The following is a 115,343-nucleotide window of genomic DNA, read 5'->3' on the forward strand; positions in this document are numbered from 1 at the left end:
CCGTGGAAAATGCAGCGGGAAGTCGCCGCCGACCTGAAGACGATTTACACTTCATCGACCGTCGAGATGGCCGAACAGATGCTGGGCGCCTTCGAAGCCAGGTGGGACAAGGACTATCCGTCCATCGGGCAGAGCTGGCGACGCAACTGGGCACGGGTGATTCCGTTCTTCGATTACCCACCGGAGATCAGGAAGGTGATTTACACCACGAATGCAATAGAATCGATCAACATGAGCCTGCGCAAGGTGATCAAGACCCGCAGCTCGTTCCCGACCGATGAGGCCGTCACCAAGCTGTTTTACCTGGCCCTGAACAACATCAGCAAGAAGTGGACGATGCCGATCCGCGACTGGAAGGCTGCACTGAACCGCTTCACGATCCAGTTCGAAGAGCGGCTGGTGCCGGGTTAAACCTCAACCCGTTTACACAAAATTCCGGACACCCCCGCGGCAACCGAATAGTGGCGACCCGTTCGCGCAGAAAGCAAATCTCCGCGCGTTTTACGTAACAGCCCAAAGCAATGCTGTTCCCGCCAGTCTCAACGGAATTACGGGGCACGTGTCGGTGTCGGCTTAAGCGTAGTGGTAACCAGGTTAGCTATTGCCTTCTTCGTTTGCTCCGTCGCGCTCTCGTCGTACCCGATTGTCACGCCCCGTTCAACACAGGGGTCCGCATATGAGAACGGCAGGTTGCTTTTGACGTTGAGCAATTGTCCGGCGCTGTGTTCTTCCCATGCACAGTTGCGCACGGTTTGCGCTTTTGGCAGTGGGGTTGGATGCGCGAAGGCGCGCCCATCGAAGATATGATTGGCCCCGGCAAACTCGGTGAGCTCTATGTCCACCCCCTTGGCCTTCAGCCGTTCCACATAGGCCTTGCAAGGCCCAATCGGGTCATAGTTGTCTGCGCTTCCATGGAATATGCGAATAGGAGCCTTTGAAACGTTGTCGTCATCGAGGTAGCGGGCACTGCAGTCTGGGTAAAGCGGAACATAGGCGGCAAATCCTGGCGTGGACGCATCGGCATGCGCTTTCTGGAAGCGCGTCATGCTCGCGTAGAGCGTGCCTTGCCCGCCACGAGAAAAACCCATCAGCATCACGCGGCTCGCGTCGACACGAGGGTGTTTGGAAATAAGGCTGAGCGCGCGATACGCGTCTTCTATCTGGGCGAGTCTGCCAAGCTGACTCTGGTCATTGATTGTGTTTTGTATGCCTCGGCCCGTGAAACTGTCGACCACGAAAGTGGCAACGCCCAATGACAGGAACCACTGCTCCCAGTCCGTTATCTGGCCGCCGATACCCCCGGACGGGTGCAGCAGTATGACGGCGGGCAGCCTGTCGGTCCCGGGGCGAGGCAGCCGCAATTCACCGGCTATCGTCACGCGCTTGCCGTCTTCGCTTCCGGCCAGAAATTGCTCGTCTGTGAGCGTCATCGACTCGAATGGAATGACTTCCATTCGCGCCACCTGCGCGTAGAGGACGCGCGGAATGCAAAGGAGCACAAGGACAAGCAAAAGGAACGGCAAGCCTCTCACACTTGCGAACATGGCCGTCTCCCATGAGTACGGACAGAGTTATTTATGCAGCGTTATAGGCGGTCCGGGCAGGAATGCAATGCAAATGACAGAATTGTCGTGATACGACAGACGGTGACGGCAGACGGCAGACACTTTATCGATTCGTCGGGTCGCGCATGTCCAGAAAGTCGAGGATTCGAGTCGCTTTAGCCGTTCGGAATCGCCGAGCGCGATCGGCGCGCGAGCATAGCGCCGATTTCACTTCGCCGCCCCCAGGTTGATTCCTGAGCGGGAGAGGAGCAAAAACTCAAAGAAAGCCACCAAGAGCTGTTTGGCCTGAATTTCGACTCCGCGAGCAGGAAGAAAAGCTCAAGCAGTATCAACACGTCGACGTATTGTTCATCAGCCTGACTATTAATAAAAAGACCCATAAGTTTCTCAACTTACGGGCCCGTTTTTCTCAGGTTATGCGTCTACCTACATACACCCTCAAACGTCGATATTCCCCGCCCTCAACGCATTCGACTCAATAAAAGCCCTGCGCGGCTCCACATCATCCCCCATGAGCGTAGTAAAGATGCCATCAGCAGCAATAGCATCCTCAATCTGCACCCGAAGAAGACGCCGCACCGCAGGATCCATGGTCGTCTCCCAAAGCTGCTCCGGATTCATCTCCCCGAGGCCTTTATAGCGCTGCTTGGACATATTCCTCTCAGCATCAGCCAGCAGCCACTTCATCGCACTCTTAAAGTCGGTGACAGCCATACTCCGCTCCCCACGCTTGATCACAGCGCCAGAGCCAATCAACCCCTTGAACGTATTTGCGGTTGTCACCAGCTGCTGATAATCCGCAGTCAACTGAAACTCTTCATCGATCACAGAAATCTTCTGATTCCCATGATGCGTCCGCGCGACGCGCAGCGAGCGCAGCTCCCGCACAGGGTCATACATCGTGGTCACGGTCACCTCGGGCTTCAACGCATCATCCCGCAGCTTCGCTTCGAGCGCGCGCGCCGAAGCCTCGGCGGCCTGCTCACTGGACAGATCGATAGCAACCCCATCCATCACGGCCTCGAGCGCACCCGCGTCATACAGCCGGCTCAACCGATCAACCACGGCCTGCGCCAACAGATAAGCCCGAGCCAACTCACCCAACGCATCCCCGGTAATCGGAGTCGCACCTTCAGAAGCCACCAACTCCGACCCCTGCAACGCGAGCCGAAGAATATGAGCGTTGACTTCCGACTCATCCTTCAGATACCGCTCATCCTTCCCCGCCTTGATCTTGTAAAGCGGCGGCTGCGCGATATAGATATACCCGCGCTCGATCATCTCCGGCATCTGCCGATAGAAGAACGTCAACAACAGCGTCCGGATGTGCGCGCCATCGACGTCAGCATCGGTCATGATGATGATGCGGTGATAGCGCAGCTTGTCGAGGTTGTAATCTTCCTTGCCGATCCCGCAGCCAAGCGCGGTAATCAGCGTAACGATCTGCTCGGAAGAAAGCAGCTTGTCGTAACGCGCCTTCTCGACGTTCAGCACCTTGCCGCGCAGCGGCAAGATAGCCTGAAACTTCCGATCACGCCCCTGCTTCGCCGACCCACCCGCCGAGTCACCCTCGACGATATAAATCTCCGACTTCGCCGGGTCCTTCTCCTGGCAATCCGCGAGCTTGCCGGGCAAACCGACGCCATCGAGCACGCCCTTACGACGCGTCATCTCACGCGCCTTGCGCGCCGCGTCGCGCGCACGCGCCGCATCGACGATCTTGCCGCAGATGATCTTCGCATCGCCCGGCGTCTCGAGCAGGAATTCCTCGAGCGCCTTTGCGACCACTTCTTCCACCGGCGCGCGCACTTCCGACGACACCAGCTTGTCCTTCGTCTGCGAGCTGAACTTCGGCTCCGGCACCTTCACCGACAGCACGCACGACAGCCCTTCACGCATGTCATCGCCCGACGTTTCGACCTTCGCCTTCTTCGCGACTTCGTGATCGGCGATGTACTTGTTCAGCACGCGCGTCATCGCCGCACGCAGACCGGTAAGGTGCGTGCCGCCATCGCGCTGCGGAATGTTGTTCGTGAAGCACAGCACGTTTTCGTTGTAGCTGTCGTTCCACTGCATCGCCACTTCGACGCCCACACCATCCTTCTCGCCCATGATGTGGAAGATGTTCGGGTGCAGCACGGACTTGTTCTTGTTGATGTACTCGACAAAACCCTTCACGCCGCCGACGAACGCGAAATCCTCTTCCTTACCCGAGCGCTGATCCACCAATCGAATCCGCACGCCGTTATTGAGGAACGAAAGCTCACGAATCCGCTTCGCGAGAATGTCGTAGTGGTATTCAACATTGCCGAAAATCTTTTCATCGGCCATGAAATGCACTTCGGTGCCGCGGTTTTCGGTGTCGCCGATCACCTGTATCGGCGACGTGGTCACGCCGTCGATCTCTTCGAGCACGCGGTTCTGCGGCACACCACGGTGGAATTCCATGAAGTGCTTCTTGCCGTCGCGGCGCACGGTGAGGCGCAACCACGCCGACAGCGCGTTCACGCACGACACGCCCACGCCGTGCAGGCCGCCCGACACCTTGTAGCTATTCTGGTCGAACTTGCCGCCGGCGTGCAGCTCGGTCATCACGATTTCGGCGGCGCTGCGCTTCGGATCGTGCTTGTCGTCCATCTTGAGGCCGGTCGGCACGCCGCGGCCGTTATCGGTGATCGACACGGAGTTGTCCGCGTGGATGATCACCTGGATGTCGTTGCAATGGCCGGCGAGCGCTTCGTCGATCGAGTTGTCGAGCACTTCGAACACGAGGTGGTGCAAACCGGTGCCATCCGATGTATCCCCGATGTACATCCCAGGCCGCTTGCGCACGGCTTCCAGACCTTCGAGGATCTGGATGGACGAGGCGCCGTAGCTGTTATCGGGCTGCGTATTGTTCGTTTCAGTCATGGATTTTTTCCGGTTCTGCGTTACTGCAAGGTTGCTGCTCTGGACTTTTCAAAACGCCATAAAAACGCCAAAGGGGCGCTGCGCCCCTTGGTGTTCTTCTTGATGTTGGACGCGTCAGATGCGCATCGGCATCACCACGTACTTGAATTCGTCGTTCTCGGGAATCGTGATCAACGCGCTGGAGCTGGCATCACCCAGGCTCACCTGCAGCATGTCGACCTTCAAATTCGCGAGCACGTCGAGCAGATACGTGACGTTGAACCCGATATCGACGCTGTCGCCGTCGTATGCGATTTCCAGTTCTTCCTGCGCCTCTTCCTGATCGGCGTTGGTCGACATGATCTTCAACTGGCCCGGCTCGACGATGCAGCGCACGCCCTTGAACTTATCCGACGTCAGAATCGCCGCGCGTTGCAGCGAACGCTGCAGTTCTTCGCGGCCAATCTGGAATTTGTTCTTGTGCGACTTCGGAATCACGCGCTGGAAGTCGGGGAACTTGCCTTCCACGAGCTTCGACACGAGTTCAACCTGACCGAACGTGAACTTGACCTGCGTCTGCGCGATGTCAATCTTCAGCGTGTCGTCGATGTCTTCGAGCAGGCGCTGCAGTTCGAGAATCGTCTTGCGCGGAATGATCACTTCGTGGCGCGCGAAGGAGCCCTCGATCTTCATCGACGAGAACGCGAGACGGTGACCGTCGGTCGCGACCGCCATCAGCTGATCGCCGTCCACCACCAGCAGCATGCCGTTCAGGTAGTAGCGGATGTCCTGCTGGGCCATCGAGAAATGGACCATGCCGAGCAGCTGGCGGAACGTCTTTTGAGGAACCACCAGGCTCGCGCCGTAGTCTTTGGCCTGAGCGACGGTCGGGAATTCGTCCGCGGCGAGCGTCTGCAGCGCAAAGCGGCTCTTGCCGGATTGCACGGTCAGACGCTTGTCGTTCAGCGTCAGCGTGACCTGGCCGTCAGGCATCGCGCGCAGAATGTCGAGGAGCTTGCGTGCCGCCACCGTGGTCGCGACCGAATCGCCGCCCACGCCGAAATCGGCGCGCGTGGTGATCTGCAACTCCAGGTCGGTCGACAGGAACGATACGTCAGGACCGTTCTTGGTGATCAGCAAATTGGCGAGGATCGGCAACGTATGGCGGCGTTCGACGATGCCGCTCACGGTTTGCAGCGGCCTGAGGAGGTTGTCGCGTTCGGTCTTGACCAGTTGCATAGGGTTCCTTCGTTGATGTAACGGCCTGCACGCCTTACGGGACAAGCTTTTCAGCGCGCAGCCACGGCTCCCCGCCGGCGCCCTGAAAAGCGCCCGACACGGCGTGAAATCCGCCCGTCGCCGCCGGGCGGTTAAACCTGTATTGTGCCTGAAAACGGGACCGCCTCACTAAAATGGGGGCGAGTTCGGGAATAAACAGGTCGATTTTGTAGGGCGTGGTCCGGGCTGCCGCCGACTTGTCGCGCCGCTGCGCGGCGCTACCGGTTCGCAGGCTCGTTGTTCCGCCACTTCTGGCCGGTTGCGCCGCAAATTCGTCACGGGTTTGCCGCGCTTTTTACGTCGCTTCTGCCCGCTTACCGTCGCGTTCCTTGTCATTTCCCGTTCGGCCCCGACAGCGCCGTCGGGTTGTGGGGTCCCCTGCCCGTTTGTCGATTTGCAGCGTTTTCGCGGCCTCATTCAAACCACTGCGTAGCCGCTTCCAGCGTTTCCTGCCGCCGACGTCCGTTTCACGGTCGCGTGCGGCCAGCCCGTTTAGCCCTTCAGCGTCTGCTCCAGCACGTGCAGTTCGTGATTCAGCTGCGCGTCCTTGCTGCGCTCGTCGGCGATCTTGCGCACCGCGTGCAGCACCGTCGTGTGGTCGCGCCCGCCGAACAGCTCGCCGATTTCCGGCAGACTCTTCTGCGTCAATTCCTTCGCCAGGTACATCGCGATCTGCCGTGGCCGCGCGATGTTCGCCGGACGCTTCTTCGAATACATGTCCGCGACCTTGATGCTGTAGAAGTCGGCGACCGTTTTCTGGATGTTTTCCACCGAAATCTGCCGGTTCTGCACCGTCAGCAGGTCTTTCAGCGCTTCCTTGGTCAGTTCGATCGTGATTTCGCGGCCGTGGAACTTCGAATACGCGAGGATCTTGCGCAGCGCGCCCTCGAGCTCGCGCACGTTCGAGCGGAGATGCTTCGCGACGAAGAACGCGACGTCCTCATTCAGGCTCACGAACTCCGATTGGGCCTTGCGCATCAGAATCGCGACGCGCATTTCGAGTTCGGGCGGCTCGATCGCCACCGTCAGGCCGGAGTCGAAGCGCGAGATCAGCCGATCGTCGATACCCGAGATTTCCTTCGGATAGGTATCGCTCGTGATGATCACTTGCGCCTTGTTGGCGACCAGCGCCTCAAAAGCGTAGAAGAATTCCTCCTGCGTGCGCGACTTGCCCGAGAAGAACTGAATATCGTCGATCAGCAGCAGGTCGAGCGAGTGGTAGTAGCGCTTGAAGTCGTCGAACGCCTTGCGCTGGTACGCCTTCACGACATCGGACACGTACTGTTCCGCGTGGATGTAGCGAATCCGCGCGCCGGGTTTGTCCATCAGCAACTGATTTCCGATAGCATGGATCAGGTGTGTCTTGCCGAGGCCCACGCCACCGTACAGGAACAGCGGGTTATACGAAATGCCGGGGTTGTCGGCGACCTGGATCGCCGCGGCGCGCGCGAGCTGATTCGCCTTACCGGTCACGAAGTTGTCGAAGGTCAGCACGGGGTTCAGCTTCGAGCGCTCGTACATCGAGTCGCTCTCGCTGGATGCCGTGGCGCCCACGCCTTGGCCTGGGCGCCACGTGCGACGTCCGGCGGCGGCTTCGTTCGCGTCCAGGCTCGGCAGATCGAGGTCTGCGACGTCTTCGGCGGCGCTGCGCGAATTCGCGTTTTGCGCTGCGAGCGCCGCAGCTGCGGGATTCGCGCGCGCGGCATGCGCGGCGTGCACGGCGCCGACAGCCGCATGGACGGCCGCGACGCCGCCGGCATTACCGCCCTGCGGCGCGGCCGAAGCCGGGCGTGCCGACGACGGAGCCGGCGCCGCGGCCGTTGGGCTACGCATGCCGGCCTTCGGATCCAATACGAATTGCACGTCCACCGGCGCATGCCAGAAATCGCGGGCCATGTCCGCGATGCGGCCGGAGAACTGGCTCTTGACCCAGTCGAGCTTGAAGCGGTTCGGCGCGGCAATGCTCAACGTGTTCGCATCGGCGTCGAAGGCGACCGGGGCCAAGGGTTTGATCCACGTCACGTACTGCTGGGGCGTAAGCTCACGCTCCAGCAATGCGGAACAGTGTTGCCAGAATTCGTTCATCAAGTTGCTATCGTTATGGTGTGCACGGCGGTCGCCGCTGCCACTGTCGCGCACGCGCAACAAGGCCCTGAGCAGCCAGGCGTAACGGCCCCAGACGCCTGTGCCACAAGGGTCTGCGGGATAAGCGTGCCGGAGCGGCGTGCAACATTTTTGGGAAGTAAGGCGAGATTCTAACGCCAAAACGAACCCGAAAGTGAGTTATCCACAGGGACCGATCGCTTGGTCCGGCAACCTCCGGCTGCGCCAGACGACGGCTAAACTATTGACGGCCAACGGAAAACCAGTTTAAATAGCGGGTTCCGCGAAAACCAATTTCAGTAAACCACCGGCCATTGCGCTTTCAGCGATGATCGCGCGGTTTTTTTCGATCAAGTGAGAGCAACATGAAACGTACTTACCAACCTTCCGTTACCCGTCGCAAGCGCACCCATGGCTTCCGCGTTCGCATGAAGACCGCTGGCGGCCGCAAGGTCATCAACGCACGTCGCGCGAAGGGCCGCAAGCGCCTCGCGATCTAAGGCAAGCGGATTGCGCGCTGTGACCGAAACCCGCGGCGAAGCGGGAGCGGCCGGGGCGCAGCAACCGGGCTCGGTTCCGTTGCGAGCGCAAGCCGCCTTCCCCAAAGCCGCAAGGCTGCTAAAAACGGATGAATTTTCATCCGTTTTTCGTTTGCGGCCGTGGCGCCGTACCGCACACTTCGTCGTGTACGGCCGGCCCACCGGCAACGAGGCGCGTCTTGGCCTCGTGATCGGTAAGAAGTATGCGCCGCGCGCGGCTACGCGGAATCTGGTGCGCCGGATCGCGCGCGAAGCCTTCCGGCTGCGTCGCGCGGAATTCGGCGGTTGGGATGTGCTGCTGCGTCTACACGCGCGTTTCGACAAAAAAGCTTTGCCGAGCGCGTCGTCGTCGCCGTTGAAGGCGCTGTGCCGCAGCGAAATCGAGGCGCTGCTCGACAAGGCAGCGCGCGAAATTACCCGTCGTCAGGCGCCGCCCGCGGAGGCGCCCAGGACGGAATGACGCAGTGACCGCCCGAACCGCCGTCGCCGCAACGGGCGTTGCGCCGGCAGCTTCAGAGCGCGGGCGTCGTCCTGTACTTCACGTTGCGCGGCGCCGTACGGCCGCACCTGCCATGCAAACGGTACTCTTCGCTTTATTGCGCTTTTACAAGCTTGCCGTGAGCCCCATGCTCGGCAACCGGTGCCGTTTTTACCCTTCCTGCTCTGATTACGCGCGCGAGGCAATCCAGTATCATGGCGCCGCGCGCGGGACTTATCTCGCCGTGAGGCGTGTTTGCCGCTGCCACCCGTTTTCCGCGGGCGGCATCGATCTCGTCCCGCCACCCACTTCTGAAAAGCGCTGACGCGCCGTTCCATCGACACTGAGACAACGCATGGATATCAAACGCACCGTCCTATGGGTCATCTTTTTCATGTCAGCTGTCATGCTGTTCGACAACTGGCAACGCGACCACGGACGCCCGTCGATGTTCTTCCCGAGCACGACACCGACCCAGACCGCCGGCAGCGCCGCGCCGGGCACCACGACACCGGGCACCCAGCCGGCCGATCTGCCGACAACCAACGCGGCCGCGCCGGGCAACGCGCCAGCGGCCGAGCAGTCGCAGCTCGTGAAGTTCGGCACCGACGTCTATAGCGGCGAAATCGACACCCGCGGTGGCACATTGTCGCGCCTGTCGCTCGTCAAGCAGGGCGACGGCAAGCAGCCGGATCTCGTGATCACGCTGTTCGACAAAACGAACAATCACACGTATCTGGCGCGCACTGGCCTGCTCGGCGGTGACTTCCCGAATCACAACGACATCTTTACGCTGATGCCGAATCAGCCGACCCATCTGGCCGACGGCCAGAACTCGTTCCAGATGAGCTTCGAGTCGCCGGAAAAGGGCGGCCTCCGGGTCATCAAGACGTATACGTTCACGCGCGGCAGCTACGTGATCGGCGTCGAGACGAAGGTCCAGAACGTCGGCACCACGCCGGTGACGCCGCAGCTCTATATGGAACTCGTGCGCGACGACCAGCCGGTCGAAACGCCGCGCTTCTCGCACACGTTCATCGGACCGGCTGTCTACACGAACGAGCATCACTTCCAGAAGATGACGTTCAGCGATCTCGACAAGAACAAGCAGAACTTCGCGACGTCGGCCAACGACGGCTGGGTCGCGATGGTCCAGCACTACTTCGCGTCGGCCTGGATTCCGCAGGAAGGCGTGAAGCGCGAGTTCTACGCCGAGAAGATCGATCCGTCGCTGTATCGCGTCGGCATGAAGGAGGCGATGCCGACCATTCAACCGGGCCAGACCGTCAGCGTGTCCGCGCGTCTGTTCGCCGGTCCGGAAGAAGAAAAGATGCTCGCAGGTATCGCGCCGGGTCTCGATCTGGTGAAGGACTACGGCTGGGTCACGATCATCGCGAAGCCGCTGTTCTGGCTGCTGTCGAAGATCCACAGCTATGTCGGCAACTGGGGCTGGTCGATCGTGCTGCTCACGGTGCTGATCAAGGCGGTGTTCTTCCCGCTGTCGGCCGCGAGCTACAAGTCGATGGCGCGCATGAAGGCGATCACGCCGCGCATGCAGGCGCTGCGCGAGCGTTTCAAGGGCGATCCGCAGAAGATGAACGCGGCGCTGATGGAGCTGTACAAGACCGAGAAGGTCAATCCGTTCGGCGGCTGTCTGCCGGTCGTGATCCAGATCCCGGTGTTCATCTCGCTGTACTGGGTGTTGCTGTCGTCGGTGGAAATGCGCGGCGCGCCGTGGATTCTATGGATTCAGGATCTGTCGCAGCAGGACCCGTACTTCATCCTGCCGATCCTGATGGCCGTGTCGATGTTCCTGCAGACCCGCTTGAACCCGACGCCGCCGGACCCAGTCCAGGCGAAGATGATGATGTTCATGCCGATCGCGTTCTCGGTGATGTTCTTCTTCTTCCCCGCGGGTCTCGTGTTGTACTACGTCGTGAACAACGTGCTGTCGATCGCGCAGCAGTACTACATCACGCGGATGATGGGCAGTTCGAAGGCGAAGCCGGCCTGATGTTCCGTCCGGTGGCGGCCCGCAGGGCCGCCGTGACGCAAGCTCAAAACGAAAAGCCGCCCGGTGCGAACCGGGCGGCTTTTTTTATGGTGCGGTTGAAGGAAATGCGGCGGGCGGCTGCGCTTGAGTTTCGTCGTTCACTCTTCGTCGGAATCTTCGCCGTAAAAACGCACGATCATTTCCTCGACCAGATTCCGGTCCTTCGGGGTCAACGATGCGATCTTCGAAGCGAGTTCGATCGTTTCGGGTGTCGGCGGATATTTTTCGCCACGTGCCATCGGTCGTGCGCTGGCGCCGGGCGGTGGTCCGTAATGGAGCCAGTGCTCCTTGACGTTCAACCATTCGGCGAGCGTGCGCAACTTGTCCGGCTTCGGGATCGTCGTGCCCGTCAGCCATTTGTGTGCGGTCTGGGGCGTCACGGGCCGCTCGCCGTAATAGCGAAGATTGAATTGCTCGGCGAGTTTGGTCCCGCCGCGGATTTTCAGCGGCTCCAGCAGATCCTTCAGCCTCTTGGCGAAGGCGGCTTTTTCTTTGTCGGTCGGCATGGGCCAGATTGTGCAATTCGGAGTTCAGCCAGTTGACAACCGATCAAGCTTTGTTTTCTCTTATTTGAGATAGTTTTAGCTTGCAGCGCGCGCCCCATAACGCGTTGCGCGAATTTGATTTTTTTAATCTCTCGATTGCCAGGCTTGGCTTTGCCTGAACTGCAGCTCCTGCCGAGTCTCAATAATTCCTAAGTGGCGCGGTAATAATCCTAGCTTAATTGGGATAAATCTGAGTTGTTCAAACGATAGGGGCGAACGGGCACGTCATCCGCTTCGCGTCCTTGTCACCAGCCCTTCCGTGCGAGGCGCGCGCGTTACAATGCCTCGCGCCGGCTCGACCGACGCGGCCCTGCCCTTCCCCTCCCGTTTCGCCCGACTTCACATGCTCACGACCGACTCCGATCCCATCGTTGCCATTGCTACCGCGCCCGGCCGGGGAGGCATCGGCGTAGTGCGGATTTCGTTCGGCCGCGCTGGCGCGGCGGCGGCCCAGCCGTTGATGCAGGCCCTCACCGGCCAGACGCTCGCGGCGCGTTACGCGAGCTACGTGCCGTTTCTCGACGCGAGCGGCAATCCGCTCGATCGCGGCATCGCGCTGTACTTTCCGGCGCCGCATTCGTACACCGGCGAGCACGTGCTTGAACTGCAAGGCCATGGCGGCCCGGTCGTGCTGCAATTGGTCCTGCAGCGCTGCATCGACGCCGGCCGCGCGTTCGGTCTACGGCTCGCCGAGCCCGGCGAATTCACGCGTCGCGCGTTTCTGAACGACAAGCTCGACCTCGCGCAGGCCGAGGCCGTCGCCGATCTGATCGAGGCAAGCACCGAGGCCGCCGCGCGTTCGGCCGGCCGCTCGCTCGACGGCGCGTTCTCGCGCGACATCCACGCGCTGGTCGAAGAGGTGATCACGCTGCGGATGCTGGTCGAAGCGACGCTCGACTTCCCGGAAGAGGAAATCGACTTCCTCGAAGCCGCCGACGCGCGCGGCAAGCTCGTGCGCATACGCGAGCGTCTCGCGCACGTGCTGAGCGAGGCGCGCCAGGGCGCGTTGCTGCGCGAAGGTTTGTCGGTCGTGCTGGCGGGGCAGCCGAACGTCGGCAAGTCGTCGTTGCTGAACGCGCTCGCCGGCGCCGAACTCGCGATCGTCACGCCGATCGCCGGCACGACGCGCGACAAGGTCGCGCAGACGATCCAGATCGAAGGCATCCCGCTGCACGTGATCGACACGGCCGGCCTGCGCGAGACCGAGGACGAGGTCGAGAAGATCGGCATCGAGCGCACGTGGGGCGAGATCGAGCGCGCGGACGTGGTGCTGCATCTGCTCGACGCGCGCGCCGGAATGACGGTCGGCGACGAAACGATCGCCGGACGCTTTCCGCGCGGCGTGCCTGTCGTCCGCGTCCTGAACAAGACCGACCTGACAGGGCTCGCGCCCGCGACGCAGGCGCTCGACGCCGACCTCGAACTTAGCGAGGTGCGGCTGTCGGCGAAGAAGGGTGACGGCGTCGCGCTGCTGCGCGACGAACTGCTGCGGATTGCCGGCTGGCAGGCGGGCGCGGAGAGCATCTATCTCGCGCGCGAGCGGCACCTGATCGCGTTGCGCGCGGCCGACGAGCATCTGGCGACCGCCGCCGTGCATGCGGAGCAGAACGCGCAGGCGCTCGATCTGTTCGCCGAGGAATTGCGGCTCGCGCAGGATCAACTGAACTCGATCACCGGTGAGTTCAGTTCGGACGATCTGCTCGGCGTGATTTTCAGCCGATTCTGTATCGGCAAGTAACGCCGAACTTGTGCGTCGCCGCAATCCGGCCGTCATATAGGCTTTCACGGCCGAATCGGCGCCGCTGCCGCACACGCGAAAATCGCACTCCGTCGACCAAAAAGCCACCGGATTTTTGGTACACAACCGGGCAAAGGTTTAGAATCCAGCTGTCCGAGCCTAAACGTACAGCGTCCCCAAAGCATGCCCCGCCTCGCCACCCCGCTCACCGAATCCGAGATCCGCGCGCTCGAACCGCGCGCGACCCGCTACTGCGTCGCCGACGGCAACGGCCTCGTGATCGAGGTCATGACGACCGGCACCAAGGTCTGGCGCTTCCGCTATACGTTGAACGGCAAGCGTCAGCCGCTCGCGACCATCGGCGATTACCGGATGATTTCGCTGCGCGTCGCGCGCGCGAAGGCGCAGAGGTACGCGGCGCTCGTCGCGCAGGGCATCTCGCCGGTCGCAACCGCGCGGCGCGATCGCGGTGCCGAGAGCAAGGCCGACGTGCTGCGCGAAGCGGCCGAGCTTTATCTCGCGACGGCGCTGGCCGGCAAGTCGGATGAATATCGCCGCACCACGCGGCGCGCGCTCGACAAGGACGTGCTACCCGCGATCGGCAACAAGCCGATCGGCGCGGTCACCGCTGACGACGTCGTCGCGATCTGCGAGCGCATCAAAAGCCGCGGCTCGCCGAAAATGGCGCTGCACACGCGCAACGTCGTGAAGCGCCTGTACGCATACCTGATCGCGCGCCAGCTCGCGACCGGCAATCCCGCGGAAGTCGTACCGGCGCGCTCGATCGCGACCGTCGACAGCCGCACCCGCGTGCTGTCCGGCGCCGAGATCGGTGTCATGCTGCGCACGATCGACGCATCCAATATCCGCCGTCCGCTGAAGCTCGCGCTGCATCTGCTGGTGCTGACGATGGCACGCAAAGCGGACCTCGTCGAATCGACATGGGTCGAGTTCGATCTCGACAACGCGCAGTGGACGATCCCCGCCGCGCGCCTGAACGCGCGCGAGGACCGCGTCGTCCGTTTGCCGCGTCAGGCGGTTGCGCTGCTGCGCGAGCTGCAGCGCGGGCGCACCAGCGAGACGTTCGTGTTCCCGAGCGTCAGGGGCGACGATCGGCCGATCGCGAAAAGCACGCTGAACCAGGCAGTCAAGGCATTGGGGCTCGACGTGGAGCATTTCGTGCTGCACGACTTTCGTCGCACGGCGTCGTCGCATCTGCGCGACATGGAACAGCAAACGGCTGCGGGGGGCGACATCGCGAAGCGTGAAGCAACCGACCAAGCGGCGTGGCAGCGTCGCATGCTTCAGAGTTGGGCGGACTTTGTCGATAGCCAGATGGAAGTCGCGCGGTAGACGGCGAACGGGACGGCTTGACGGCATTGTCATGGGTTTTGGCGCCATGTGACGCTTGCCGTCAGGCCGGTAACAGGATGGTACACAGGCTAATGCGACCTCGCCCAGACGCTAAGCAAATAAAGGAAAATTCATCAAAAAAACAGGTTTCCAAACCGGGCGCAAATGCGCCTTTTTTCGCTTCTCTGGGCCGTTTGACATCGTCGTTCTTTCCCCGCTTCCTTCGCCTACACTGAGAGATGGATGCAAGCCGATACGGAGGTTCCGATGCCTGAATCAATGCTCGCCTATCTGATGGGGCCCGCCGTCATGCTCGTGGTCGGCCTTGCCATCTGGATGATGTCGCGTCACCGTGACCCGTCCAGGCCGCCCAGGCTCGAGCGCTGGCTCGACACGCATTACGCGGAGTGGCTGCATCACAAGCATTAAGCCGCGCCTCAAATGGAAAAGGCCGTCGCATTGGGCGACGGCCTTTTTGTCTGCGCGTTGTTCGGCTGAATCATCCGCGCATCAGAGCCTGGCCGCGCTCACCACTGCGGCTCGGGTTGCGGTTGCGCATAGCCGTACTGTCCGGGCGGCGGTGCGCCGCACGCGACATAGGCGCGCTGATACTGGTCGTAGCAATATCCGGGCGGCGGTGCCACGTAAGCCGGCGCGGGCTGGTACGCGGGCTCGGCATAGACCGGCTGCGGATACGCGACCACCGGCGCCGGCGTCAACGCCGAGGTGACCACCGCGCCCAACACCGCGCCGCCAATCAGCGCACCCACCACATCACCGCCGTGTCCGTGCGCGGACGCCTGGCCCGCCACCGTCAAACTACCCGCCATTACCAACGCCACTGCGATCTTTTTCATATTGAGCTCCCGCCGTTCAGGCATGGACGAATTGTCGCCGGCGCGCGCGGAAATAGATGCTGCAGTTGGTAACCGGAGATTAACTCTGTAACAGGTGCATAACGTTGGACGCGTTAACTCACGCAGGCATTGCGCTGCTTTTCATCCAGGCATCGCGGGGAAGATCGCCGCGCTGGCCTTGATGCGCGCGCCGACTATTATCTGACCAATGGCAGTGGTCAACGAGCGCCTCGCCTCCCCGCAAGCTGACGTGCCCTCCCTGAACTTCATCCTGGCCGAACCGCATGGATACCTCTAAACCGCCCCAGAACGCCGCAACGCTGCATCCCACAGACGACGCGAACGCGAACGCGCAGGCGCAGGCGCACGCGCTCGTCGCTGAGGATGCGCCCAGTCTCGCCTGCGACGACGCGCTCGCGCGCATCCTCGCCGACCCGCCGGCGGCCGAGTGCCCGATCATGGTGCTGCTGGTCGGCGACCAGGCGGTCATCGCCGAGGGGGTGCGCGAGGCGCTCGCCGACGAGCCGGGCATCCACTTTCGCTACTGCGCGTCATGGGAAGACGCGGTGCGCTGCGCCGAGGAAACGCGCGCGACGGTGATCCTGCAAGATCTCGTGATGCCGGGCACCGACGGTCTGACGCTGGTGCGGCAATACCGGCTGAATCCCGCCACTCGCGACATCCCGATCGTCGTGCTGTCGACCAACGAAGAGCCGCTCGTCAAAAGCGCGGCGTTCGCGGCCGGTTCGAGCGACTACCTCGTGAAGCTGCCCGACCGCATCGAGCTGATAGCGCGCATCCGCTATCACTCGCGCTCGTATCTACACCTGCTGCAACGCGACGAGGCGTACCGCGCGCTGCGGCAATCTCAGCGGCAACTGCTGGCGACGAATCTGGAGTTGCAGCGGCTCACGCATTCGGACGGTCTGACCGGCCTGTCGAACCGCCGCTACCTCGACCAGTATCTGGCGGCCGAATGGCACCGCGGCACCCGCGACAAGACCGGCCTCGGCCTCCTGATGATCGACGTCGATCACTTCAAGGCCTACAACGACACCTATGGGTACGTCGCCGGCGACGAAGTGCTGAAGAGCGTCGCGCATACGATCGAAGCGTGCCTCGGCCATTCACTGGATCTCGCCGCGCGCTTCGGCGGCGAGGAGTTCGCGGTGGTCGTGCCGGACACGTCGGCGGGCGGCTTGCGCCTGCTCGCGGAGAAAATCCGCATCGCGGTCGAAGACCGCGCGATCACCCATGCGGGCTCGGCAGAGGGCGTCGTCACGATCAGCATCGGCGCGGCGATGGTGGTGCCGTCGGCCGCCGAACCGGTCACGACGCTGATCGAGGCCGCCGGCGTCGGCCTGTATCGCGCGAAACACGACGGCAAGAATCAGGTGGCCGTGAGCGGCTGAGTCTGGCGCCGCCCTCCTCAACCTTCGGCTTACGCGGCCACGGCGCGCGTATAGCGCTCGGCCGGCGCGCTGCGCGACAGATTCGGCTGCAGATGCAAACGCGCGCTGTTCAGACGCTCCCAGTCGGCGGCATCGGGCAACGACGGGATCGTCACCAGCTCGCCCTGGTCGAGACCGGCAAGCGCCGCGTCGACCATGTCCTCGGCGCTCATCACGATCTGCGAAGGCAGGTTCTCGACCGCGAGACCCGCGCGATGCCAGAACGCTGTGCTCGTCGCGCCCGGCAGCACCGCTTGCAGCCGCACGCCCTTGCCGCCCACCTCGTGATGCAGCGACTGCGTGAGGTTCAACACGTAGGCCTTGGTGCCGCTATAGGTGCCGTTCAACAATTCCGGCGCCAGCGCGACGATCGACGAGATATTGATCACCGTACCGGCGCCGCGCGCGATGAAGCCCGGCAACACCGCCGCCGTCAGGCGCGTGAGCGAGGTCACGTTCAGCTCGATCATCTGCTCGAGTTCATCGATGTCGGAGTCGACCAGCGTCGCGGTCGCGCCGACGCCCGCGTTGTTGATCAGCATCGTGATGCCGCGCTCGGCGCGCAACTGGTTCTCGATGCGGCGCACGTCGGCCTTGTTGGTCAGATCGGCGCTGACGGTGCTCACGCGGCGGCCGGTTTCCTTCGTCAGCCGGTCGGCGAAGCTGCTGAGGCGTGCGCCGTCGCGCGCGATCAGCAGCAGGTCGTAGCCGCGTCGCGCGAGCCGGTCCGCGTAGACCGCGCCGATACCCGACGATGCGCCCGTGACCACCGCCGTACCCTTGCCTTCGTTCGAATTGCCTTGTACGCCCTTGTCTGCCTGCGTTGCCATTGAAGCTCTCCTTGCGGGCTGCGCATGATGCGGCCGCCCTGTCCGGTGAATGGGAACATCCGTGAACTCGCCGCCTTGCGGCTTTTGCGCTGATACGGCGGGGTTGAGGAGCTGAGTTTAGGTGCGTACTGTTTTGTCTCAAATGTCATATTTCCCTCGTTTCCGGACATCGTAAATGAAACGCATCGGCGTGGTGGTCTTTCCGGGCTTTCAGATCCTCGACATGGTCGCGGTATCGATTTTCGAACTCGCCAATCAGGACACCAGCGAGCCAGCGTACGACGTCGCGGTGATCTCCGAGCACGGCGGCATGGTGCGCAGCTCGGCGGGCGTCGAGGTCGCGACGCGCCCGTTCGGCGATCCGGCCTACGACACGGTGATCGTCACCGGCGCGATGGAGATCGCGCCGTCGTCGCCGGGGCTGCTCGCGTTTCTGAACGACGCCCTCGCCGCCTCGCGCCGCACCGCGAGCATCTGCACCGGCGCGTTCGTGCTCGCCGAAGCGGGCATCCTCGACGGCCGCCACGCGACTACGCACTGGGCGCATGCGCGCGATTTGCAACGGCGCTTTCCGCGCGCGCGGGTTGACGAGGACCGCATCTTCATCGTCGACGGCTCGGTGTGGACGTCGGCCGGCATGACCGCGTGTATCGATCTGTGCCTCGCGCTCGTCGAGAACGACCTCGGCGTCGCGGTTTCGCGCGCGATCGCGAAGAAGCTCGTGGTCTATCACCGGCGCACCGGCGGGCAATCGCAGTACTCCGCGATGCTCGATCTCGAACCGAAATCCGATCGGATCCAGAACGCGCTGTCGTATGCGAAGAGCCATCTGCACGAGCCGCTGACCGTCGAGCAGCTCGCCGACGTTGCGCATCTGAGCCCGCGCCAGTTCAGCCGCGCGTTTCGCGACGAGACGCGCCAGTCGCCGGCCCGCGCGATCGAAGCGCTGCGTGTCGAAGCGGCTCGCACGATGCTCGAAACCGGCCGTCATTCGATCGAAACCGTCGCAGCCGACACTGGCTTCATCGACCCCGAGCGGATGCGGCGCGCGTTTTTGCGCGCGTTCGGCCAGCCACCTCAAGCGATCCGGCGTGCCGCACGCGTGGCGTAAGCGTTCGGGTAGAGAATAGGAAACCCGCGGTGCGAAGCCACGCAAAAAAAGTATCCCGCTCGACCCGTGAATCGAACCCAGCCCAAATGAAAGGAAACGCGATGAGCTACAACGACAGCAACCCGTTCGCCAAAATCTTGCGCGGCGAACTACCGTGCATCAAGGTGGCCGAAAACGACCAGGCGCTGGCTTTCATGGACTTGATGCCGCAAGCCGACGGCCATCTGCTCGTCGTGCCGAAGGAAGCGGTCGCGGAAATTTTCGATCTGTCGGATGCGGCGCTCGTCGCGTCGACGCGCATGGCGCAAAAGCTCGCGATCGCGGTGCGCGCGGCACTGCGTCCTGACGGCGTGTTCATCGGCCAGTTCAACGGCGCGGCGGCGGGACAGACAGTGCCGCACGTCCATTTCCACGTGATTCCGCGCTGGGAGGGCCAACCGCTGAAGCTGCATGCGCGCGAGATCGCAGATCCGGACACGCTCGAAGCGCTCGCCAAACAGATTCGCGCGCACTGGCGCGCCCACTGAAGCGCGACGCGAGGCCTGCCGACGCAACGTCGCGCCCCGCATTACGGTCACGCCCGGTAACAACTGTAAAAGCCGTTGAAACCACCGATTGGCGCGTCGCGACTAGACTGCTATTGCCTTGTGTTCAAGGCATTGAGTGTGGATCTCTTTTTTCAGCCTGCCCCTGTGGCAGGCTTTTTTTCTTTGGGGACCCGCTTCGCAATCTCAGAGCCGCTCGCGCGAACGGCGTAGCGGATGCCGCCAGTCGATGCGTCGGCGACGCGCTCGCAACGGCCGTCCGTCGTGCAGGTCTCGATGCTCCTGCCACAGTTCGTCGGAAAAAAGAAACATGACGATCAGCAGCGGAACGACCAGAAAAATCCCGAGTATTACGTGCTCGTTCACGATAGCCTCCGGGTGCAGGAGATTCGTTTTCATTGTAGAGCACCGCCTGTACCCGCATACCGGCTCGACGAAGATCCACCTGGATTCAGGCCGCACGGGAAAGGTACATCGCACTGCGATCGCGCCCCCCTCGCCTGTCCACGCGGCTTTGCGCCGCGCGGCTTTTTTTCATGCGTTTTCGGCAATGGCGCGTTGCAAGCGTTTCACCAAGGCCCGTGAATGACGGCTGGCACTGTTTATTTTCTGCACTTGCCTCGTTATTGCGCATCGCAGCTTTTGCCTGTGGAATGACTTTGTGTGCGACGCACAAACCCATTGATTAAATTGTATTAAATCGCTTAATTGACGCTACGCGTTTACGTGAATGCGCGCGCAAAGCTTTACCAGCTAAGGCATGGGCGAGAGTGGATTTTTAGTTATTCATTTCATTGCCATTCGGTCAGGCATGTGCTCAAGCTTTAATCAGCTTCGACAGCAGCTGCGACAATTCGCCACTGTTGCGATCGCACACAAGATGTGCTTGTCGTTCTCATCGGTTCTCCTAAAGTGCGAGATGCGGGTCCACCGTTAAAGTTAAATACATAGCTAACCGAGATTTTTCGGCCCGCCCCGGAGGAACGAATGAAAACTCGAATTGCCGTTGTTTTCGCCATCGCGGGTTTGGCTGCCGCTAGCGTTCAGGCGCAAGACGTCGTGATCAAGCCGCAGCAAACGATCCAGTTCAAGGCCAATGCCTATGGCTGCGTATCGAAGGACAAGCTCGATGCCGCCGATCACCACGCGCAAGCCGGTGAACAGCAGCAGATGCAGGAATTCTTCTCCGGATATCAATGCGTGTCGACTCCGACCGACTCGAGTTTCCGCGTGGTGCGGGTGGTCGGCCACGACGTCGAGTTCGTGAATTCAGCCAATAGCGATACCGAGGGGCTCTGGGCGAACGACCGATTCATCAGGCAATAAGTACAACACCGGTATTCCGGCAAAAGCCGGAATACGGTCGCATGCGTATCCGCTGCGGCTTTAAAAGTCGCAGGCGTGAACGCGTGAGCTAAAGAGACGGCTTGGGCATTCCGATGCCAAGCCGTTTTTTATTGCTTTTGATACTTGCCAGGCTTCACCTGCAATAAAAAAGCCGATGCGGGTTTTATCGACCCGCATCGGCAGTACGCCTTCTCGCAAAGCGCAGGAAACCGGCCACGAGCAACGGCGCGTCAGTGCACGCGCTTGCTGCGGCGGAACTGGTCGAACAGAACCGCGAGCAGCAGGATGCCGCCGCGAATCAGATACTGATAGAACGTCGGTACGTTCAGGAGACTCATGGCGTCCTGCACCGAGCCCATGATCAGCACGCCGACCAGCACGCCGGAGATCGTCGCAACACCGCCCGTCAGCGACACACCTCCGAGCACGCACGCGGAAATCACGCCGAGCTCGAGCCCGACCGACGTCTTCGGATCGCCGAGGCTCATGCGCGACGCGAGCATCACGCCCGCGAAGCCGGTCACGAGGCCTTGCAGCACGAACACGGTGATCTTGATCCGCGTGACGGGCAGCCCCGCGAGCACAGCCGCTTCGCTATTGCCGCCGACGGCCAGCACGTTCTTGCCGAACACGGTCTTTTTCAGCAGGAAGCCGAACAGAACGAAGCCGACGATGTTGCTCCAGATCGGATAAGAAATGCCGAGGAACGAGCCGCCGCCGAGGTCGAAGAAGCGCTCCTCGGAGATCATCACCGCGTCGCCGTTCGACGTGATGTACGCGAGGCCGCGCACGACCTCCATCATCGCGAGCGTGACGATCAGCGAGTTGATCTTGTAGCGCGCGACCAGCGTGCCGTTGACGAGCCCGACCGCGCCGCCCGCGAGCACGCCGGCCGTGATGCCGACTAACACGCTGTGCGTCGCGGTGATCAGCACGGAAGCCACCACGCCCGAAAACGCGACGATCGACGCCACCGACAGGTCCACCTCGCCGAGCGCGAGCACGAACATCATCGTGACGGAGATCGAGCCGATCAGCGTGACCGACAGCAGCAGGCCCTGGATATTGCGCGTGCTCAGAAAGTCTGGGACCGTGAACGACAGCACCGCGAACAGGACGATGAACACCATCACGATGCCGGATTTGTTGATCAGGTCCCAGGTGCGCGCGGCGCGCGCGGTCAAGCCCACGGAGGCGACGGCGGGGGTCGAGGAATCGGTGGAAGGTGTATTCATGATGTCTGTTCCATTCAATGCCGTTTTCGTTGCGGTATTCGGTAAGGGGTCTGGTGGCGCGATCCGTTGGGCGATCAGCGCGGCAATGCCAGCTTGATCAGCGCATCCGGCGTGGCCTGCGCCTTCGGCAGATCGCCGACGATGCGGCCTTCCTTCATCACGATCACGCGATCGGTCACGCCGATCACCTCGGCGAGATCGCTCGACACGACGATGACCGTGCGGCCCGCCTCGGCGAGCCCATACAGCAGCCCATAGATCTCGCTGCGCGCCCCGACGTCGATGCCGCGCGTCGGCTCGTCCATCAGGAACACGTCGATCTCTTCGGCAAGCCAGCGCGACAGGATCACCTTCTGCTGATTGCCGCCGGACAGCGTGCCGATCGGCGTGTCGCCGTTGCGCGTCTTGATCGCGAGCTTGCCGATGAACTCACGCGTGGTCTGCGCTTCCTTGCGGCCGTTGAGCACGTTGAAGCGGCTGAAGTGGCGGCGGCAGCTGATGTTCAGGTTGTCCGACACCGACGCGATCGACACGATGCCTTCCTGCTTGCGATCCTCGGGACACAGCGCGACACCGGCGCGCACCGCGTCGCGCGGCGTGGCGAACTGCACGCGCTTGCCCTTCAGCGCGACCTCGCCGGCGCTCGGCTTGACCGCGCCGTAGATCAGCTTCATCAGCTCGGAGCGGCCCGCGCCGACGAGCCCGAAGAAGCCGACGATCTCGCCCTTGCGCGCCGAAAACGATGCCGGTTCGCGCAGGCCCGGTCCCATCAGGCCGTCGACCTGAAGCTGCACGTCGCCGTGCTCGCGCGCACGATAGCCGTACACATCGGTGATCGAGCGCCCCACCATGCAGCTGATCAGCCGATCGCGATCGAGTCCCGCGCCGGCCTCGAAAGTGTCGATGCGGCGGCCGTCGCGAAACACCGTGACGCGATCGCACAGTTCGTAGACTTCATCCATCCGGTGCGTCACGTAGATGATCGCGCGGCCTTCGGCCTTCAGCGCGCGGATGATGCGGAACAGTTGCGTGGTTTCGCGCGACGACAGCGAGCTGGTCGGTTCGTCGAACGCGATCACGCGCGCGTCGCGCATCAGCGCCTTGCCGATTTCGATCATCTGCCGCTGACCGATCGACAGATGCTTGACCTGCTGCGACGGATCGAGCTTTTCGCCGAGCCGTTCGAGTTCGCGCATCGCACGCGCGACCAAAGCCTTTTCGTCCAGTACGCCGAAGCGATTCGGCAGGGCGCCGAGCATCAGATTCTCGGCGACCGTCAGCTCCGGCACCAGATGCAGTTCCTGATAGATGATCGCGATGCCCGCGGCGATCGCCGCCTTGGTCGTCGCGAACTGCTGCTCGACGCCGTCGAGCGACAACGTGCCCGAGACAGGATGATTGACGCCGGACAGCACCTTCAGCAGCGTCGATTTGCCGGCGCCGTTTTCGCCCATCAGGCCGTGCACCTCGCCGCGGCGCACTTCTAGCGAGACCTGGTCGAGCGCGAGCACGCCCGGAAAGCGCACGGTGATGCCGTCGAGCCGGAGATAGGGGGCGTCGGATGCGGGCGTCGATGCAGGCGAGGGCGCGAGCGCCGCCTCGCTGGCATGAGACCCGGTGAATAAGGACGTCATCGAAAAACCTCGAACGGATGAACCTGAGCGGGCCGCGCTCGCGCTAAACGCGAGGCACGAGGCGGCCCGCCGTCTGCTGCGAGAACCTCGCTTAAATACCCAGTTCCTTGCGCACGTCCAGCCAGTTGCCGCGCACCATCAGCTTGCCGGTGGTTTGCGTGTCGGCGGGCGGCTGCTTGTCGTCCTTGATCCACTCGATAAGGTTCTCGGTGCTTTCCTTGCCGTGGTTCGTCGAGCTGACCGCGATCGTGCCGTAGAAGCCCGTCGGTTCCTTCTTCTGGAACTCGGCGAACGCCTCGCCCGCGCCGTTGATGCCGACGCCGATCACGTCCGCGGCCGGAATATGCAGCTGTTCGGTCGCGCGCACGCCGCCGAGCACGCTTTCCTCGTTGAGCGCGAAGATCACCCACTTCTTGATGTTCGGATGCTGCGCGAGCACCGGCGACACCGCGTTGAAGCCGCCTTCGTCGTCGGTGGTTTTCTGCGGCGCGTCGAAGACGTTTTCCTTCTTGAAGCCGCCGGCGAGCAGCGACTGCGTCGCGCCGTCGGTGCGCAGCTTCGCGGTCGGCAGCTCATAGTCCGTGATACGCAGCGCGCCGACTTCCTCAGGCTTCCAGCCGCGGCGCTTCATTTCGTCGGTGATCGCCTGGCCCACCTGGTTGCCGATCTTGAAGGCCGACATGCCGAGGTGCGGCACGTTCGCCAGCGGCTTGCCGGTCGAATCGACCAACTGGTCGTCGACGGTCACGAACTTCATGTTGTAGCGCTTCGCGCGCGCCTGAATCGCCGGTCCGAGACGCACGTCGGGCGCGCAGATCACGAAGCCCTTCGCGCCTTGCGCGCCGAGGTTGTCGATCGCCGCCAGCACCTTTTCGCCATCGGGCGTGCCGATGTTGACGACCGAGAAGCCGTCCTTCTTGCCGAGCGCGGTCGCGGCTTTCTGTTCGTTGATGAACCACGCCTGTTCGGGCATCTTCACGAGGAAGCCGACTTTGAGCGGCTCATCCGCGTGGGCGGACAGTTGTGCGGCGAACGGGGCGGCGAGGGCGGCGGCGGCCATCGCGGTCAGGGTCAAACGGCGAAGCTTGCTGGTCATCTACTGTCTCCTGAGGGTGAAAAGCTGCATTGATGTCGTGTAGTTGCAGCGGGTAACGCGGGCGGCGTCAGCCGTCGCGCGAATCGGGGCGGATCTGCGCGCGGCACGCCGGGCGGTTCGCGCAAGTCGCGGTGAAAACGGTGGCGCGGCTCATTGCTTCTAGCTCGCCAGGTACGCCGTTTTCACGGCGGTCCAGAACGCGGCATCGCTCGCGCCATAGGCCGACGCCTTGCGCCCGCCGCCGGGTCCATGATGCTCGACGGTCGTGGTCGGCAGATTGATCGTGACGAGACCGCTCTGCACGTGGCGGCGAAAATGCCGCGCGCGTTCGAGCGAGCGCGTGCAGATGCCGGCGCACAGTCCGTAGGCGGTGTCGTTCGCGAGATGTAGCGCGTGTTCGTAATCGTCCGCGCGCAGCACGACCGCGAGCGGCCCGAAAATCTCTTCACGCGCGATGCGATGCTCCGACTCGCCGATAAACAGCGCCGGCTCGAAAAAATAGCCGCGCGTCGCGCGCTCCAGTCGCCGCCCGCCGCGCAGCAACTGCGCGCCTTCCTGCTCACCGACGCGCACGTACTCGAGATTGCGTTCGAGCTGCGCGGCGTTCGCCACCGGGCCGATATCGGTGCCGTGCTTCAACGCGTGATCGACGGTGAGTTTCGCGAGCTTTGCCTGCAACGCGTCGACGAACGGCGCGAACACCGCGCGTTCGACGATCAGCCGCGCGGCAGCCGTGCTGCGCTGGCCGGTCGCGCTGAAGGCACCGGTGAGCGCCGCGTCGACCGCGCCGTCGAGATCGGCGTCGGCCAGCACGACGAACGGATTCTTGCCACCCATCTCGAGCTGCACGCGCGCCTGGCGCGTCGCGGCGGCCTGCAGCACGCGCGTGCCGGTGTCGGACGAACCTGAGAAGCTGATCGCCGCGACGAGCGGATGTGCGACGATGCGCGCACCGACCTTGCGTCCGCTGCCCATCACGAGGTTGAACACGCCGGCCGGCAAGCCCGCGCGACTGACGATCGACGCGAGCGCCGCCGCGCAGGCCGGCGCCGATTCGGCCGGCTTGTAGACGACGCAGTTGCCGTGCGCGAGCGCGGCGCCGATCTTCGCCGCGGCGATCGCGAGCGGCGCGCTCCAAGGCGCGATGATGCCGACCACCCCGAGCGGCTCGCGCGTCATGTCGATTTCGACGCCGGCACGCGCCGACGCGAGCGGCTCGACGAACGCGCGCAGCGCCTCGGCCGCGAACAGCTTGAACAGTTGCCCTGCGCGCGTCGCTTCGGCGAGCGCCTCGGGCAGCACCTTGCCGACTTCACGCGCGAGCAGCCGGGCCAGCTCCTCGCGGCGCGCGAGCATTTCGCTGCCGATCGCGTCGAGCGCGTCGGCGCGGCGCTGTGCGGAGGCGAGCGACCAGTCGCGAAACGCCGCGTGCGCAGCCTCGATCGCGCTGTCGGTCTGCCGCACGTCGGCGCGCACGTATTCGCCGACCGGCTCGTCGAGATCCGACGGATTGAGCGACACGCCCGTGGTCGCGCCGGTCTCCCATCCGCCATTGATGTAATGGCGAAACGGGCTGGCAACGAGGGGGACGAGCGGATCGCGGTTCATCGGCGAAAAAAGGCGCACCGTAAGTTCACAAAGTCCACGAATGGTATGAGCCGGCCCAATAACTTTCCAATCCCTTTTTAGGCTTCTCCGATATCAGTTTCGGTATGGCATCATGGAGCTTCAGAGGAAGAACGTACAAACATCGCTCGTAAAAACCCAGGAGACCCTGCGATGACGCGTAGCTATTCGAACTGGTTCGTGCGCGCGCGGCTGAAGACGCGCCAGTTGCTGCTGCTTGCCGCGATGGAGGAGGAGGGCAACGTGCGCCGCGCGGCCGACGTGCTCGGCATGACGCAGCCGGCCGCGTCGCGCCTGTTGAAAGAGCTCGAGGACATGCTCGGCGTGAGTCTGTTCGACCGCACGCCGCACGGTATGCACGCGACGCTGTACGGCGAGGTGATGATCCGCCACGCGCGCATGGTGCTGTCGAACCTGAGCCAGGCGCACGACGAAATCTCGGCGCTGCGCTCGGGGCTCGCGGGTCAGGTGCGTATCGGCGTGATCGCCGCGGCCGCCGCGACGATGGTGCCGCGCGCGATCGCGAGCGTGAAGGAGCGTTATCCGCAGCTGCAGATCTGGGCCGAGGTCGAGACCTCCGACGTGATGCTGCCGCGGCTCGCCGAAGGCGATCTCGACATCATGATCGGCCGCGTGCTCGAAAGGCAGAACCAGTTCAAGACCGACGTGCGCTACGAACCGCTCGCCGACGAACCGCTGTGCGTGGTCGCGCGTCCCGGCCATCCGCTCGAAAATGAAACGGGATTGACGCTGCGCGGTATCGTCAACGCGAGCTGGGTGCTGCATCCGCCGGGCAGCGTGCTGCGCCATCGCTTCGATCTGATGTTTTCGCAGATCGGCCTGAATCCGCCGCAGAACGTCGTCAATACCAACAACTTCCTCGCGATTTCGAGCCTGCTGCTGCAAAGCGACATGTTGGCGGTATTGCCCGATGAAGTGGCGCGCCAGTACCAACAGTACGGGGTATTGAAGCGCGTCCCGATCGATTTGCCTTGCAGGATGGATACATTCGGTATCATCACGCGCCAGTCGCATCTGTTGTCGCCGGCGGCCGCCGTCGTGCTCGACGCGCTGCGAGATGCGGCTCGCGACGTATACGGCACGGCCACGGAACCCGCGGTGGCCCGGTAAATGCTTCCTTCTGTGTCATAGGCACCGGCTGACGGCGCGGGAGGAACATCCGATGTACAGCAAACACAAGAAACGGCAACGCGCCGTCGACGATTCATTTTCGCTGCGCTCCGGTGGAGCGAGCGCCTGGTTTAGCAACGGCATGGCTCTCAAATCGACGATATACAAGGCGGAACTGCAGATCGCTGACATGGACCGGCACTATTACGCCGACCATTCGCTGACGATCGCCCGTCACCCCTCCGAAACCGACGAACGGATGATGGTCCGCGTCGCCGCGTTCGCGCTGTTCGCGCAGGAACGGCTGGAGTTCTGCAAAGGTTTGTCGGATGTCGACGAACCGGATCTGTGGGCGAAGGATCTGACCGGCGCGATCGACACGTGGATCGAGGTCGGCCAGCCCGATGAGCGCCGCATCGCCAAGGCGAGCGGGCGGGCGAATCACGTGGTCGTGATCGCGTATGGCGGGCGTACTTCGGAAATCTGGTGGCAGGGCGTGCGCAACAAGGTCGAGCGCCTGCGCAACGTGACGGTCTGGACGCTCGGCGAAGACGTCGCGGCATCGCTCGGCTCCCTTGCCGAACGCACGATGCGGCTGCAATGCACGGTGCAGGACGGCGAAGCATGGCTCGGCAGCGCCGAAGCCGATGCGGTGAAGATCGACTGGACCGTACTGAAGGCGCCCGCCGATGCGTGACGGCTCAGGTCTGAACCAGTTTTTGCGCCGCTTCGTTCTCGCATTCAGAGCGACGTGACCCGCGCCGCTTCCGGCGCCCCCTTCAGCTCGACCATATTGCCCTCCGGGTCGAACAGATACAGCGACGGCCCGAATCCGTCCGCGCCATAACGCACTCCCTGTTCGCCGAGCCGCGCGCCATGCGCGCTCAGATGCGCCTTCAGCGCGTCGGCGTCGAACGATTCGACGCGCAGACACAGGTGGTCCATGTTGCGCCCCGTGCCCGCCGCGCCGTTTTCCGCGCGATCGAGCTTCGCGCCGACCTGCAGCAGATCGATCAGCGATCGGCCCGCGCGCAGTTGCGTGAGGCCGAGTTCGCGCTGCTCCTTTTCAACGCTGCAACCGAGTACGTCGCAGTAAAAGCGCGCGAGGGTTTCGACGTGCGTCGCCCGGATCACGACGTGGTCGATCTCGCGAATGTGGATTTTCATGTCGAACGCCCTTTCGCTAGTTCGGAGAACCGATTAGGAAGTGTAGGAGAAAGGAAAGGGCGGGGTGGATCGGCGGGAAGTCGTGGGCGAACCGGACCAAATGCGGACCAGGCGCGGACAAAACGCAGGCAAAAAAAAGCCCGCTCAAGTGGAGCGGGCTGAATCCATATCAGGAGGAGACATGGAGGAGACAAGCACTAATATACACATCGGCTTGGTGCGACGCAATAACTTTTTAAGGGAAAACCCGATATCGTGCGAAATTGCCGCACTTTGAGGCAAAACGTCCGGCCGCCGGGCATTCCAAGGCGCTTCGGATTGCGATTTGCCGGGTTTGACCCCACTACGGGTACGGACAAGCGCGTCCGAATGACAGAGCAAGATCCGGCGCGTACTGTGTAGCGTTCGGGCCTAGATTGATGAGCATCGACACTGCCTGCCCATCCGGGCTCCCAGGACATCATGAACGCCACCACTCGCCATTCCGCCCCCATGCGCGCCGCCGCCGACGTCGACACCACCCAGTGGCGCACCGACGACGAACGCTGGGACGCCGTCACCCAGCGCGACCGCGATGCCGACGGCGCATTCTTCTACGCGGTCAGGACGACCGGCGTGTTCTGCCGGCCGTCGTGCGCGTCGCGCCAGCCGCGCCGCGAAAACGTCGCTTTCTTCACCGATGCCGCCGCCGCGCGCGCCGCGGGCTTTCGCGATTGCAAGCGCTGCCAGCCCGGTGGTCTGCCGCGCGAGCTCGACATCGTCGCCAGGGCGTGCGCCGCGCTCGACGCCGATCCGCAGCAGCGCCTCACGCTCGCGCAACTGAGCGATGCCGTGCACGTGAGCCCGTTCCATTTGCAGCGCCTGTTCAAGCGCGTGGTCGGCGTCTCGCCGCGTCAGTACCAGGCCGCGCAGCGCGGCGCCGCGTTGCGCGATGCGCTGCAGGGCGGCGCCGACGTCACGCGCGCGACGCTCGACGCCGGTTTCGGCTCGCCGTCGCGAATGTACGACAGCGCGCCGGCCGAGCTCGGCATGGCGCCGTCCGCGTATCGCCGCAAGGGCGCGGGCCTGACGGTGCGCTATGCGAGCGCGCCGACCTCGCTCGGCTTCGTGCTGGTCGCCGCGACCGACAAGGGCATCTGCAAGATCGGTTTCGGCGACGACACCGCGCTGCTGATCGACGAATTGCGCGGCGAGTTCGCGAATGCCGAGCTGCGCGAAGACGCCGGCCGGCTTGCGCCGTTCATCGCACAGATCGACGCGTATCTGCGCGGCACGCGCCAGGACTTCGAGTTGCCGCTCGATATCGCGTCGACCGCATTCAAGCAGCGCGTGTGGGATGCGCTGCGGCGAATCCCGTACGGCGAGACACGCAGCTATTCGCAGATCGCCGAGGCGGTCGGCTCGCCGCGGGCGGTGCGCGCCGTCGCGAGCGCATGCGCGACCAACCCGGTCGCGCTCGCGATTCCTTGCCATCGCGTCGTGCAGAAGGGCGGGGCGCTCGCCGGCTATCGCTGGGGGCTGCCGCGCAAGGCCGCGTTGCTCGACAATGAGGCGCAGCACGCAGGCGGTGTTTCAGCCAGCGACGCGCCCCGCCGCGACGCAAGCCGCACAGATGCCGACTCCCACAACTCCCAACTGGATCACGCCGCTTGAGCACGCTTAACGAGGTTGCAACTCTCGAATTGCCGTTCAAGGCACCGTTCGACTGGCCGCGGCTGCTGCGCTTTTTCAGCGGCCGCGCGACGCCTGGCGTCGAAGCCGTCGAGGACGGCGCGTATCGTCGCGCGATCGACTGGAACGGCGACGGCGGCACACTCAGCGTGCGGCTGCATCCGCGCAAGCGCTGCATCGTCGCGAGTATCGAAGGGCCGGCGAGCCGCCACGCCGACGCACTCGCCGCGCCAATCGCAAGAATGTTCGATCTGCGCGCCGATCCAAAGAAGATCGCCGCCGGACTCGCGGCGGACCCGTGGCTCGCGCCGCTCGTCGCCGCGGTGCCCGGCCTGCGCGTGCCGGGCGCGTGGTCCGGCTTCGAACTGGTGGTGCGCGCGATCGTCGGTCAGCAGGTCAGCGTGAAGGCCGCGACGACCATCATCGGACGGCTCGTGCAGCGAGCGGGCGAACGCATCGACGGGCATCCGCACGAAAACACCGCGTGGCGTTTTCCGACGCCGGCCGCGCTCGCCGAAGTCGATCTCGCGCAGATCGGCATGCCGGGCAAACGCGTCGCTGCGTTGCAGGGCTTCGCGCGTGCGGTCGCGAGCGGCGACGTGCCGCTCGACAGCGGCGACACCGTCGACGCCGCGAGCCTGCGCGCCGCATTGCTCGCGCTCGCGGGCATCGGCCCATGGACCGTCGAATACGTCGCGATGCGTGCATGGCGCGATCCCGATGCATGGCCCGAGGCGGATCTCGTGCTGATGCAATCGATCTGCGCGCGCGATCCTTCGCTCGTACGGCCCGCGCAGCAGCGCAGCCGCACCGACGCGTGGCGGCCGTATCGCGCGTATGCCGCGATGCATCTGTGGAACGAGGTGGCGGATCGGGCGGGCGCTGCGCGCGGGGGATGAGCTGAGCGTCGTCGCGACGTGCCGATGGCGATGATGTAGTTCAGCGCGACCTCGACGTGCCCGCTGAAACTCCGCCGAAGCGGCCGCAAGCAGCGGTTCTGGCGAGATGTTAAAGTGCCCGCTACTGAAAATTCCGCCGAACGTTGTCAGCCGCTATACCGTCTGTGAATCGTCTGGCGATACACGGCGACCGGCAACGCCCAACTTGCATCAATGCCAAACACCACACCTTCCTGCACGACCGACGCGCTTTCGCACCGCCTGTCCGTGCTCGACTCGAGCCCGCAGCGCGATGTGCTGATACGCGGCCTGCGCGGCATCGAAAGGGAAAGCCTGCGCGTGACGCGCAACGGCCAGCTCGCGATGACGCCGCATCCGCGCGGGCTCGGCTCGGCGCTCACGCACCCGTCGCTGACGACCGACTACTCCGAGGCGCTGCTCGAGCTGATCACGCCGGCTGAGCAGGACGCCGCCGAAACCCTCGCGCAACTCGACGTGCTGCATCGTTTCGTCTATGCGGAGCTCGGCGACGAGATCCTGTGGAACAACTCGATGCCGGGACTGTTGCCCGCCACCGACGATGGCATTCCGATCGCGCACTACGGCACCTCGAACATCGGCAAGCTGAAGTACGTGTACCGCGTCGGCCTCGCGCTGCGCTATGGCCGCACGATGCAGTGCATCGCGGGCATCCACTATAACTATTCGCTGAGCGAAGACGTGTGGCGCCTGCTGCACGCCGATCAGCAATCCACCGCGAACGCCGTCGACTTCCAGTCCGACCGCTACCTCGCGCTGATCCGCAATTTCCGCCGCACGAACTGGCTGCTGATGTATCTGTTCGGCGCGTCGCCGGCGCTCGATCGGCGCTTTCTCCGCGATCGCAAACACACGCTCGACACGTTCGACGCCGACACGCTGTACCGCCCGTACGCGACCAGCCTGCGCATGAGCGATCTCGGCTATTCGAACACGGCCGCGCAAGCCGCGCTGCACGTTGACTACGACACGCTGCCCGGCTATCTCGACGCGCTCGCGAAAGCCGTGAGCCAGCCGTATCCCGCCTACGAGCAGATCGGCACGCAACGCGACGGCGAGTGGGTGCAGATCAACACCAACGTGCTGCAGATCGAAAACGAGTTCTATTCGACGATTCGTCCGAAGCGCGTCACGTATCCGGGTGAGCGGCCGTTGCATGCGCTCGCCGCGCGCGGCGTGCAATACGTCGAAGTGCGTTGCATGGACATCGATCCGTTCGAGCCGGCCGGCATTTCGCTCGAAACGTCGCGCTTTCTCGACGCGTACCTGCTCGTGTGCGCGCTCGACGACAGCGCGCCCCTGCCTCCGCCCGCGTACACCGAAGCGAACCAGAACTTCGGCCGCGTGACGATGGAAGGCCGCAAGCCAGGCCTCGAACTGGTTCGCGACGGCAAGCCGGTCGCGATGATCGACTGGGCCGACGAACTGCTCGTGAAAATCGACGCCGCGGCGGCCGTGCTCGACAGCCTGAAGGGCGGCGACGAACACGCGCGCGCGGTCGCCGCGCAACGCGCGAAGCTCGCGGACGTGTCGCTGACGCCATCGGCGCGCGTGCTGCAAACGATGCGCGACCAGCAGCAAAGCTTCCTCGCGTTCGGCCTCGCGCAAAGCGAAGCGCACGCCGCGTACTTCCGTGCGCGTCCGCTCGATGCCGCGCAGTCCAAGGCGTTTGCCGACCTCGCGGTGCGATCGCTCGACGAACAGGCGAAGCTCGAACGCGACGAGGTTGGTTCGTTCGATGCATTCGTCGCTGCGTATCGGGCCTATACGCTCAATCGCTTCAGCGTCTGAGCGTTCGGACCACAGCATCCCGGAAGTGCTTCAAGCGGCCCACGTGGCCGCTTTTTCTTTGCCCCGAGTAACGCGCAGGTAACCTCTACGGATTGCGCTCTTCAGGCGTCCGTGGAATCGGCAAATACTCCGCGCGATGCCGCGATTCTCTGGTCTGGGTGAAACACCGCTTCGATGGGGTGGTCCAAAATCTTATGACATGCTCCACAGGGGAGGTATCGACGTGAGGAACAAAGCTCTGTTGGCCGCGCTGTGTCTCGTGGCGGCGACGGCATGCTCGACCCAGGGTCAGGTCGATCCCGATGTCATGCAGATCGCGACCAGGCCGTTGACGTGTTCGAACAAGGCCGAATGCGACCTCTGGTGGCAACGGGCGCAAACGTGGGTCGCGAGTCATTCGAAGTACAAGATCGAGACCGCTAACGACTCGCTGATCCAGACCGCCGGCCCGGACGGCGGCAAGCGCGCGCTCGCTTTTCAGATCACGCGCGCCGCAGGTCCCGATGGCACCACCACGATCGGCTTTTCGGCGCATTGCGACAGCTCGCTCGGCTGCAAGCCGAATCCGTGGGAAGCCGGTGCGGATTTCAAGCAGTATGTGAGAGGCACCACGGGCACAGCCGCCAGCGCGCCGCAAGGCAGCGCGACGCCATCGCAGAACGCGCCCGATGCGACGCATCCGGAGACGATGCCCCGTAACACGACCAGGCTGCCGAATGGCGAGGTGATGTCGCAATAGATCGAGCGGTGGCCGCAGCGGCGATGCGTTCGCCGCTGCCGCGCGTTTGCTTCAGTGTCCCAATGAAGGCCCGGTGCCTTTGCGCGGCTTCGTGATCCACACGAGCACCGCCAGCACGATAAACGCCGCGCCCGAGATGCGGAAGAAGTCGTTGGTGGCCATCATGTACGCCTGACTCGTCACCACCTGGTTCAGCTGCGCGATCAGACTGTCGCCGGAGAGCCCGGCGCCCGCCAGCGCATTCGTATAGGCGTTGGTGTTCGCCGAATACGTGTTGACCGTATCTGCAAGCATCGCGTGGTGATAGATCGTGTCGTTTTCCCAGAACGTCGTGCTGATCGCGGTGCCGATCGCGCCCGACAACGTGCGGAAAAAGTTCGACAAACCCGACGCGCTTGCAAGACGCTCGTCGGACACGCTCGACAGCGTGATCGTCGTCATCGGCACGAAGAAGCAGGCGACGCCGATCCCCTGCACGAGCCGCGGCAGGATCACGTGGCCGAACGGCACGTCGAGCGTGAACGTCGAGTTCCAGAACGATACGATCGCGAACACGATGAACGCGAAGCTCGCGACCATGCGCAGATTGAGCCGATGCATGTTCTTGCCGATCATCGGCGACAGAAACAGCGCGAGCAATCCGACCGGTGCCGTGGCGAGACCCGCGAGGCCGGCCGTATAGCCCATCACCGTTTGCAGCCATAGCGGGAAGATCACCACCGAGCCGAAGAACGCCATGAAGCCGAACGAGACGATCACGACGCCGAGCGCGAAGTTGCGATCCTTGAACAGCGACAGGTCGACGATCGGCTCCTTCTCGGTCAACTCCCACACGAGCAGGAACGCGATCGACACGAGCGCGATCACGGCGAGCGCCACGATGAACGTCGAGTTGAACCAGTCGCGGTCCTTGCCGAGGTCGAGCATCATCTGCAGACACGACACGCCAGTCACGAGCAGCACGAGGCCCACCGCGTCGATGCGCTGGCGCGTCGTCTGCGTCTCGCGGCCACGCAGCAGCAGATACGCGCAGAACGCCGAGAACAGGCCGATCGGCACGTTGATGTAGAAGATCCACGGCCACGTGAAGTTATCGGTGATGTAGCCGCCCATCACCGGGCCGAAGATCGGCGCGCAGATCACGGTCATCGCCCATAAGCCGAGCGCGAGTCCACGTTTGGCGGGCGGGTAGGAGCGCATCAGGATCGTCTGCGACAGCGGCACCATCGGCCCGGACACGAGCCCTTGCACGAGCCGGAAGGCGATCAGCGATTCGAAGTTGTGCGCGAAACCGCAGGCCGCCGACGCGATCGTGAACAGCAGCACGGACAGCGTGAAAAGTCGTACCTCGCCGACGCGTCGCGCGAGCCAGCCGGTCAGCGGCACGGCGATCGCCGAGGCGACCGAGTACGACGAGATCACCCAGGTGCCCTGGCTTGCGGCGACGCCGAGGCTGCCGGAAATGGTCGGCACCGCGACGTTCGCGATCGAGGTGTCGAGCACCTCCATGAAGGTGCCGAGCGCAAGGCCGACGGTCAGCAGCGCGAGCGTGCCGCCCTGGAGCGGGGCGAGTTCTGCTGCGGGCAGCGTGGCGTTGGAAGCCGTGGCATCCATAGGTCTGTTCTCCTCAGGCGGCGAAAGCTTGTCGCGGCAGCCTTATCGCGTGTTTCAGATACCATGCTTGCATGCCGCATCACCCTCTGCCCAGACAGATATCTGATGACAATGACGCCTTGGAAAAGCGCCTCGTGATTGTCCTGCTAGTACTTCGTGATGACGCGCCGCCGCCATCCGACGACGACCATTGTTTGACGCATGCTTCGGCTCATCCCGGCGGCTCGTCCGGCGGTGGCGCCGGTCCGCAACCCACGTCGGCGTCTCCCTCGGGACCGTTTGCGATGAAACGGGCGAGCAGGTGAATCAGCGTCGCGTGCTCCTCGGCGGTAAAACCGCGCAACTGGTCGTTCAGCACAGTTGCGCCGAGGTTCGGCAACTGGCGCGCGGCCTCGTGGCCCTGCGGCGTCAGCTCAAGCTTCACCATGCGTCGGTCGTCGCTGCTGCGCGTGCGCACGACGAAGCCCTTCTTTTCCAGCCGGTCGAGCAGACGCGTCATCGAGCCGCTGTCGTACGACATCGCGCGCGACAGCTCGAATGGCGTGCTCGCGCGCCGCGACGACAGCATCAGAATCACGCCGATCTGCTGCGCGGTGAGCCCGAGCGGCTTGACTGCACGGTCCGTGCGCTCGACCAGCACGTTGCGCGCTTTCGTCAGGTAGTAGCCGAGACTGCTCGTGAGCTCGACCTCGTCCGCTTTGTAGGGGCCATCAGTCATGGGGTTATCCGCAACATCCAGGCAAGACGAAGTTTAGCTGCCTAAGCAGACAAGTCAAATCGCATTTTGCGGTGCGCAACGAGGCCAACCGAAATACAACAGTCGAATCAATTGCGCCGCACAGTATCTTGAAATTTGATTGCATAGTCAATATTATGACAAGCAATGAGTTTCGCGCGTCCTGCGCCATTCGAGACCATGTTCTGACCGATCGACCGCACGTCGCCCGCCTCGCGACGCGCGCCAAAGGATTTCCCCGATGCTGTACCTCAAAAACACGCTTGGCGGCCTCAGCCGCTCACTGACCGATTCCGCACTCCATACCTTCCAGGGCCGACACCGCTGGTGGAAGCTCGCACTGTTTGCGGGCCTGTTCGTGCTGCCGGGTGGGTCGGTGGGTGTCGCGTTGCTCGCGTGGGCCGAGCATCGAAGGGGGACGAAGCGGGCGAGGAAAGGCAGCGTTGTGGGCGAGGAATCCAGCGAGATCGTGCTGCCGAAGGAAAGCTTCGTGATAAAGGCGGGAAACGTCGTCCCCGCGACGGCCAACAGCGGTAACGCTTGCCTCGCGCCTGGCGGTGCGTCGTGCCGGGCCTCCGCTGGCAAGCTCGCGTGTCAGCGTCAACGCCAGCAGACCCAATCCACGGAATCGCGGCTCTGAAGGTGCACCGATTCGCAGCGCGCTTTTCGGCACACAGTTTCGCTTCGTCTAGCCATCTGAACGACCGCGAACCCGCAGCCCCTCGCGCCGCCGGTAACAACGCGTAACCAGCGCGTCACCGCAAGTAACACACCTGCGCACCGCCTCGCATTAACCTTTCGGCTTTCAGTTTCCCGCTCTCGCGCGGGCTCATACGCTAACATTCCGGCAGACCACGATCTCGCCCGGCCGGTGGCGCCATTCCCGGCCGCATTGCGGCGTCCAGAAGGAATTCATTGCATGCAGTCTGATCGAATGTCGCGGGCGCTTGCGCCGCGCGTCCTGTCCCTTGCCGTGAGCGCGGCCTGCGCGACGCTCCTGGCCGCCTGCGCGGTCGGTCCGAACTATCAGCGGCCGGCCACCGAGATCCCCGCGTCGTTCAAGGAAGCCGCGCCCGGCTGGAAAGTCGCCGAACCCGCCGATCAACACGACCGCGGCGACTGGTGGGCGATTTACGAAGACCCGAAGCTCAACGAACTCGAAGCCAAGCTCAACACCGCGAACCAGACCATCGCGCAATTCGCCGCGAGCTACCGGCAGGCGCGCGCGCTCGTCGGCGAAGCGCGGGCAGCGTACTTCCCGACGATCGGTGCGTCGGCGGGCGCGACGCGCTCGGGCAACGGCACGCAAACCAGTGGCAATGCGACTACGGCGACCAGTCGCGAGGGCATCACCAACAGCTTCAACGTGCAGATGACGGCGAGCTGGGAGCCCGACCTGTGGGGCTCGGTCACGCGCTCGGTCAACGCGCAGAAAGCCGGCCAGCAGGGCGCGGCCGCCGACCTCGCGAACGCGCGCCTGTCCGCCCAGGCCACGCTCGCGCAGACCTACTTCCTGCTGCGCGCGCTCGACTCCACGCAGAAGCTGCTCGACGACACCGTGATCGCCTATCAGCGCTCGCTGCAACTCACGCAGAATCAGTACGCGGCCGGCGTCGCCGCCCGCTCGGACGTGATCCAGGCGCAAACGCAGCTGCAATCGGCGCAGGCCGCCGCGATCGACAACGGCATCCAGCGCGCGCAGGACGAGCACGCGATCGCGGTGCTGGTCGGCGTGCCCGCGTCGATGTTCTCCCTGCCGCCGATGCCGCTCACCGCGACGCCGCCCGCCGTGCCTGCGCAGATGCCCTCCGCGCTGCTCGAACGCAGGCCGGATATCGCATCGGCGGAACGCAAAGCCGCGGCGGCGAACGAGCAGATCGGCGTGGCGATCGCCGCCTTCTTCCCGTCGCTGACGCTGTCGGCGACCGGCGGCTTCGAGAACTCGGTGTTCTCGCAATTGTTGACGTTGCCGTCGCGCTTCTGGACGCTCGGCCCGCAACTGGCCGGGACGATCTTCGACGCCGGCCTGCGCAAAGCGCAAACCGAGGCCGCGCGTGCCACCTATGACGCGGATGTCGCGACCTATCGGCAGACGGTGCTCGCCGCGTTCCAGGACGTCGAGGACAACCTCGTGTCGCTGCGCATCCTCGAACAGGAAATCGTCGTGCAGCGGCAGGCGGTCGACTCGGCGCGCCAGGCGCTCGCCATCGTGACGAACGAGTACAAGGCGGGTACGGTCGGCTTCGTCAATGTGCTGACCGCGCAGACCACGGCTTTCACGGCCGAACAGGAGCTCGAGAATATCGCCGGGCAGCGGATGGTGTCGTCGGTGGGGCTCGTGAAGGCGCTCGGCGGCGGCTGGGACGCGTCGCAGATGAATCGCGAGACCGGCGATGTCGCGGCGCCCGCGCCGCTGCCGGCATCGGCGCCGACGGCTGCGGCCACGTCAGTCGGCGCGCCGTTCATCGCACAGAGCACCGCGTCGGGCACAGACGCGCCGCAAGCGCGGGTGCAGAGCAAATAATGTCCGCTGCGCTCGCCGCGCAGCAATGCCACAAAACAGAAGAGGCGTGGTCGCAACTCGCGGCCATGCCTCTTTTTTCATCGCGCCACGCGCGCGAAACACGCGCCTCGGCACACATCAGCGCACGTCAGCCCCAACTCAGCGCACGAACGTCAGCGCCACCGTATCCGGCCCGCTAGGCCGGCCAAGCAGATTCAGCAGGCCGGCGAGGTTATCGTGCTGTTCCGGCGCGGCGCTCGCCGTGCCATGAAACGACGTCGATGCGGCCGACACCGTGCCGCTGCCGGTCAGCGTCAACGGACCCTTGATCGTGCTCAGATCGAGCGCCGACGACGTGCCCTGCGCCTGAAACCTGACCCGGTACGACCCGAGCGGCTTCACGAGCGACACCCGGGAGCTGACGTCGTCGAGCATCATCGTCAGCTGGCCGAACGCTTCGCCGTTGAAACTGCGCCACTCGGACCACGACAGCTGCACGTTGCCCTGCAGATCGAGCGTGTTGAATGGCGCGCCAAGCCCCACGAGCAGCGACGCCGGCACCGCGAGCACGCCGGGCGTGACGGTTGCGCCGCGCGGGGTCGCTTCGACCGTGACCGGGTCGGGCATCGCCTCGCTATGGCGCATGACCATGCGCACGCGTCCGGTGAAAAGCGGCCAGAACGCCGTGCGCCATTCGATCCGACCAGGCAGCAGCGTCGCCGCGCTCATATCGGCGCCGGCGGCCAGCATCAGGGTCGCCGAGCCATGCCACAGCGAGCCCTCGGCGTCGACGAGATTGACGTGCCCGTGCGTTTGCCGCGCGAACTGCGGCGTAATCCAGGCGGCCGGCAGTAACGCGAGCGTCACGGCCGCCACCGACAAAACGGCGACCACCAGCCACGGCAGCGCCGCACGCAGGCGCCACATCCAGTAATTCATGCGAGATCCTGTAGCGAGCGGCGCGTTGTTATTTCGCGGTCGATGGTTGCAGCGCGACCGTCAGATCGACCTGGCCGTCGTCTTTCAACGCGGTGATGTGCGCCTCGGAGACCTGCACCTTGAACTGCTTGCGCACGTCATCGACCCACGCGGTCCAGGCCGGAAACGCCACGTTTTTCATTTGCACCTGCACCGCGTTGCCGACGAACTGCACCTGCGTCGCGGCGAGGCCATGTTCGCCGAGCGATGCGGAAAGCGCGTCCTTCAGCGCCGCGCCGGTCGGCGCGACACCTTGCGCGGCCGCCGACAGCGAGCGCGCCTCGTGCGACTGCGCGGTCATCTGCGCAAGCTGCCGCTGCAGGCTGGGCAGCGATTCACGCAGGTGCGCGCGGCCATCCTGCGCGGGCGCCCACAGCACCGACCACGCAATCGCCACGGCGAGCGCGGCGCCGCCCCACGTCAGCAGCGCCTTTTCACGATCGGTGCGCTGGTCCCAGAAGCCAGCCCATGTTTGAGCGAGTTCAGCTTTCATTGTCCGTTCCTGATGGTCCACTTGCCGGTACTGCTGTCGATCGCGCCGGTAAGGCCGTTGCGCGAGAGGCGCCTGGCGAAGTCGGGGTCGACCTTGACCGCGGGTTTGAAGGTCACGTCGAGGCGGTGCTCGTGATAGTCGAGCGCGGCAATGCCGTTGACCGGCAGCGGCGACAGCGAGCGCGCGAGGCCGTCGGCGAGCGACAGGAAATCCTCCGGCGACAGCTCGCCCGCCGCCACGCGCAGCTGTTGCACCTGACGCGCCATCTGATCGGGCGCGTCGAGTACGACGGTCGTCTTCGGGAACGTATTGAGGAGCAGCTCCGTCATCTGCGTGTTGATCGCGTCACGCTGACGCGCAAGCATCAGCCACTGCACGTTCGCGCCGATGATCGCGACGACGAGCGCGGCGAGCGCGAGCACGATCGGCAGACGCAGACGCCGCAGCGTCGCGCGATCGAGGCGCCACGGCTGCGACGCGAATTCGAACTGGCACAGGTCGAAGCGGCATTCGAGCGCGCGCCGCGCGAGCTGCTCGAACGGCAGCGGACTCGCGCCGTGAATATGCGAGGCGAGCCGCGCGGGACTCGTCGTGGATTGGTTCGGCTCGTTGCCGGGCACCTCGGTCAGCATGTACAGCGACACCGGCGCCGCACCCGCTAGCGCGGACAGCGTCGCGTTCACCGCATCGGCCGGCGCCGCGAAACCCTCGCCCTGGACACCGCGTGCAATCGCCAGTTCGACGCGCGGCACGCCGCTGTCGAGCGCGCCCTCGACGAGCAGCGCGGGTGCGGTCTGCACGACCGCACCGAGCACCGCGGCCACCATCGGCACGATGGACGGCGCTTCGGGCGCGACCACCGGCGCGACGCCCGGTAGCGACGTCGCGACGCTCGCCGCGCCGGCCATCGCCGGCTCGCGCACTTCGGCTGTTTCATCGACGTTCGCGGCAACTTCGGTCACCGGCGCCAGCGGCAGGCAACGCGTGACCGGCACCGCGCGCAGACTGCGATGACCGGCCGCCGTGAACGCCTCACAGATGAAACGGAACCAGCCGCGATCAATGATCGCGAGCAGGTGCCGACCTTCACCAAGCCCCTGCGGATCGACCGCGATGTGGCAGGTCTGCGGGTCCTGGATCAGTTGATCCTCGACGATATTGGGCAGCGCCTGGCGCAGCTTTGGGCCACGCAGCGGCGGCAGCGTCGCGGGCATCAGCAGCAGGTCGCGCGCGGCGAGCATCAGCACCGTCGTGCCGGCGCGCGGCAGCAGCGCGAGCGCCGAGCGGCCGGCGCGCTGCGTGCGCCCCGTCTTGTCGAGCAGCACGAACGGCAGCTCGGGCAGTTGCCATTCCTGCGAGGGCACCGCCGGATCACGCGGTGGCAATAGGACGATCAGCGTGCTCAAAGGCCACTCTCTCTGTGGATTGCGTTGTTCATAGTTGGTCTTGTACCCGCACGATACGCGTGGTGTGAGTTAGCGGATCGCGATAGACGAGCGTCGTGCGATCCACTTCGGCGCGCTCGTGCTGCACACTGCCGTGGACTAAAAAGTAGCTCGAGTTGACGTCGAACTCATTCGGATCGATCGACACCGATTGCACACCGGCGGCGGTCAGCGCGAGCTGCACGTCGCCGGCGTTGCGGAAAAACACGGTCTGGCGCCGCGCGACGAGTGCTTGCGCCTGCGACACGGTCATGCCCGGCACCACCGCCGCGATCACTTCGGCCGACGCGGTGTTCATGTTGATCGCGGTGGTCGTAGGCAGCACGGTGACGAACGGCCGCAGCTTCGCGACGATCTCCGGCGTGTAGCCCGGAATGTCGAGCAGCGAATCGACGCTCGTCATCAGCAGCGGCGCGACCGCCACGTTGTCGTCGCCGTCCTCGATGCCGGGCTGGTTCGTGAAGTTGCCGCCCGTCATACCGCCGCCGCCGCCCACTTGCGGCGTGCTGCTGATCGACGTGCCGGTCTGAAAGCGCGTCGCCGATTGCGACAGCCCCGCGCGCACGTGCAGCGCGGTCACTTTGGCGAGCTGCCCGCTCAGGCCGAGCGACACCAGCAGGCGCTGGTACGCGGCCATCTGCTCGGCGCTGATTTGCGTCACGCCGGGCGCCGGACTTGCGACCAGATTGCGCAGATTGAATCGGGACTGCGCGTCCTCGATCGAGCCCGACAGGTAGGTGGCCGCGCCTTGCTCAGCGCGTACCTCGCCAATCTGGCCGAGAAAATCCGACAGCCGGGTTTTCGCGATCGGCACGCCCCACAAGCCGCCCAGATACGTGATGCCAGCCGACGTATCGCCTTCGGACCGCAGAATCAGCCGGGTCCAGTCGAGCGCGCCGCGCGCGACCCATTGCGCCTGCGACAACAGCCGCTGATTCTCGATGCGCCGGATTTGCACCTGCTGGCGCCACAACATGCCGGACACGAGGATCGCCGACAGCGCGACGACGAGCAGCGCGCTGATGATGGCCACACCGCGCTCGCGCGCGCCGGCCACGCGCGAACCGGATGCCGACTTTTTCGACGGCGACGAGGAGAACGTCATGTCATTCTCCGACCAGAAAAACGCGCGTGACCGGCCGCGCGAGCGATGTTGCGCCGATGCTGACCTCGAGCCCCGTCACCGAGCGCGGCATCGGCGCGTTGCCGAGCTGCGGCACCTTCAGGTTGTTGACGGCCTCGGTCATCGCGGTCTGTACGTCGTTCATCCGTATGGTCCAGCCGAGCTTCGGCACGTACATGCGCGCCGAGATCGAGCCGACGCCACCCATCAGCGGCACCGCGCTCCAGCCTTCGTCGCTGCCGTGCAACGCGCGCCGCAATTCGCCGACGTTGCCGAGCGGCGGCGACGCGTAGCGCACCACGCGGCCGTTCGAGATCTGATAGCGCACCACCTGCAGACGCGGCGCGGTGGCCGGCAGCACCATGTGCCGCACGATCTGCAGCGCGTTGCCGGACACCGAGACCGCGGCCTGGCCCGATTCGTCGTCGCTGGCGGCCTGGCGTGCGTCGATGCGCATCTGGTCGAACAGCTGCGCGAACACGCGTTCGTCTTCCATCGCGTTCGTGATCGTCGTGCGGCCGCGGATGATCTGATCGAGCCCGCGCCATGACAGCACGGCGATCACCGCGAGGATCGCGATCGCGACCAGCAGTTCGATCAGCGTGAAGCCGCGCGCGCCATAACGGCGACGGCGCTCACAGCGAGCGGTTGTTTTCATTCGCGACCACCGTGACCATCTGCGCGAGATTGCCGGACTGCCCTGGCATCGTCACCCTCACTTCGACACGGCGAAACACCGGATTCGGCGTCGCCGTCACATGCTCGGTACAGCGCAGTTGCAGATTGCCTTGCGAGCAATCGAAGCTCGTCGAGCCGATGTTGGGCCATGCATGCTTCAGATGAAGGTCCGCGAGCGCGTTGTCCGCGCTCCAGCCGGCGAGCAGACGCCGGTGCAGATCGGCTTCGCCGCTCGCGAGACTGCCGACCGCGCGCAGCGACGCGGCAAGCGCGATCGCGATGATGGCGAGCGCGACCAGCACCTCGATCATCGTGAAGCCACGCTCCTCGCGGCACCCGACATCGCGCATCATGAAGAGGGAAGGGGCACGGACCGACCTGCCGTAGCGAAGCATCCGCATCTCAGCGCACCTCGTAGCGGCCATTGCCGGTACCGACGATCGTCGCCTGGCCGGCCGCCGAAAACAGCGTGACCTGCACCGGCACGTCGATCGCCTCGGTACCAAACACGATGCGATCGGCGTGCGAATCCGAGCCCGGGTAACTGATCGCGACACTGGTCACGCCGCCTTCCCACTGACGCGGTCCGAGCAGATCGTCGCGCAGCGGACGCCAGCCGTCCTGGGTGCGCTGATCGAAACGGAAGCCGCCCTCGAACGGCTGCCACGCGATCGGCCGCGCGCGCACCTGCGCTTCATCGCCAGCCGATTCGAACAGCAACGCGAGACGCTGCGCTTCCTCGTTCAGATCGGTGCGCGGATTGCGGGTCATCGTGACCGCGGTCAGCGACACGAGCAGGCCCGCGATCACGAGCACGACCATCATTTCGAGCAGCGTGAAGCCTGCCGCGCGGCGGCGGCGCAGGCGGGAGCGCGGCCGCGAAGCCGTACACGGAGTGTCCACACGGGACTTGCAAGCGGACGTGCGCATAGTGCCGGCCATCGACGATCAACGGAAATTCATACAGCAATGCATCGGTGAAGCACGCACGCTTGCACGCGCCGCGAACATAACGGCGTGGCGGGCACGGCGCCTGGCGAAACAAGCGGCCGAACCGATGGCAAGGAGGGCGCGTGCATGAACATCATCGAGTCTGGCGGGATGCCAGGTTCAGCCTGTTCATTGCCAGGACCCGACGTCGGAGTCGTTGCCTTCGCCGCCCGGTTTGCCATCGGCGCCGTAGCTGAACACATCGACCTCGCCGTGCACGCCGGGATTCAGGTACTGGTACGCATTGCCCCACGGATCGTTCGGCAGACGCTCGAGATAGCCGCCGTCCTTCCAGTTGTTCGGCACCGGGTCGGTGGACGGCTTTTCGATCAGTGCGTGCAGGCCTTGCTCCTGGGTCGGATAGCGGCCGTTGTCGAGGCGATAGAGCTTCAACGCCTGCATCACGGTGCCGATGTCCTGCTTCGCGGCAACGCGCCGCGCTTCGTCCGGACGGCTCATGATCTTCGGCACGATCAGCGCGGCGAGAATGCCGAGAATGGCGATCACGACCATGATTTCGATCAGCGTGAAACCGCGTTGACGACGGCCGCGCGAACCCGCGTTGTCAGCGCGGCGAATGGTCGACAGTTGCATAGGTTGCTACCTCTTTTCAGGTGAAATTTTCGGCCCGGCTTATCAGATTGAACACGCCGGGCCGTCATTTTAATGTCATGCAGTTGAAGGGTTTCAACCCACCGCAATTTTCACAATAGTCCGTACAATGTGCGCATGAACGCCATCCAAATCCGCCTCCTGTCGCTCGCGCTGTTCGCCGCTTTCTGCGCGACGCTGACCTACTGGGTCATCACGCTCATCACGTTGTCCGGCGCGCCGTTGCCGGCTGCGGCGGCGCATGCGCAGGTCTCGACCGATCAGGCCGCGACGCTGTTCGGCGGACAGCTCACGCGCAACGTCAATCAGGACATCCATCTCTTCGGCATCCTCGCGTTGAGCGAAGGCGCCGCGGCGATCGTCAGCGTCGGTGGCGAGCCGCCGCGCGCGGTGTCGCTCGGCAGCACGCTGATGCAAGGCACCAGGCTCTCCGAAGTCCGCGCCCGCTCGATCATCATCGACCGCAACGGCGCCCACTCGGAAATCTTCCTGCCCGCCAACTCCAGCGGTCCCACCATTTACGTGCGCTGAAACCCGAAGCGGTTGCGCGGCTGATACCGCATGCCGCGCAAATCCTTTCTCTTCCTTCCTCTCGCTACGACGACTACTACTGCACGAGGTTGTTCAGTTCGATGATCGGCAGCATCACCGCGAGCACGATCACCAGCACCACGCCCCCCATCGCCAGGATCAGCAGCGGCTCCAGCAGGCTCGTCAGGAACATCGTGCGACGCTCCAACTCGCGCGCTTCGCCATCGGCCGCGCGATCGAGCATCGTCGTCACGTCGCCGGTCGCTTCGCCCGAGCGGATCAGGTGCACGAGCACCGGCGGAAACGTCTTCGTGTTGCCGAGCGCGCGCGACAGCGACGTACCTTCGCGCACTCGCACGATCGCGTCGTCGATGTTCTCGCGCATCGCATTGTTGCTGAGCGTTTCGGCCGCGGCTTGCAGCGCGCGCAGAATCGGCACGCCCGCCGCGGTCAGAATGCCGAGCGTGCTGGCGAAGCGGACCGTGTTATAGCCGCGCACGAGCTTGCCGATCAGCGGCGCGGTCAGCAGCCAGCGGTCGAAGGCGAGCCGTGGGCCCGGTTGCCTGAGGGTCGCGCGCACCAGATAGACGACCACGATCGCGCCGATCAGCATCGCCCACCACCAGTGCCGCACGAAGCCGGACAGCGCCATCATCACGATCGTCAGAAACGGCAGTTGCTGCTTGGTGCTCGCGAACACGTTGACGACCTGCGGCACCACATAGCTGAGCAGGAACGTGACGATGCCGAACGCGATGATCGTGACGATCGTCGGATACGTGAACGCCAGCACGATCTTCTGCTTCAGTGCATTGCGCTGCTCGATGTAGTCGGCGAGCCGCGACAGCACCAGGCCGAGCTTGCCCGTATGTTCGCCGGCCGCGACGAGCGCCCGGTAGATCTCGGGGAAGTCCTTCGGATGCTGCTGCAGCGCATTCGCGAGCGAATGACCGCCGAGCACTTCGGCGCGAATCGCCGCCATCAGCTCGCGGATGTAGTCGCGCTCCGACTGCTCGGTGAGCACCGCGAGCGCTTCGTCGAGCGGCAGACCCGCGATCAGCAGACTCGCGAGCTGCCGCGTCAGAATGGCCTGCTCGCGCTGCGACAGACGACGCCCGAGCGCGAGCCGCTGATTGCGCTCGCCGCGGGTGCGCGACGCCGCCGGTTCGACGACGAGCGGAGTGAGTCCCTGCGAGCGCAGGTTGGTGCGCGCGCCGCGCGCACTGTCGGCGTCGAGCACGCCTTTTTGTGCCTTGCCCGCCGCGTCGATCGCTTCGAAACGGAATGCCGGCATGCGCTTATGCTCCGCCCGTCACGCGAATCACTTCTTCGAGCGACGTCAGTCCCGATGCGAGCCAGCGCTCTGAATCCTCGCGCAGCGTGCGCATGCCGTGCGCGCGGCCCGCTTCGAGAATTTCGGCGTCCGCCGCGTTGCGGTGGATCAGCGAACGGATCGTCTCATCGATCAGCAGCAGCTCGTAGACGCCGCGCCGTCCCGCGTAACCGGATTGGCCACAACGGTCGCAGCCGACCGGATGCCAGCGCTTGCTGCCGTCCTCTTCCGTGCGCTCTTCGCGACACACCGGGCACAGCCGCCGCACGAGCCGCTGCGCGAGCACGCCGAGCAGCGACGAAGCGAGCAGATACGGCTCGACGCCCATGTCGGTCAGACGCGTGACCGCGGATGCCGCGTCGTTCGTGTGCAGCGTCGCGAGCACCAGGTGGCCGGTCAGCGACGCCTGCACCGCGATCTGCGCGGTTTCGAGGTCGCGGATTTCACCGATCATGATGACGTCCGGATCCTGACGCAGAATCGAGCGCAATGCGCGCGCGAAGCTCATGCCGATCCGCTCGTTGACCTGGGTCTGGCCGATGCCGGACAGGTCGTATTCGATCGGGTCTTCCACCGTCATGATGTTGGTGGTCGCCGTCTCCAGTCGCGACATCGACGCATACAGCGTCGTGGTCTTGCCGGAGCCGGTCGGGCCCGTCACGAGTACGATGCCGTGCGGCTTGCCGATCAGCTTGTCGAACTTGCCGAGCGTGTCGGATGCCATGCCCAGCGCTTCGAGATTCAGTCGCGCCGCGTCTTTTTCGAGCAGCCGCAGCACCGCGCGCTCGCCGTGGCCGGTGGGCAGCGTCGATACGCGCACGTCGACCGGACGACCGCCGACGCGCAGCGTGATGCGGCCGTCCTGCGGCAGACGTTTCTCCGCGATGTCGAGCTGCGCCATGATCTTGATCCGCGAGATCAGCGCGCCGTGCAGCGCTTTTTTCGGCCGCACCACGTCGCGCAGCGTGCCGTCGACGCGAAAGCGCACCACGGACGCATTCTCGAACGGCTCGATATGAATATCCGATGCTTGTTCGCGCGCCGCTTGCGTGAGCAGCGCGTTGATCATGCGGATGATCGGCGCGTCGTCTTCCGATTCGAGCAGATCCTCGACCTCGGGAATGTCCTGCATCAGACGCGACAGATCGACTTCGCCTTCCACTTCACCGACCACCTGCGCGGCGCTGCCGTCCTGGCGCGCATAGGCCTGGTTGATCGCCTGCGCGAGATCGTCGGCGGGCACGCGCACGACCGATACCGTGCCGTAGTTGCGCGCGATTTCGGCAAGCGCGGCTTCGCTCGTGCGCTCGCTGATCCAGACTTCGAGGCTATCGGCATACTGATGCGCGACCAGGATCTGGCCGCTGCGCGCGAAACCGTACGGCACGAGCCGGGCGGCGAGCGGCGAGGGTGCCGCGCGCTCGCCGGCGGCGGCGGCGCCGTTCAACAGACCTTGCGATGGCGCGGTTTGCGCGGGCGTCTGCGTCACGGACGCGCTCCCGGCGATACTGTACTCGGCACCACTCCGCTGGCCGGATCGACGACCGCCGGTTGCGGCACGGTTTGCGGCATCGTTTGCGGCACAGGTTGCGTGGTGGGCTGCGCGTTGGCTTGCGGCACGGCCTGCGGCGGTACCTGTTGAGGCACCTGTTGCGGTGCCTGCTGCGGCATCATCTGCTGGCGGCGCATCTGGTTCAGATCGAACAGGTTCAGCGCCGGCACACCGCCCTGGCTCGGGCCGAGCGGCATCGGCGGCACGACCGGATCGTCGCGATCCCTCATGATGTTGTTGTCCGAACGGTACGCACCCTGCACGCCCTGGATGTAGTCGTAGCGGTTCGCCGTGACGGCCTGGGTGGTGTCGTGATCGGCGAGAATGACCGGGCGCAGGAATACCATCAGGTTAGTCTTGTCGCGCGTCTTTTGCTCGGAGCGGAACAGCTGGCCCAGCCACGGAATGTCGCCGAGCAACGGCACCTTGCTGTTGCTGACCTGGTAGTTGTCCTGCATCAGGCCGCCGAGCACGATGATCTCGCCGTTATCGCACAGCACGGTCGACTGGATCGAACGCTTCGTGAATTCCGGGCCCGCCGGGTTCGTCGCCGCGTTGTTCGTACCGTTCACGATCGCCGAATCTTCCGTGTAGAGCTGCAGCTTCAGGATGCCGCCGTCGGTAATCTGCGGCTTCACGTGCAGCGTCAGACCGACGTCGACACGGTCGAACGTGTTGAACGCCGCGCTCGTCGTGCCGCTCGTCAGGTTCGAGTACGAACCGGTCTGGATCGGCACGTTGGTACCGACGATAATCTTCGCTTCTTCGTTATCGAGCGTGATCAGGTTCGGCGTGGACAGCACGTTCGCGTCGGCGGTCTGCGACAGCGCCTGCAGCAGCGCGCCGAGACCCTGCACGCCGAAAATGTTGTGGATCCAGCCGACGTTCAGGCCCTGTTGCAAGTTCGAGGCGCCCAGTGCCGTAGCGAGACCGCCGGTCGAGCCGGCAGCGGCCGCGGCCGCCGTCAGGTTGACGATGCTGTTGCCCGAGCCCGTCGACAGGTTGGTACCGGCATACAAGTTACCGTTCGCGACCTGCCACTGAATCCCGAGGTTGCCGCTCGTATTCGAGTTGAGCTCGACGATCAGCGCCTCGATATACACCTGCGCGCGACGTGCATCGAGCTGGTCGATCACCGCGCGCAAGTTGCGGTACGTCGCTTCGGGCGCCGTGATGATCAGCGAGTTGGTTGCGGGATCGGCCGTGATCATGCCGCCGCCCTGGTCTTCGCTCTTCTCCTTGTCTCCGCCGAGAAAGCCGCCACTATTACTATTCGAGCCCGAGGCGCCGCCGCCCAACGGCGAGTTCATCGAGCTGCCGCCGAGTCCGCCTGACGGCAACGGCGGCGTGCCCGACGTGCCCGTCGAATTGCTGGCGTTCGACAGACCGCCGCCGCCACCGCCACTGCTGTTCTGGTTGAACGAGTTCGCCTCGTTCGCGCCGCCCGACGAGCCTTCGCCGCCGCCCTTGCCGAGCATGTTGCGCAGCGTGCGCGCGAGCTTCGTCGCATCCGCGTTGCGCAGCGGCACGACGTGAATGTTGCCCGGCATCGTGGTCGGCACGTCGAGCTGTTTCGCGAGCTCCTTTGCCGCCGCGAGACGTGCCGTGTTCGATGCGCGCATCAGTAGCGAGTTGGTGCGCGGATCCGACGCGATCGACACCTTCAGCGTCGCGTCCGTACTGCCTATCGCGCCCGGATCGAGCATCTTGTTCATCTGCTGCGCGATGTCGATCGCATTCGCATTCTTCAGCGGCACGACCGCCACCGACTGGCCTGCCGCGTTATCGATGCCCGCGATGATCTGCGCGATGCGCCGCACGTTGTCGGCGTAGTCGGTGACGACGATCGTATTGTTGGCGGGGTAGGCCGCGACGGTGTTGTTCGGCGAAATCAGCGGACGCAGTACCGGCAGCAGGTTGTTGGCCGATTCGTTCCTCAGCGTGAAGACCTGCGTGACGACCTGGTCGCCGCGCGCCGTCGGCGCGTTGCCGACGTAGGTCGGCACGCCTTGCAGCTTGGCGTCGGCCTCGGGCACCACTTTCAGCACGCCGTGATCCTGCACGAGCGCGAAGCCCTGCATGCGCAGCGCGGACTCCAGGGTTTTGAGCGCCTGATCCTCGGGTACCGCGTTTTCGGACACGAGGTTCAGTTGCCCCTTCACCCGCGGATCGACGATGATCGTCTTGCCGGTCGCCGCGCCGATCGCCTTGGCGACCTGGTCGATGTCGGCGTTGACGAAGTTGAGTGTCACCTCTGCCTGTGCTGTCTGCGCGGTGATCAGTCCAGCCACCAGCAGCGCCGTTGCCACGCGACGCAAAGCCATACAATTTCTTCTCATGGAATTTGATATCGATGCCGGCAGCCTCTGCCACCGACGGTCATGCGATGCGGACCTGGCAGCAAGCTACCGCCCGGTCGGTCTGTGAGCCGGCCCCAAAAGCGAGTTTCGCTTCGAGCTCCAGCGTCCCGACGTCCGAAAAAAACGAACAGTAACAGCTTTTCATGTCGGATTTGAAACAAAACAAGGGGCCTCATGCGAATCCTTAGGGATCGCAGGGTTGTCATTAAATTGAAAGCTAACCGCCACCGTACACAGACGCCATTACCCGGCTTTGTACGGTCTTATGTCGGTTAGCCAACTTGACGAAGGTCGGACTGCCGGTATGATACGAGCCGTTCGACTCACTGTTATGTGTTTGCTGACGCGGGTTTTCCCCGATGCTCGACAAATGCCCGGCCAGCTTGCCGTTGCGGCCGAAATGCGGCCGGCAAACTGCCTTACCGATTCTTACCTCGGGTTTATCCAGTCCTGTTGACCGATGAAAAGTCCGCTCGTCACCGTCGCCGCCATGCTCGCGCTGCTCGTCGCAGCCGGCTCCGCGCGCGCCGACTGCTTCGACGAAGCGGCGAAATATCAGAAGGTCAACCCATTGATTTTACGGGCTATCGCGTGGCAGGAGTCGCACAACCGGCCGGATGCGCAGCACAAGAACGCGAACGGCTCGACCGACTACGGTGTGATGCAGATCAATTCGGTGCATCTGCCGGTGCTCGCCCAGTACGGGATCTCGCAGGGCACGCTGATGGAGCCGTGCAAGAACGTTTATATCGCGGCGTGGCATCTGCGCCGCCAGATGAACAAGTACGGCAATACCTGGCAGGCGGTCGGAGCATACCACTCTGAGACGCCGGCGTTGCGGGACAAATACTCGCAACAGATCGCCGCGATTCTGCGCAGCTGGAAGTTGATGCCCGCGCGGTAGGCTTGTCCAGCGCTGTCGCTCGCGCAGGCCGCGCCCGTTTTAATGCACAATGCGGCTTCATGCTGCTGTCGCGCCGTCGCAGCGACGCCGACCATTTGGCCACGCCCCCGGCACGCCTTTCAATCCTCCCGTATTCCGTACCGCGATGAACCAGCCGCTATTGCCCATCACCGTGCTCTCCGGTTTTCTGGGCGCCGGCAAGACCACGCTCCTGAATCACATCCTCGCGAATCGCGCCGGTTTGCGCGTCGCCGCGATCGTCGACGATCTCGCCGCGGTCAATATCGACCCGACGCTCGTGCGCCAGGCGGCCGACCTGTCGAGCGTCGACGAGCAGGTCGTTGAACTCGAGAACGGCTGTATCTGCTGCACGCTGCGCGACGAGCTGCAAAACGAAATCCGTCGCCTCGCCGGCGAAAATCGCTTCGACGCGCTCGTGATCGAATCGAGCGGCATCGCCGAGCCGATGTCGAGTGCCGAAACCATTACATTCGAGGGCCACGAAGGCGCGTCGCTCGGCGACGTCGCGCGGCTCGATACGATGGTCACGATCGTCGATGCGTTCAACTTCCTGCGCGATTACGCGTCGGCCGATGCGCTCGCCGAACGCGGCATCACGGTCGACGAAGACGACGACCGTACGATCGTCGAATTGCTGATCGAGCAGATCGAGTTTTGTGACGTGCTCGTCGTGAACAAGATCGATCTCGTCAGCGCCGACGAGCTCGCGCGTTTGCAGCGCATCCTCGCACGCCTGAACCCGCGCGCGGTGCAGCTCGTGAGCCGCTTCGCCGACGTGCCGCTCGACCAGATCGTGATCACCGGACGCTTCGATTTCGACGAAGCGTCGAATGCGCCGGGCTGGCTCGCGGCACTCGAGCACGAGCACGGCGGTCAACACGGCCACATGCATCGCAGCGAAGCCGACGAATACGGCGTCGGCCATTTCGTCTATCGCGCACGCCGGCCGTTTCATCCGCAGCGGCTATGGGAGCTGCTGCATCGGGAGTGGAAGGGCGTACTGCGTAGCAAGGGATTCTTCTGGCTCGCGACGCGCAACGATATCGGCGGTTCGCTGTCGCAGGCCGGTGGCGCTTGCCGGCACGGTCCGGCGGGCATGTGGTGGGCCGCGCAGGATCGCAGCGAATGGCCGGCAGGCGACGACGAGCTGGCCGCCGAAATCGCCGCCGACTGGTACGGCGCGCCGGACGATACCAGCATCGGCGATCGTCGTCAGGAGTTCGTGCTGATCGGCGTGGATATCGACCCCGCCATCTGGCGCGCAAAGTTCGACGCCTGTCTGCTCACCGACGACGAATACGCGCTCGGGCCGCAAGCCTGGCAGCAGTTCCCTGATCCGTTCCCGGCGTGGGAGTTCGACGACCACGATCATGATGATGATCGCGGCCATCATCATCACGGGCACGGCGACGACTGAGAACATGGCGGACATGACCACGGCGAGAACGCGCATCGTCATGACTGAACGAAGCACGTCCCGCGCTTGAACCATATGCATGGACGAAAAAAAACCCGCCACTGGCGGGTTTTTCTCGCGGGTGTCAACTGCCCGGCAGGAATCTGCCTAGCGCTTGTTGACCGAGTCCTTGAACGCCTTGCCTGCCGTGAATTTGACGGTCTTGGCAGCCGGGATCTTGATAGTTTCGCCGGTCTTCGGATTACGACCCGTACGCGCTGCGCGCTTGCCCGAACCAAAGCTACCGAAGCCAATCAACTGGACCGCCTCACCCTTCGACACAGACTTCTTGATCACTTCAAGCAACGTGTCCAGCGTTTCACCGGTTTGAGCCTTGCTGGCGCCCGTCTGTCCTGCGACAGCGTCGATCAGTTCCTGTTTGTTCATTAAGGTTCCTTTCTGAGTTTAGGTTGATACGAACAGCGCGACCGCGCCGATTATACGTGCGCGCGCCGCGCCGTCGAGCAGCTGCGGCCCTGATCCTGACGATCTCCCGCGCCGGACAAAACCCTGTTCGGCGGCCGTGCTGCCGCTCCCTTCGCGGCGCTTGCTATGATAGCGCAGCGCAAACCCAATCAGGATAAGGGTTTCGAGGAATTGCACGGTTTTCGGGCCGTTCTTGCAAGGAAATCGAAATTTTGCCCCTCAGCACCCCCTAAACGAGGGCTGAAACCCAGTCCTGGCGGGGGTTAGCGTTGGTTTTTGCCAACGCAGCAAAGCGTCTAAATGCGTCCTGATGGGTCTTTTACGGCGACTCGCGCGCAGCGCGCGCCGGCTCGAACCATCGAACCCGCTCTTTCGAGCGACCTTTTGAGCGTGTTTTCCCGTCGCGCATGACCGATCCGCTGATCCCCGCCGTCCTCGCTTTCCGCGACAACGGCAGCCCCTTTTCACCACACTACGACGACATCTATCACAGCGCCGTCGGCGCGCTCGAGCAGGCTCACTACGTCTTTCTGCGCGGCAACGAATTGCCCGAAAGATGGCAGAGCCGCCGTACGTTCACCGTGCTCGAAACCGGCTTTGGCATCGGCATCAACTTTCTCGTCACGTGGGCCGCATGGCGCGCCGATCCGGCTCGCTGCGAGCGGCTGCATTTCGTGTCGACCGAAAAGCATCCGTTTAGCGCCGCCGATCTGCGCTGCGTTCACGCAACGACGATCTCCGATCCGCTGATCGCGGGGCTCGCGAACACGCTCGCGAACGCTTGGCCGATGCTCGTGCCCGGCACGCACCGGCTCGAATTCGAAGGCGGCCGCGTCGTGTTGACGTTGATCTTCGCCGATGCGCTCGACAGCCTGCCCACCTTGCGGCTGCGTGCCGATGCGTTCTATCTGGATGGCTTTGCGCCCGCGAAAAATCCCGAGCTGTGGAGCCCGGCGATCTTCAAGGCGCTCGCGCGCGTCGCGGGCGATGACGCGACCTTCTCCACCTATAGCAGCGCGGGCGACGTCAAACGCGCATTGACGCAATGCGGCTTCGAGTATCGCAAGGTCGACGGCTTCGGCTGGAAACGCGCGATGCTGGTCGGTCGCTTCGCGCCGCGCTGGCGTGTGCGCCGTTATGAGCCGCCCGCGCCGTTCGGGCACGACGAACGACACGCGGTCGTGATCGGTGCGGGACTGGCCGGCTGCGCGGTGATCGAGCGGCTTGCGGCGCGCGGCTGGCGCGTGACTTCGCTCGAGCGGCATGCGTCGGTTGCACAAGATGCGTCTGGCAATCCAGCCGGCGTATTCCACCCAATGATTTCGCGCGACGACAGCGTCGCGTCGCGCGTCACGCGGGCGGGCTTTCTGTACGCGCTCAATCGTTGGGCCGCGCTCGAAAGTGCAGGGCATCGGCTCACGCGCGGCGATCGCGGTCTGCTGCAGATCGCCGCGGACGACGACGAGGCGCGCGCAATCGGCGAGGCCATCGGCGCGTTTCGCTATCCGTCCGACTACGTGACGCCGGTGTGCGCGTCCGATGCCGAGCGACTCGCCGGTGTGCCGCTCGCGCGTGGCGGCTGGTTCTTTCCGCGCGGCGGCTGGATCGATCCGGCTTCGCTGTGCGCGGCGCAATTCGCATCGGCAGGCGGCTTGCTCGAACGACGCTTCGGTGTCGACGTCGCGCGGCTCGAACGTTCCGGCGATCAGTGGACCGTCTTCGATATCGCGGGAAAGGTAGTCGCGCGAGCGCCGGTCGTGATCGTCGCCGGTGCGCATGAAGCTGCGCGCATCGCTGGCTTGCGTCATGCGCCGACACGCAGCATTCGTGGTCAGTTGAGCTTGCTGCCGGCGGGTACCGTCGCGCCGCTTGCGCTGCCGGTGATCGGCGAGGGCTACGCCGTGCCGCTCGCGAACGATGTCACGCTGACAGGCGCGACCTATGAACTCGACGACCCCGACACGTCGCTGCGCACGGACGGTCATCGCGAGAATATCGAGCGCGTCGCGCAGATGTTGCCGTCGTTCGCAAGCGCACTCGATGCCGCGCCGCTGACCTCGCTCGCCGGACGCGTTGCGTTTCGCTGCGTGACCTCGGATCGCATGCCGATGATCGGCCAGCTCGCCGACGAAGCCGCTGCCGCCCGCGATGCTGCCCGCCTGCGCGGCGCATGGCCGCTCGATCTGCCGCGTCTCGACGGTCTGTACGGCGCATTCGCTTATGGTTCTCGCGGGCTGGTGTGGGCCGCGCTCGGCGCTGAACTGATCGCCTCGCAGATCGAAGGCGAGCCGTGGCCGCTCGAACGCGATCTCGCCGAAGACATCGACCCTGGGCGCTTTCTGCTGCGGTCCTTGCGACAGGGAACGATCGGTTAACCGGCTTCGACCATTGCGAAGTTATCTCTGCGCCCGGCACGTTAACTCCGCCCGCCCTGTAAACAAGGTTAACCAGGACTCCGGCTTATCCACTGCGACCTGTGGATAACCGCGCGGTTAACCGGCGCAAGTCGTGTGGAACCATTGTGGACGTAAACGGGGTAACTGGGACATCGCGAAAAAGTGCGAAAAGTTGCTCGCGTATACCGGCAGCGGCCGCACATGCTGTGCATCCGGTTATGCGGCCGGGAACTCGATGATTTGTTTCGGTAAACACAGGTTATCCACAGAAACCGAGGCAGCTTGTTAACTGTTACTACGTATACATACGGTAAACCAGTAAACAGCAAAGACGGGGGCTAACGCCCCGCCTATCGGGCTAGCTGAGTTTCGTTCGAGTTCGCGTAAACCGGATCGCTCGACGCGCTGCGTTAACGACAAAACCGCGCATCGAAATCACCGAAGCGACGGTAACACCCGGGAGCGGATTCGCCGTTCGCGACGTGGTCGAAACTGATGCGATACCTCGAAAAAAGGTCGCTTTTTCCGTTCACTAGGAAAATAACGTTCTTTTTTACCGTTTTGCCTGCGAGTTAACGTCTTTTCGGTCAACCCGGAAAAAGCTATGGCACAATCCCCGTTTTTCCGCGTCGTGCCACAGCAACTGACGGCACGCGCAGCAATGGAACGGTGCCGGTCAAACAGAATCTGATTCAAGGTCGACGGCGTTCCTTCAGCGCGCCTGTTGCTACTGCCGCATCCCGTGTATGTGCCTGACTCCGTGCGGTTCTTCGCGGCCGTGGCGCATTCCGATCATCCGATCATTGAAACCTCGCAACGCTGATTTCGCGAAGCGCTTGCGACAACGTGCGCTCCCGATGCGCTCGTGACGGCGTGCGTGTGCGCCGGTTCGTGTCGTCTGCCGTTGCTGCCAAGGAGAACCCATTACGATGAATTCGGCGTTTTCGTTTTTGCCAGCGTGGCCGCTTTCGCCCGACGCCATTTTCTGGGCGGGTCTTGCATTGCTTGCCGCCGGTCTGTGCGGCGAGCTTTGCTATCGCGCGTGGCGTTTACCGCGCATTTCCGGCTATGCGGTGATCGGACTCGTGGCCGGCGCGGCAGGCTTTGGCGTGATCGATGCGGATTCCGCGAGCGCCGCGCGACCGCTGCTCGACGTCGCGCTCGGCCTGTTGCTGTTCGAACTCGGCAGCCGGCTCGATCTGCGCTGGATCCGCCGCAATCCGTGGCTGATTCTGTCGAGCGTCGCCGAAGCCACGCTGACTTTCGTGCTGGTGCTGCCCGTGTTGCTGTTTCTGCACGTGCCGCTGATGGTCGCGACCGTACTCGCCGCGATCGCGATGGCGACATCGCCCGCGATGGTGATCCAGCTCAAAACCGAACTACGCGCCGAAGGCCAGGTCACGCAGCGTCTTCTGACCTTGACCGCGCTGAACAGCATGTACGCGGTCGTGATCGAAAAGCTCGTGTCGAGCTGGCTGCATCAGGAGGTTTACGGCAACGTGTTCGCGACCATCCTGCAGCCGTTGTACCTGCTGGTCGGCTCGCTCGTGCTCGCGTATCTGCTCGCGCGCACCTGCACGTTCTTCTATCGGCGCCTGAACATGCAGGACGAGCATTCGTTCGTGGCGCTGTTCGGTCTCGTGCTGCTCGCGATCGCGATCGCGCATCTGTTCAAGCTGTCGACGATTCTCGCGCTGCTCGCCGCGGGCATCATCGTGAAGAATCACGAAGTGCGTCCGCAGTTGTGGCCAGAGCATTTCGGCACCGCGGGCTGGCTGCTGACGGTGATCCTGTTCGTGCTGACGCTGACGTCGTTCGAATGGAAGCACATCGCGTTGGGCGGAGTCGCCGCGCTGGGTCTGATCGTTGCTCGCCTCGTCGCGAAGCTGGTCGGCGTGCTGGCGTTCGCGAAGCCGAGCGGCCTGAACTTGAAGCAGGGCATCGCGCTCGGCCTGTCCTTGTCACCGATGTCGGCGCTCGCGTATCTGCTCGTCGACGACACGTACAACCTGTATCCGAACTTCGATCCGCAACTGCGCGCAATCGCTATGTGTTCGATTTTCGTGCTGCAGATTCTCGGGCCGTGGCTCGTCTATCGCAGCCTCGCGCTCGTCGCCGAGCGGCGCGAGGGGTAAGCGTGCAACGCGCATGGGCTGCCATGCGCGTTTCACGAACCCGTCTTTCAATTCCTTCGCCTCAAACGACCTGACTCAGGGGACGCCATGTCACTCGAACCCTTCATCGACTCGAAACCGTTCACGTTCGGTATCGAGCTCGAAATGCAGATCGTCAATACGCACGACTATGATCTGACCAAAGCCGGCACGGATCTGCTGCGCCTCATCAAGGACGAAAAAATCCCCGGCAATATCACGCCGGAAATCACCGAAAGCATGATCGAGCTGTCGACCGGCATCTGCACGTCGCACGAACAGGCGGTCACCGATCTGCGCAAGATTCGCGACACGCTGGTGTCCGCGGCCGATCATCTGAACGTCGGTCTGTGCGGTGGCGGCACCCATGCTTTCCAGCAATGGAGCGAGCGGCAGATCGTCGATACGCCGCGCTTTCAGTATATTTCCGAGCTATACGGCTATCTCGCGAAGCAGTTCACCGTGTTCGGCCAGCACGTGCACATCGGTTGCCCGAATCCGAACAGCGCGCTGTATCTGCTGCATTCGATGTCGCGCTTCATCCCGCATTTCATTGCGTTGTCCGCGTCGTCGCCTTTCGTACAGGGCGTCGATACCGGATTTCATTCGGCACGTCTGAATTCCGTGTTCGCGTTTCCGCTGTCGGGCCGCGCGCCGTTCGTGCTGACGTGGGACAGCTTCGAGGAGTATTTCTCGAAGATGGTCCACACGGGCGTGGTCAACAGCATGAAGGATTTCTACTGGGATATCCGTCCGAAGCCGGGCTTCGGCACGATTGAGGTCCGCGTGATGGATACGCCGTTTTCGGTGGATCGCGCCGCGGCGATCGCCTGCTACATCCAGACGCTCGCGCGTCATTTGTTGCTCGATAAGCCGATCATGCCGCAGGAAGACGACTATCTGGTCTACACGTTCAACCGTTTCGAAGCCTGCCGGTTCGGACTCGGTGGCACCTGCATCAATCCGCAAACCGGTGAACGCAAGACGATTTCCGAAGATATTCTCGAAACGCTCGAACAGATCGGACCGCATGCGGAAGCGCTCGGCTCGGTGAATGCGCTGGCCGAAGTCGGCGCGATCGCGCGCGGTCAGGTCAACGACGCGACGTGGCTGCGCAGTGTGTTTGCGCAGGAAAAGTCCTTGCACGAAGCGGTACGCCAGCAGTGTCTGCAATGGCGTGCCTAGTCGCGAAGACTTCATGAAACCGTTTGCGTGCGCCAGCTACGCGACGTTCCGACGAAACCCGCCGCGTGCGGGTTTTTTTTCGTAAGAAAATTTTTATGGTTTTTCGCGCGCGCAACCCTTCAGGTTTTTCGAAAATTTACGTATACCAGCGTAGTAGTCGTAAGCAGGCATTGCCAAAGGCTGTGGACAACTGAATAATTTCCTGCAAAGTCAATGCGCTGGGGAAATGATAACTGGGCTCGTAAAACGGGCTCCGGCCACGCCTGGCAAGCGCAACCGAGGAAACGTTCAACACGCTGCAAGTGCTTGTTGCAAAACGGTACACAGGCTGTCCAAACGTTTTCCCCTGCTTATCCACAGCTCGCGTTGGATAAGTTAGCTGTACGATTAGCCGCTGTCGCATAGAATGTCGTTTTTCGCCGCCTTCGGCTTCCAAGACGGTGTATTTTTGAGATAGTACAAACGGTTTCATCCGCGGTTGGACGAAGCTACCCCACACACGCAACGGGTGTACTCCGGCAGGCAGCCGCCGGCATTGCACCAAAGCGGTAAATAAACGAATCGAAGATTATGAGCGAAGGCGTATACGGAGAACAGGCAGCCGGGCGAGTGACCCACAGCCTCTTGCGATTGAGCACGGCGATGCGAAGCCAGGCTTGGGAATGGGCGGAAGGCGCAGGCCTTACGCCGACCCAGGGCGAGATCCTCGTGCTGTTGATGCAACGTAAGGGGCCGATGCGTCTCGGCGAAATCGCGCGTGAAACGGCGCTGACTGCCGCGACCACCAGCGATGCGGTCAGCACGCTCGAGACCAAAGGCCTCGTCGAAAAGCGTCGCGCACTCGACGACGGTCGCGCGCTCGCGGTACGTCTGACCTCGCGTGGCCGCACCGCTGCCAAACGCGCCGCGCAATGGCCGGACTTCCTCTCAAAGGCGGTCGGCACGCTGCGCGACGACGAGCAGTCCGTGTTCTATCGCACGCTGCTCAAGACCATCTATCAGCTCGAAGCGCAAAACACGATTCCGTCGCATCGTATGTGCCTGAGCTGCACGCATTTCCAGCCGAGCAAGAATCCGAAGAAGACGCCGCATCACTGCGCGCTGCTCGACCTGAACATGTTGGACACCGATGTGCGTCTCGACTGCTCCGTGCATGAAACGGCGGACGTCGCCACCCAGAAGAAGACCTGGAAGATCTTCGCCCAATAACCGGCGTCTTGCTGGGCAATCCGCTAACATGGCCTGGCCGGCGACGGCGGGCGGTATGCGCCGCCTGCTTGCCGGCTGGTGCCGTGCAAGGATAAAGTCGTTGGCGGCAGGTCGTTAGTCAACCTGAAGATAGGGCAGGCCGATGAATCGGGAAGTACTCGCCATCCGCCATGTGCACTTCGAGGATCTGGGCAGTCTCGAGCTCGTGCTCGGCGAGCGCGGGCGTCCGGTCCGTTATCTCGATGTGGGCGTTGCCCGTATCGAGGCGCCCAGTCCGGTTGCCGCGTCGCTGATGGTCGTGCTGGGCGGCCCCATCAGCGCTACCGACGACGCGCTGTACCCCACGCTCGGGCCGCTGCTGTCGTTGATCGAAAAACGCATCGCGGCCGGTTTGCCGACACTCGGTATCTGCCTTGGCGCACAACTGATCGCGCGGGCGCTCGGTGCGCGCGTCTACCCTGCGGCTCAGGCCGAACTCGGCTGGACGCCGCTCACGCTGACCGATGCCGGCCGCGCCTCGCCGCTGCGTCATCTCGATGGCGCTCATACCTCGATGCTGCATTGGCACGGCGACACCTTCGATCTGCCGGCCAACGCGACCCGTCTTGCATCGACCCCGGCTTGCGAGAATCAGGCCTTCGCATGGGGCGATCACGTACTGGGCTTGCAGTGTCATCCCGAGATCCGCACCGATCGGTTCGAACCTTGGCTGATAGGGAATGCGAACGAACTCTCGGGCCACGGCATCGACGTGCGTCAGTTGCGCGCCGACACCGGCCGATACGGTCCCGTGCTCGAAGCCGCCGCGTGCCGCATGTTCGGCGAATGGCTCGATCACGTCGAGACGCAAGCCTGAATGGCTAGCCGAATGGCGACGTGAGCGTCCAGCCAGGTGCCACGTTCATGCAGTAAACCGCGTGCGGTGCTATCCTCGATCGCTCTCGGGCTTTCACTGGGCGTAATCCATGAGCGCGCTTTTCTCTCCGCTCACGCTGCGTAGCGTGACGCTTCCCAATCGTATCGTCGTCTCCCCAATGTGCCAGTACTCCGCCGAACGCGGCGAAGCGACCGCCTGGCACATGATTCACCTCGGCGGTCTCGCGCTGTCCGGCGCGGGCATGCTGTGCATCGAAGCAACCGCCGTCGAGCCGGACGGGCGCATCACGCCCGGCGATCTCGGCTTGTGGGACGACGCGACCGAAGAAGCGCTCGTGCCGGTGCTGGCCGCGATCCGCAAGCATTCGCACGTCAACGTGACGATGCAACTGGCGCACGCGGGCCGCAAGGCATCGAGCCACGTGCCGTGGGAAGGCGGGCAGCTGATTTCGGTGTCGCAAGGCGGGTGGCTGCCGCATGCGCCGTCGGCGCTGCCGCACAAGCCGGGCGAGGAGCCGCCGCTCGCGCTCGATGTCGTCGGCCTGAACCGGATTCGCGAGGCGTTCGCCGCGTCCGCGCGGCGCGCCGCGCGTCTTGGCATCGATGCGCTCGAAGTGCATGCCGCCCATGGCTATCTGCTGCATCAGTTCCTGTCGCCGATCGCCAATCAGCGCACCGACGACTACGGCGGCTCGGTCGAAAACCGCATGCGTTTTCCGCTCGAAATCTTCGACATCGTGCGTGCCGCATTTCCTGCCGACAAACCGGTCGGCGTGCGCGTGTCGGCGACGGACTGGGTCGAGGGCGGCTGGACGCTCGAAGACACGATCGCGTTTGCACACGAGCTGGAAAAGCGCGGCTGCGACTGGATCGACGTGTCGTCGGGCGGTGTCTCGCCGCTACAGCAAATTCCGCTCGAGCCGGGCTATCAGATTCCGTTCGCGAAAGCGGTCAAGCACGCAACCGGTCTGACGACGATCGGCGTCGGACTCATCACTGATCCGCTGCACGCCGAGCAGCTGATCGAAGCGGGCGATGCCGATCTGATCGCGCTGGCTCGCGCGCTGCTCTATAACCCGCGCTGGCCGTGGCACGCCGCCGCTAACCTCGGTGCCACCGTCGAAGCGCCGCCGCAGTACTGGCGTTCACAACCGCGTGAGCAGAAAGCGCTGTTCGGCGACATTTCGTTTGGTCAACGGTGACACCCGTCGCACGTTGAACGAACGCATCGGCTGACGGTTGAAGGAAGCCGTGGACAACGTGTAGGATGCCGGTTGTGGCGCGGTGCGCGTCGCAAGTCGACGCGGCGCTTTCAGGGCGCCGCGTTTGCTATTCGCGTCAGAAAAAAGCCGCGCGCACGACGCGCCTGACGATTGCCAGATTTGATTCCCCAGTTCTTCACAAGGATTCATTCAATGAATTCACGCAGGATCGCCGTGCGCCGTTCGGGTGTGCACGGCAAAGGCGTGTTTGCTCTCGAACCGATCGCGGCCGGCGAGCGACTGATCGAATACAAGGGCGAGCGGATTACCTGGAAAGAAGCGTTGCGCCGCCATCCGCATAATCCGGCTGAACCGAATCACACGTTTTATTTCGCGCTGGATAACGGCAAGGTCATCGACGGCAAGGTGAACGGCAATAGCGCGCGCTGGATCAATCATTCATGCGCGCCGAACTGCGAAGCCGAGGAAATCGACGGACACGTGTACGTGCATGCGCTGCGCGATATCGCGGAGGGCGAGGAAGTCTTTTACGACTACGGCCTCGTGATCGACGCGCGTCAGACGAAAAAGCTGAAAAAGGAATACGAATGCCGCTGCGGCGCGCGCAAGTGCCGCGGCACGATGCTGGCGCCGCCGCAGAAGGGCAAGGGCGGCGGCAAGTTGGGTAAAGGCGCCGACAAGGGCGAAAAGTCGAGCAAATCGGCGAAGAAATCGAAGAAGAAATGAGCCGCGGGTCGGTGCGCGGCGGTAGCTGTCTGCGCTGATCGAAGCGCTGAGGCGAACGCCGCCGCGGCAGCCGGGCAAACCTTCTACAAATCGACCGGCGCCGAGCCGAGTGCGCCGGTTTTTTCGTGGCGCGCCGTGCGTTGGCATCGTTGGCGGTGGCAGCGCCTGCGGACGCACCGGGCGGCAGCAACGGAATCCTCACGATAAAGCGTGCGCCGCCCTCCGGTGCGTCCTCGTAATGCACGCTGCCATGATGCAGCACCATGATGTCGTGGACGATCGCGAGGCCCAGACCCGCGCCGCTGTCGACGCCCGCCTCGGTCTGCCCGTCGCCGCGGAAGAATCGCTTGAACAGATCCTCCTGCTGCGAACGCGGCACGCCCGGCCCGTTGTCTTCGACGACGATTTCGGCCATGCGGAGATCGTCGATCAGCGTCTGCGAAACTGTGACCGTGATACGCCCGCCGTCGACCCGCGAAGGCGGCACATACTTCAGCGCGTTATCGAGCAGATTCGCGATCACTTCATGGAGCAGCACAGGGTTGCCGCGCGCCATCAGCGGGTCATCGTTCGACGGATCGTCGAGGCGCTGGAAGCCGAGGTCCACGTGTACCGGTAGCGCGCGCGGCACCCATTCGGCGCCGGTGTCGAACGCGAGCGCGGCCATGTCGACATTGACGAAGCGGGCCGCCTGTTCGCCTGGCTCGGCGCGCGCGAGCGACAGCAATTGATTCGACAGCCGCACGGCGCGATCGGCCGCGGCGCGCAGTTCGCGCACGGCAGCGAGCGTCTGCTGCGGATCGCGTGCGACGACCGCCTGCTCCGCATGCAGCTTCACGGCGGTGAGCGGCGTGCGCAGCTGATGCGCGGCATCGGCGATGAATTTACGTTGCGCATCGAGAGCGGCTTTCAGACGATCGAGCAACGCGTTCAGCGCGCCCGTCAGCGGACGGATCTCGTCCGGCACATAGGTTTCGTCGACCGGCTCGAGCGACGTGTGCGTTTGCCGGTTCAGCGAATCGGCGAGCGCCGTCAGCGGATTGAGCTGCTGATTGACGACGCGCCACACGATCACCCAGCCGGCTAGCAGCAGCAGCAATAACGGCATCATGATCGCGATGAGGAACTCGGCGGCGATGCGGAAGCGGTGATGCACGGGCTGGCCGACTTCGACGACGATCGGATTACCGCTCGGCTGATCGACGCGCACCTGAGCGACCCGCACGGTCACGCCTTCGTGCTGCGTCTCGAACACGTACGCGTAATGCATGCGGCGCACGTTGGTGCCTTGCAGCGGCAGATTGTGATCGCCGGCGATTTCGGTGTCGCCGGTGCTGATCCGGTAGACCAGGTGTTCGACCGGGTCGGAGAACATCGCCTGCGCGAGCGGTGGCACCGTGATCGGCGCTTCCGGTCCGGCAATCTGGATCTGTTTGGAGATCGCGGTCGCGAGGTCCGCGAGCGAACGGTCGACCACGTGCTGCGTGTACTGCCATGCGAGCCAGTAAGCGATCAGGCCGCTCATCAGCGCGAGCAGCGACAGGGGAGCAGCGAGGCGCCGCAGCAGCGTGCGGCGCAGACTATTGGCGGCCGGCTGGTGCATGATCGAACGCGCGGGAAAGTTGTGACTGCGGCGGCAACTGCGGTAGTAATGGCGCGAGGCGCCTTGAGACGGCCCGGAGCCCGGCACAAGGCGCCGCGGGCACAGCCGATGCGCGGCGCCGCTCCGGGGCCGTCAGGCCGCGACGCAATGCGCGGCCTTCACGACGATTATGCGGCCTGGCGAATTTCCTGCAACAGGTAGCCAAAGCCACGCACGGTGACGATTTCGACACGGCAGTTCTCGAGCTTCTTGCGCACGCGGTGCACGTAGACTTCGATCGCGGTATCGCCGAGGTCGCCGCCGAAGTGTGTCAGATGATCCTGTAGTTGCGCCTTGCTGACGACGCGTCCATGACGCAGCAGCAGCATTTCGAGCACCGCGAATTCGCGCGGCGACAGTTCGAGCGGTTTGTCGTCGTTGAAGATGCGGCGGTCGACGCCCGACAGCCGCACGCCGCCCAGCGACACTTCCGGACGCGGCATGTCACCGTGCGGACCGCTGCGGCGCATCACTGCGCGAATACGCGCTTCGAGCTCGGCCGGCTCGAACGGCTTCAGCATGTAGTCGTCCGCGCCCGAGTTCAGGCCTTGCACGCGGTCGTTCAGTTCGTCGCGCGCGGTCAGGATGATCACCGGCGTGTGACGGTTGCTCTGGCGGAAACGCGACAGCAGCGTCATGCCGTCGATGCCCGGCAGACCCAGATCGAGGATCACGAGTTCGTGGCGATTTTGCGTGAGGGCCTGCTCGGCAAAGATGCCGTCATGGACCATGTCGACGGTGAAGCCGGCTTGTTCGAGACTGCTTTGGATGCCGCGTGCGATGGGGCGGTCATCTTCGATCAGAAGGAGTCGCATGGATTTCGCTCAATTACAATGGGTTTAGGCGTTTGGGCAAGCGGTTCGCCGGGGCGCCTGCTACACAGCCAGCGTGCGAAGCGGCGGCAGACGCGCCACGAAGCAGCTGTCGAGCCGAATCGAAGCACCGTGCCAGCCATCACGAAGTCATGTCCGAGATCAGCATTCACGAACTGGAAGCCGCGATCAACTTCTGGCGCACCCGCTCACCTTCAAGCGGCGACGAACACGTTCTGTGCAAGGAGGCAAGCGCGCTCTCCAAGCCGTATGCGCTGCTGATTGTACAGCGTCAGCAGTCGCTATCACTCGATCGTTTCGACCCGATTGCAAGGCAGGCCTGGGAAGCTTACGTTCAACTTAAGAATAGCCTGTAGAACTGAAGGTTTGCCTAGGGAATTGCCTGCATTGTCCTTTCATGGTCACCTGATTACGCGGCGAATTATGCATAAACACGCGTAAAGGCCCGTAATTATTTGTATTACATAGTAATCCCGTCGATGAATGCGGCAAGCGCGATGTCGCGTTCGGTCACGCCGTTCGCTTCATGGGTGGAGAGCGTGATGCCGACCTTGTTGTACACGTTGAACCACTCGGGATGGTGGTCCATCTCCTGCGCCTTGATCGCGACGCGCGTCATGAAGCCGAAGGCCTCGTTGAAGTCGGCGAACTCGAACGCGCGGCGAATCGCATCACGCTCAGCCACGCTTTGCCAGCGATTCAGTTTCGCCAGTTGCTGGGTTCGCTCGTCGGACGTCAGTTTCTGAATCATGGTGTTACCTCGCTCGTGGAACACACTCGCCGGCAGGCGGACGAATCCGTCATTTTTTCATGGTTGCGCAACGCTCGCCGCACACTGGGCCGGATCGGTTTGCGATGGCTTTTCGTTCAAACGTCGCCGCCGGTGTTCCAACCCTCGCGGGTTCCACGCGTAATCGCGCAATCGCCGTCGAACAGGTCGCCCGCCGCGTAGGCAGGTGCGTTGGCGAGCTTCGTCAGCAGCGGCGCGAAGTCGGTTTGCGCGACGTGGAAAAGTTGCGCGAAGTCATCGATGACGAAATAGGTTTGTTGGAACGTATCGATGCGATAACGCGTGCGCATCACGCGTTCCAGCGCGAAGCCGAGTCGGTTCGGCGCTGCGCTTCGCCTGCTATGCAGCGTCTCCGCCTTGCTCGAAACGATGCCCGCGCCGTAGATCTTCAGGCCGTTCGGACTCGCGTCATCGCGGATCAGTCCCAACTCCACTGTGTACCAATAGAGCCGCGCGAGCAGCGGCAGCGGGCCGTAGCGCTCAAGCGGCTGATCGATCGTGAAGTCGGCTTGGGTCTCGAGACCGGTGTCGAACTGTTCCTTGAGTTTGGCGTTGCTGGCGGTGGACATGGCGAGGCTGCTGCAAGACGAATTGCATGAAATTGGTGTATGCGAGTGTGGAGCGGAGCACGTGCGGAAGGGGCGCAAGTTTCGCGTATAAGCGGGTTGACATGCGACAATCGTGTGTTAAATGACAAATTAATGCGGGATTTCGCCATGCTTGAACTCGACCACTTCGATCTCGCGCTGCTCGACGTGCTGCAGCGCTTCGGCCGCGCCACGCATCAGCAGTTGGCGGAGCAGGTGCCGCTGTCGCCGTCGCAGATCGGGCGACGCCTGCAACGGCTGGAACAGGTCGGCGTGGTGGATGGCTATCGCGTCGTGCTGCGGCCCGAAAAGCTTGGGCTTGGTGTCACCGCTTTCACGAGCCTGAAGCTGAAGCATCACGGCGATTCGATCATCGAGCAGTTTCAGCACCAGATTGACTTGCTGCCCGAAGTGCTCGAATGTCACGCGGTCGTCGGCGATGCCGACTATCTGCTGCGCATCGTCGCGCCGGATCTGAATTACCTGTCGACCTTCGTGATGAAGAAGCTGATGCGCGTGCCGGGTGTCGATAGCGTGCGCTCGAATATCGTGCTGACCACGTTCAAGCGCAATGGGCCGTTGCCGCTCGGGCATCTGGCGCCGGGGGCGGCGGCGGTTTGAGGGTTCGAAGCCGTTGCCGGCAGTGCCGACTGACAGCAAGAGGGGAGCCGCGCATGCCTTGCCGCGGCTCCTGCGGTGACGGGATCTCTATGCCGCCCGCTGCGGCTCGTCGTCGGCATTCAGCAGATCGACATACGCGACCGGCACCAGATCCGCTTCCGATACGCCAAGGCGCTTGAACATCGCTTGTGCTTCCGCGTGGCCGCCTTCTTCGTCGTCGTCCTGCGCGAGCACCACTTCGAGTTCGACGAAATCGCCGAGACCGTCGACGCGATCCAGATGAATCCGCGTGCGCCCGCTCAGATATACGTGCCGCTCTTTCGAGACGATGCCGCGCGTGGTCAGCGCGGTCGCGAGCAGCGCATGCATCGCTTCGGGATTCGTCACCGGACTGCGCGTGTAGTACGACGCCTTCGGGCCGTCGCGGTCGTCGCGCTGATAGAAGATCAGCTCGGCCGGCGTGCCGTCGTCGAACTGGCGCAGCTTCAGGCGGCCGCGCGGCACGTCGTAGAAAAAGTCCTGCTGGCGGAAGATCAGCGGCGCGTCCGTCGCGAGCTGTGCGGCGCGCTCGCGCAGTTGGTCGAAATGCTGGGCGCGGGCTTTGATTTCGATGTTGCGTGCCATGTCAGGCTCCTGTGGATGGGGGAAGTGACCGGCGGCTCCGGAGTTGCTGGTGTTGCCGGGCGGAGGCCGCCGGGAAGGACGAAGCCAGGCGGAACGGAAGGTGCGAGGGCGCTGCGCGAGCGCAAACCGACAATCTAGCAAAAATTTCGTGACGGAGCGGTTTCAGCTCGGCGAACAAGTGGGAGAGGGCGGGCATTAGCGAGACTCATATCGCAACGCGTCAGACCGTCCCCGCTCAAATCGCCCACTGCTGTTCGATCAGCTTCAACGCCGCCGCGATCGCTGGCTCGTCCTTGCGCTCGTCGAGCGTGATGAAGCTCAGCTGCGTCGGCACCGTTATGCCATCGACGATCGTCAGCGCGTGCGCATGCGCCTCCGCGATCGCGGTTGCGTCGCGCGCAAGCGTGAGACCGACGCCCGATTTGACCAGATCGAGCATCGACGGCTCCTGGTCCACCTCGGCCACCTTGACCGGCTTCACACCGGCTTCGCCGAAACGGCGCGACAGCAGCCGGTTGTGCGCGGACGCCGGCGGCGTCCAGATCCACGGCAGCGCCGCGAGCGAGCGCCAGTCTCGCGCACCCTTCACGCGATCTTTCCAGCCCGCCGGCGCGAGCACGCGATACTGGAAATGCGTGAGCGTGACCGCGTGAAACGTGGCGCCGTCGCGCGTCTCGTCGTCGGCGGGCAGGCCAATGTAATAGCCGACGTCGAGCTCGCCCGCGCGAATCTGTTCGCGCACCCAGCCCGACATGCCGTGGCGCAGCGCGGTTTCGATCTGCGGCCAGGTCTCGACGAGCTGCTTCAGGAAACCGCCGAGGCGCAAAAACTCGGGGTCGAGAATGGTTCCGATGCGCAGGCGCCCGCGTACTTCCTGGCGCAGCGTCTGCGCCGCCCGCTGCACGTCGGCTGCCGCGCCGAGCGCGCGTTCGGCATGCGGCAGCAGCGCCTGGCCGTCGCGGGTCAGCGCGAGCCCGTGCGAAGTCCGCGTGAACAGCGTCACGCCGAGCGTCTCCTGCAAGTGCTTGATTTGCAGGCTGACGGCAGGTTGGGTCAGATGCAGTTGCACCGCGGCACGCGTAAGGTTGCCCTCGCGTGCGACGGTGACGAAGGCCCTAAGGAGAGTCAGATCCATATGCTGATATTAGCGCGGCTTATGGCGCAGTTGAGCATTACTCATTGGATTTGTCGCTCGTAAGGGCCGTACGCTTGGTGTTCAGCACGCTTGTGCGCGCGGCATCGAGCGCGAAGCGGAAGATTTCACAGGAAAGAGGAACGAGATGAGCGAGACATATTCCGACGCAACCGCGCAGGACGAAGCCGCACGCAGCGCGGCGAGTGCACGCGCGCTGAGCCATTTCATCAACGGCAAGACGGTCGAAGGCACGAGCGGGCGCTTCGGCGACGTCTTCAATCCGGCGCTCGGCAGTGTCAGCGCGCGCGTGCCGCTCGCGAGCGTCGCCGAGGTGGACGCCGCGGTCGCTGCCGCCAAAGCCGCGTTTCCCGCCTGGAGTGAAACCGCGCCGATCAAACGCGCGCGGGTGCTGTTCAAGTTCAAGGAACTGCTCGACCGTCATCACGATGAGCTCGCGGAGCTGATCACGCGCGAACACGGCAAGGTGTTCTCCGACGCCAAGGGCGAGGTGATGCGCGGCATCGAGATCGTCGAATTCGCGTGCGGCATCCCGAATCTGCTGAAGACCGATTTCACCGATCAGATTGGCGGCGGCATCGACAACTGGAATCTGCGGCAGCCGCTCGGCGTGGTCGCGGGCATCACGCCGTTCAACTTCCCGATGATGGTGCCGTGCTGGATGTTCCCCGTCGCGCTCGCGTGCGGCAACACCTTCGTGCTGAAACCGTCCGAACGCGATCCGTCCGCGTCGAACCGGCTCGCCGAACTGCTGAAGGAAGCCGGCCTGCCGGACGGCGTGTTCAACGTCGTGCACGGCGACAAGGTCGCGGTCGACGCGCTGCTCGTGCATCCGGAAGTCAGCGCGCTGTCGTTCGTCGGCTCCACGCCGATCGCCGAATACATCTACACCGAAGGCACGAAGCGCGGCAAGCGCGTGCAGGCGTTGGGCGGTGCCAAGAATCACCTCGTCGTGATGCCCGACGCCGATCTCGATCAGGCCGTCGACGCCCTGATCGGCGCCGCCTACGGCTCGGCCGGCGAGCGCTGCATGGCGATTTCGGTGGCGGTCGCGGTGGGGCATATCGCCGATGAGCTGATCGAGCGTCTGACGCCGCGCGTGAATAGCCTGAAGATCCTCAACGGCATGGAAGCGGCGGCCGAGATGGGGCCGCTCGTCACCGGCGCGCATCGCGACAAGGTGCTCGGCTATATCGACGCTGGCGTCGCCGCGGGCGCGAAGCTCGTCGTCGATGGGCGCGGTCATCAGGTCGCGGGGCACGAGAAGGGTTTCTTCCTCGGCGGCACGCTGTTCGACGACGTGTTACCCGACATGAAGATCTACCGCGAGGAGATTTTCGGACCGGTGCTATGCGTCGTGCGCGTGCCCGACTTCGCCTCCGCAGTCGAACTGATCAACGCGAATCAGTTTGCGAACGGCGTGTCGCTGTTCACGTCCGACGGCGGCATTGCACGCGCGTTTTCCCGGCAGATCGAGATCGGCATGGTCGGCATCAACGTGCCGATTCCGGTGCCGATGGCCTGGCATTCGTTCGGCGGCTGGAAGAAGTCGCTGTTCGGCGATCATCATGCGTACGGCGAGGAAGGCGTGCGGTTTTATACGCGCTACAAGAGCATCATGCAGCGCTGGCCTGACAGCATCGCGAAGGGCGCCGAATTCACGATGCCGGTCGCCAAATAAGCTGGCGGCTTTACGCGGCGTCAGTCGGCAAGCGCGCCAGGAAAAACAATAAAAGCGCAATAAAAGCGCAATAAAAGCGCTTCGCGGCGCACGCGTGGAAGCGATCGAGCAGCCACGCGTGCGCCGCAAAAATGCTTAGGAGGCTGAACGATGAGTCATACCGACAGTACGCCTCGCGCCGCACGGCGACTCGAAGGCGAGTTCGACTACGTCATCGTCGGCGCGGGTACCGCCGGCTGCGTGCTGGCGAACCGGCTCACCGAAGATCCCGACATCCACGTGCTGCTGCTCGAAGCCGGGGGGAAGGACGACTATCACTGGATTCACGTGCCGGTCGGCTACCTGTATTGCATCGGCAATCCGCGCACGGACTGGCTGTACAAGACCCAGGCCGAGCCGGGTCTGAACGGCCGCACGCTGTCGTATCCGCGCGGGCGTGTGCTCGGCGGCAGTTCGTCGATCAACGGCATGATCTACATGCGCGGTCAGCGGGAAGACTACGACGAGTGGGCGCGTGTGACGAACGACGGCACGTGGTCCTGGAACGCGGTGCTGCCGGTCTTCAGGCGCAGCGAGGATCACCACGGCGGCGCCAACGAAGCGCACGGCGCGGGCGGACCGTGGCGCGTCGAGAAGCAGCGCCTCAAATGGAAGATTCTCGAAGAGTTCGCGCAAGCCGCGCAGCAAACCGGCATCCCCGCCACCGACGATTTCAATCGCGGCGATAACACTGGTGTCGGCTACTTCGACGTCAACCAGAAGCGTGGCATTCGCTGGAATGCGTCGAAGGCATTTTTGCGGCCCGCGTTGAAGCGGGAGAACCTCACTGTCATCACCGGTGCCCACACGCAGCGTGTCGTGTTCGATGGCCGCCGCTGCACCGGAGTCGAATATCGTGGCGGCGAGGTCGACTATCTCGCCAAAGCGCGTTGCGAAGTGATCCTTTCCGCCGGCGCGGTCAACTCGCCGCAACTGCTCGAATTGTCCGGTGTCGGCAATGGCGCGCGTCTGCAGAATCTCGGCATCGAGGTCGTTCAGGATCTGCGCGGTGTCGGTGAAAATCTGCAGGACCATCTGCAACTGCGCATGGCGTATCAGGTGCAGGGCGTGCGCACGCTGAATACGATGTCCGCGCACTGGTGGGGCAAGCTGATGATCGGCGTGCGGTACGCGTTGTTTCAGAGCGGACCGATGTCGATGTCGCCGTCGCAACTCGGCGCGTTCGCGAAGTCCGACGCCGACGATCGCTCGCTGTCGCGACCCGATCTCGAGTATCACGTGCAGCCTTTGTCGCTTGATCGCTTCGGGGAACCGCTGCATCGCTTCAATGCGTTCACGGCTTCGGTGTGTCAGCTGCGCCCCACGTCGCGCGGCAGCATTCATATTGCGTCGGCCGATGCTTGCGCGCCACCGTTGATCGCGCCGAACTATCTGTCGACCGACTACGACCGTCGCGTCGCCGCGAACGCGCTACGTCTGACGCGTCGCATCGTCGCGGCGCCCGCGCTCGCGCGCTATCAGCCGCGGGAGATCCTGCCGGGCCTCCAGTATCAAAGTGAAGAAGAATTGCAGCAGGCCGCGGGCGCGGTCGGCACGACGATCTTCCATCCGGTCGGCACCTGCCGCATGGGCACGACCGACGATCCCGCCGCGGTCGTCGACAACCGGCTACGAGTTATCGGAGTCGAGGGTTTGCGTGTCGTCGATGCGTCGGTGATGCCCAACATCACGTCAGGTAACACCAATTCGCCGACGCTGATGATCGCCGAGCGCGCCAGCGACATGATCCGCGAGGATCGCCGCGCGCGCGTGAGCGGCAGCATGGCCGCGCATGCCGGTGTTGCCGCGTCGATGTCAGTTGTGTGACATGACTCCGTGAGCGCATCGGTCAGGTTTTACGCCGCGTACGTGAAGCGTGTGAACCGCGCGTCACATACGCACGGCGCGGGCCTCGTTCCCTAAGTGCAAATCCCAATGATTGCGCTGCATCATTGGCGCGACAATGGCAGCCATGCTGCGTGCCACGCCATGGATTACCGTACGGATTGGTGCAGCACGCCAAGGAGCGGCAAGGGGTGCCGCAAAAACAACAAGTCGCGCAGAGCTTCGCGCGGAAAGATCGTAGTGCTTCGCCTTACTCCGTATGGAAGGGAACATGATTCTCGGCGATACGATTCTCGAAACGCGCGGCCTCACCCGCGAGTTCAAAGGCTTTGTCGCCGTGAACGGCGTGAACCTGCGCGTGCGCCGTGGCTCGATCCATGCGCTGATCGGCCCCAATGGAGCGGGCAAGACCACCTGCTTCAATCTGCTCACCAAATTTCTCGAACCCACCGCGGGCCAGATCGTTTTCAACGGTGTCGATATCACCGGCGAACGGCCAGCTCAGATCGCGCGGCGCGGCATCATCCGTTCGTTCCAGATTTCCGCGGTATTTCCGCATCTGACGGCATTGCAGAACGTGCGCATCGGGTTGCAGCGCTCGCTCGGCACCGCGTTTCACTTCTGGAAGAGCGAGCGTACGTTGCGCCGTCTGAACGATCGCGCGATGGATCTGCTGACCCAGGTCGGCCTGACCGATTTCGCCGATGTGTTGACGGTCGAACTCGCCTACGGCCGCAAGCGCGCGCTCGAAATCGCGACGACGCTCGCGATGGAGCCGGAACTGATGCTTCTCGACGAGCCCACGCAAGGCATGGGTCATGAGGACGTCGATCGCGTGACCGCGCTGATCAAGAAAGTGTCGGCCGGACGCACGATCCTGATGGTCGAACACAATATGAATGTGATCGCCGGTATCTCCGACACGATCACCGTGCTGCAACGGGGTGAAGTGCTCGCCGAGGGCAGCTACGCGGAAGTGTCGAAGAATCCGCTCGTGATGCAAGCCTACATGGGCAGCGCTGACGCGGCGCTCGCCGGAGCCCACGCATGAATACGACGGTCGAGCGCGAAGGCCTCGAAGCGAACGAAACGAAAAGCGGCGCACCCGCGCTGGAAATCGCGGGACTGCAAGCCTGGTACGGGGAATCCCACATTCTGCACGGCGTCGATCTGTCGGTCGGCCGCGGCGAGGTCGTGACGCTGCTCGGACGCAATGGCGCGGGCCGCACCACGACGCTACGCGCGATCATGGGCCTCACGGGTCGCCGTACCGGCTCGATCCGTATCGACGGACGCGAAACCGTCGGCTTGCCCACGCATCGCATCGCGCATTGCGGCATCGGCTATTGCCCGGAAGAGCGCGGCATTTTTTCGAGCCTGTCGTGCGAGGAAAATCTGCTGCTGCCGCCGCCCGTCGGCGACAAGGCGCGCATGATGTCGCTCGAGGAAATCTACGCGATGTTCCCGAATCTGCACGAGCGGCGCATGAGTCAGGGCACGCGGCTCTCGGGCGGCGAACAACAGATGCTCGCGGTCGCGCGGATTCTGCGCACTGGCGCGAATCTGCTGCTGCTCGACGAAATCTCGGAAGGGCTCGCGCCCGTGATCGTGCAGGCGCTCGCGCGCATGATCGTTACGCTGAAGGCGCGCGGCTACACGATCGTGATGGTCGAGCAGAACTTCCGCTTCGCCGCGCCGCTCGCGGATCGTTTCTATGTGATGGAGCACGGCATGATCGTCGAGCATTTCGGGGCTAGCGAGCTCGAAGGCAAGATGCCGGTGCTGCACGATTTACTGGGCGTATAGACACGGACACACGCGCGCCCGACTGCCTCTGATAACCACAAGCGAAGAACCAGGAGACATGCATGAAAAAGAACCCACTCGCGCGAATTGCCTCACTCTGTTTCGCAGTCGCCGCCGGCACCGCACTGACGCTGGGCAGCGCGCAAGCGGCCGACGATGCCGTGAAGATCGGCTTCATCACGGACATGTCGGGGCTGTACGCGGATATCGACGGGCAGGGCGGTCTTGAAGCGATCCGGATGGCGGTCGCCGACTTCGGCGGCAAGGTCAACGGCAAGCCGATCACGGTGCTGTACGCGGATCACCAGAACAAGGCGGACATCGCGGCATCGCGCGCTCGTGAGTGGTTCGACCGCGACGGCGTGGACATGGTGATCGGCGGCACGAACTCGGCGACCGCGCTGTCGACTAACACCGTCGCGGGCGAGAAGCACAAGGTCTATATCAGCGTTGGCGCCGGCGCCGATACGTTGACCAACGAGCAATGCACGCCGTACACGATCCACTACGCATACGACACGACCGCGCTCGCGAACGGCACGGGCTCGGCCGTGACGAAGCAGGGCGGCAAGACCTGGTACTTCCTGACGGCAGACTACGCATTCGGCAAGGCGCTCGAAAAAGCGACCGCGGAGGTCGTGAAGGCGAACGGCGGCCAGGTGCTCGGCGAGGTGCGTCATCCGCTGTCGGCGTCGGACTTCTCGTCGTTCCTGCTGCAGGCGCAGGCGTCGAAGGCACAGATCCTCGGCCTCGCGAACGCGGGCGGCGACACGATCAACGCGATCAAGGCCGCGAAGGAATTCGGCATCACCAAGACGATGAAGCTCGCCGCGCTGCTGATGTTCATCAACGACGTGCACAGCCTCGGTCTCGAAACGACGCAAGGTCTCGTGTTGACCGACAGCTGGTACTGGAACAAGGATGCCGACTCGCGCAAGTGGTCGCAGCGCTACTTCGACAAGATGAAGAAGATGCCGTCGAGCCTGCAGGCTGCCGACTACTCGGCGGCGATGAACTATCTGAAGGCGGTGCAGGCGGTGGGCTCGACCGATCCGGACAAGGTGATGGCGCAGTTGCACAAGACGAAGATCGACGACTTCTACGCGAAGGGCTACATCCGTCAGGACGGCAGCATGATCCACGACATGTACCTGATGCAGGTGAAGACGCCGGCCGAATCGAAGGAGCCGTGGGATTACTACAAGATCACTGCGACGATTCCGGGCGATCAGGTCTTCACGACCAAGGCGCAGACCCGCTGCGCGCTGTGGAAGTAAGCGCGGGCGCAGTAAGCGGTCGAGGACCGCGCAGACCTGAGAGAACCGCCGGCGCTGCAGGGGCACGTGCTGGCGGATGACCGTTTCAGATGCCGCACGCGACGGGCAGCGTCGCCGCTCGTCGCGTGCCGGCCGGATCGTGCGTCACCGATCTCACCTTGACGATGGCTTGAAGGGCTAAGGGCTTCAATGGACATCTTTGGCGTTCCGCTACCGGCGATGCTGAGCCAGCTTCTGCTCGGGCTCGTGAACGGCTCGTTCTACGCGATTCTGAGCCTCGGGCTGGCGATTATTTTCGGCCTGCTCAACGTGATCAACTTCGCGCATGGCGCGCTGTTCATGCTCGGGGCGATGCTCGCGTGGATGGGGCTGTCGTATTTCAATCTGCCGTACTGGGTGATGCTCGTGCTCGCGCCGCTGATCGTCGGGCTGGTCGGCGTCGCGATCGAGCGCTCGATGCTGCGCTGGCTTTACAAGCTCGATCATCTGTATGGCCTGTTGCTGACGTTTGGCCTCACACTCGTGATCGAGGGCGTGTTCCATTCGATCTACGGCTCGTCGGGCCAGCCGTACGATGTGCCGTCGGCGCTGTCGGGCGCGACCAATCTCGGCTTCATGTATCTGCCGAACTATCGCGCATGGGTGGTGGTCGCGTCGCTGGTCGTGTGCTTTGCGACCTGGTTCGTGATCGAGAAGACGCGGCTTGGCGCGTATCTGCGCGCGGGCACCGAAAACCCGAAGCTCGTCGAGGCGTTCGGCGTCAACGTGCCGCTGATGATCACGCTGACCTACGGCTTCGGCGTCGCGCTCGCGGCGTTTGCCGGCGTGCTCGCCGCGCCGGTGATTCAGGTCTCGCCCCTGATGGGCCAGTCGATGATCATCACCGTGTTCGCGGTGGTCGTGATCGGCGGCATGGGCTCGATCATGGGCTCGATCCTGACCGGCCTGATGCTCGGCGTAGTCGAAGGACTCACGCGTGTGTTCTACCCCGAGGCGTCGGCGACCGTCGTCTTCGTGATCATGGCGCTCGTGTTGCTCGTGCGTCCGGCGGGTCTTTTCGGCAGGGAAAAATGATGCAGAGAAAGGTGCTCTACGGTCTGCTGCTGATCGTGCTGCTCGCGGTGCCGGTGCTCGGCATCTATCCGCTCTTCGTGATGAAGGTGCTGTGCTTCGCGCTGTTCGCGGCCGCCTTCAATCTGCTGATCGGCTATACGGGTTTGCTGTCCTTTGGTCATGCGATGTTTCTCGCGTCGGCGGGTTACGTGACCGGCTATGCGATGCAGACGCTCGGCTTTTCGCCGGAACTCGGCGTGCTGAGCGGCACCGCGGCGGCGACGCTGCTTGGGCTCGTCGTCGGCTTCTTCGCGATTCGCCGTCAGGGTATCTACTTCGCGATGGTGACGCTCGCGCTCGCGCAGATGGTCTACTTCGTGTTCCTGCAGGCGCCGTTCACGCACGGGGAAGACGGTCTGCAAGGCGTGCCGCGGGGCAAGCTGTTCGGCGTGCTCGATCTCTCTTCGGACGTCGCGCTATATTTCGTCGTGCTCGCGGTGATCGTCGCGGCTTTCCTGCTGATCGTGCGGATCGTGCATTCGCCGTTCGGGCAGGTGCTCGTCGCGATCAAGGAAAACGAGCCGCGCGCGGTGTCGCTCGGCTACGACACCGACCGTTTCAAGCTGCTCGCATTCATCCTGTCGGCCGGCATTGCGGGTCTCGCGGGTTCGCTGAAGGTGCTGGTGCAAGGCTTCGAAACGCTGAGCGATGCCTATTGGACAATGTCCGGCCTCGTGATCCTGATGACGCTGGTGGGCGGCATGGGCACGCTGTTCGGGCCGTTGCTCGGCGCCGCGTTGATCGTGTCGCTCGAAGACAGGCTCGGCGATATCGGCTCGGCACTCGCGTCGATGACCGGCATCGACTGGTTCCGCTCGCTCGGCGAATCGGTGACGATCGTCACCGGGCTGATTTTCATCGCGTGTGTGCTGGCGTTCCGGCGCGGCATCGTCGGTGAGATCGTCGCGCGAGTGCGACCGTTGCGGGCTTGAGATTGGCTGTTTGATCCCGCCCGCGTGGTCGCTCGCTTGATGCAGTGCGATACGAAATTGCTTCGACGTCCGATCTAATCGCGGCTCGTGCTGAAGGTCCGCTGGATCAGGGACTCGGGCGAACCTGTGGCAAACCGTGCGACGAAATGCGCCCTACGCGCCCCAATCCGGTGCCGCAGTGCACCACTAGGGTAATTGCTAGTTGTGACTGTTGGAGTGGTCGTTTAATCTTCATGCAGTTCTGATGCACCACGAATTTGCAGGTGGAGAACGAGGAGACAAGTGAGGCACTCAGTGCCCAGAAGAAAGCGCTGTTGGATTGATATCCAACAGCGCTTTTTTATTTGTGTTTATCGAATTTTTTGACGCGATCTCCCGGCTATTTCACGCGCCATTTTTTACTCTCCGTTAGCCGCTGAGGTAAACATCACAAGCCTGCGAAACGCTTGCAGCACGGCGCTTGCGTCCGCTACACTCGCTATTCACCGACCATTGGGTTGGCAATTAAATCCGTGGATTTAATTGCAATTGAATAACGGGGTTAATAGAGGAGCAGGATGAAGTCGGCATTGCGTTGGATCAGCGCGGCATTGGTCGCCACAGGGGTCTCGGCTGCCTGGAGCGGCCATGCATTCGCGGACGTGAAAATCGGCGTCACCGTGTCGGCAACAGGACCGGCCGCATCGCTCGGCATTCCGGAAAAGAACACGATCGCGCTGCTGCCGAAAGAAGTGGCGGGCCAGAAGATCGACTACATCGTCCTCGACGACGCAACCGATTCCACCCAAGCGGTCAAGAACGCCCGCAAGCTCACTAGCGAAGACCACGTCGATGCACTGATCGGCTCGACCGTCGTGCCGAACTCGCTCGCCATGATCGACATCGCTGCCGAAACCTCGACGCCGATGATCTCTCTGGCCGCGGCCGCAAGCATCGTCGAGCCCATGGACGCGAAGCGTGGATGGGTCTTCAAAACGCCGCAAAACGACATTCTGATGGCCACGGCGATTGCGCAGCACATGGCCAATCACGGCGTGAAAACGGTCGCGTTCATCGGCTTTTCCGACGCGTACGGCGAGAGCTGGTTCAAGGAATTCAGCAAAGCCGCTGACTTCGCGAAGATCAAGATCGTCGCGAACGAGCGCTTCGCGCGCAACGATGCATCGGTCACGGGCCAGGTGCTGAAGATGATGTCGCAGAACCCGGACGCGGTGCTGATCGCCGGTGCGGGCACGCCGGCCGCGCTGCCGCAGAAAACGCTGAAGGAGCGCGGCTACAAGGGCAAGTACTATCAGACGCACGGCGTCGCGAACAACGACTTTCTGCGCGTGTGCGGCAAGGATTGCGAAGGCACGTGGCTGCCGGCTGGCCCACTGCTGGTCGCCGAGCAACTTCCCGAGGCGAATCCGGTGAAGAAAAGCGCGCTCGCGTACAAGCATGCGTATGAAACGGCATATGGCGCGGGGTCGGTGTCGACGTTCGGCGGTCACGTATGGGACGCGGGTCTGCTGCTGCAGCATGCGATCCCGCTCGCGTTGAAGAAGGGGCAGCCAGGCACGCGGGCATTCCGCGAGGCGCTGCGTGCCGCGCTCGAAGGCACGAAAGATATGCCCGCGTCGCACGGCATCTTCAACATGAGCGGGAACGACCATGCCGGCCTCGATCAGCGGGCGCGCGTGATGGTGCAGATCGTCGACGGCAAGTGGAAGCTCGCCGGCGACTGAGCGAAGGCTCTGCGCCACGGGACCTCATCGAAAAAGACGCGTGCAGTTGACGCGTCTTTTTTATTACCCGGGCCAGGTGTCCGCATCGCGCAAAAATGTGGTTTCGCTGCTTCAGGACAAACCCGCATTTGGCGCACGCTCTCTTGACCGTCGATAATGCAGAACGCAAACTACTAACATATTAGTGGTTTATGAAATGCCTGGTTGGAATAAAGCCGCGGCACAGAAACGCGGTGTATGACGCGAATGCGTACTCGCGCGACGCGAGAGAAGCGGTACCCGACGCAGTGGGGGAAGGTATGCGCGCCGAGCAGGGAAAACCATGCTTGGCACACCTGAACCCGCTCACTAGATTCAAACACCCGGCCCAGCAAGCCGGTTTACACATAGGCGCTTTTCAAAGCGTTTGGAGACTCGCAATGAAAAAGACAAGGCATTGGGTACGCACCGGCATCGCGATGGCGCTGATGTGCGGCGCGGGGGCTGCATTCGCGCAGGTGAAGATCGGCGTCACGTTGTCGACGACGGGGCCGGCCGCCTCGCTCGGGATTCCTGAAAAGAACACAATCGCGTTGCTGCCGAAGGAGATCGGCGGCAAGAGCGTGCAGTACATCATCCTCGACGACGGGTCGGACACCAGCAAGGCCGTGCAGAACACGCGCAAGCTGATCGACGAAGACCACGTCGACGCGATCATCGGCTCGACCGTCACGCCGAATTCGCTCGCGATGCTCGATCCGGCCGCTGAGGGCAAGACGCCGGTGATCTCGCTCGCGGCATCGGCCGCGATCATTCAGCCGATGGATGCGAAGCGCGCATGGGCATTCAAACCACCTCAGAACGACAGCCTGATGGCCGAAGCGATCGCCGATTACATGCAGCATCACGGCGTGAAGACGGTCGGCTTCATCGGATTCTCGGACGCATACGGCGACAGCTGGAACACGACGTTCGACGCCGCCGCGAAAGCGCACAACCTGAAGATCGTGTCGAACGAGCGCTTCAACCGCACTGATGCATCGGTGACGGGCCAGGTGCTGAAGACGATGGGCGCGAATCCCGACGCGGTGCTGATCGCGGGCTCGGGCACGCCGTCGGCGCTGCCGGCCAAGACGCTGAAGGAGCGTGGCTACAAGGGCAAGATCTATCAGACTCACGGGGTCGCGAACAACGACTTCCTTCGCGTGTGCGGCAAGGATTGCGAAGGCGAACTGCTGCCGGCCGGTCCGATTCTCGTTGTCGATCAATTGCCGGATTCGAACCCGGTGAAGAAGTCGTCGGAAGCCTATAAGAACGCCTATGAGAAGGCCTATGGCGCGGGTTCGGTCGCGACCTTCGGCGGCCACGCATGGGATGCCGGCCAGATGTTGCAGGCTGCGATTCCGGTCGCGCTGAAGACCGCCCAGCCGGGCACGCCGGAGTTCCGCGCGGCGCTGCGCAACGCGCTCGAAAACATCAAGGAGCTGCCAGTGTCGCACGGCATCATGAACACCACCGCGAACGACCACAACGGCCTCGACCAGCGCGCACGCGTGATCGTGCAGATCGTCGACGGCAAGTGGAAGTTGCAGAACAACTAAGACTATTTACAAAAACAAGTAGCGGTACGCGCCTCTCGCGCAATCTGCGGTGCATGACGCCGCATTGCCATTGTGTTCGACGACAATGGCATCGACCGCCGCGCCGCGTCCCGGCGCGGCGGTTGTCTTTTAAGACATGCAGATCGATGGCCGGCTTCGCACCGCGCCGTCGCGACTGTTTCCCAGTTTTTCGATTTCGACGCTTCAGGACGAGGAAGTATGGATCTATCAATTGCGGCGATCCTCGCGCAGGACGGCATCACGACCGGCGCGATCTACGCGCTGCTCGCGCTTGCGCTGGTGCTGGTGTTCTCCGTCACGCGGGTGATCTTCATCCCGCAAGGGGAGTTCGTTTCGTACGGTGCGTTGACGCTCGCCGCACTGCAAACGCAGAAGTTTCCGGCCACCTGCTGGCTGTTGATGGCGATGGGCGCGGCATGCTTCGTCGTCGAGACGGCGGCCGTGTTGCGGCATGCTGAGCGGCGTCGTCATGCGGCGCGCACGCTGCCCGTGCTGGCGGGGAAGTACCTGCTGTTTCCGATCGCGGTCTACGCGCTCACGCGCGGCATCTTCCTGCAGCCGCTGCCGATGATCGTGCAGATCGCGCTGACGCTGCTGATCGTGATTCCGATGGGTCCGTTCGTGTATCGCCTTGCCTACGAGCCGATCGCGGAGGCGACCACGCTGCTGCTGTTGATCGTCGCGGTGGCCGTGCATTTCGTGATGGTCGGTCTCGGCCTCGTGATGTTCGGCGCCGAAGGCTCGCGCACCAACGCGTTTTCCGATGCGACGTTCAACATCGGCACGTTGTCGATCTCCGGCCAGAGCCTGTGGGTAATCGGCACCGCGGTCGTGCTGATCGGCGCGCTGTATTTGTACTTCGATCGCTCGATCTCGGGCAAGGCGTTGCGCGCGACGTCGGTGAACCGGCTCGGCGCGCGGCTCGTCGGCATCGGCACCACGCAGGCGGGACGCCTCGCATTCACGCTTGCGGCGGGGCTCGGCGCACTGTGCGGCATCCTCGTCGCGCCGCTCACGACGATCTACTACGACTCGGGCTTCCTGATCGGTTTGAAGGGCTTCGTGGGCGCGATCATCGGCGGTCTGGTCAGCTATCCGCTGGCGGCGGCCGGCTCGATTCTGGTTGGTCTGCTGGAGTCGTATTCGTCGTTCTGGGCTAGTGCTTATAAGGAAGTGATCGTTTTCACGTTAATCATCCCGGTGCTGCTGTGGCGCAGTCTTGCGAGTCCGCACGCCGAAGAGGAAGAGGAGTGACACGATGAAACGAATCATGCAAAAGAAGTTCTTCTGGTTGTTCCTCGTGGTGCTGTTCGCTTTGCCGGTTCTGCCGCGTCCGATCCATGTACCCGAGTACTGGGTCACGCTGCTGAACTACATCGGTCTCTATTCGATCGTCGCGATCGGCCTCGTGCTGTTGACCGGCATCGGCGGGATGACGAGCTTCGGGCAGGCCGCGTTCGTTGGCATCGGCGCGTATGCAACCGCGTATCTGACGACGAACTTCGGCGTGTCGCCGTGGCTCGCACTGATCGCGGGCGTGATCGTCACTGCGCTGGTTGCGCTGATGCTCGGTCTCGTGACGATGCGCCTATCCGGCCACTTTCTGCCGCTCGGCACGATTGCGTGGGGGCTCGCGCTGTTCTACCTGTTCGGCAATCTCGACATGCTCGGCAAGTACGACGGCATCAACGGCATCCCGGTGTTGAATGTTTTTGGGATCAACCTCGAGTCCGGCCGCCATATCTATTACCTGATCTGGGTGGTCGTGCTCGGTGCAGTCGTCTCTGTTCAGAATCTGCTTAATAGCCGGCCGGGTCGCGCAATCCGCGCGTTGCGCGGCGGTGGTCTGATGGCCGAGGCAATGGGCGTCAACACCGGCTGGATGCGCGTCGTGATTTTCGTCTATGCGGCGGTGCTTGCGTCGGTCTCGGGTTTTCTGTACGCGCACTTGCAGCGCGCCGTGAATCCGACGCCGTTTGGACTGAATCACGGCATCGAGTTCCTGTTCATGGCGGTGGTGGGCGGCGTCTCGCACGTCTGGGGCGCGGTGCTCGGCGCGGCGATCCTGACCGTGCTGCAGGATTATTTGCAGACGCTGCTGCCAAAACTGCTCGGCGAGAACGGCAACTTCGAAGTGATCGTGTTCGGCATCATCATGGTGCTGCTTCTGCAGTACGCGCGGCAGGGCGTCTGGCCGTTCGTCGCGCGCTTTTTCCCGCGTGGCCCGCGGGCGCATCTCGCCGATCACGCGGATCCTCTGCCGCAGCGCAACAAGCCACAGACCGGCGAAGACCTGCTGACGGTGAACAAGGCGCGCAAGCAGTTCGGCGGTCTCGTCGCGGTGAGCGACGTCAGCTTCGAGGTCAAAGCAGGGCAGATCATCGGGCTGATCGGACCGAACGGCGCGGGCAAGTCGACGACCTTCAATCTCGTGACCGGTGTGCTGCAGGCGACAAGCGGCGAGATCACGTTCCGCGGCGAGCGCATCGATGCGCTGAGTTCGCGTCAAATCGTCAAGCGCGGCATCGGCCGGACGTTCCAGCACGTGAAGCTGCTGCCGGGTATGACCGTGCTCGAGAACGTCGCGATCGGTGCGCATCTACGTGGCCATGCGGGCGTGTGGCGCAGTGTCGTGCGGCTGAACAGCTCCGAAGAGCAGCGGTTGATGGCCGAAGCCGCTCGGCAGATTCGCCGCGTCGGCCTCGAACAGCACATGTATGACGAAGCGGGCAGCCTGGCGCTTGGTCAACAGCGGATTCTCGAAATTGCGCGCGCCCTGTGTTGCGACCCGACTCTGCTATTGCTCGATGAACCGGCCGCTGGTCTGCGGTATCAGGAAAAGCTTCAGCTCGCCGAACTGCTGCGCAGACTGAAGACAGAAGGGATGAGCGTGCTGCTCGTCGAGCACGACATGGATTTCGTGATGAATTTGACGGACCGGCTCGTGGTGATGGAGTTCGGCACGCGGATCGCTGAGGGCCTGCCGCAGGAAGTCCAGCAGGATCCGGCGGTGCTCGAAGCGTATCTGGGTGGGGTGGAATGATGGACGACATGACAACGACCGGCGTGGCGGCGGCGGGACCGATTCTCGAAGTGAGCCAATTGTCCGTCCGCTACGGCAAGGTTGAAGCGCTGCACAATGCGGCGATCAAGGTGCGGGCGGGGCAGATCGTCTCCGTGATCGGCCCGAACGGCGCGGGAAAGTCGACGCTGCTGAATGCGATCATGGGCGCGTTGCCGACGTCCGGTCATGCGAAAGGCGCGGTTTCCTATCAGGGCGACGACGTCAGCGCGATGCCGGTCGAAAAACGCGTTGCGCTTGGAATGTGCCTGGTGCCGGAAAAGCGCGAGCTTTTCGCTTCGATGACCGTCGAGGACAATCTGCTGCTTGGCGCCTACCGGCGCAAGCGAGCAGGGGAGCGCAACTTTCTCGATCAGCTGGAACCGGTGTTCGAACTGTTTCCGCGGCTCAAGGAGCGGCGCAAGCAGGCGGCCGGCACGCTTTCCGGCGGCGAGCGGCAGATGCTCGCGGTCGGCCGCGCCCTGATGGGCAAGCCCGATCTGCTGATGCTGGACGAGCCGAGCCTCGGTCTCGCGCCGCTGATCGTGAAGGAAATCTTTCACATCATCAGCGCGTTGCGGCAGACGGGCGTCGCGACGCTGCTGATCGAGCAGAATGCGCGCGCTGCATTGCAGATCTCGGACTACGGCTACGTGCTGGAAACCGGCGAGTTGGCACTGGAAGGACCGGCCACCGACCTCGCGCAAAATCCCCGGGTGATCGAAACCTATCTCGGTCTTGCCAAAAAGGTCGCATAAGCCCGCACTTATTTCGCTGATCGCTGTCTCTGGAGGCGGTGTGTTTCACGTGAAACACACCGCTTTTTTATTGTTTCACCATTCGACGAAATTCGGGCCGAAACTGAACCCGTTATAATTCGCCCATACATTTCTTTTGAAGGCTCACGCGACGATCTGGCGTGAGATCCCGCGATGCTTTTTCCCACAGAATTTGACGTAATCGTCGTCGGCGGCGGTCATGCCGGCACCGAAGCTGCTTTGGCGTCGGCGCGCATGGGCAACAAAACGCTGCTTTTGACCCATAACATCGAGACCCTTGGTCAGATGAGCTGCAATCCGTCGATTGGCGGCATTGGCAAAGGCCATCTGGTCAAGGAGGTCGACGCGCTCGGTGGCGCCATGGCGGCCGCTACCGACGAAAGCGGCATCCAGTTTCGGATCCTGAATTCGTCGAAAGGACCGGCGGTCCGCGCGACGCGCGCTCAGGCTGACCGCGTGCTGTACAAAGCGGCGATCCGCCATCGTCTAGAGAATCAGCCGAACCTCTGGCTATTTCAGCAGGCCGTCGACGATCTGATGGTCGAGGGCGACCGCGTGGTCGGCGCCATCACGCAAGTGGGTATTCGTTTCCGGTCGCGCGCGGTGGTGCTGACGGCGGGCACGTTCCTCGACGGCAAGATTCACGTAGGGTTGAACAACTACACCGGCGGACGCGCGGGCGACCCGGCTGCGGTTTCGCTGTCGGCGCGGTTGAAAGAGCTGAAGCTACCGCAGGGCCGGCTTAAGACCGGTACGCCACCGCGAATCGACGGTCGCACGATCGACTATTCGCAGCTCGAAGAGCAGCCCGGCGATCTGGACCCGGTGCCGGTGTTCTCGTTCCTCGGGCATGTCGAGCAGCACCCGCGCCAGGTGCCGTGCTGGGTCACGCATACAAATCAACGGACACATGACATCATTCGCGGCGGTCTCGATCGTTCGCCAATGTACACGGGCGTGATCGAGGGGGTGGGGCCACGCTATTGCCCGTCGATCGAGGACAAGATTCACCGGTTTGCGTCGAAGGAATCGCATCAGATCTACCTCGAGCCGGAAGGTCTGACGACCAACGAGTTCTATCCGAACGGGATCTCGACGAGCCTGCCCTTCGACGTGCAGCTCGAGCTGGTGCGTTCGATGCGCGGCCTCGAGCATGCGCATATCCTACGCCCGGGCTACGCGATCGAGTACGACTATTTCGATCCGCGTGGCCTGAAGGCATCCCTGGAAACGAAGGTGATCAGTGGCCTGTTCTTCGCCGGACAGATCAACGGTACGACCGGCTACGAAGAGGCAGCTGCACAGGGCACGCTGGCCGGCATCAACGCCGGTCTGTTCGTGCAAGGCAAGGAAGCATGGTGTCCGCGTCGCGACCAGGCTTATCTCGGCGTGCTCGTGGACGATCTAGTCACGCGCGGGGTGTCCGAGCCGTACCGGATGTTCACGAGTCGCGCGGAGTACCGTCTGAGCTTGCGCGAAGACAACGCCGACATGCGGCTGACGGAGATCGGGCGCGAACTCGGCGTGGTCGATGACGCTCGCTGGGACGCCTTCAGTCGCAAGCGTGACGCTGTTTCACGTGAAACACAGCGCTTGCGTTCAACCTGGGTCAATCCTAAGACCTTACCGGCAGAAGAGGCGACCGCCTTGCTTGGCAAGCCAATCGACCACGAATACAGTCTCGCGGACCTGCTGCGTCGTCCGGGCGTCAGCTACGACGGCGTCTGCGGGCTGCGTGACGGCACTTGTGGCGCGCCCGAAGCACTTGCGGAGGACCCCGCGCTGCTCGCGCAAATCAAGGAACAGATCGAAATCGGCATTAAATATCAGGGCTACATCGACCGACAGGCCGGTGAGATCGAACGCAACGAGGCGCAAGAGAACACGCGTCTGCCTGAAGGGCTGGACTACACCGAGGTCCGTGGGCTGTCGTTCGAAGCTCGCCAGAAGTTGATGCAGTTCCGGCCGGAAACGATCGGACAGGCGTCGCGTATTTCCGGTATCACGCCTGCCGCCATCTCGCTGCTGATGGTCCATCTGAAGCGTGGCCTCGGGCGTCGTCCGTCGAAGTCCGCCGAGCCCGGCGCCGACAGCACGCCGGTGGTTCAATGACGGCAGCGCAGAGGGGAATCGACCAGCAGGCCTTGGCGTCATTGCTGGCGGACGGTGTCCGTGAACTTGGTCTCGAACTCAGCGACGCGCAGCAGCGCAAGTTGCTCGATTACGTCGCGCTGCTCGCGAAGTGGAACAACGTCTACAACCTGACAGCGATCCGCGATCCGAGGCAGATGCTAATCCAGCACATTCTCGATTCGCTATCGATCGTGCCGCACCTGGCGCCGCGCGGGCCGTCGTCGGTGCTCGACGTCGGTTCGGGCGGGGGGCTGCCGGGCATCGTGCTCGCGATCGTGCTGCCCGATTGGACCATCACGACGAACGACATCGTCCATAAGAAGACTGCCTTTCAGTCGCAGGCGAAGGCGGAACTGGGCCTCGCGAACCTGTCGGTTGTGACCGGTCGGGTGGAGACGCTGCGGCCTGGCGCCGAAGTACCGGCAAAGTTCGACGTAATTGTCTCGCGCGCGTTCGCAGAACTCTCGGATTTCGTTACACTGGCCCGTCATCTGGTTGCGGAGCAGGGCGCAATTTGGGCGATGAAGGGTATGCGGCCGGATGCCGAAATCGCGCGTCTGCCGGCGGGCGCTCACGTGGAACAGATCATCCGGCTGAACGTGCCGTCGCTCGACGCCGAGCGGCATCTGATCGAGGTGCGAGTGGACCCCGAAAGCTGACGGCCGCTTCGGCCTGTCAACACCCTCAACGATTTTCACTTCATCCAAGCAGCAAAAGGGACACACCAACGATGGCAAAAATCTTCTGCGTTGCGAACCAGAAGGGCGGCGTCGGCAAGACGACCACCACAGTCAATCTGGCCGCGAGCCTGGCAGCGCAGGGACAGCGAGTCCTTCTCATCGATCTGGACCCGCAAGGCAACGCCACGATGGGCAGCGGTATCGACAAGGCCGAATGTACGAACACGGTCTACGAGGTGCTCGTGGACAACGTGTCGGTGGCCGATGCGCGCGTACGGCCCGAGGCGGTCGGATACGACGTGCTTCCCGCGAACCGTGAGCTCGCGGGCGCCGAGGTCGAACTCGTCAGCATGCAGAATCGCGAGCGTCAACTGAAGGCGGCGCTCGCCGGGGTCGAGGGCGAGTACGATTTCGTGCTGATCGATTGCCCGCCGGCTTTGTCACTGCTGACGCTCAACGGACTATGCGCCGCGCACGGCGTCGTCATTCCGATGCAGTGCGAATACTTTGCGCTAGAAGGGCTGTCCGACCTCGTCAACACGATCAAGCAGGTCCATGCGAATCTGAATCGCGACCTCAAGGTGATCGGTCTGCTGCGCGTCATGTTCGATCCGCGCATTACGTTGCAACAGCAAGTCTCGGATCAGTTGAAAGAGCACTTCGGCGACAAGGTCTTCGACGCGGTGATTCCACGCAACGTGCGATTGGCCGAGGCGCCCAGCTACGGGCTGCCCGGTGTGGTGTTCGACAGGGCGTCGCGAGGCGCGCAGGCGTACGTGCAGTTCGGCGTCGAAATGATTGAGCGGGTGCGCGCGCTGAATGACGCGCCCCAGGCATCCTAAGCGGATCGAGGAAGCACGATGAACGCAGTAGCAAGAAAGAAGGGACTGGGCCGCGGTCTGGAGGCATTGCTCGGCGGCACCGCCGATATCACCGAGGCAGCGGTGATCGACGGCGCGCCGAATGTGTTGCCGCTCGGCAAGATGCAGGCGGGCAAATACCAGCCGCGCACGCGCATGGACGAAGGCGCGCTGCAGGAGCTTGCGGCGAGCATCCGCGCGCAAGGGCTGATGCAGCCGATTCTCGTGCGTCCGATCGCGGCGGACCGCTATGAGATCATCGCGGGGGAGCGGCGTTTTCGCGCGGCGCGGCTCGCTGGCCTCGACGAGGTGCCGGTGCTTGTGAAGGACGTGCCCGACCAGGCCGCCGCGGCGATGGCGCTGATCGAAAACATCCAGCGCGAGGATCTGAATCCCCTCGAAGAGGCCCAGGGTATCCAGCGCCTGCTCGACGAATTCAATTTCACGCATGAGCAGGCGGCAGAGTCGGTGGGCCGCTCGCGAAGCGCGGTGTCGAACCTGCTGCGTCTGCTGAACCTTGCGACACCGGTACAGACGATGTTGCTCGCCGGCGATCTCGACATGGGCCACGCTCGCGCGCTGCTCGCCGTCGATGCCGCGACACAGATCACGCTGGCCAACCAGGTCGTCAACAAGCGCCTGTCTGTGCGCGAGACGGAAAAGCTGGTTGCGATGACCACGAAGGTGACGCCGGCGGCCAAGGCCCGCGCGAATCCGGACGGCGGCCGTGACACGCGACGCCTGGAAGAGGAACTGTCGGACCTGCTGTCCGCTACGGTGAAAATCAAGCTCGGCCGACGCGGTCGCGGCCAGGTGCTGGTGGACTTCGGCGATCTCGACGCGCTGGAAGGCATTCTGGTTCGTTTGCGCGGGAACGCGAACGTCTGAGCACAGATTGGCGCTTAGCAGGCAAGAGTGGTGAACGGCTGGCGGCCTGTGCATGAGCACTGCCGCGAGTTGGTCTACCTCGGTGCGAGCGACTATTGTGGATTCCAAAACAACCGATGCACGAATAATCAGGAATCCTAGCTTCAGACGCTCCACATTCACGCGATAATCATCCTGACGAGCCGCTATCAAAAGCGACCCGATCATCATCGAAATTTGCGGTGAGGCTGATTCAGCTCATTAGAAGAGCTATCCCGTTCAGCCCTTAAAAAAGAGGCATTTGTTGCATTTTCGAGACGTCTGCCGCTGCGTCGGAACGCACTGCCAACGAGCTTCGATCCACGTGACCACCCGCACGGGTTTTGCCGCCCCCCGCCCGCCTTACATTTGACGTGTTTCGCGTCGTTAGCGTACGTTTTACCGCATCGTGAAGGGAAGTTTCACGCGGCTATAGGCTGGCCTAAAGTCTTGAATTGCCTGCAACTATCGCTTACAATCGCCCGGATTTAATTGCACGGCAACCCCGTAAGCGCTGCGTAAACTCGCGGGCTGAACGAGACTTTCGGAACATTGCGATGGCGGTCAAAACGTCGAATCTGTCGCCGGAGAATGGTGACGACAGACACCGCGCTGAACGCTCCGCACCCGAGATGTCCTCCAGTCGGCAGTTCGATCCGGCCGAAGCGTGGGATGACGCGCAGGAAGATAACAATATCGTTCCGCTCACGCGGGCCGAGGCGGAAAAGCTGTTTGGTCCCGGCGTGGGTCGTCCATCGCGCGTAACGCCGTTCAGGGTCGTCGCAGCGCAAATGGTTTTGTCCCTGGTCGCAACGCTGTTGTGGTGGCTGTTCTACAAGCCGCCGGGCGCTGCTGCGCTGTCCGCGTTCCTCGGGGGGGCGATCTGTTGGGTGCCGGGCGCGTTGTTCGCGGCACGACTGAAAAAGCAGGGCGGCGCCGAGACCGTGATGAGCTGGATGATCGGCGAAGCACTCAAGATGGGGACAACGATTGCGATGTTTGTCGCAATCGCCTTCTGGTATCACGACGTACGCTGGATTCCGCTGCTCGTGACCTACCTCATCGCGCTGAAGACTTACTGGATCGCCTTGGCGTGGCGCTAAGGTAGCAGCACAAAAAACAGCAGCAAAAAGAATTTAAGGCCGGCGCGCAGCGCCGGCACGGGTGTGCGGGTGAGACAGGGCCCGCACCCGGCGCGTTCCCGCAACACAGTGTTCCGGCGGGAGCGGCCTCGAACGATTTTCGACAATTTGGGTGGCTTTAACGATATGGCAGCTAGCGAAGGCACGCGCGCAATGGATCCGTCCGAGTACATCGCGCACCACTTGCAGAACTTTTCCACCGCACACCAGACGTCGATTTTCGACATCCATGTGTGGAATCTCGACACCCTTTTCTGGTCGATCGTGTGCGGCCTCGTCACGATCTTCGTGCTGCATCTGGCAGCCCGCAAGGCAACGGCCGGCGTGCCGGGTCGCTTCCAATGCGCGATCGAAATGCTTGTCGAAATGGTCGAGGATCAATCGAAGGCCATGATCCACGGCTCGCGCACCTTCATCGCGCCGCTCGCGCTGACCGTGTTCGTCTGGGTCGCGCTAATGAACTCACTCGACTTCATTCCCGTCGACCTGCCGGGCCGTGTGATCGGCTGGCTGGGTCTGTCCGAAGCCATCCCACACCACCGCATCGTGCCGACCGCCGACCTGAACGGCACGATCGGTATCGCGCTCGGCGTGTTCGTGCTGATGATTTACTACAACTTCAAGATCAAGGGCGCTGGCGGCTTCGTGCATGAACTGCTGTCCGCTCCGTTCGGCGCGCATCCGCTGCTGTGGATCCCGAACCTCGCACTGAACATCATCGAGTTCGTCGCGAAGACGGTCTCGCTCGGCATGCGGTTGTTCGGCAACATGTACGCGGGCGAACTGTTGTTCCTGCTGATTGCCCTGCTCGGCAGCCTCTGGAGCTTCGGCGCGGACACGACGGTGCTTGGCTTCATCGGCCACGTGGTCGCCGGCACAGTGTGGTCAATCTTCCACATCCTGATCGTTCTGCTGCAGGCGTTCATTTTCATGATGCTGACGCTGGTGTACATCGGCCAGGCACACGACACGCACTAACCTGCGTTGTCGGCAAAGAATCGTAGTTTTTTAAATCCCAGTTCCAACCAGTTCTAAAAGACTTTTCACAAAGGAGTGATCATGCAAGCTTTCATCGCCAACATCCAGGGTCTGACCGCCATCGGTATCGGCATCATCATCGGCCTGGGTGCTATCGGCGCCTGTATCGGTATCGGTCTGATGGGTGGCAAGTACATCGAAGCATGCGCCCGTCAACCGGAACTGATGAACCCGCTGCAAACCAAGATGTTCCTGCTGGCTGGTCTGATCGATGCGGCGTTCCTGATTGGCGTTGGTGTGGCAATGCTGTTTGCGTTCGCGAACCCGCTGCTCTCGAAGCTGGCAGGCTGAGGTTCCTCGGAGGTTTGCGCCTGAGCTATAACAGGTAAAGGCGCAGGGCGGAACGGGTACTGGGGCGCTGATCGAGCAGAATCGATGAGCGCCTTGCCGTTTCACTTTCCGAACTAGCAACGTTTAAGGAAACACCGTGAATCTCAACGCAACCCTGTTTGCGCAAATGGTCGTGTTCCTGATCCTCGCGTGGTTCACGATGAAATTCGTGTGGCCGCCGCTGATCAACGCCATCGACGAGCGCGCGAGGAAGATCGCCGACGGTCTGTCCGCCGCGGAAAAGGGCAAGCAGGAACTCGAAGCCGCTCACAAGCGCGTCGACCAGGAACTGGCTCAGGCTCGCAACGACGGCCAGCAACGCATTGCCGACGCTGAAAAGCGCGCCGTCGCAGTCGCCGACGAAATCAAGGCTCAGGCGCAGGCGGAAGCCGCCCGCATCATCGCGCAGGCGAAGGCCGACGCGGATCAGCAAGTCGTGAAGGCGCGCGAAGCGCTGCGTGGCGAAGTTGCTGCACTCGCTGTGAAGGGCGCTGAACAGATCCTGCAGCGCGAAGTCGACCAGGCGGCTCATGCTGACCTGCTGAATCAACTGAAAGCCGAGCTCTGATCATGGCCGAACTTGCAACCATCGCCCGTCCGTACGCGGAAGCGCTGTTTGGCGTGGCCGAAGCTGGTGACATCGCCGCCTGGTCCACGCTCGTGCAGGAGCTGGCACAGGTTGCGCGTCTGCCCGAAGTGCTGTCGATCGCCTCGAGCCCGAAAGTGAGCCGTGCCCAGGTAAGCGATCTGCTGCTGGCCGCGGTCAAGTCGCCGCTCAAGGACAACGCGCAAGCGAAGAATCTGGTGCAGATGCTGGTGGACAACCATCGCCTGCAGCTGCTGCCGGAAATCGCCTCGCAGTTCGAAGAGTTGAAGAACGCCCGCGAAGGGGCAGCAGATGTGCTGATCGTCAGCGCATTCCCGCTCGAAGGTGCGCAGTTGAACGAACTCGTCGCAAGCCTCGAACGCAAGTTCAAGCGCAAGCTGAAGCCGACGGTCGAAGTCGATCACTCGCTGATCGGCGGCGTACGCGTGACGGTCGGCGACGAAGTGCTCGATACCTCGGTCCGCGCGCGGCTCGCCAGCATGCAAACGGCCCTGACGGCCTGAAGCGCTTCGCGTTTTAGCGGCTGGCACGCAACAGAATTGACTATCAGGAGCGAATAATGCAACTCAATCCCTCTGAGATCAGCGAGCTGATCAAGAGCCGGATCCAGGGCCTTGAAGCGAGCGCAGACGTTCGCAACCAGGGCACCGTGATCTCCGTGACCGACGGTATCGTGCGTATCCACGGCCTGTCGGAAGTGATGCAGGGCGAAATGCTCGAATTCCCGGGCAACACCTTCGGTCTCGCACTGAACCTCGAGCGCGACTCGGTCGGCGCCGTGATTCTGGGTGAATACGAACACATTTCGGAAGGCGACATCGTCAAGACGACGGGCCGCATTCTGGAAGTGCCGGTGGGTCCGGAACTGCTCGGCCGCGTGGTCGACACACTCGGCAACCCGATCGACGGCAAAGGCCCGATCAACGCGAAGAAGACCGATGCAATCGAAAAGATTGCTCCGGGCGTGATCTGGCGTAAGTCGGTTTCGGAACCGGTCCAGACCGGTCTGAAGTCGATCGACGCGATGGTGCCGATCGGCCGTGGCCAGCGTGAGCTGATCATCGGCGACCGCCAGTGCGGCAAGACCGCGGTCGCAGTCGACGCGATCATCAACCAGAAGGGCAAGAACCTCTTCTGTATCTACGTCGCGATCGGCCAGAAGGCTTCGTCGATCATGAATGTGGTGCGCAAGCTGGAAGAAACCGGCGCGCTGGAATACACGATCGTCGTGTCCGCTTCGGCTTCGGAATCGGCCGCGATGCAATACCTCGCGCCGTACGCCGGCTGCACGATGGGCGAATACTTCCGCGATCGCGGCCAGGACGCGCTGATCGTTTATGACGACTTGACCAAGCAGGCTTGGGCATACCGTCAGATCTCGCTGCTGCTGCGCCGCCCGCCGGGCCGTGAAGCTTACCCGGGTGACGTGTTCTATCTGCACTCGCGTCTGCTCGAGCGTGCTGCTCGCGTCTCGGAAGAGTACGTCGAGAAGTTCACCAATGGTGAAGTGAAGGGCAGGAGCGGTTCGCTGACGGCACTGCCGGTCATCGAGACGCAGGCAGGCGACGTGACCGCATTCGTTCCGACGAACGTGATCTCGATTACCGATGGCCAGATCTTCCTTGAAACCGACCTCTTCAACGCAGGTATCCGCCCGGCAATCAACGCCGGCGTGTCGGTGTCGCGTGTGGGTGGCGCGGCTCAAACGAAGGTCGTGAAGAAGCTGTCGGGCGGTATCCGTACCGACCTGGCGCAGTACCGCGAACTCGCTGCGTTCGCGCAGTTCGCATCGGACCTCGACGAAGCGACCCGCAAGCAGCTCGAGCGCGGCCGCCGCGTGACGGAACTGCTGAAGCAGCCGCAGTATCAGCCGCTGCAAGTGTGGGAACTGGCTGTGTCGCTGTTCGCGGCGAACAACGGCTATCTCGACGACCTCGAAGTTGCTCAAGTCCTGCCGTTCGAAAAAGGCTTGCGCGACCACCTGAAGTCGAGCCATGCTGACCTGGTCAAGCGTATCGAAGATACCAAGGAACTCTCGAAGGACGACGAAGGCCTGCTGCACACGGCCGTCAAAGACTTCAAGAAGTCCGGCGCTTATTGATCCGCGAGTGATCCGCAAGGCATAAACGGACCTTGAAGCGGCGCGGGCCGCATGCGAATGCTCCCGCGCTACTTCGGCCGCATTGCATGGGACCCGAGTAAGCGCTAAAGCGCTAACTCGGGCCGACAAAGGAGCAAGCAATGGCTGGAATGAAGGAAATTCGCGGCAAGATCAAGAGCGTGCAAAACACGCGCAAGATCACGAAAGCGATGGAGATGGTGGCCGCATCGAAGATGCGCCGCGCTCAGGAGCGCATGCGCGCTGCTCGCCCGTATGCCGACAAGGTCCGCGATATCGCCGCGCACATGAGCCGCGCGAACCCGGAGTATCGTCACCCGTTCATGGTGTCGAACGAAGGCGCGAAGGCGGCCGGCATCATCCTCGTCACGACTGATAAAGGTCTGTGCGGCGGGATGAACACCAACGTGCTGCGTGCGTCGCTGCAGAAGTTCAAGGAACTGGAAGGCCAGGGCAAGACGATCGAGGCAACCGCGATCGGCAGCAGGGGCTTGGGCTTCCTGAACCGACTGCAGGCGAAAGTCGTGTCGAACGTCGTGCAACTGGGCGATACGCCGCATCTGGAAAAACTGATCGGCGCTGTGAAGGTGCAGCTCGACCTGTACTCGGAAGGGAAGATTTCGGCGGTGTACCTCGCGTACACGCGCTTCGTCAACACGATGAAGCAGGAGCCGGTGATCGAGCAACTGCTGCCATTGTCGGCGGACCAGTTCGAGCGCACGGAAGAAGACGGTACGACGCCGAGCACGCAGTGGGACTACATCTACGAGCCGGATGCGCAGGCAGTGGTGGACGAACTGCTGGTGCGTTATGTCGAAGCGCTGGTCTATCAGGCCGTCGCGGAAAACATGGCATCGGAGCAGTCGGCCCGCATGGTCGCGATGAAAGCCGCTTCGGACAATGCGAAGACGGTCATCAACGATCTGCAGCTCGTCTACAACAAGAGCCGTCAGGCCGCGATCACGAAAGAACTGTCGGAAATCGTCGGTGGAGCGGCGGCCGTCTGACCCCGGTCAGGCAGGTCGTTGCGTGTGCGCCCGAGCGGCGCACCCATCGGAGAAACTGCGCCTTTGCGCGAGTGAAGAATTGAGTATCTAAAGGAAAAGCGATGAGTACCACTGCTTTGGTAGAAGGCAAGATCGTACAGTGCATCGGCGCGGTGATCGACGTGGAATTTCCGCGTGAAACCATGCCGAAGATCTACGACGCGCTCATTCTGGAAGGTTCGGAACTGACGCTCGAAGTCCAGCAGCAGCTGGGCGACGGCGTGGTCCGTACCATCTGTCTGGGTGCTTCGGATGGTCTGCGCCGCGGCACGATCGTCAAGAACACGGGCAACCCGATCAGCGTGCCGGTCGGCAAGCCGACCCTCGGCCGTATCATGGACGTGCTTGGCCGTCCGATCGACGAAGCCGGCCCGATCTCGAGCGAAACCACGCGTGCGATCCACCAGAAGGCTCCGGCGTTCGACCAACTGTCGCCGTCGACCGAACTGCTCGAAACCGGCATCAAGGTTATCGACCTGATCTGCCCGTTCGCGAAGGGCGGTAAGGTGGGTCTGTTCGGTGGCGCCGGCGTGGGCAAGACCGTGAACATGATGGAACTGATCAACAACATCGCGAAGGAACACGGCGGTTACTCCGTGTTCGCCGGTGTGGGCGAGCGTACCCGCGAAGGGAACGACTTCTATCATGAAATGAAGGACTCGAACGTTCTCGACAAGGTCGCGCTGGTGTACGGCCAGATGAACGAGCCGCCGGGCAACCGTCTGCGCGTCGCGCTGACCGGCCTGACGATGGCCGAGCACTTCCGTGACGAAGGCCTCGACGTGCTGTTCTTCGTCGACAACATCTACCGTTTCACGCTGGCCGGTACCGAAGTGTCGGCACTGCTCGGCCGTATGCCGTCGGCAGTGGGCTATCAGCCGACGCTGGCTGAAGAAATGGGCAAGTTGCAGGAGCGTATTACGTCGACCAAGACTGGCTCGATCACGTCGGTGCAGGCCGTGTACGTCCCTGCAGACGACTTGACCGACCCATCGCCGGCTACGACCTTCGGCCACCTCGACGCAACCGTCGTGCTGTCGCGTGACATCGCTTCGCTCGGTATCTACCCCGCGGTGGACCCGCTCGATTCGACCTCGCGTCAGATCGACCCGCACGTGATCGGCGAAGAGCACTACTCGATCACGCGCGGCGTGCAGCAAACGCTGCAGCGCTACAAGGAACTGCGCGACATTATCGCGATTCTGGGCATGGACGAACTCGCGCCGGAAGACAAGCTTTCCGTCGCGCGCGCTCGCAAGATTCAGCGTTTCCTGTCGCAGCCGTTCCACGTCGCTGAAGTGTTCACGGGTTCGCCGGGCAAGTACGTGCCGCTGAAGGAAACGATCCGTGGCTTCAAGATGATCGTCGAAGGCGAGTGCGACCACCTGCCGGAGCAAGCGTTCTACATGGTCGGCACGATCGACGAAGCGTTCGAAAAAGCCAAGAAGATCCAGTAAAGGTCGGGTGTAACGAAGCGGGCGCCGACCTCGCGCATCACGGCTGCCAAAACGGTAGTGTTGCGCAAAGCCAGCGTCTTTGATTACGCTCAACCCGCCTTGCATGGGACGGGAGTCAGCACTCAAGCGCTAACTCTCGTCGACAGGAGTCGACACATATGGCAACCATTAAAGTAGACGTCGTCAGCGCGGAAGAGGAAATCTTCTCGGGCCAGGCGAAGTTCGTCGCGCTGCCAGGCGAAGCGGGTGAACTCGGCATTCTGCCGGGCCACACGCCGCTCATCACGCGGATCCGTCCGGGTGCGGTGCGCATCGAAGTTGAAAACGGCGAAGAAGAGTTTGTGTTCGTCGCCGGCGGCATCCTCGAAGTCCAACCGGGTGCAGTGACGGTTCTCGCCGACACCGCGATCCGCGGCAAGGATCTCGACGAAGCCAAGGCCGAAGACGCACGCAAGCGTGCGGAAGAGGCGCTGCAGAACACGGGCTCGAACCTCGAGTACGCGACCGCACAGGCGGAACTCGCGTACGCGACGGCGCAACTCGCGGCAATCCAGCGTTTGCGCAAGCTGCGCGGCCAGCACTAAAGCAGCACGTAGTAGAAGAAAGCAGCCTGCGCGGCTGCTTTTTTTTTGATAGCTAGTTGACGTTTACGTAAAGGTCGGCAAAATCCACGAGGTTGGAGTAACGGACGGTCACCGCTCGCCGCGCTCGATGCGACGCGGTGCGGGTAAGACTTGATGCCGGCCGGATACGCGCCGGTGCACAATCGATTTCAAATTCATTTCAATCGAGCGCGCTTGCGCTCACGGAGACAACACCATGGCAACGCATAGCTCGGGAGAAGGTGCGCTCATCGAACCCGCGGATGGACTGTCGTATGTGCGCGGGTCGACTGAAAATCCGTTGAGCGAAGCGACCGTCGGCGAGCTTCTGCGCGACACCGTTGCGCGCTTTCCCGACCGGCCGGCCGTGGTGTTTCGGGAGCAGCGCATCCGCTGGACGTGGAGCGAATTCGCGCAGGAAGTGGATGTGCTTGCGTCCGGGCTGCTTGCACTCGGCATCGCGAAGGGCGATCGCGTCGGCATCTGGTCGCCGAACCGCGTCGAGTGGCTGCTGACGCAGTTCGCGACCGCGCGTATCGGCGCGATCCTCGTCAACATCAATCCTGCCTACCGGCTCGCGGAGCTCGAATACGCGCTGAACAAGGCCGGTTGCAAGACGATCATCACCGCCGAGCGCTTCAAGACGTCGATGTACCTCGAGATGCTGCAGGAACTCGCGCCCGAATTGGCGACGCAGCCGCCGGGTGAACTGCATGCCGCGCGGCTGGCGGAACTGCGCTACGTGATCCGCATGTGCGACACGGAGACGCCAGGCATGCTGAGCTTTTCCGACGTGATCGAGCGTGGCCGTGCGTCGTTCGACGCCACTCGGCTCGATGCGATCGGCGCGACGCTGTCGTGCCGGGAGCCGATCAACATCCAGTTCACGAGCGGCACGACGGGCAATCCGAAGGGCGCGACGCTGACGCATCGCAACGTCGTGAACAACGCGCGCTATATCGCGATGGCGATGCGGCTCAGCGAGCAGGACGGCCTGTGCATTCCAGTGCCGCTGTACCACTGCTTCGGGATGGTGCTGGCGGTGCTCGCGTGCGTGTCGGTCGGGGCGAACATGGTGTTTCCGGGCGAGGGCTTCGATCCGGCCGCGACACTCACCGCGACCGCGGAGGAAAAATGCACCGCGCTGCACGGCGTCCCGACGATGTTCATCGCAGAACTCGACCATCCGACCTTCCCCTCGTACGACTTCTCGCGGCTGCGCACCGGCATCATGGCGGGCTCGCCGTGCCCGATCGAGACGATGAAGAAGGTCGTCTCGAAGATGCACCTGAGCGAGATCACGATCGCCTACGGCATGACGGAAACCAGCCCAGTCTCGTTCCAGAGCTCGACGACCGATCCGCTCGACAAGCGTACGACGACAGTCGGGCGCATCCAGCCGCATCTCGAAGTGAAAATCGTCGATCCGCTCGGCAATATCGTGCCGGTCGGCGAAACGGGCGAGCTATGCACGCGCGGCTACTCGGTGATGCTCGGTTACTGGGGGGAGGAAGCGAAGACGCACGAGAGTATCGTCGACGGCTGGATGCACACGGGCGACCTGGCGACGCTCGACGCCGAAGGCTATTGCAACATCGTAGGCCGGCTGAAGGACATGCTGATCCGCGGCGGCGAAAACATCTATCCGCGCGAGATCGAGGAGTTTCTGTTCCGTCACCCGAAGATCCAGAGCGTGCAGGTGTTCGGCGTGCCCGATACCAGGTATGGCGAAGAAGTATGCGCGTGGATCGTGCTGCGGACCGGCGAACAGGCGACGGCAGAAGAAATCCAGCAGTTCTGCCAGGGACAGATTGCGCACTACAAGGTGCCGCGATATATCCGCTTCGTCGATGAACTGCCGATGACCGTGACCGGCAAGGTGCAAAAATTCGTGATGCGCGAACGGATGATCGGCGAGTTGAAACTCAGAGAGCACAAGACGGCATGACGCCACCGCAGCACGCTGCGCAGCCAAACATGCCAAATAGGTACGGTAGAACCGGAATTGCGCGGCAAAGATTCGTCGCGCGCAAACGTTTGAGCAGGCGAAAAAAAAGCGGGCCTGGAGCCCGCTAAAAACCACACGCTACGGGGTTAGCGCGAGGAGACCAAAGATGGGACGGTAGTCACGACGACCCTGCGTCGATGACGGCCCCAGCAGGGATGCCCCTTTACAGGGCTTCGGCAAGCGCCGACCGGCAAGTGCATCGTATCCGCTCACACCACGCACACAGCCACATCCGTGTTGAAACCGTTGAGGGCATTGTGGGCGAATTACCCTAGGAACGCGGTAACAAAGTGTTTCAGGTTGTAACGCCCGCCAGATAAGGCGCTGCGGGATTTATTGCCAAAATGAAACCTTTAAAACGTAGTTATTACCGATGACTATGCCGCAATTTAATACGCATGATTGATGCCATTCATGACGCCTGGTGCAGCAGAAATTGGGTCACTCATCAGCGTGAAATGGTTGCGTCTGCAGCGTTCGAGCGACGAATTTCCTGCGGAACCAGCGCTGTGACCCTGCCCCGAAATACATCGCAATTCGATGAAAAACCTGTGGTGCAATGCAGCAAAGCGAATCCGCTTGTGCAGCGTATTGGAAAGGGGCGCATCGCTGCACCTTGGACCTGACCCGGACAGTTATACGACCCGACCACGTCGCCCTTCGTTACATCATCGCCGGCACCCAAATCTCCAGGCGCGCGCAGGCCCCCCTCGCAATCAGTCAGCAACTGACGGCCTCCAACGGACACGGTCGGCTTACTTCAACCACTTGTCCGAGATAGCCTGATACTCGCCGGTCGCTCGAGCGAGATGCAGCCACTGATCGACGTATTGCTGGAACGCGACATCCCCGCGCGGTAGCAACCAGGCCTTCTCGCCGTACTGGAACGGCTTGTCCGGATGCACCGAGCAGAGGCCGGGAGTGAGTTTCTGCTGCAGCAGCGTTTCCGACGCATCCGTCACCATCACGTCCGCCTTGCCCGCGAGGATCTGCTTGAAGATTGTCACGTTGTCCGGATAAACGGTCACGTTTGCGTGTGTGAAGTATTGCTTCGCGAACTTCTCGTTGGTGCCCCCCGGATTGACGATCACTCGTGTGGACGGTTGATCGATCTGCGCGACCGTCTGATATTTGTTGACGTCGTCGCAACGGACGATCGGCGTTTTGCCGTCGATCATGTAAGCCTGTGTGAAGAACGCATGCTTCTGGCGCTCGAGCGTCGGCGACACACCGCCAATGCCGATGTCGCACTTTGCGACGAAGTCGTTCATCAGGTTCGACCACGACGTCTTGACGAACTCGACCTTCACGCCGAGCGACTTCGCGAGCGATTCAGCCATGTCGATATCGATGCCCTCGAACTGGCCATCGCCCCTGTAGAACGAATACGGCTTGTAGTCGCCGGTAGTGCAAGCGCGCAGCGTGCCGCGGCTGATGATGTCGTCGAGCCTGGACGGCGCGGGCGCGGCGTTTTGCGCGCTGGCTACGCCGACGTGCATCAGGACGCCGGCGAGCGCGCCAAGCATTGCGAGTGCTGCCTTCTTCATCGAGTCTCCTGGTCGTGTGTAGTGTGTAATTCATCGGCAATGCTGTCGGATAGTAGCTTGGCAGGGCGGGCTTGAACATCGGCCGTTCAGCCAGGGCGACCCGGGCAGCGGAAGACATCGACCCTGACCCGTGCGGGCAGTGGCGGGCGGTAGTTGATCGAGGTGCGTCCGAGCTGCTTGCCGCCCGCTTCCCACGACGCGCCGTCGCAACATTCATTACCCCGCGACGCGCGATGTCCGGAGCCGCCTCCGGTAAAATGCTCCTTTGCCCTCAGCTCTTCAGTCGCACGCAACGTGGCCCATCAACTCCTGAACGACACTTTTCTGCGCGCGCTGCTGCGCCAGCCCACCGACTACACGCCGATCTGGCTGATGCGGCAGGCTGGCCGCTATCTGCCGGAATACAACGCCACGCGCGGCCGCGCGGGCAGTTTCCTCGGTCTCGCGAAGAACCCGGCTTTCGCGACGGAAGTCACCTTGCAGCCCCTCGATCGCTATCCGCTCGACGCCGCGATCCTGTTCTCCGACATCCTGACCGTGCCCGACGCGATGGGCCTCGGTCTCGAGTTCGTCAATGGCGAAGGGCCGAGATTTGCCCGTCCGGTGCGCACCGAAGACGACGTCGCGCGCCTGGCGGTGCCCGACATCGACGCGACACTGCGCTACGTGACCGACGCCGTGCGTGAAATCCGCTCGGCGCTGAAGGACGCGCAAGGCCGCCAGCGCGTGCCTCTGATCGGCTTCTCAGGCAGCCCGTGGACGCTCGCGTGCTACATGGTGGAAGGCGGCGGCTCGGCGGACTTTCGCACCGTCAAATCGATGCTATACGCGCGTCCCGATCTGCTGCAGCGGGTTCTCGAGGTCAACGCGCGCTCGGTCGCGGCATATCTGAACGCGCAGATCGAAGCTGGCGCGCAAGCGGTGATGATTTTCGACACATGGGGCGGAGCGCTCGCCGATGGCATCTATCAGCGCTTTTCGCTGCGCTACATCGAGCAGGTGGTCAGCCAGCTGAAGCGCGAACACGACGGCGAAAAGGTGCCCGTCATCGCGTTCACGAAGGGGGGCGGCTTGTGGCTCGACGACATCGCCGCGAGCGGCGTCGACGCGGTGGGCCTCGACTGGACCGTGAACCTCGGCAAGGCGCGCGAACGTGTCGGTGGCAAGGTGGCGCTTCAGGGCAACATCGATCCGTCGGTGCTGTTTGCGCCGCCTGCCGCGATCCGCATGGAAGCGCGCGCGGTGCTCGACAGTTTCGGCAACCATCCTGGCCACGTTTTCAATCTGGGTCACGGCATTTCACAGTTCACGCCGCCAGAGCATGTTGCTGAACTGGTCGACGAAGTGCATCGTCACAGCCGCGCTATTCGTAGTGGCGCACCTACGCCCGCGTGAGTGTGTAATCATTACCGTTTCTTGTTGCGTCGCAGCGAATTGGGCTCTCGCCCTAAGGACCGCAGCTCCGCGAATAGGCCGCCAGATGGTGGTCTTACGAAAGTCAAGGGTTGACTTATGCACACTTCGCACGCTGCGGCGCGGTAGAGACTTTAATCGTGCCCCGACCCTTGCACATGCTCGGCGCATTTGATCTGAGCCTTGTCCGGCAAGGGTTTGCGGGGCGCGTGATGAAATGTGCGGAATCCCACACAAGGCCGTCGCCGCGCCGTTTGCGGCCCGTCGAAGCGAAGTTCTCAACAAAGTTATCCACAGGGCCGCGAGCCGAGCGCAATTGTTCAGTCGAATCCAAAACTTAGCGGTGAAATTAAGGTTTTACTTTAACTTCTACGGCTTCGCGTCCCATGCGACCCACCTCGCGCCGCGAGTTGGCCTCGTGCCGGCTCATCCTCAGCGCCACGCCGAGTGAACGAAATGTTCGTCCGCGTCGCGCTCGACCATCCGCTGCCGACCCTGTTCGACTACCGCTGCGACATCTCCGGGGCGGCTGTCGCAGGCACGCTCGTCAGCGTTCCGTTTGGCAAGCGGCACGTGGTGGGGCTCGTTTGCGAAGTGACCGCTCACAGCGACGTGCCGGCCGAGCGCCTGCGTGATGTGGATGAGGTCTGCACGGCGTGTCCGCCGGTGTCGACAGATTGGCTCGCGCTCGCCGCATTCGCCGCGGACTACTATCAGCGCGGTCTCGGCGAAGTGGCGCTGCCGGGGCTGCCGCAGGCGCTGCGCGACGCGTCGCGCTGGTCGCGGCTGTTCGCCCCGGAAGAGCGCTATCGGTTGACGGCCGAGGGCCGCACGGTATTGCCTGACGCCTTGCCGGCCCGCGCGACCGCGCTCCGAGCGCTCGCGCAAGCGCTCGCTCAAGCCGACTTCCTCCTCGCTGCCGACGCCCGCGCACTGCATCCGAAGGCGCTGGCGACACTCGACACATGGCAGACGGCAGGCTGGGTCACGCTCGATGTGATCGACGCCGCCACGGTGCCCGCCGCCGCGTCGCTGCCGAACATGCCCGCGCCTGCCCAGCCAACCCTCACCGACGAACAGGCGAGTGCCGTCGAAGCGATCCGCGACGCCCACGGCTTCGCGCCGTTCCTGCTGCACGGGGTGACGGGCAGCGGCAAGACCGAGGTGTATCTGCGCGCGCTCGCCGCGATTCTGGCCGGCAAGCCCGATGCGCAAGCGCTCGTGCTGGTACCGGAAATCAACCTGACGCCGCAGTTCGAGGCGGCGTTCCGCGCCCGCTTCGCCGCGCTCGACGCCAGCGCGATCGTCACGCTGCATAGCGGCCTCGCCGAAGGCGAGCGCGCCCGCAACTGGTTCGCCGCGCACACCGGCCGCGCGCGCATCGTGCTCGGCACGCGGCTCGCGGTGCTCGCGTCGCTGCCGCGGCTGGCGATCATCGTCGTCGACGAGGAGCACGATCCGGCCTACAAGCAGCAGGAAGGCTTGCGCTATTCGGCGCGCGATCTCGCGATCTATCGGGCGAAGCAACTCGGCGTGCCGGTCGTGCTTGGCTCGGCGACGCCGTCGCTCGAGAGCTGGTGGCAGGCAGATCAGGGCCGCTACGAGCGGCTCACGCTGTCGCGCCGCGCCGTCGCCGAGGCCGCACTGCCGAGCGTGCGTCTCATCGATCTCGAAGACGAGCGCCGGCGCGGGCGGGCATCGATCGAAGGTTTGTCGGGCCCGTTGATCGCCGCGATAAAGGCGCGGCTCGAACGCGGCGAGCAGAGCCTCGTGTTCCTCAACCGCCGTGGCTACGCGCCGCAACTCGCCTGCGACGCGTGCGGCTGGGTGGCCGGTTGTCCGCGCTGCAGCGCCTACGTCGTGCTGCACAAGCCCGAGCGCGCGCTGCGCTGCCATCACTGCGGCTGGGAGTCTCGTATCCCGCGTTCGTGCCCGGAGTGCGGCAACGTCGATATCGCACCGCTCGGGCGCGGCACGCAGCGCGTCGAGGAAACGCTTGCGAGCGCGGTGCCGGGCGCCCGTGTGCTGCGTATCGACGCCGACAGCACGCGCCGCAAGGGAAGCGCGCAGGCGTTGTTCTCGGACGTGCACGCGGGCGAGGTCGATATTCTGGTCGGCACGCAGATGATCGCGAAGGGACACGATTTCCAGCGCGTGTCACTGGTTGGCGTGCTGAACGCCGATACCGCGCTGTTTTCGCATGATTTCCGCGCGAGCGAGCGCCTGTTCGCGCAGCTGATGCAGGTGAGCGGCCGCGCGGGCCGCGCCGGTCTGCCGGGCGAAGTGCTGGTGCAGACGCGCTATCCGCGTCACGCGCTGTATCACGCGCTGTGCCGTCATGACTACGTCGGCTTCGCCAATGCGACGCTCGCCGAGCGACGCGACGCGCACCTGCCGCCGTTCGTCTACCAGGCGCTGTTGCGCGCCGAAGGCCGCACGCTCGAAGCGGCGCTCGCGTTTCTGCAGCAGGCCGCCGCCGAACTTGCGCGGATTCCTGCCGCCGGGCGCGTCACCGTCTACGACGCAGTGCCGCTCACGATCGTCAAGGTGATGCACGTGCATCGCGCGCAGCTGCTGATCGAATGCGCATCGCGCGCGGCGCTGCAGGCTACGCTGCGCGCGTGGCAGCCACTGTTGCGCGCGCTCAAGGGCGTGCTGCGCTGGAACCTCGAAGTCGATCCGCTCGACATCTGACGCCACGGGCCAGATGACGCCCGCCATACTTCTTTGAGTCATATCCATAGAGCGAATGATCGTTTCGCTTTGCGATCCCGCTCGCCTATAGTCGCCAAATCGGCGAATTTTGGGGCTAAACGACAATAACTTCGCGCCGATGCCACTCAACTTTCGCGGGGCATGTGCAATGAGCGACACCCATCACACCGTGCCGGAGGGCGCCGCGCCGGGTCAGCGGCAAGGTACACAAGACGCGCAAACCGCACGAGGCAGCGGCTTTTCGCTGACCGAAGACTGGCTCGCCGCGGGCGTCGGCCTGCTCGTGATCGTGATCGCGTGGGCGCTGTTCGCGTCGGGCAGCAGCATCAAGTGGCTTGCGGTCGCGCCGGCCAAATGGTCGAGCGTCGCGCAGGCCGCGCAGGACATCGGCAAGCATCTACCCAACTACCTCGCGCTATTCGCGACATTCGCGGTGCTGTTCGGCGCGAGCGTCGCCCTGCTCCGGCAGCGCGTTGGCGCGTTTCTCGCCGCCTTCATCGTCGTGTTCGTCGCTTCCGCGCTGATTCTGACGCTCGGCGCATGGGTCGACGCGTCCAGGTACAACCTCGAGCCGCCGCTCGTCGCGCTCGCGCTCGGGCTGCTCGTGTCGAACCTGTTCACGCTGCCGGAGTGGCTCGCGGCCGGGCTGCGCGTCGAGTTTTACATCAAGGTCGGTATCGTGCTGCTCGGCGCGACGCTGCCGTTCACGCTGCTCGTGTGGGCCGGTCCGGTCGCGGTCGTCCAGGCGAGCATCGTGTCATTGGTGACGTTCTTCGTGATCTTTCTCGTTGCGCGAGCATTCGGACTCGATCGACGCTTTGCCGCCGTGCTCGGTGTGGGCGGCGCGGTGTGCGGCGTGTCGGCAGCGATCGCGATTGCCGGCGCGGTACGGGCGAAACGCGAGCAGGCGTCGGTCGCGATCACGCTGGTCGTGCTGTGGGCGATCGTGATGATCTTCGTGCTGCCGTTCGCGTCGCGCTCGCTCGGACTGCCGACGGCCGTCGCCGGCGCCTGGATCGGCACCTCCGAATTCGCCGACGCCGCGGGCATCGCCGCCGCCCAGGCCTACGGCGATTTCGCGCGCCACGCGGGCGGCGCGATCGCCGGTGCGCCGGAAGCGTCGTTGCAGGCCTTCACGCTGATGAAGGTGGTCGGCCGCGACATCTGGATCGGCATCTGGGCGTTCGTGCTCGCAATCGTCGCGACGACGCGCTGGGAAGCGCAGGACAGCGGCGTCGCCGCGCGCGCGAATGCCGGTGAGATCTGGGCGCGTTTCCCGAAGTTCGTGATCGGCTTCGTGATCGCGTCGGCGTTGGTCACGTGGATCGCGAGCCATTATTCACTCGCCGATTACCGTAAGGTCGTCACGCCGGAGTTCGTCGCGCCAATCACGGTGCTGCGCACGTGGGCGTTCACCTTCTGCTTCCTGAGCATCGGTCTGACGACGCACTTCCGCTCGCTTGCCGCGACCGGTCTGAAGCCGTTCCTCGCGTTCACGGCGGGCGTGGTGGTCAATATCGCGATCGGTTACGCGCTGTCCGCACACGTGTTCGCGTCGTACTGGAACAGCCTCGGATAACGCCGTGAAGATTTCGATGGATCGTGGCGCCGGCGCTGCGCCATACATAGGCGCCGTAGAGCGCAACTGCGCGGCGGACGCGCCCTGCTGCGCCGCATGCCGGCATCGCGTGAGCGAACGGAATGCGCTCGAGCAGCGTATCCCAGGCCTTGCCGTGTTCAGTTCAGGGTTCGGCGCGAGCGTCGCCGATAGCCGACTGTGTGGTCTGCATGACCAGTTGGTATCGCCCGGCGATGTCTGTGCGCGGTTCGAGCCGGTTGCGCCGTCGCTCGGGCCGCGCTGATCCAACAGCGATCTTCAGGCGCAAATCCCCGCGCCAATCCAGTCGCGAATCCCCACACTCGCGCGCATCCGGCTTCATGAGCCGTTGCGCGCCCTCTCCTGATCTCAGTCGTTCAGCGCGTTTCGCGTATTGCCCGCCGATCCACGCGAGGCCGCGCTCGCACGCTTGCGCTCCTCTTCGCGCCGATTCGAGCCCCTTGTCGCGCCTCGAATGAAAAACACCGCACAGGCCGCGCACATCGCCCAGATGCCCAGTATTACCAGCCACTTTTCCATTACACCAACCCTCGAGAACCCCGTTTATCTTTTCTGCGTGCCCTGAAACCGACGTTTCGGGCCGTCCGTCATCGTGCTTCTGTATATCGGCGCGCGAAGTCGTTTGATAAGGCTTATTTCAAAAAGAATCACGCCAGGGAAAGTACCGATCGAAAACACCCCGGTCCGACTGTCGGTCACCGCCCGGAAACCCCTGTTCCATAAGGCTTCCGACGGGGTGCAACCAACCTGCCGATTTGGTTGCACCTTTTTATTTGGAGGCGTACGATTCGCCCAACTTTTAGTCTTTCGCCAGGCTCGCGCCCGGTATCAAAGAAGGAAACATGGCTAGCACCACTCTTGGCGTCAAGGTCGACGACCTCTTGCGTTCCCGGCTCAAAGATGCCGCCACCCGCCTCGAGCGCACCCCGCACTGGTTGATCAAGCAGGCGATTTTCGCCTACCTCGAAAAGATCGAGCACGGCCAGTTGCCGCCCGAACTGTCAGGCGCGGCCGGCACGGCCGATCTCGCCGACGGCGCGGCGGTCGAGAACGAGGAAGACGGCGCATCCCATCCGTTTCTCGATTTTGCGCAGAACGTGCAACCGCAGTCGGTGCTGCGCGCGGCGATCACCGCCGCATATCGCCGCCCTGAACCCGAGTGCGTGCCGTTCCTGCTCGGCCAGGCGCGTCTGCCGGCCAACCTCGCCGGCGACGTGCAGGCGATGGCCGGCAAGCTCGTCGAAACGCTGCGCTCGAAGAGCAAGGGCGGCGGCGTCGAAGGGCTGATCCACGAATTTTCGCTGTCGAGCCAGGAAGGCGTCGCACTGATGTGCCTCGCCGAGGCGCTGCTGCGCATTCCCGACCGCGCGACCCGCGACGCGCTGATCCGCGACAAGATCAGCAAGGGCGACTGGAAATCGCACGTCGGCCAGGCGCCGTCGCTGTTCGTCAACGCGGCGACCTGGGGCCTGATGATCACCGGCAAGCTGGTGACGACCAATAGCGAGACGAGCCTGTCGTCGGCGCTCACGCGCCTGATCGGCAAGGGCGGCGAGCCGCTGATCCGCAAGGGCGTCGACATGGCGATGCGCCTGATGGGCGAGCAGTTCGTGACCGGCGAGAACATTTCCGAAGCGCTCGCGAACAGCCGCAAGTACGAGGCGCGCGGTTTCCGCTATTCATACGACATGCTCGGCGAAGCGGCCACCACCGAGGCCGACGCGCAGCGCTACTACGCGTCGTACGAGCAGGCGATCCACGCGATCGGCAAGGCCGCGGGCGGCCGCGGCATCTACGAGGGCCCCGGCATCTCCATCAAGCTGTCGGCGCTGCATCCGCGCTACTCGCGCGCGCAGCAGGAACGCACGATGAGCGAGCTGCTGCCGCGCGTGCGTTCGCTCGCGATCCTTGCGCGCCGCTACGACATCGGCCTCAATATCGACGCCGAAGAAGCCGACCGCCTCGAACTCTCGCTCGACCTGCTCGAAGCGCTGTGCTTCGATCCGGAGCTGCAAGGCTGGAACGGCATCGGCTTCGTCGTGCAGGCGTATCAGAAGCGCTGCCCGTTCGTGATCGACTACCTGATCGATCTGGCGCGCCGCAGCCGTCACCGTGTCATGGTGCGGCTCGTGAAGGGCGCGTACTGGGATACGGAAATCAAGCGCGCGCAGGTCGACGGCCTCGAAGGCTATCCGGTCTACACGCGCAAGGTCTACACCGACGTGTCGTACCTCGCCTGCGCGAAGAAACTGCTCGGCGCGCCCGATGCCGTCTATCCGCAGTTCGCGACGCACAACGCGCACACGCTGTCGGCGATCTATCAGCTCGCAGGCAATAACTACTACCCCGGCCAGTACGAGTTCCAGTGCCTGCACGGCATGGGCGAGCAGCTCTACGAAGAAGTCACCGGCCGCGACAAGCTGAACCGCCCGTGCCGCGTGTACGCACCGGTCGGTACGCATGAGACGCTGCTCGCGTACCTCGTGCGCCGGCTGCTCGAGAACGGCGCGAACACGTCGTTCGTGAACCGCATCGCCGACGAATCCGTCGCGATCAAGGACCTGGTCGCCGATCCGGTCGAGGAAGCGTCGAGGATCGTGCCGCTCGGCGCGCCACACGCGCGCATTCCGCTGCCGCGCAATCTGTATGGCGCGCAACGGCTCAATTCGATGGGCTTCGATCTGTCGAACGAGCATCGGCTCGCGTCGCTGTCGTCGGCGCTGCTCGCGAGCGCGCATCATCCGTGGCGCGCCGCCCCAATGCTCGAAGACAACCAGATCGCGGTCGGCGCCGGGCGTGACGTGCGCAACCCGGCCGACCAGCGTGATCTCGTCGGCACGGTCGTCGAAGCGACGGCGGAGCATGTGAGCGCCGCGCTCGGCCATGCGGTGGCCGCCGCGCCGATCTGGCAGGCGACGCCGGTCGAGGCGCGCGCGGATTGCCTCGCGCGTGCCGCGGATCTGCTCGAAGCGCAGATGCACACGCTGATGGGCCTCGTGGTGCGCGAAGCGGGCAAATCGCTCGCCAACGCGGTCGCGGAGATCCGCGAAGCGATCGACTTCCTGCGCTACTACTCGACGCAGATCCGCGACGAGTTTTCGAACGACACGCATCGGCCGCTCGGTCCGGTGGTCTGTATCAGCCCGTGGAATTTCCCGCTGGCGATTTTCATGGGCCAGGTGGCCGCCGCGCTCGCGGCCGGCAACACGGTGCTCGCGAAACCGGCCGAGCAGACGCCGCTGATCGCAGCTCAAGCGGTGCGAATTCTGCGTGAAGCGGGCGTGCCGGCGGGCGCGGTGCAACTGCTGCCGGGCAATGGCGAGACGGTCGGAGCCGCGCTGGTCGCCGATCCGCGCACGCGTGCGGTGATGTTTACCGGCTCGACCGAAGTCGCGCGTCTGATCAACAAGACGCTGTCCGGCCGACTCGATCCGGATGGCAAGCCGATTCCGCTGATCGCCGAAACCGGCGGCCAGAACGCGATGATCGTCGACTCGTCGGCGCTCGCCGAGCAGGTCGTCGCCGACGTGCTGCAGTCGTCTTTCGACTCCGCCGGTCAACGGTGTTCGGCGTTGCGCGTTCTTTGTCTGCAGGACGATGTCGCGGACCGCACGCTCGAAATGCTGACAGGCGCGATGCGCGAGCTCGCGCTCGGCAACCCGGATCGGCTGTCGACCGACGTCGGCCCGGTGATCGACCTGGACGCGAAGCGCGGCATCGACGCCCACATCGCGGCGATGCGCGACAAGGGCCGCAAGGTCGAGCAATTGCCGCTGCCGGAGGGCGCGACGCAGGGTACTTTCGTGCCGCCGACGCTGATCGAGCTCGACAGCATCGACGAGCTGAAGCGCGAAGTGTTCGGTCCGGTGCTGCACGTGGTGCGCTATCGCCGCAGCCAGCTCGACAAGCTGCTCGAACAGATTCGCGCGACGGGTTACGGTTTGACGCTCGGCATCCACACGCGCATCGACGAAACGATCGCGCACGTGATCAGCCGCGCACACGTAGGCAACATCTACGTGAACCGCAACGTGATCGGCGCGGTGGTCGGGGTGCAGCCGTTCGGTGGCGAAGGACTGTCGGGTACGGGGCCGAAGGCCGGCGGTGCGTTATATCTGCAGCGTCTGCTCGCAACGCGTCCGGCTGGTTTGCCGAAGTCGCTCGCGCAGGCGCTGGTGGTCGAAGTACCGCAGGCGGCGCAGGCTGCAGAACAGGGCGACAATCCGGCGGCCGCGCTGACCGCGTTGCGCGACTGGCTGATCGCCGAGCGCGAGCCGCAGCTTGCCGCGCGTTGCGACGGCTATCTGTCGCATGTGCCGGCGGGCGCGACCGCGGTAATGTCGGGGCCGACCGGCGAGCGCAATACGTACACGCTGGGCCCGCGCGGCACGGTGCTGTGTATCGCGTCGACGGCGAGCGGCGCGCGCGTGCAGTTCGCGGCGGCGCTGGCTACGGGAAATCGTGCGTTGTTCGAGGGCGCGGCCGGTGAACAATTGGTTTCGCAATTGCCGGCGTCGCTGAAGGCCCACGCGAGCGTGAAGAAGAGCGCCGACGCGCCGTTCGACGCCGTGCTGTTCGAAGGCGACAGCGATGAGCTGCTCGCGCTCGTGAAGGAGGTCGCGAAGCGCGCGGGGCCGATCGTGTCGGTGCAGGGCGTCGCGGCCCGTGCGCTCGCGAGCGGCGACGAGGACTACGCGCTCGAGCGTCTGCTCACCGAGCGCTCGGTCAGCGTGAATACCGCGGCGGCAGGCGGCAATGCGAATTTGATGACGATCGGTTGAGCGAACCTCGGCGATTTATTCAATAGAAAGGAAGCGGCGCGGCGACCCCGACACCGCTTCATCCACACCTGGTATCAAGGAGAACCTATGCAACACAAAATGAAACAGCTGGCAGGCGCAGCTCTGGTTGCCGCCATGTCGCTGGCGGGGACGGCCAACGCTCAATCGACGGAAGACGTGAAGATCGGTTTCGCCGGTCCGATGACCGGCGCACAGGCGCACTATGGCAAGGACTTCCAGAACGGCATCACGCTCGCGGTCGAAGAGTTCAACGCGACGAAGCCGGTGATCGGCGGCAAGCAGGTTCGCATCGTGCTCGACTCGGCCGACGACCAGGCCGACCCGCGCACCGGCACGACGGTCGCGCAGAAGCTCGTGGATGATGGCATCAAGGGCATGCTGGGCCACTTCAACTCGGGCACGACGATTCCGGCCTCGCGCATCTACGCGAACGCGGGCATTCCGCAGATCGCGATGGCGACGGCGCCGGAATACACGCAGCAGGGCTTCAAGACAACCTTCCGCATGATGACGTCCGACACGCAGCAAGGCTCGGTCGCAGGCACGTTCGCGGTGAAGAACCTCGGCATGAAGAAGATCGCGATCGTCGACGATCGCACCGCTTACGGCCAGGGTCTTGCGGATCAGTTCGAGAAGGCTGCGAAGGCGGCAGGCGCGACGATCGTCGATCGCGAATACACGAACGACAAGGCCGTCGACTTCAAGTCGATCCTGACCAAGCTGAAGTCGTCGAACCCGGATCTGATCTATTACGGCGGCGCGGATTCGCAAGCAGCACCGATGGTCAAGCAGATGAAGCAGCTCGGCGTGAAGGCGCCGCTGATGGGCGGCGAAATGGTCCACACGCCGACCTTCATCAAGCTCGCCGGCGATGCGGCGAACGGCACGGTGGCTTCGCTCGCCGGTCTGCCGCTCGAAGAAATGCCGGGCGGCAAGGCATACGTCGAGAAGTACAAGGCGCGCTTCAACGAAGACGTGCAAACGTACTCGCCGTACGCGTTCGATGGCGCGATGGCGATGTTCACCGCGATGAAGAACGCGAACTCGACCGATCCTGCCAGGTACCTGCCGGTGCTCGCCAGGACGTCGAAGCCGGCCGTGACGTCGGCCAACCTCGCGTACGACACGCGCGGCGATCTGAAGAACGGTGGTATCACGCTGTACAAGGTCGTCGATGGCAAGTGGACGACGCTGCAAAGCGTGGGCGGCAAGTAAGTTTTTTGCTGACTACGGTTGATAATAGAAAACCCCGCTCCGGCGGGGTTTTTTTATGGGCGGCGCATTCGACACGCTGTCAGGCCACGGGGCGATTTTCACTGCCCGCGCATCTTCCTCCCCTGCTCACGAATCATCTCGAGCGTCGCCGCGGGCGTGCTCGCTTCCTGCGGCATGCGAATTTCGATCACGGCCGGCAACTGCGATTCGATCGCGCGTTGCAACGCCGGCAAAAAATCCCCGGTACGTTCAACGGTTTCCCCATGCGCGCCGAACGATCGCGCGAATGCCGCGAAGTCCGGATTCTTGAGCCCGGTGCCATGCACGCGATGCGGATAGTGTCGCTCCTGATGCATGCGGATCGTCCCGAATTGGCTGTTGTTGACGACGATGAACAGCACGCGCAGGTCGTACTGCATCGCTGTCGCGAGCTCCTGCGCGGCCATCATGAAGCAGCCGTCGCCGGCGAGCGCGACCACCGCGCGCTGGGGATACAGCGACTTTGCCGCGAGCGCCGCCGGCACGCCGTAGCCCATCGCGCCGCTCGTCGGCGCGAGCTGAGAACGGAAGTGCCGATACGAGAAATGCCGATGCAGCCACGTCGCGTAATTGCCCGCGCCGTTCGTGAGGATCGCGTCGTCGGGCAAGTGGGCGCGTAACTGCTGGATCACTTCGCCCATCTGCACGTCGCCGGGAATTGGGCGCGGCTCGCGCCAATCCAGGTACGCGCGGTGCGCTTCTTCAGCGGCACCCGCCCAGGCGAGCCTGCCGGACGACGACGGTTCCAGTTCCGCAAGCATCGCCGCAAGCTCAGGCATGCCCGAGACGATCGGCAGATCGGCCGCATATACGCGGCCCAGTTCTTCCGCGCCCTGATGCACGTGCACGAGCGTCTGCTTCGTCTTCGGGATGTCGAGCAGCGTGTAGCCGTTGGTCGTCGCTTCGCCGAGGCGCGGACCGAGCGCGAGCAGCAAGTCCGCGTCGCGAATGCGCTGAGCGAGCGCCGGATTGATGCCGAGACCGACGTCGCCCGCATAGTTCGGATGCTCGTTGTCGAAGGTGTCCTGGAAGCGGAACGCGAGGCCAATCGGCAACTGCCAGTTTTCGATGAAACGCCGCAGGTCCGCGCACGCGGCCTCTGTCCAGCCGCTGCCGCCGGCGATCACCATCGGCCGTTGCGCGTCTTCGAGCAACTCGCGCAGCTTCGCGATCTGCGCGGCCGATGGCGATGCCGCCACGCGGTGATAAGCGGGTGCGCCAGGTACCGCGTCGCAGGCATCGCTCAGCACGTCTTCGGGCAGCGCCAGCACGACCGGCCCGGGCCTCCCCGAGGTGGCCGTATGAAACGCATGGCTCAGATATTCGGGGATGCGCTTCGGGTCGTCGATCTGCGCGACCCACTTCGCCATCTGACCGAACATGCGCCGGTAGTCGATCTCCTGAAAGGCCTCGCGATCGAGATGTTCGCGCGCGCACTGACCGATCAGCAGAATCATCGGCGTGGAGTCCTGAAACGCAGTATGAACGCCGATCGACGCATGCGTCGCGCCCGGCCCGCGCGTGACGAGTGCGACACCCGGGCGGCCGGTCAGCTTGCCGAGCGCTTCGGCCATGTTCGCGGCCGCGGCTTCGTGACGGCAGACGACCGTCTGGATGCGCCCGGTTTCGTCGTGCAGCGAATCGAGCACGGCGAGAAAGCTTTCGCCGGGGACGCAGAACACGCGCTCGACGCCGTGTGTGAGCAACGCCTCGACGACGAGGCGC

The 115,343-nt window shown here is 63.5% G+C and carries 98 protein-coding genes and 1 pseudogene (1 of these 99 running past the window's edge); 63 read left to right on the forward strand and 36 right to left on the reverse strand.

What is annotated here, in order from left to right:
- Positions 1-411, forward strand: a 411-nt coding sequence (locus tag HDG33_RS27835) for a transposase (RefSeq protein WP_184036734.1), incomplete at its 5' end; no start/stop codon positions are given.
- Positions 412-548: 137 nt separating this feature from the next.
- Here HDG33_RS27835 and HDG33_RS27840 read toward each other — a convergent pair.
- From HDG33_RS27840 to dnaA, 4 genes are all read right to left on the reverse strand, one after another.
- Positions 549-1,454, reverse strand: a complete 906-nt coding sequence (locus HDG33_RS27840; protein WP_260330607.1) for a dienelactone hydrolase family protein — start codon at positions 1,452-1,454, stop codon at positions 549-551.
- A 549-nt stretch (positions 1,455-2,003) separates the two neighbouring features.
- Positions 2,004-4,475 carry a DNA topoisomerase (ATP-hydrolyzing) subunit B gene (gene gyrB / locus HDG33_RS27845; protein WP_184036738.1) on the reverse strand — a complete coding sequence of 824 codons (2,472 nt, stop codon included), beginning with the start codon at positions 4,473-4,475 and terminating at the stop codon, positions 2,004-2,006.
- A 114-nt stretch (positions 4,476-4,589) separates the two neighbouring features.
- Positions 4,590-5,693, reverse strand: coding sequence for a DNA polymerase III subunit beta (gene dnaN, locus HDG33_RS27850; RefSeq protein ID WP_090802283.1), 1,104 nt, complete (start codon positions 5,691-5,693; stop codon positions 4,590-4,592).
- A 531-nt stretch (positions 5,694-6,224) separates the two neighbouring features.
- The gene (gene dnaA, locus HDG33_RS27855; protein ID WP_221311567.1) at positions 6,225-7,817 is read right to left on the reverse strand and encodes a chromosomal replication initiator protein DnaA; all 1,593 of its coding nucleotides are present in this window, start codon (positions 7,815-7,817) and stop codon (positions 6,225-6,227) included.
- A 383-nt stretch (positions 7,818-8,200) separates the two neighbouring features.
- Here dnaA and rpmH point away from each other — a divergent pair, with 383 nt between their 5' ends.
- The 4 genes from rpmH (at position 8,201) to yidC (ending at position 10,866) form a co-directional block, all read left to right on the forward strand.
- The gene (gene rpmH / locus HDG33_RS27860; RefSeq protein WP_004198824.1) at positions 8,201-8,335 is read left to right on the forward strand and encodes a 50S ribosomal protein L34; all 135 of its coding nucleotides are present in this window, start codon (positions 8,201-8,203) and stop codon (positions 8,333-8,335) included.
- 19 nt (positions 8,336-8,354) lie between these two features.
- Positions 8,355-8,834, forward strand: a complete 480-nt coding sequence (locus tag HDG33_RS27865; RefSeq protein ID WP_409259079.1) for a ribonuclease P protein component — start codon at positions 8,355-8,357, stop codon at positions 8,832-8,834.
- Between the two features lie 112 nt (positions 8,835-8,946).
- Positions 8,947-9,177, forward strand: a complete 231-nt coding sequence (gene yidD / locus HDG33_RS27870) for a membrane protein insertion efficiency factor YidD (protein ID WP_167050029.1) — start codon at positions 8,947-8,949, stop codon at positions 9,175-9,177.
- A 30-nt stretch (positions 9,178-9,207) separates the two neighbouring features.
- Positions 9,208-10,866: a membrane protein insertase YidC gene (gene yidC, locus HDG33_RS27875; protein WP_184036745.1), complete on the forward strand. Its 1,659-nt coding sequence runs from the start codon at positions 9,208-9,210 to the stop codon at positions 10,864-10,866.
- A 137-nt stretch (positions 10,867-11,003) separates the two neighbouring features.
- Here the strand turns inward: yidC and HDG33_RS27880 are convergent, their stop codons facing one another.
- Entirely contained in the window at positions 11,004-11,411 is a 408-nt protein-coding gene (locus HDG33_RS27880; RefSeq protein WP_018418931.1) for a helix-turn-helix transcriptional regulator, read from the reverse strand.
- Positions 11,412-11,793: 382 nt separating this feature from the next.
- Between HDG33_RS27880 and mnmE the strand changes: the two genes are divergently transcribed.
- From mnmE to HDG33_RS27895, 3 genes are all read left to right on the forward strand, one after another.
- Entirely contained in the window at positions 11,794-13,188 is a 1,395-nt protein-coding gene (gene mnmE / locus HDG33_RS27885) for a tRNA uridine-5-carboxymethylaminomethyl(34) synthesis GTPase MnmE (RefSeq protein WP_184036747.1), read from the forward strand.
- Between the two features lie 183 nt (positions 13,189-13,371).
- Positions 13,372-14,541 carry an integrase arm-type DNA-binding domain-containing protein gene (locus tag HDG33_RS27890; RefSeq protein WP_184036750.1) on the forward strand — a complete coding sequence of 390 codons (1,170 nt, stop codon included), beginning with the start codon at positions 13,372-13,374 and terminating at the stop codon, positions 14,539-14,541.
- A 267-nt stretch (positions 14,542-14,808) separates the two neighbouring features.
- Positions 14,809-14,970 carry a hypothetical protein gene (locus HDG33_RS27895; RefSeq protein ID WP_184036753.1) on the forward strand — a complete coding sequence of 54 codons (162 nt, stop codon included), beginning with the start codon at positions 14,809-14,811 and terminating at the stop codon, positions 14,968-14,970.
- 98 nt (positions 14,971-15,068) lie between these two features.
- Here HDG33_RS27895 and HDG33_RS27900 read toward each other — a convergent pair whose 3' ends face one another.
- Entirely contained in the window at positions 15,069-15,398 is a 330-nt protein-coding gene (locus tag HDG33_RS27900; RefSeq protein WP_090802296.1) for an ecotin precursor, read from the reverse strand.
- 284 nt (positions 15,399-15,682) lie between these two features.
- Between HDG33_RS27900 and HDG33_RS27905 the strand changes: the two genes are divergently transcribed.
- A complete protein-coding gene (locus tag HDG33_RS27905; RefSeq protein ID WP_184036767.1) occupies positions 15,683-16,810 on the forward strand; it encodes a diguanylate cyclase in 1,128 nt (375 codons plus the stop codon).
- Between the two features lie 29 nt (positions 16,811-16,839).
- On the opposite strand, the gene HDG33_RS27910 is transcribed toward HDG33_RS27905, so the two are convergent.
- Positions 16,840-17,679 (reverse strand): SDR family oxidoreductase, encoded by an 840-nt coding sequence (locus HDG33_RS27910; protein ID WP_184036770.1) that lies wholly within the window; start codon positions 17,677-17,679, stop codon positions 16,840-16,842.
- Positions 17,680-17,854: 175 nt separating this feature from the next.
- Here HDG33_RS27910 and HDG33_RS27915 point away from each other — a divergent pair, with 175 nt between their 5' ends.
- Together HDG33_RS27915 and HDG33_RS27920 are read left to right on the forward strand one after the other, a co-directional pair.
- Positions 17,855-18,790, forward strand: a complete 936-nt coding sequence (locus HDG33_RS27915; RefSeq protein ID WP_184036773.1) for a GlxA family transcriptional regulator — start codon at positions 17,855-17,857, stop codon at positions 18,788-18,790.
- A gap of 101 nt (positions 18,791-18,891) precedes the next feature.
- Positions 18,892-19,317, forward strand: coding sequence for an HIT family protein (locus HDG33_RS27920; protein WP_184036775.1), 426 nt, complete (start codon positions 18,892-18,894; stop codon positions 19,315-19,317).
- A gap of 204 nt (positions 19,318-19,521) precedes the next feature.
- Here the strand turns inward: HDG33_RS27920 and HDG33_RS27925 are convergent, their stop codons facing one another.
- Positions 19,522-19,701 carry a hypothetical protein gene (locus tag HDG33_RS27925; RefSeq protein WP_090805511.1) on the reverse strand — a complete coding sequence of 60 codons (180 nt, stop codon included), beginning with the start codon at positions 19,699-19,701 and terminating at the stop codon, positions 19,522-19,524.
- A gap of 621 nt (positions 19,702-20,322) precedes the next feature.
- Between HDG33_RS27925 and sap1 the strand changes: the two genes are divergently transcribed.
- Positions 20,323-20,661: a surface attachment protein Sap1 gene (gene sap1, locus HDG33_RS27930; protein ID WP_184036778.1), complete on the forward strand. Its 339-nt coding sequence runs from the start codon at positions 20,323-20,325 to the stop codon at positions 20,659-20,661.
- Positions 20,662-20,912: 251 nt separating this feature from the next.
- On the opposite strand, the gene araH is transcribed toward sap1, so the two are convergent.
- From araH to HDG33_RS27950, 4 genes are all read right to left on the reverse strand, one after another.
- The gene (araH, locus tag HDG33_RS27935) at positions 20,913-21,917 is read right to left on the reverse strand and encodes an L-arabinose ABC transporter permease AraH (protein WP_090802302.1); all 1,005 of its coding nucleotides are present in this window, start codon (positions 21,915-21,917) and stop codon (positions 20,913-20,915) included.
- A gap of 74 nt (positions 21,918-21,991) precedes the next feature.
- On the reverse strand, positions 21,992-23,551 hold the full coding sequence (gene araG / locus HDG33_RS27940) for an L-arabinose ABC transporter ATP-binding protein AraG (RefSeq protein WP_184036781.1): 1,560 nt from the start codon (positions 23,549-23,551) through the stop codon (positions 21,992-21,994).
- A 91-nt stretch (positions 23,552-23,642) separates the two neighbouring features.
- Entirely contained in the window at positions 23,643-24,647 is a 1,005-nt protein-coding gene (locus HDG33_RS27945; protein ID WP_184036784.1) for an arabinose ABC transporter substrate-binding protein, read from the reverse strand.
- Between the two features lie 159 nt (positions 24,648-24,806).
- Positions 24,807-26,255, reverse strand: a complete 1,449-nt coding sequence (locus HDG33_RS27950) for an aldehyde dehydrogenase family protein (protein WP_184036787.1) — start codon at positions 26,253-26,255, stop codon at positions 24,807-24,809.
- Positions 26,256-26,426: 171 nt separating this feature from the next.
- Here HDG33_RS27950 and HDG33_RS27955 point away from each other — a divergent pair, with 171 nt between their 5' ends.
- The gene (locus HDG33_RS27955; RefSeq protein WP_184036791.1) at positions 26,427-27,404 is read left to right on the forward strand and encodes a LysR family transcriptional regulator; all 978 of its coding nucleotides are present in this window, start codon (positions 26,427-26,429) and stop codon (positions 27,402-27,404) included.
- 142 nt (positions 27,405-27,546) lie between these two features.
- Positions 27,547-28,101, forward strand: a complete 555-nt coding sequence (locus HDG33_RS27960; protein ID WP_026228986.1) for a YaeQ family protein — start codon at positions 27,547-27,549, stop codon at positions 28,099-28,101.
- A gap of 44 nt (positions 28,102-28,145) precedes the next feature.
- Here the strand turns inward: HDG33_RS27960 and HDG33_RS27965 are convergent, their stop codons facing one another.
- The gene (locus HDG33_RS27965) at positions 28,146-28,571 is read right to left on the reverse strand and encodes a VOC family protein (protein ID WP_018418913.1); all 426 of its coding nucleotides are present in this window, start codon (positions 28,569-28,571) and stop codon (positions 28,146-28,148) included.
- A gap of 492 nt (positions 28,572-29,063) precedes the next feature.
- Between HDG33_RS27965 and ada the strand changes: the two genes are divergently transcribed.
- From ada to HDG33_RS27985, 4 genes are all read left to right on the forward strand, one after another.
- On the forward strand, positions 29,064-30,224 hold the full coding sequence (gene ada, locus HDG33_RS27970) for a bifunctional DNA-binding transcriptional regulator/O6-methylguanine-DNA methyltransferase Ada (RefSeq protein WP_184036957.1): 1,161 nt from the start codon (positions 29,064-29,066) through the stop codon (positions 30,222-30,224).
- The gene (locus tag HDG33_RS27975; protein ID WP_184036794.1) at positions 30,221-31,141 is read left to right on the forward strand and encodes a DNA-3-methyladenine glycosylase; all 921 of its coding nucleotides are present in this window, start codon (positions 30,221-30,223) and stop codon (positions 31,139-31,141) included. The genes ada and HDG33_RS27975 overlap by 4 nt, the downstream gene beginning before the upstream one ends.
- A 213-nt stretch (positions 31,142-31,354) precedes the next feature.
- Positions 31,355-32,971: a glutamate--cysteine ligase gene (gene gshA, locus HDG33_RS27980; RefSeq protein ID WP_184036796.1), complete on the forward strand. Its 1,617-nt coding sequence runs from the start codon at positions 31,355-31,357 to the stop codon at positions 32,969-32,971.
- 223 nt (positions 32,972-33,194) lie between these two features.
- Positions 33,195-33,710, forward strand: coding sequence for a hypothetical protein (locus HDG33_RS27985; protein WP_311540095.1), 516 nt, complete (start codon positions 33,195-33,197; stop codon positions 33,708-33,710).
- 51 nt (positions 33,711-33,761) lie between these two features.
- Here HDG33_RS27985 and HDG33_RS27990 read toward each other — a convergent pair whose 3' ends face one another.
- Entirely contained in the window at positions 33,762-35,324 is a 1,563-nt protein-coding gene (locus tag HDG33_RS27990) for a DHA2 family efflux MFS transporter permease subunit (RefSeq protein WP_184036800.1), read from the reverse strand.
- 211 nt (positions 35,325-35,535) lie between these two features.
- The gene (locus HDG33_RS27995) at positions 35,536-36,042 is read right to left on the reverse strand and encodes a MarR family winged helix-turn-helix transcriptional regulator (protein WP_184036802.1); all 507 of its coding nucleotides are present in this window, start codon (positions 36,040-36,042) and stop codon (positions 35,536-35,538) included.
- A gap of 259 nt (positions 36,043-36,301) precedes the next feature.
- Here HDG33_RS27995 and HDG33_RS28000 point away from each other — a divergent pair, with 259 nt between their 5' ends.
- Together HDG33_RS28000 and HDG33_RS28005 are read left to right on the forward strand one after the other, a co-directional pair.
- Positions 36,302-36,700, forward strand: coding sequence for a hypothetical protein (locus HDG33_RS28000; RefSeq protein ID WP_184036804.1), 399 nt, complete (start codon positions 36,302-36,304; stop codon positions 36,698-36,700).
- A gap of 279 nt (positions 36,701-36,979) precedes the next feature.
- On the forward strand, positions 36,980-38,584 hold the full coding sequence (locus HDG33_RS28005) for an efflux transporter outer membrane subunit (protein WP_184036806.1): 1,605 nt from the start codon (positions 36,980-36,982) through the stop codon (positions 38,582-38,584).
- Between the two features lie 138 nt (positions 38,585-38,722).
- On the opposite strand, the gene HDG33_RS28010 is transcribed toward HDG33_RS28005, so the two are convergent.
- From HDG33_RS28010 to gspG, 8 genes are all read right to left on the reverse strand, one after another.
- Positions 38,723-39,502: a type II secretion system protein N gene (locus HDG33_RS28010; protein ID WP_184036809.1), complete on the reverse strand. Its 780-nt coding sequence runs from the start codon at positions 39,500-39,502 to the stop codon at positions 38,723-38,725.
- A gap of 28 nt (positions 39,503-39,530) precedes the next feature.
- Positions 39,531-40,034: a type II secretion system protein M gene (locus tag HDG33_RS28015; protein WP_184036811.1), complete on the reverse strand. Its 504-nt coding sequence runs from the start codon at positions 40,032-40,034 to the stop codon at positions 39,531-39,533.
- Positions 40,031-41,440 carry a type II secretion system protein GspL gene (gene gspL / locus HDG33_RS28020; RefSeq protein ID WP_184036814.1) on the reverse strand — a complete coding sequence of 470 codons (1,410 nt, stop codon included), beginning with the start codon at positions 41,438-41,440 and terminating at the stop codon, positions 40,031-40,033. The genes HDG33_RS28015 and gspL overlap by 4 nt, the downstream gene beginning before the upstream one ends.
- 28 nt (positions 41,441-41,468) lie before the next feature.
- Positions 41,469-42,584: a type II secretion system minor pseudopilin GspK gene (gene gspK, locus HDG33_RS28025; RefSeq protein ID WP_184036817.1), complete on the reverse strand. Its 1,116-nt coding sequence runs from the start codon at positions 42,582-42,584 to the stop codon at positions 41,469-41,471.
- Between the two features lies 1 nt (position 42,585).
- Positions 42,586-43,260 carry a type II secretion system protein J gene (locus HDG33_RS28030; RefSeq protein ID WP_090802328.1) on the reverse strand — a complete coding sequence of 225 codons (675 nt, stop codon included), beginning with the start codon at positions 43,258-43,260 and terminating at the stop codon, positions 42,586-42,588.
- Positions 43,238-43,630, reverse strand: a complete 393-nt coding sequence (gene gspI, locus HDG33_RS28035; protein WP_184036959.1) for a type II secretion system minor pseudopilin GspI — start codon at positions 43,628-43,630, stop codon at positions 43,238-43,240. Before gspI ends, HDG33_RS28030 begins: the two co-directional genes overlap by 23 nt.
- Before the next feature lie 52 nt (positions 43,631-43,682).
- A complete protein-coding gene (locus tag HDG33_RS28040; protein ID WP_409259081.1) occupies positions 43,683-44,210 on the reverse strand; it encodes a GspH/FimT family pseudopilin in 528 nt (175 codons plus the stop codon).
- A 189-nt stretch (positions 44,211-44,399) separates the two neighbouring features.
- Complete coding sequence (gene gspG, locus HDG33_RS28045) at positions 44,400-44,864, reverse strand: type II secretion system major pseudopilin GspG (RefSeq protein ID WP_184036820.1); 465 nt, start codon at positions 44,862-44,864, stop codon at positions 44,400-44,402.
- Positions 44,865-44,999: 135 nt separating this feature from the next.
- Between gspG and HDG33_RS28050 the strand changes: the two genes are divergently transcribed.
- Entirely contained in the window at positions 45,000-45,413 is a 414-nt protein-coding gene (locus HDG33_RS28050) for a type II secretion system protein N (RefSeq protein WP_184036823.1), read from the forward strand.
- Positions 45,414-45,489: 76 nt separating this feature from the next.
- Here HDG33_RS28050 and gspF read toward each other — a convergent pair whose 3' ends face one another.
- The 3 genes from gspF to gspD are packed head-to-tail and all read right to left on the reverse strand — an operon-like array spanning position 45,490 to position 50,622.
- On the reverse strand, positions 45,490-46,707 hold the full coding sequence (gene gspF / locus HDG33_RS28055) for a type II secretion system inner membrane protein GspF (RefSeq protein WP_184036826.1): 1,218 nt from the start codon (positions 46,705-46,707) through the stop codon (positions 45,490-45,492).
- A gap of 4 nt (positions 46,708-46,711) precedes the next feature.
- Positions 46,712-48,196, reverse strand: coding sequence for a type II secretion system ATPase GspE (gene gspE, locus HDG33_RS28060; RefSeq protein WP_311548388.1), 1,485 nt, complete (start codon positions 48,194-48,196; stop codon positions 46,712-46,714).
- Between the two features lie 35 nt (positions 48,197-48,231).
- Positions 48,232-50,622: a type II secretion system secretin GspD gene (gspD, locus tag HDG33_RS28065; protein ID WP_184036829.1), complete on the reverse strand. Its 2,391-nt coding sequence runs from the start codon at positions 50,620-50,622 to the stop codon at positions 48,232-48,234.
- A 496-nt stretch (positions 50,623-51,118) separates the two neighbouring features.
- Between gspD and HDG33_RS28070 the strand changes: the two genes are divergently transcribed.
- Positions 51,119-51,562 (forward strand): lytic transglycosylase domain-containing protein, encoded by a 444-nt coding sequence (locus tag HDG33_RS28070; protein ID WP_184036832.1) that lies wholly within the window; start codon positions 51,119-51,121, stop codon positions 51,560-51,562.
- Between the two features lie 145 nt (positions 51,563-51,707).
- Complete coding sequence (locus HDG33_RS28075; RefSeq protein WP_184036833.1) at positions 51,708-53,000, forward strand: GTP-binding protein; 1,293 nt, start codon at positions 51,708-51,710, stop codon at positions 52,998-53,000.
- A 147-nt stretch (positions 53,001-53,147) separates the two neighbouring features.
- Here HDG33_RS28075 and HDG33_RS28080 read toward each other — a convergent pair whose 3' ends face one another.
- Positions 53,148-53,426, reverse strand: a complete 279-nt coding sequence (locus tag HDG33_RS28080) for an HU family DNA-binding protein (protein WP_018418891.1) — start codon at positions 53,424-53,426, stop codon at positions 53,148-53,150.
- Between the two features lie 18 nt (positions 53,427-53,444).
- Entirely contained in the window at positions 53,445-53,642 is a 198-nt protein-coding gene (locus tag HDG33_RS28085; RefSeq protein ID WP_184036835.1) for a hypothetical protein, read from the reverse strand.
- 230 nt (positions 53,643-53,872) lie between these two features.
- Here HDG33_RS28085 and mnmC point away from each other — a divergent pair, with 230 nt between their 5' ends.
- From mnmC to HDG33_RS28120, 7 genes are all read left to right on the forward strand, one after another.
- Positions 53,873-55,840, forward strand: coding sequence for a bifunctional tRNA (5-methylaminomethyl-2-thiouridine)(34)-methyltransferase MnmD/FAD-dependent 5-carboxymethylaminomethyl-2-thiouridine(34) oxidoreductase MnmC (gene mnmC / locus HDG33_RS28090; protein ID WP_184036837.1), 1,968 nt, complete (start codon positions 53,873-53,875; stop codon positions 55,838-55,840).
- 950 nt (positions 55,841-56,790) lie between these two features.
- Positions 56,791-57,996, forward strand: coding sequence for a cation:proton antiporter (locus tag HDG33_RS28095; protein WP_090802344.1), 1,206 nt, complete (start codon positions 56,791-56,793; stop codon positions 57,994-57,996).
- Between the two features lie 87 nt (positions 57,997-58,083).
- Complete coding sequence (locus HDG33_RS28100) at positions 58,084-59,199, forward strand: YbdK family carboxylate-amine ligase (protein WP_184036839.1); 1,116 nt, start codon at positions 58,084-58,086, stop codon at positions 59,197-59,199.
- A 570-nt stretch (positions 59,200-59,769) separates the two neighbouring features.
- Positions 59,770-60,408, forward strand: coding sequence for a MarR family winged helix-turn-helix transcriptional regulator (locus HDG33_RS28105; RefSeq protein WP_090802348.1), 639 nt, complete (start codon positions 59,770-59,772; stop codon positions 60,406-60,408).
- Positions 60,409-60,550: 142 nt separating this feature from the next.
- Positions 60,551-61,264 carry a glutamine amidotransferase gene (locus tag HDG33_RS28110; RefSeq protein WP_184036842.1) on the forward strand — a complete coding sequence of 238 codons (714 nt, stop codon included), beginning with the start codon at positions 60,551-60,553 and terminating at the stop codon, positions 61,262-61,264.
- Positions 61,265-61,373: 109 nt separating this feature from the next.
- On the forward strand, positions 61,374-62,486 hold the full coding sequence (locus HDG33_RS28115; RefSeq protein ID WP_184036845.1) for an NADH:flavin oxidoreductase/NADH oxidase: 1,113 nt from the start codon (positions 61,374-61,376) through the stop codon (positions 62,484-62,486).
- A gap of 213 nt (positions 62,487-62,699) precedes the next feature.
- The gene (locus HDG33_RS28120; protein WP_184036858.1) at positions 62,700-63,233 is read left to right on the forward strand and encodes an SET domain-containing protein; all 534 of its coding nucleotides are present in this window, start codon (positions 62,700-62,702) and stop codon (positions 63,231-63,233) included.
- A 103-nt stretch (positions 63,234-63,336) separates the two neighbouring features.
- On the opposite strand, the pseudogene HDG33_RS28125 reads toward HDG33_RS28120, so the two are convergent.
- Both HDG33_RS28125 and HDG33_RS28130 read right to left on the reverse strand, forming a co-directional pair.
- Positions 63,337-64,836: pseudogene (locus tag HDG33_RS28125) on the reverse strand (sensor histidine kinase); the annotation flags it as partial.
- Between the two features lie 167 nt (positions 64,837-65,003).
- Complete coding sequence (locus HDG33_RS28130; protein ID WP_013090980.1) at positions 65,004-65,690, reverse strand: response regulator transcription factor; 687 nt, start codon at positions 65,688-65,690, stop codon at positions 65,004-65,006.
- 149 nt (positions 65,691-65,839) lie between these two features.
- Here HDG33_RS28130 and HDG33_RS28135 point away from each other — a divergent pair, with 149 nt between their 5' ends.
- Complete coding sequence (locus tag HDG33_RS28135; protein WP_090802357.1) at positions 65,840-66,064, forward strand: DUF3717 domain-containing protein; 225 nt, start codon at positions 65,840-65,842, stop codon at positions 66,062-66,064.
- A 104-nt stretch (positions 66,065-66,168) separates the two neighbouring features.
- Here the strand turns inward: HDG33_RS28135 and HDG33_RS28140 are convergent, their stop codons facing one another.
- Together HDG33_RS28140 and HDG33_RS28145 are read right to left on the reverse strand one after the other, a co-directional pair.
- A complete protein-coding gene (locus HDG33_RS28140; protein ID WP_311548387.1) occupies positions 66,169-66,483 on the reverse strand; it encodes a 4a-hydroxytetrahydrobiopterin dehydratase in 315 nt (104 codons plus the stop codon).
- Positions 66,484-66,575: 92 nt separating this feature from the next.
- On the reverse strand, positions 66,576-67,067 hold the full coding sequence (locus tag HDG33_RS28145) for a hypothetical protein (RefSeq protein WP_184036861.1): 492 nt from the start codon (positions 67,065-67,067) through the stop codon (positions 66,576-66,578).
- Between the two features lie 147 nt (positions 67,068-67,214).
- Between HDG33_RS28145 and HDG33_RS28150 the strand changes: the two genes are divergently transcribed.
- A complete protein-coding gene (locus tag HDG33_RS28150) occupies positions 67,215-67,706 on the forward strand; it encodes an Lrp/AsnC family transcriptional regulator (RefSeq protein WP_184036864.1) in 492 nt (163 codons plus the stop codon).
- An 87-nt stretch (positions 67,707-67,793) separates the two neighbouring features.
- Here the strand turns inward: HDG33_RS28150 and HDG33_RS28155 are convergent, their stop codons facing one another.
- A complete protein-coding gene (locus tag HDG33_RS28155) occupies positions 67,794-68,330 on the reverse strand; it encodes a class IV adenylate cyclase (protein ID WP_184036867.1) in 537 nt (178 codons plus the stop codon).
- 235 nt (positions 68,331-68,565) lie between these two features.
- The gene (locus HDG33_RS28160) at positions 68,566-69,465 is read right to left on the reverse strand and encodes a LysR family transcriptional regulator (protein ID WP_184036870.1); all 900 of its coding nucleotides are present in this window, start codon (positions 69,463-69,465) and stop codon (positions 68,566-68,568) included.
- Between the two features lie 145 nt (positions 69,466-69,610).
- On the opposite strand from HDG33_RS28160, the gene HDG33_RS28165 reads away from it, so the two are divergent.
- The 26 genes from HDG33_RS28165 (at position 69,611) to HDG33_RS28290 (ending at position 100,209) form a co-directional block, all read left to right on the forward strand.
- Positions 69,611-71,164, forward strand: coding sequence for a CoA-acylating methylmalonate-semialdehyde dehydrogenase (locus tag HDG33_RS28165; RefSeq protein ID WP_260330608.1), 1,554 nt, complete (start codon positions 69,611-69,613; stop codon positions 71,162-71,164).
- Positions 71,165-71,314: 150 nt separating this feature from the next.
- Positions 71,315-73,030 carry a GMC family oxidoreductase gene (locus HDG33_RS28170; protein ID WP_184036873.1) on the forward strand — a complete coding sequence of 572 codons (1,716 nt, stop codon included), beginning with the start codon at positions 71,315-71,317 and terminating at the stop codon, positions 73,028-73,030.
- A 289-nt stretch (positions 73,031-73,319) separates the two neighbouring features.
- A complete protein-coding gene (locus HDG33_RS28175; protein WP_018418872.1) occupies positions 73,320-74,099 on the forward strand; it encodes an ABC transporter ATP-binding protein in 780 nt (259 codons plus the stop codon).
- Positions 74,096-74,854 carry an ABC transporter ATP-binding protein gene (locus HDG33_RS28180; RefSeq protein WP_184036876.1) on the forward strand — a complete coding sequence of 253 codons (759 nt, stop codon included), beginning with the start codon at positions 74,096-74,098 and terminating at the stop codon, positions 74,852-74,854. The genes HDG33_RS28175 and HDG33_RS28180 overlap by 4 nt, the downstream gene beginning before the upstream one ends.
- 62 nt (positions 74,855-74,916) lie before the next feature.
- On the forward strand, positions 74,917-76,131 hold the full coding sequence (locus HDG33_RS28185) for an ABC transporter substrate-binding protein (RefSeq protein ID WP_184036879.1): 1,215 nt from the start codon (positions 74,917-74,919) through the stop codon (positions 76,129-76,131).
- A 189-nt stretch (positions 76,132-76,320) separates the two neighbouring features.
- Complete coding sequence (locus HDG33_RS28190) at positions 76,321-77,205, forward strand: branched-chain amino acid ABC transporter permease (RefSeq protein WP_184036882.1); 885 nt, start codon at positions 76,321-76,323, stop codon at positions 77,203-77,205.
- Positions 77,205-78,176 (forward strand): branched-chain amino acid ABC transporter permease, encoded by a 972-nt coding sequence (locus tag HDG33_RS28195; protein ID WP_184036970.1) that lies wholly within the window; start codon positions 77,205-77,207, stop codon positions 78,174-78,176. The genes HDG33_RS28190 and HDG33_RS28195 overlap by 1 nt, the downstream gene beginning before the upstream one ends.
- A 557-nt stretch (positions 78,177-78,733) precedes the next feature.
- The gene (locus HDG33_RS28200; protein ID WP_184036885.1) at positions 78,734-79,900 is read left to right on the forward strand and encodes an ABC transporter substrate-binding protein; all 1,167 of its coding nucleotides are present in this window, start codon (positions 78,734-78,736) and stop codon (positions 79,898-79,900) included.
- Between the two features lie 419 nt (positions 79,901-80,319).
- Positions 80,320-81,480 (forward strand): ABC transporter substrate-binding protein, encoded by a 1,161-nt coding sequence (locus HDG33_RS28205; protein ID WP_184036889.1) that lies wholly within the window; start codon positions 80,320-80,322, stop codon positions 81,478-81,480.
- A 219-nt stretch (positions 81,481-81,699) separates the two neighbouring features.
- Entirely contained in the window at positions 81,700-82,755 is a 1,056-nt protein-coding gene (locus tag HDG33_RS28210; RefSeq protein ID WP_184036892.1) for a branched-chain amino acid ABC transporter permease, read from the forward strand.
- Positions 82,756-82,759: 4 nt separating this feature from the next.
- The gene (locus HDG33_RS28215) at positions 82,760-84,544 is read left to right on the forward strand and encodes an ATP-binding cassette domain-containing protein (protein WP_184036895.1); all 1,785 of its coding nucleotides are present in this window, start codon (positions 82,760-82,762) and stop codon (positions 84,542-84,544) included.
- Positions 84,544-85,320, forward strand: coding sequence for an ABC transporter ATP-binding protein (locus HDG33_RS28220; RefSeq protein ID WP_184036898.1), 777 nt, complete (start codon positions 84,544-84,546; stop codon positions 85,318-85,320). Before HDG33_RS28215 ends, HDG33_RS28220 begins: the two co-directional genes overlap by 1 nt.
- 174 nt (positions 85,321-85,494) lie before the next feature.
- On the forward strand, positions 85,495-87,453 hold the full coding sequence (gene mnmG / locus HDG33_RS28225; protein WP_184036901.1) for a tRNA uridine-5-carboxymethylaminomethyl(34) synthesis enzyme MnmG: 1,959 nt from the start codon (positions 85,495-85,497) through the stop codon (positions 87,451-87,453).
- Positions 87,450-88,133: a 16S rRNA (guanine(527)-N(7))-methyltransferase RsmG gene (gene rsmG, locus HDG33_RS28230; protein ID WP_184036904.1), complete on the forward strand. Its 684-nt coding sequence runs from the start codon at positions 87,450-87,452 to the stop codon at positions 88,131-88,133. Before mnmG ends, rsmG begins: the two co-directional genes overlap by 4 nt.
- Positions 88,134-88,204: 71 nt before the next feature.
- Positions 88,205-88,996 carry a ParA family protein gene (locus HDG33_RS28235; protein WP_090802387.1) on the forward strand — a complete coding sequence of 264 codons (792 nt, stop codon included), beginning with the start codon at positions 88,205-88,207 and terminating at the stop codon, positions 88,994-88,996.
- 18 nt (positions 88,997-89,014) lie between these two features.
- Complete coding sequence (locus HDG33_RS28240) at positions 89,015-89,902, forward strand: ParB/RepB/Spo0J family partition protein (protein ID WP_090802389.1); 888 nt, start codon at positions 89,015-89,017, stop codon at positions 89,900-89,902.
- Between the two features lie 575 nt (positions 89,903-90,477).
- Complete coding sequence (locus HDG33_RS28245; RefSeq protein WP_090802391.1) at positions 90,478-91,023, forward strand: ATP synthase subunit I; 546 nt, start codon at positions 90,478-90,480, stop codon at positions 91,021-91,023.
- A gap of 165 nt (positions 91,024-91,188) precedes the next feature.
- Positions 91,189-92,040 carry a F0F1 ATP synthase subunit A gene (gene atpB / locus HDG33_RS28250; protein WP_026225522.1) on the forward strand — a complete coding sequence of 284 codons (852 nt, stop codon included), beginning with the start codon at positions 91,189-91,191 and terminating at the stop codon, positions 92,038-92,040.
- Between the two features lie 81 nt (positions 92,041-92,121).
- A complete protein-coding gene (gene atpE, locus HDG33_RS28255; RefSeq protein WP_007180033.1) occupies positions 92,122-92,391 on the forward strand; it encodes a F0F1 ATP synthase subunit C in 270 nt (89 codons plus the stop codon).
- Between the two features lie 136 nt (positions 92,392-92,527).
- Positions 92,528-92,998 (forward strand): F0F1 ATP synthase subunit B, encoded by a 471-nt coding sequence (locus HDG33_RS28260; protein ID WP_090802394.1) that lies wholly within the window; start codon positions 92,528-92,530, stop codon positions 92,996-92,998.
- Positions 92,999-93,000: 2 nt separating this feature from the next.
- Positions 93,001-93,540, forward strand: a complete 540-nt coding sequence (locus HDG33_RS28265; RefSeq protein WP_090802396.1) for a F0F1 ATP synthase subunit delta — start codon at positions 93,001-93,003, stop codon at positions 93,538-93,540.
- A 56-nt stretch (positions 93,541-93,596) separates the two neighbouring features.
- A complete protein-coding gene (atpA, locus tag HDG33_RS28270) occupies positions 93,597-95,138 on the forward strand; it encodes a F0F1 ATP synthase subunit alpha (protein ID WP_184036907.1) in 1,542 nt (513 codons plus the stop codon).
- A gap of 140 nt (positions 95,139-95,278) precedes the next feature.
- Positions 95,279-96,163: a F0F1 ATP synthase subunit gamma gene (gene atpG / locus HDG33_RS28275; RefSeq protein ID WP_184036910.1), complete on the forward strand. Its 885-nt coding sequence runs from the start codon at positions 95,279-95,281 to the stop codon at positions 96,161-96,163.
- 101 nt (positions 96,164-96,264) lie between these two features.
- Positions 96,265-97,659 carry a F0F1 ATP synthase subunit beta gene (gene atpD / locus HDG33_RS28280; RefSeq protein ID WP_184036913.1) on the forward strand — a complete coding sequence of 465 codons (1,395 nt, stop codon included), beginning with the start codon at positions 96,265-96,267 and terminating at the stop codon, positions 97,657-97,659.
- Positions 97,660-97,817: 158 nt separating this feature from the next.
- Entirely contained in the window at positions 97,818-98,243 is a 426-nt protein-coding gene (locus HDG33_RS28285; RefSeq protein ID WP_008917918.1) for a F0F1 ATP synthase subunit epsilon, read from the forward strand.
- 235 nt (positions 98,244-98,478) lie between these two features.
- A complete protein-coding gene (locus HDG33_RS28290) occupies positions 98,479-100,209 on the forward strand; it encodes an AMP-binding protein (RefSeq protein WP_184036916.1) in 1,731 nt (576 codons plus the stop codon).
- An 815-nt stretch (positions 100,210-101,024) separates the two neighbouring features.
- Here the strand turns inward: HDG33_RS28290 and HDG33_RS28295 are convergent.
- The gene (locus tag HDG33_RS28295; RefSeq protein WP_184036918.1) at positions 101,025-101,816 is read right to left on the reverse strand and encodes a transporter substrate-binding domain-containing protein; all 792 of its coding nucleotides are present in this window, start codon (positions 101,814-101,816) and stop codon (positions 101,025-101,027) included.
- 294 nt (positions 101,817-102,110) lie between these two features.
- Between HDG33_RS28295 and hemE the strand changes: the two genes are divergently transcribed.
- The 5 genes from hemE (at position 102,111) to HDG33_RS28320 (ending at position 113,579) form a co-directional block, all read left to right on the forward strand.
- Positions 102,111-103,211, forward strand: coding sequence for a uroporphyrinogen decarboxylase (hemE, locus tag HDG33_RS28300; protein WP_184036921.1), 1,101 nt, complete (start codon positions 102,111-102,113; stop codon positions 103,209-103,211).
- Between the two features lie 474 nt (positions 103,212-103,685).
- Positions 103,686-105,923, forward strand: coding sequence for a primosomal protein N' (locus HDG33_RS28305; RefSeq protein WP_184036924.1), 2,238 nt, complete (start codon positions 103,686-103,688; stop codon positions 105,921-105,923).
- A 169-nt stretch (positions 105,924-106,092) separates the two neighbouring features.
- Positions 106,093-107,523 (forward strand): YeiH family protein, encoded by a 1,431-nt coding sequence (locus HDG33_RS28310; protein ID WP_184036927.1) that lies wholly within the window; start codon positions 106,093-106,095, stop codon positions 107,521-107,523.
- Between the two features lie 881 nt (positions 107,524-108,404).
- Positions 108,405-112,343 (forward strand): trifunctional transcriptional regulator/proline dehydrogenase/L-glutamate gamma-semialdehyde dehydrogenase, encoded by a 3,939-nt coding sequence (putA, locus tag HDG33_RS28315; protein ID WP_184036930.1) that lies wholly within the window; start codon positions 108,405-108,407, stop codon positions 112,341-112,343.
- A gap of 87 nt (positions 112,344-112,430) precedes the next feature.
- Positions 112,431-113,579: a branched-chain amino acid ABC transporter substrate-binding protein gene (locus HDG33_RS28320; RefSeq protein WP_184036933.1), complete on the forward strand. Its 1,149-nt coding sequence runs from the start codon at positions 112,431-112,433 to the stop codon at positions 113,577-113,579.
- 98 nt (positions 113,580-113,677) lie between these two features.
- Here HDG33_RS28320 and HDG33_RS28325 read toward each other — a convergent pair whose 3' ends face one another.
- Positions 113,678-115,343 carry the 3' portion of a thiamine pyrophosphate-binding protein gene (locus HDG33_RS28325; protein ID WP_184036936.1) on the reverse strand. The gene runs 80 nt beyond the window's last position, so only the last 1,666 of its 1,746 coding nucleotides appear in the window; the start codon falls outside the window, past its right edge — the gene reads right to left on this strand; the stop codon is at positions 113,678-113,680.

It is taken from the genome of Paraburkholderia sp. Cpub6 (assembly GCF_014201065.1).
Classification (GTDB): Bacteria; Pseudomonadota; Gammaproteobacteria; order Burkholderiales; family Burkholderiaceae; genus Paraburkholderia; species Paraburkholderia tuberum.

Excerpts from the sequence above, each read along its gene's own strand:
- HDG33_RS27840 (WP_260330607.1), bottom strand. The coding sequence starts at position 1,454 with ATGGAAGTCATTCCATTCGAGTCGATGACGCTCACAGACGAGCAATTT.
- gyrB (WP_184036738.1), bottom strand. The coding sequence starts at position 4,475 with ATGACTGAAACGAACAATACGCAGCCCGATAACAGCTACGGCGCCTCG.
- dnaN (WP_090802283.1), bottom strand. The coding sequence starts at position 5,693 with ATGCAACTGGTCAAGACCGAACGCGACAACCTCCTCAGGCCGCTGCAA.
- dnaA (WP_221311567.1), bottom strand. The coding sequence starts at position 7,817 with ATGAACGAATTCTGGCAACACTGTTCCGCATTGCTGGAGCGTGAGCTT.
- rpmH (WP_004198824.1), top strand. The coding sequence starts at position 8,201 with ATGAAACGTACTTACCAACCTTCCGTTACCCGTCGCAAGCGCACCCAT.
- yidD (WP_167050029.1), top strand. The coding sequence starts at position 8,947 with ATGCAAACGGTACTCTTCGCTTTATTGCGCTTTTACAAGCTTGCCGTG.
- yidC (WP_184036745.1), top strand. The coding sequence starts at position 9,208 with ATGGATATCAAACGCACCGTCCTATGGGTCATCTTTTTCATGTCAGCT.
- HDG33_RS27880 (WP_018418931.1), bottom strand. The coding sequence starts at position 11,411 with ATGCCGACCGACAAAGAAAAAGCCGCCTTCGCCAAGAGGCTGAAGGAT.
- mnmE (WP_184036747.1), top strand. The coding sequence starts at position 11,794 with ATGCTCACGACCGACTCCGATCCCATCGTTGCCATTGCTACCGCGCCC.
- HDG33_RS27890 (WP_184036750.1), top strand. The coding sequence starts at position 13,372 with ATGCCCCGCCTCGCCACCCCGCTCACCGAATCCGAGATCCGCGCGCTC.
- HDG33_RS27895 (WP_184036753.1), top strand. The coding sequence starts at position 14,809 with ATGCCTGAATCAATGCTCGCCTATCTGATGGGGCCCGCCGTCATGCTC.
- HDG33_RS27900 (WP_090802296.1), bottom strand. The coding sequence starts at position 15,398 with ATGAAAAAGATCGCAGTGGCGTTGGTAATGGCGGGTAGTTTGACGGTG.
- HDG33_RS27905 (WP_184036767.1), top strand. The coding sequence starts at position 15,683 with ATGGATACCTCTAAACCGCCCCAGAACGCCGCAACGCTGCATCCCACA.
- HDG33_RS27910 (WP_184036770.1), bottom strand. The coding sequence starts at position 17,679 with ATGGCAACGCAGGCAGACAAGGGCGTACAAGGCAATTCGAACGAAGGC.
- HDG33_RS27915 (WP_184036773.1), top strand. The coding sequence starts at position 17,855 with ATGAAACGCATCGGCGTGGTGGTCTTTCCGGGCTTTCAGATCCTCGAC.
- HDG33_RS27920 (WP_184036775.1), top strand. The coding sequence starts at position 18,892 with ATGAGCTACAACGACAGCAACCCGTTCGCCAAAATCTTGCGCGGCGAA.
- sap1 (WP_184036778.1), top strand. The coding sequence starts at position 20,323 with ATGAAAACTCGAATTGCCGTTGTTTTCGCCATCGCGGGTTTGGCTGCC.
- araH (WP_090802302.1), bottom strand. The coding sequence starts at position 21,917 with ATGAATACACCTTCCACCGATTCCTCGACCCCCGCCGTCGCCTCCGTG.
- araG (WP_184036781.1), bottom strand. The coding sequence starts at position 23,551 with ATGACGTCCTTATTCACCGGGTCTCATGCCAGCGAGGCGGCGCTCGCG.
- HDG33_RS27945 (WP_184036784.1), bottom strand. The coding sequence starts at position 24,647 with ATGACCAGCAAGCTTCGCCGTTTGACCCTGACCGCGATGGCCGCCGCC.
- HDG33_RS27950 (WP_184036787.1), bottom strand. The coding sequence starts at position 26,255 with ATGAACCGCGATCCGCTCGTCCCCCTCGTTGCCAGCCCGTTTCGCCAT.
- HDG33_RS27955 (WP_184036791.1), top strand. The coding sequence starts at position 26,427 with ATGACGCGTAGCTATTCGAACTGGTTCGTGCGCGCGCGGCTGAAGACG.
- HDG33_RS27960 (WP_026228986.1), top strand. The coding sequence starts at position 27,547 with ATGGCTCTCAAATCGACGATATACAAGGCGGAACTGCAGATCGCTGAC.
- HDG33_RS27965 (WP_018418913.1), bottom strand. The coding sequence starts at position 28,571 with ATGAAAATCCACATTCGCGAGATCGACCACGTCGTGATCCGGGCGACG.
- ada (WP_184036957.1), top strand. The coding sequence starts at position 29,064 with ATGCGCGCCGCCGCCGACGTCGACACCACCCAGTGGCGCACCGACGAC.
- gshA (WP_184036796.1), top strand. The coding sequence starts at position 31,355 with ATGCCAAACACCACACCTTCCTGCACGACCGACGCGCTTTCGCACCGC.
- HDG33_RS27990 (WP_184036800.1), bottom strand. The coding sequence starts at position 35,324 with ATGGATGCCACGGCTTCCAACGCCACGCTGCCCGCAGCAGAACTCGCC.
- HDG33_RS27995 (WP_184036802.1), bottom strand. The coding sequence starts at position 36,042 with ATGACTGATGGCCCCTACAAAGCGGACGAGGTCGAGCTCACGAGCAGT.
- HDG33_RS28000 (WP_184036804.1), top strand. The coding sequence starts at position 36,302 with ATGCTGTACCTCAAAAACACGCTTGGCGGCCTCAGCCGCTCACTGACC.
- HDG33_RS28005 (WP_184036806.1), top strand. The coding sequence starts at position 36,980 with ATGCAGTCTGATCGAATGTCGCGGGCGCTTGCGCCGCGCGTCCTGTCC.
- HDG33_RS28010 (WP_184036809.1), bottom strand. The coding sequence starts at position 39,502 with ATGAATTACTGGATGTGGCGCCTGCGTGCGGCGCTGCCGTGGCTGGTG.
- HDG33_RS28015 (WP_184036811.1), bottom strand. The coding sequence starts at position 40,034 with ATGAAAGCTGAACTCGCTCAAACATGGGCTGGCTTCTGGGACCAGCGC.
- gspK (WP_184036817.1), bottom strand. The coding sequence starts at position 42,584 with ATGACGTTCTCCTCGTCGCCGTCGAAAAAGTCGGCATCCGGTTCGCGC.
- HDG33_RS28030 (WP_090802328.1), bottom strand. The coding sequence starts at position 43,260 with ATGAAAACAACCGCTCGCTGTGAGCGCCGTCGCCGTTATGGCGCGCGC.
- gspI (WP_184036959.1), bottom strand. The coding sequence starts at position 43,630 with ATGCGCGATGTCGGGTGCCGCGAGGAGCGTGGCTTCACGATGATCGAG.
- HDG33_RS28040 (WP_409259081.1), bottom strand. The coding sequence starts at position 44,210 with ATGCGCACGTCCGCTTGCAAGTCCCGTGTGGACACTCCGTGTACGGCT.
- gspG (WP_184036820.1), bottom strand. The coding sequence starts at position 44,864 with ATGCAACTGTCGACCATTCGCCGCGCTGACAACGCGGGTTCGCGCGGC.
- HDG33_RS28050 (WP_184036823.1), top strand. The coding sequence starts at position 45,000 with ATGAACGCCATCCAAATCCGCCTCCTGTCGCTCGCGCTGTTCGCCGCT.
- gspF (WP_184036826.1), bottom strand. The coding sequence starts at position 46,707 with ATGCCGGCATTCCGTTTCGAAGCGATCGACGCGGCGGGCAAGGCACAA.
- gspD (WP_184036829.1), bottom strand. The coding sequence starts at position 50,622 with ATGGCTTTGCGTCGCGTGGCAACGGCGCTGCTGGTGGCTGGACTGATC.
- HDG33_RS28070 (WP_184036832.1), top strand. The coding sequence starts at position 51,119 with ATGAAAAGTCCGCTCGTCACCGTCGCCGCCATGCTCGCGCTGCTCGTC.
- HDG33_RS28075 (WP_184036833.1), top strand. The coding sequence starts at position 51,708 with ATGAACCAGCCGCTATTGCCCATCACCGTGCTCTCCGGTTTTCTGGGC.
- HDG33_RS28080 (WP_018418891.1), bottom strand. The coding sequence starts at position 53,426 with ATGAACAAACAGGAACTGATCGACGCTGTCGCAGGACAGACGGGCGCC.
- mnmC (WP_184036837.1), top strand. The coding sequence starts at position 53,873 with ATGACCGATCCGCTGATCCCCGCCGTCCTCGCTTTCCGCGACAACGGC.
- HDG33_RS28095 (WP_090802344.1), top strand. The coding sequence starts at position 56,791 with ATGAATTCGGCGTTTTCGTTTTTGCCAGCGTGGCCGCTTTCGCCCGAC.
- HDG33_RS28100 (WP_184036839.1), top strand. The coding sequence starts at position 58,084 with ATGTCACTCGAACCCTTCATCGACTCGAAACCGTTCACGTTCGGTATC.
- HDG33_RS28105 (WP_090802348.1), top strand. The coding sequence starts at position 59,770 with ATGAGCGAAGGCGTATACGGAGAACAGGCAGCCGGGCGAGTGACCCAC.
- HDG33_RS28110 (WP_184036842.1), top strand. The coding sequence starts at position 60,551 with ATGAATCGGGAAGTACTCGCCATCCGCCATGTGCACTTCGAGGATCTG.
- HDG33_RS28115 (WP_184036845.1), top strand. The coding sequence starts at position 61,374 with ATGAGCGCGCTTTTCTCTCCGCTCACGCTGCGTAGCGTGACGCTTCCC.
- HDG33_RS28120 (WP_184036858.1), top strand. The coding sequence starts at position 62,700 with ATGAATTCACGCAGGATCGCCGTGCGCCGTTCGGGTGTGCACGGCAAA.
- HDG33_RS28130 (WP_013090980.1), bottom strand. The coding sequence starts at position 65,690 with ATGCGACTCCTTCTGATCGAAGATGACCGCCCCATCGCACGCGGCATC.
- HDG33_RS28135 (WP_090802357.1), top strand. The coding sequence starts at position 65,840 with ATGTCCGAGATCAGCATTCACGAACTGGAAGCCGCGATCAACTTCTGG.
- HDG33_RS28145 (WP_184036861.1), bottom strand. The coding sequence starts at position 67,067 with ATGTCCACCGCCAGCAACGCCAAACTCAAGGAACAGTTCGACACCGGT.
- HDG33_RS28150 (WP_184036864.1), top strand. The coding sequence starts at position 67,215 with ATGCTTGAACTCGACCACTTCGATCTCGCGCTGCTCGACGTGCTGCAG.
- HDG33_RS28155 (WP_184036867.1), bottom strand. The coding sequence starts at position 68,330 with ATGGCACGCAACATCGAAATCAAAGCCCGCGCCCAGCATTTCGACCAA.
- HDG33_RS28160 (WP_184036870.1), bottom strand. The coding sequence starts at position 69,465 with ATGGATCTGACTCTCCTTAGGGCCTTCGTCACCGTCGCACGCGAGGGC.
- HDG33_RS28165 (WP_260330608.1), top strand. The coding sequence starts at position 69,611 with ATGAGCGAGACATATTCCGACGCAACCGCGCAGGACGAAGCCGCACGC.
- HDG33_RS28170 (WP_184036873.1), top strand. The coding sequence starts at position 71,315 with ATGAGTCATACCGACAGTACGCCTCGCGCCGCACGGCGACTCGAAGGC.
- HDG33_RS28175 (WP_018418872.1), top strand. The coding sequence starts at position 73,320 with ATGATTCTCGGCGATACGATTCTCGAAACGCGCGGCCTCACCCGCGAG.
- HDG33_RS28180 (WP_184036876.1), top strand. The coding sequence starts at position 74,096 with ATGAATACGACGGTCGAGCGCGAAGGCCTCGAAGCGAACGAAACGAAA.
- HDG33_RS28185 (WP_184036879.1), top strand. The coding sequence starts at position 74,917 with ATGAAAAAGAACCCACTCGCGCGAATTGCCTCACTCTGTTTCGCAGTC.
- HDG33_RS28190 (WP_184036882.1), top strand. The coding sequence starts at position 76,321 with ATGGACATCTTTGGCGTTCCGCTACCGGCGATGCTGAGCCAGCTTCTG.
- HDG33_RS28195 (WP_184036970.1), top strand. The coding sequence starts at position 77,205 with ATGCAGAGAAAGGTGCTCTACGGTCTGCTGCTGATCGTGCTGCTCGCG.
- HDG33_RS28200 (WP_184036885.1), top strand. The coding sequence starts at position 78,734 with ATGAAGTCGGCATTGCGTTGGATCAGCGCGGCATTGGTCGCCACAGGG.
- HDG33_RS28205 (WP_184036889.1), top strand. The coding sequence starts at position 80,320 with ATGAAAAAGACAAGGCATTGGGTACGCACCGGCATCGCGATGGCGCTG.
- HDG33_RS28210 (WP_184036892.1), top strand. The coding sequence starts at position 81,700 with ATGGATCTATCAATTGCGGCGATCCTCGCGCAGGACGGCATCACGACC.
- HDG33_RS28215 (WP_184036895.1), top strand. The coding sequence starts at position 82,760 with ATGAAACGAATCATGCAAAAGAAGTTCTTCTGGTTGTTCCTCGTGGTG.
- HDG33_RS28220 (WP_184036898.1), top strand. The coding sequence starts at position 84,544 with ATGGACGACATGACAACGACCGGCGTGGCGGCGGCGGGACCGATTCTC.
- mnmG (WP_184036901.1), top strand. The coding sequence starts at position 85,495 with ATGCTTTTTCCCACAGAATTTGACGTAATCGTCGTCGGCGGCGGTCAT.
- rsmG (WP_184036904.1), top strand. The coding sequence starts at position 87,450 with ATGACGGCAGCGCAGAGGGGAATCGACCAGCAGGCCTTGGCGTCATTG.
- HDG33_RS28235 (WP_090802387.1), top strand. The coding sequence starts at position 88,205 with ATGGCAAAAATCTTCTGCGTTGCGAACCAGAAGGGCGGCGTCGGCAAG.
- HDG33_RS28240 (WP_090802389.1), top strand. The coding sequence starts at position 89,015 with ATGAACGCAGTAGCAAGAAAGAAGGGACTGGGCCGCGGTCTGGAGGCA.
- HDG33_RS28245 (WP_090802391.1), top strand. The coding sequence starts at position 90,478 with ATGGCGGTCAAAACGTCGAATCTGTCGCCGGAGAATGGTGACGACAGA.
- atpB (WP_026225522.1), top strand. The coding sequence starts at position 91,189 with ATGGCAGCTAGCGAAGGCACGCGCGCAATGGATCCGTCCGAGTACATC.
- atpE (WP_007180033.1), top strand. The coding sequence starts at position 92,122 with ATGCAAGCTTTCATCGCCAACATCCAGGGTCTGACCGCCATCGGTATC.
- HDG33_RS28265 (WP_090802396.1), top strand. The coding sequence starts at position 93,001 with ATGGCCGAACTTGCAACCATCGCCCGTCCGTACGCGGAAGCGCTGTTT.
- atpA (WP_184036907.1), top strand. The coding sequence starts at position 93,597 with ATGCAACTCAATCCCTCTGAGATCAGCGAGCTGATCAAGAGCCGGATC.
- atpG (WP_184036910.1), top strand. The coding sequence starts at position 95,279 with ATGGCTGGAATGAAGGAAATTCGCGGCAAGATCAAGAGCGTGCAAAAC.
- atpD (WP_184036913.1), top strand. The coding sequence starts at position 96,265 with ATGAGTACCACTGCTTTGGTAGAAGGCAAGATCGTACAGTGCATCGGC.
- HDG33_RS28285 (WP_008917918.1), top strand. The coding sequence starts at position 97,818 with ATGGCAACCATTAAAGTAGACGTCGTCAGCGCGGAAGAGGAAATCTTC.
- HDG33_RS28290 (WP_184036916.1), top strand. The coding sequence starts at position 98,479 with ATGGCAACGCATAGCTCGGGAGAAGGTGCGCTCATCGAACCCGCGGAT.
- HDG33_RS28295 (WP_184036918.1), bottom strand. The coding sequence starts at position 101,816 with ATGAAGAAGGCAGCACTCGCAATGCTTGGCGCGCTCGCCGGCGTCCTG.
- HDG33_RS28305 (WP_184036924.1), top strand. The coding sequence starts at position 103,686 with ATGTTCGTCCGCGTCGCGCTCGACCATCCGCTGCCGACCCTGTTCGAC.
- HDG33_RS28310 (WP_184036927.1), top strand. The coding sequence starts at position 106,093 with ATGAGCGACACCCATCACACCGTGCCGGAGGGCGCCGCGCCGGGTCAG.
- putA (WP_184036930.1), top strand. The coding sequence starts at position 108,405 with ATGGCTAGCACCACTCTTGGCGTCAAGGTCGACGACCTCTTGCGTTCC.
- HDG33_RS28320 (WP_184036933.1), top strand. The coding sequence starts at position 112,431 with ATGCAACACAAAATGAAACAGCTGGCAGGCGCAGCTCTGGTTGCCGCC.